A 112498-nucleotide genomic window follows, 5' to 3' on the forward strand; every position below is an offset into this window, starting at 1 on the left:
AGCCCGCGCAGGGGGAAGATGTCCCAATAGCGCCCGCCGGCGAACAGCACGATCAGCAGGATCGCGAACAGAAAGCCCGGGACCGCGTTGCCGAAGATCACCAGGCCCGAGGTCCAGATGTCGAATTTTGATCCGTCGCGCACGGCCTTGGCGACGCCCAGCGGGATCGAGATCAGATAGACCAGCAGCGTCGTCCACAGGCCGAGCGAGATCGACACCGGCATCTTGTCGAGCACCAGTTGCATCACCGACTGGTCGCGGAAATAACTGTCGCCGAAATCGAAGGTCGCATAGCGCTTCATCATCAGCCAGAAGCGTTCATGCGCCGGTTTGTCCAAACCGAACTGGCGTTCCAGGTCCTTGATGAATTCGGGCGGCAGGCCTTGCGCGCCCCGGTATTTGCTGGTCACCGTGCTATCGCCGCCCGATCCCTGGGCCGGGCGCTTGGCGGCCATGACCTCGGACCCGGCGTCGCCGGAGACCCGGGCGGTCGACGACACGTCGTCGCCGGCGATCTGGGCGATCAATTGCTCGACCGGCCCGCCGGGCAGGATCTGCACCACGGCGAAATTGATGATCATGATGCCGAGCAGCGTCGGCGGGATCAGCAGCAGTCGGCGAAGGATATATGCGAACATGGCGGCGATGATACGGCCTGACGGCCTTGGCGGCTACCGTTCCTGTGGGGTCTGATCACAACCCTTTCTTACGGTCGGAAAGGGACTGGGCCTTGGCCGCGTCGATCCACCAGGCGAAAAACTGGTTGCCGCGGGTCGGCGTCACCTTGGGCCGGGCGAACTTGTCCCAATAGGCGATGCGATCATAGGGCGCATGCCAGTTGGGGATCATGTAATGGCCCCATTGCAGCACGCGGTCGAGCGCCCGGGAGGCGATGACCAGATCCTTGCGCGACGGGGCGGCGATCAGCTTTTCCACGATGGCGTCGACGGCCTTGGACTTGATGCCGATGATGTTGCGGGACCCTTCCTGGTCGGCCGCTGACGTGGACCAGAATTCGCGCTGTTCGTTGCCCGGCGACAGGGACTGCCCGAAGCCGCCGACCACCATGTCGAAATCAAAGGTATCTAGCCTGCGCCGGTATTGGGCCGTGTCGATGGTGCGCACGGTCATGGCGATGCCCAGCTTTTCCAGGTTCTTGGCGAAGGGCAGGGCGATGCGCTCGAACAGGGGTGAGACCAGCAGCATTTCAAAGGCGAAGGGCTTGCCCGTCTTGGCATTGATGCGCTTGCCGTCCTTGATCACCCAGCCGGCCTCGGTCAGCAGCTTGGACGCGGTGCGCAGGTTGCCCCGGATGTTACCGCTCTCGTCGCCACGGGGCGGGTTGTATTCCTGGGTGAAGACTTCCGGCGGCAGGTCGGCGCGGAACGGTTCCAGAAGTTTCAGCTCCTCCGGCCCCGGCAGGCCCGTCGCCGCCATTTCCGAGTTTTGGAAATAGCTGCGGGTGCGCTCATACTGGTCGTAGAACAGGGCCTTGTTCGACCATTCGAAGTTGAAGGCATAAGCCAGCGCGTGGCGCACCTGGGGGTCGCTGAACAATTCGCGCCGGGTGTTGAAGGCGAAGCCCTGCATGCCCGCCGGGCGGTCATGGTGGATCTGTTCCTTGACCAGAACGCCCTTCTTCACGGCGGGGGTCTCATAGGCCGTGGCCCAGGCCTTGGACGAATTTTCCGATTTGTAGTCGTAGCGTCCGGCCAGGAAGGCCTCCAGCGCCACGTTGGAATCGCGGTAGTAGTCGAAAATGATCTCGTCGAAATTGTTGTAGCCCTTCATGACCGGGATGTCCTTGCCCCAGTAGTCCTTGACGCGGGACAGCTTGACGAAGCGGCCGGCCTCGAACTCGGTGATCTTATAAGGGCCTGAGCCGAGCGGCGGCTCCAGGGTCGTCTTGTTGAAGTCCTTGTCCTTCCAGTAGTGCTTGGGCAGGACCGTCAGTTGGCCGATGATCAGCGGCAATTCCCGGTTTTCGCCCGGCTTGAAAGTGAATTTCACGGACCGTTCGCCGGTCTGCGTCACCTCGGCCACGTTGCCGTAATAGAAGCGGTAGAAGGGTGCTCCCTCCTTGACCAGGATGTTGAAGGAAAAGATCACGTCGTCGACCGTCACCGGCATGCCATCGTGCCAGCGGGCTTCCTTGCGGAGTTGGAATTCCACCCAACTGCGGTCCTCCGGCATGGTCACGCTTTCCGCCAAGCGGCCGTACTGGCTGAACGGTTCGTCCGCCGCGTCGTCCATCAGGGTGTCGTAGACGAAGCCGGAGGCCCCCGCCGCCGTGCCCTTGATGATGAAGGGGTTGAAGCTGTCGAACGAACCGGTGGCGCCCAGGCGCACGGTACCGCCCTTGGGTGCGTCCGGATTGACGTAGTCGAAATGTTTGAAGTCCGGGCCGTACTTCAGGTCGCCGTGCATGGCCAGCCCGTGCACCGGCTTGGGCGCATCGGCCGCCCCGGCAGGCAGGGACAGGCAGGTGAGGACGAGAAGGGCGCTCAGAAATCGCATCTTTGGTTCCCCCGGTATGCGGTGTTCGCTGCGTCGGAATATGGAGATTAGCCGGTTCCGGTCAAGAAGTGGCCTGCCATTATGGCAAGCCTGTGACGGATATCAGCCGCCGAGCGCGGCCACGGCCCGACCGTGCAATGCGGGATCGCCCGATGCGATCACCGTGCCGTCGCCGCCAAGGCCCAGAGTGCCGCCGGCCCAGTCGGTCATGCGCCCGCCCGCCCCTTCGACGATGGGGACCAGGGCGACATAGTCATAGGGCTGCATGCTGGAATCGCAGACAAGATCGGCGCGGCCGCGGGCCAACGTTCCGTAGCTGTAGCAATCGCCGCCGTAAAGCGCGTGGCGGCAACCGTGGCGCAGGTTTTCGAAATGGCCGAAGTTGAGGCCCTGATGCATCTGCGGCGAAGTGGTGTACAGCCAGGCAGAGGCCAGATCGGGGCAGGGCCGACAGCGTACGGCTTCGCCGTTGCGCGTGGCGCCCAGGCCGGGGGCGCCGGCCCAGATTTCATCCAAGGCCGGATTGTCCATGACGCCGATCCAGGGAGCGCCGTCCTTCAACAGGCCGATCAGGGTGCCGAACAGGGGCTTGCCGGTGACGAAGGCCTTGGTGCCGTCGATGGGGTCAAGCACCCAGACGAATTCCGCGTCCGCGTTTTCGGCGCCGAATTCCTCGCCGAAGATGCCGTGCCCGGGGAAGGCGGCGGCGATCATGTCGCGCATGGCCGCTTCGCATTCCCGGTCGGCGATGGTGACGGGGCTCAGCTCTGCCTTGTCCTCGACATCGGGGGCCGTGCCGTAATGGCCCAGCACGATTTCCCGCGCTCGGGCCGCCATGTCCATGGCCAAGGCCAGGCATTGGGCGGTCAGGGCGTCCGTGGTCGGTTGCGTCACGGCGCCGTCCTCCGGTCGAATGAAAGCCGCGAAAGACTTACTTGAGGGATTCCATGTAGACCAACAAGGCCGCGCGGTCGGCATTCTTGGGAATGCCGCGGAAGGTCATCTTGTTGCCCGGGGCGTATTCCTTCGGATTGTCGAGGAACTTGTTCAATTCCTCGATGCTCCAGGTGCCGCCCAGGCCCGCCAGGGTGCCCGAATAGTTGAAGCCGTCAGCCTTGCCCTGGCCACGCCCGACGATCTCCCACAGATTGGGGCCGATCTTATGCTTGGCGCCGGCTTCCGCCGAATGGCAGGCCGTGCATTTCTTGAACACCTTGGCGCCGGCCTTGGGGTCGGCGGTGGCGATCAGTTCCATCACCGGCTTTTCGGCTTCCTTGGGCGCCGCGTCCTGGGCATCGCCCTGGTCGGCGACGGCGACTTCAAAGCCCATCTTTTCAGGCTCGTTCGCGTGGACCAGCGTATCGCCGATCTTGTTGGTGCCCCACACGACCCAAGCCGTCACAAGAACGCCGAAACCGAGTTTTTCCATCCGGGAGAACTGCATGGTGTTTTCCTTTGCCGATTGTTGCGGGGAATTTAACCGCCCATGCCGCCATGTTCAAGCGGCATAAGCCACCTTCCGTCCCTTGCGGTGAATCTCCGGTCCGGCCCGCGTTGACACCGGCAGCCCTGCCAACGATACTCCCGCAAGTTTCTGAAAACGCCCGGCATCTCCGGGCCTTTCCCCATCCGGACCCCCAAGACCGTTCAGCCATGGCTTCTTCCGCTACCTCCATCGCCCTCCAGGGCATGCCCGGCGCTTATTCTCATCTTGCCTGCCGCGAGGCGCGGGGCGACATGGACCCCTTGCCCTGCCGCACCTTCGAAGACGCCTTTGCCGCTGTGCATGACGGCCGTGCGCGGCTGGCCATGATTCCCATCGAAAATTCCGTCGCCGGGCGGGTCGCCGACATCCACCATCTGCTGCCGGATTCCGACCTGCACATCATCGGCGAGCATTTTCACCGGGTGCATCACCATCTTTTGGCCGTGCCGGGCACAAAAATCGGCGAATTGACCCATGTCCACAGCCATGTCCATGCGCTCAACCAGTGCCGCAACCTGATCCGCGAACTGGGCGTCACGCCGGTGGTTCATGTCGATACGGCGGGGGCGGCCAAGGACATCGCGGCCCAGGGCGAGCAATCCCAGGCCGCCATCGCGTCCAGCCTAGCCGGAGAGATCTACGGCCTTTGTTCGCTTAAACAGAACATTGAAGACGCGGAACACAACACCACGCGCTTTGTGATCTTGTCACTGACGGCGGAATCGCCGACCTATAATGAGTCCGAGACGTACATCACCAGCTTTACATTCCGTGTGCGCAACGTTCCGGCCGCCCTCTACAAGGCCATGGGCGGGTTCGCCACCAACGGGGTCAACATGACCAAACTGGAAAGTTATGTCGGCCCCGATTTCGTGGCGGCCCAGTTCTTCGCCGAGGTCGAGGGCCATATGGATGCGCCCTCGGTCAAGCTGGCCTTCGAGGACCTGTCCCATTATTCCGAATGGATCAAGGTGCTGGGCACCTATCCGGCCCATCCGTTCCGCAAAACCGCCGCCAATCAAGGAGTATGACCCCCGTGACCTTCGAAGACATCCGGCCCCACCTGGGGCTCGCCATCCTGCGCGGTCTCGCGCGTCGTTGTCCCAGCTGCGGTATCGGCCATAGCTTCAAGGGCTATCTGAAGGTCACCGACTGCCCCCATTGCGGCGAGGAGTTGGGTCATATCCGGGCCGATGATTTCCCGCCGTACCTCACCATCGCCATCGTCGGCCATATGGTGGTGCCGATGCTGCTGATGAGCGAACAGTTGATGTCGCCGCCGACCTGGATGCTGCTGGGCGTCGCCGTGCCGGTGACCCTGGGCCTCACGTTGGCGCTGCTGCCGCGGGTGAAGGGCGGCATCCTGGGCCTGATGTGGCACCTGGGCCTGCGCGGCGACGAAACGCAGTAATTTCTGCCCGGGAGGGAGATTCATCCAGCATGACCGATGAGAAGCCGTCTGCCGTCCGGGCGCTGGACGTCGCCCCCCGGGCCAAGCCCTCGACCTATCCGGAACCGTTTTTCAGCCGCATGGCCGGGCGGGAAAAACGCCAATTGGGCGACCTGTTCGGGCTCGGCAATTTCGGCGTCAACCTGACGCGGCTGGCGCCGGGCGGCGAATCGGCGCTGTTGCACCGTCATACCCGGCAGGATGAATTCGTCTACATCCTCGAAGGATCGCCGACGCTGGTCACGGAAGAGGGCGAAACGCTTTTGGCGCCCGGCATGTGCGCGGGTTTTCCCGCCGGCGGTTCGGCTCATCAACTGGTCAACCGGACCGCGGCCGACGTGCTGTACCTAGAAGTCGGCGACCGCACGCCGGGCGACGCGGCCAGCTATCCCCGCGACGACATTCAGGCCGACCTGGGCCCGGACGGCCAGTGGCTGTTCACCCACAAGGACGGCAGCCCTTATTGACCGGGGCGCCTGCCCAGAGTGGACCAATTTGCATATTCATTTATGACCTCAGGCCCGTATCAATACGGCGTGTAATGGTATATTTTTCGATCTGAATACAATGACAATAATGTGGCTTATTCATGAGCCGCGCCAAGCTCTTGTTGGAACGTCAGGTCAACACGAAGATGACCGATATTCTTGCCGAAAGCGTATTTGCCGCAGGCCTTGTTTTTCTGATTTTCTACATTTTCCATGTCGGAAGGGCAAAAGCGCTGAACGAACGTCCGGGTTGGGCGTGGGTTGTGGCCGGGCTTTGCGTTCTGTCGTTTGCATCCACGATGCATTTTTGGCGCCACCTGGACGGTGCCGGTGCCTATCCGATGGTGCAATACGTCGTCGGATTTCTGGGCGGCATGGTTCTGCTGACGGTCGGTCTGTTGCGGGTCATTGCCGATAGTCGGCGGAACGAACAGATGTTGACGGCGGCGGTTGAAGGCATTTCCGAAGGGCTGATCTATTTCGATGCGAATGACCGGCTGGTCCTGGTCAACGGCAAGATCGCCGAGATGTATCCCCTGGCGCGCGACGTTTTCGTGCCCGGCGTGTCCTATGAAACCTGCCTGCGCACGGGCGTCGAAACGGGGCAATGGGGGCCCGAGGACGGAGACGACGTGGAAACCTGGATTCGCCGCCGGCTCGACCATCACTTCAATCCCAAGGGGGCGGTCGAATTCAACATGCCCGACGGCCGGATCATCCGCGTCGAGGAACGGAAAACCCGCGACGGCGGCATCGTGGGGGTTCGCGCCGACATCACCGATCTCCGCCAGGCCCGGCGGGAGATCGAGGCGCAGCGGGACGAACTGGAAAAACTGAACGCTCAGAAGGACCGCTTTTTCGCGATCATCGCCCATGACCTTAAAAGTCCGTTTTCGGGGCTTCTGCAATTCTCGAAAATTCTCGCCACCCGGTCGTCTTCCATGAGCCCGAAGGAAATTTCTGAATACGGAAAGATGCTTCACCGCGCGTCGGAGCAGGCATACAAGTTGTTGGAAGATTTGTTGGACTGGTCGCGCCTGCAACTCGACCGCATGGAGTTCGAGCCCGCCGCCATGGATGCGAAACAGGCAATCGAGACCAGCCTGAACAGATTGGGGCCGCTGGCGTCGGCCAAGCAGATCACGCTCCACAACGACGCGGACCTGAAGCGGCGGGTCCATGCCGATGCCCATATGGTCGACACGATCCTGCGCAACCTGATCGACAACGCCATCAAGTTCACGCCGGACAGGGGGATGATCACGGTGACCTCCGGCGAAGTCGGGGACTTCGGGTTCATCGAGATTTCCGATACCGGGGTCGGCATGGATCCGGGGAAACTGGAAAAGCTGTTCCGCCTCGATCAAAAGCTGTCATCGAAAGGCACCAATGGAGAGACGGGCACCGGCTTCGGCCTGCTTTTGTGCAAGGAACTGGTGGAAAAGCAGGGCGGCCAGATCCTGGTGCAAAGCACCGAGGGCCGAGGGTCGGCGGTCCGCTTTACCCTGCCGTTCCACCCCGACTAAGGGGAGGGCGCGGCTCAATCGCCCTCGTCGATCCAGTCGTTGATCAGCCGGCGGGAAATGCTGTCCGTGCGCGGCAGGCGCGGGCGATTGGGGTCCGTTTCGCCGTAGAATTCCCCGAACTGGGCCAGATCGGTGCGGGAAAACCATTTGGCCTCGCGGATTTCCGTGGGGTCGACGTTGATGTCGTCGTTGAGCCCCCCGGCCCGGAAGCCCAGCATCAGCGAGGCCGGGAACGGCCAGGGCTGCGATCCCCGGTAGGTCACGTCGTCAACGCGGATGCCCGATTCCTCCAGCACCTCGCGGGCGACCGCTTCCTCCAGGCTTTCGCCGGGTTCCACGAAGCCCGCCAGGGTCGAATACATGGGGAAATCCCAGCGCGTCGACCAGCCCAGCAGGCAGCGATCGACGCCGTCGGCCCCCATGTGGGTGACCAGCATGATGACCGCCGGGTCCGTGCGTGGGAAATGGCTGCGTCCGCAATCCGCATTGGTGCAGGCCTGGACATGGCCGCTGTCCCTCGGCTCTGTCGGGCTGCCGCAATCGCTGCAGTATTTCTGCCGCCGGTGCCAATGGGTCATGCCCCGGGCATAGGCCAGGATCGTCGCCTCATCGGCGGCCAGCAGCCGTCCGACCTGGCGCAGATCCTCGAATGTGGCGCCGTTGACCAAGTCCGGCAGGGCGTGTTCTTCGTGATGGGACAGGTCGACGGCGAAATAGGGCGCGTCTTCCCAAAGGCCCAGGAACACCTGCACGCTGGCATGCAGGGTGACGGTGACCGCCGCCTCGCCGGTCAGCCAACCGGCCCGAGGGTTATCCCCCGGTTCCACCAGATTGCGGTCGCGCCACACGGGCGCCACCCGGGCCTTGGGGTGGCTGAGAAGTTCCGCGACGGCAGCGTCACCGCGCCGCCGGTCGCCGGCCCGGTCCAGGGGACCGCCCGTATACATCAATCTTTTTGGCATTCGGGAAAATTGGCACAGGTACCGGCCCTTGGCAACGGCCCTGACAGGGTCCGCGATTTATCCCCAGCAAGGATGTGCGCCGCGCTTGTGGAAACCCCGCCAAGAGTTGCTATATTAGGGGCAGGAGACTGGCCCGGACGGGCTTCCTCGCGAACCCGGTCAGGTCCGGAAGGAAGCAGCCGTAACGAGTTTCGGCCCGGGTCGGTGCCAGTCTCCGCTTAATTTCCCCAGGTGCGCGGCCCCAAGGGGTGCCGCCGCCGCCCAAAGCCGGGCCAACCAGCCCCTCCCGCCACGGACGGCCCATGGACGATATGGACGCAACCCGGGACCACCCCGCACCCGCCGCTTCCGGCGGGGGTGACGCCGCCCCCGACCAGGCGGCCTATCAGGTTCTCGCGCGCAAATACCGGCCGACCGACTTCACCAGCCTGATCGGCCAGGAAGCGATGGTCCGCACCCTGACCAACGCCATCGCCGCGGGCCGCCTCGCCCATGCCTTCGTGCTGACCGGGGTGCGCGGTGTCGGCAAGACGACGACCGCCCGCATCATCGCCCGCGCGCTGAACTGCATCGGCCCCGACGGCACCGGCGGGCCGACGGTGGAACCCTGCGGCGTCTGCGCCAACTGCAAGGCGATCGCCCAGGATCGCCACGTCGACGTCATGGAAATGGATGCCGCGTCCCGCACCGGCGTCGACGACATCCGCGAAATTATCGACGGCGTGCGCTACCGGCCGACCTCGGCCCGGTTCAAGATCTACATCATCGATGAAGTTCACATGCTGTCGAAGAACGCCTTCAACGCCCTGTTGAAGACGCTGGAAGAACCGCCCGAACATGTGAAGTTCATCTTTGCGACCACGGAAATCCGCAAGGTGCCGGTGACGGTGCTGTCGCGCTGCCAGCGGTTTGACTTGCGCCGCATCGAGGTGCAGCGCCTGGCCGATCACTTCAAGGGCATCTGCGAAAAGGAAGGGGCGGAAATTTCCGAAGCCGCCCTGCATCTGATCGCCCGCGCCGCTGACGGTTCCGTGCGTGACGGTCTGTCGATCCTTGATCAGGCCATCGCCATGACCGAAGGGGCGATCGGCGAGGATCTGGTGCGCGACATGCTGGGCCTGGCCGACCGCTCGCAAGGCTTCGACCTTCTGGAAAAGACGCTCCAGGGCGACACGCCGGGTGCCCTCAACCAACTGGCATCCATGTATCAGGACGGCGCCGATCCGGCGGCGGTGTTGAACGACCTTCTGGAAATCGTTCACTTCCTGACCCGCGCCAAGCTGGTGGCGGAAACGCTGTCCGACCCCGCCGTGCCCGAGATCGAGCGCGTGCGCGGCAAGGACCTGTCCGAACGCCTCGGCATGGGCGCCCTGGCCCGCGCCTGGCAGATGCTGTTGAAGGGCGTGGGGGAAGTGCAGCACGCGCCCAACGCCATCCAGGCGACGGAAATGATCATCGTGCGGCTGGCCCATGCGGCCAACATGCCGACCCCCGAGGAAGCGATCCGCCGGCTGACCGACGAGGGTGTCGCCGCCCCGGCGCCCGCCACGTCCGCACCGCAGGCTTCCGCCCCGCAAGCGCCGGCACCGCAGGCCACGGCGCCACAGGGACCGGCGCCGTCACCGGCTTCGGCACCACCTGCCGGCGGCGGCACGGCCCGCGCCCTGGCGCAGCCCGAACCCGATTACGACGACGTCCCCGATTACGACGGGGAACCGGATTACGATCCGGCCCCCACGTCGGAGGCGGACAACGCCCCCCTGCAGGCGCGCATCAACACCTTCACCGATTTGGTGGCGCTCGCCGGGCAACTGAAAGAAGGTATCCTGCAATCTCACATGATGGCCCAGGTGCATCTGGTGACGTTCGAGCCGGGCCGCATGGAATTCCGCCCGGGCCCGGGGGCGCCCGACAACCTGGCGGGCGATCTGGGCCGGTTTCTGAAATCCGTCACCGGCGAGCGTTGGATGGTCACCGTGTCCAACGAAACGGGCCAGCCGACCCTGGCCGAACAGCGGGCCAAGGCCCAGGCGGCGGAAAAGGACGAGGTGTCCCAGCATCCCCTGGTCAAGGCGGTGATGGAGGCTTTCCCGGGGGCGGCGATTTCCGACGTCCGGCATCCGGACGGCGACGACGCCTGAACCTCGGGCCTAATCCATCAGAAACTTATTGCCCGATGCCTCGCCCCAGGCCTCGATGAACTTGCGCAAGTGCGGGCGGGCTTCGCCCTCGGCGTCGACCAATGAGATCACGTCGGCCAAGGCCTTGTTGAGCGCCTCCGTCGACAGCACGCCGCGATGGTGCTGCCAGCGCAGGTAGACCAGATAGGTGTTCAGCACGTCGGTCTCGCAGTAATCGCGGATTTCGGCGACCCGCCCGTCATCGAACATCGGTGCGACCTGCGATCCGTCGACCCCGAACTTGCCGGGCAAGCCCAGGATCGAACAGACCTCGTTCAGCTTGATCCGTGCCGACGCCCCGAAATCCGACAAGGCCTCGATCAGATCGCAGTGCCAGTCGAGGGCGTAGCGCGCCGTGTAGTTTTCCCATTTGTTCGATGTGTCGTGCAGCAGCGGGGCCTGCACGCCATGGGCCATGGCGCGGTATTTAAGGACCGGCAGGTCGAAGCCACGGCCGTTGAAGCTGACCAACCGGGGGCGGATGCGCTCGAAATAGCCGAAGAAGCCTTGCAGCAGTTTCTTTTCGCCGAAGCTCGCCTCGCCGCCGGAACGCAGTTCCTTCAGGTGATAGATCTCGCCGCCGCTCGGCGTGTGTTCGATCTCGGCCTCCAGGAAGCTGATGGCGACCACGCGATGGAACGGCTGGCGGTGGAAATCGTTGCGCCCGTCGGTGATTTCCAGGTGATAGCGCGACAGCTCGTCGCGCCGGGCCTGGATGTCCGGATCATCGAAGCCGGTCAGCGCCGGCACGGCATCCGTGTCGGGGACGGTTTCGATGTCGAAGACGAAGAGGTTTCTATGCTGCATGACGACTGTTATACACTGGCCAACCCATCCCCGGCACCCATTGAGAAGCGGACGCGACCCATGAAGAACCTCGGCAAGATGATGCAGCAGGCCCAGGAAATCCAGGCCAAGATGGCCAATATGCAGGAAGAACTGGCGGCGCTTGAGGTCACGGGCGCATCGGGTGCGGGCATGGTCGAGGTGACCCTGAACGGCAAGGGCGAGGCCCGGGGCGTCAAGATCGACCCGTCCCTGCTGTCCGGTGCCGACACGGATGTCGAGGTTCTGGAAGACCTCATCACCGCCGCCATCAACGACGCCAAGGGCAAGGCGGAGCGCGAAATGCAGGCCCGCATGCAGGACCTGACCGGCGGCCTCGGCCTGCCGCCCGGCTTCAAGCTGCCGTTCTGATCGCCTGACCGTTCGGCATGGTCACCTCCGACATTGATCGCCTGATCACCCTGCTGGCCAAGCTGCCGGGCCTGGGCCCGCGCTCGGCCCGCCGCGCCGTTCTGCACCTGATGAAGCGGCCGGACAGTCTGATGGAGCCCATGGCCCGGGCGCTGGACGCGGCGGCGACCAACATCAAGACCTGTTCGATCTGCGGCAATCTGGACACCCGCGACCCTTGCGAAATCTGCACGGATGACCGCCGCGACGGCGCGCAGATCTGCGTGGTCGAAGACGTGGCCGACCTTTGGGCGCTGGAACGCACGGCCGGGTTCAAGGGCCATTACCATGTGCTGGGCGGCACGCTCTCGGCCCTCGACGGCGTGACGCCCGAGGACCTGCGCATTCCAGGCCTCTGTTCGCGCATTCAGGCGGGCGGGGTGAAAGAGGTCATCCTGGCGACCAACGCCACCGTCGACGGCCAGACCACGGCCCATTACATCGCCGACCGCGTCGCGGGATTGGGCAAGGATGTCGTGGTCTCGGGCCTGGCTCACGGCGTGCCCGTGGGCGGCGAACTGGATTACCTGGACGACGGCACCCTGACCGCCGCCATGAAGGCGCGGCGGCCGCTTTAACCGCAGGTGATCAATCGTCCCGGCCGAGCACGCGCAGGTTGGGCGCGGTTGCCGGCGGCAGGTCTTCGGCCGGGGTTTCATCGGACAATTGCAGGTCCTCGATCTTTTCGCCCCGCTTGGTGATCTTGTCGGTCGAAATGCGGATATCGCGGATGTCCTTGGTCGCCTGATCGAAATGGGTCTGCAGCTTGCCGACCCGGTCGTCGAGGCGGCCGACGTCCTCCATCATCCTCTGGACCTCGGCCTGGATCACATGGGCCTGCTCGCGCATACGGGAATCCTTCAGGATCGCGCGCACGGTGTTGAGGGTCGCCATCAGCGTGGTCGGCGAGACGATCCACACCCGTCGGCGGTAGCTTTCCTCGACCACGTTGACGAAGTTGGCGTGCAGTTCCGCATAGACCGCTTCCGACGGCAGGAACATCAGCGCCGATTCCGCCGTCTCTCCGGGCACGATGTATTTTTCAGAAATCGCCACCACATGGGCCTTCACGTCCTGGGCGAAGCGGCGCCCGGCGGCGGTTCGCGCGGCCTCGTCCGAACCGGCGTCGCGCAGGGCCTGATAGCTTTCCAGCGGGAACTTGGCGTCGATCACGATGGAGCCCGGCGGGTTGGGAAGCTTCAGCAAACAGTCCGCCCGCTTGCCGTTGTTCAGGGTGACCTGGAATTCATAGGCCGAGGGCGGCAGGGTCGCGGTCACCAGGTCGTTCAGCTGGATTTCGCCGAACGCACCGCGTGCCTGCTTGTTGGAGAGAATATCCTGCAGGCCGACCATCTGCTGCGACAGGTCGGTCAGGTTTTTCTGCGCGGTGTCGATGACGGCGAGGCGTTCGTACAGCGTCTTCAGCGACTGGCCCGTGCGCTCCGACTGCTGATGCAGGCTGTCGCCCAGTCGTTTGCCGAGCCCGTCCAGGCGGTCGTTCACGGTCATCTGCGATTGCTGCAGGGCGCCCGACAGTTCGGACTGCTGGCGGGCGAGCGCCTCGGCCATTTCCGTGATGCGGGCCATCTGGTCCAGGTTTTCCCGCCGCGCGCGCTGGGTCACGGCATAAACCACGGCGATCAGCGCCGCCAGCAGGGCAAGCCCGATGCCGAGGACCGCGCCCGTGTTGTCCAAAAAGGTCACATCCATGACGTGTCGCTGCCTTGTTTCCGGCGAAATTAAGGGCCAAGCTTGACGCAATCGGGACGGGAAAACAAATAGGGAACCCGTCCCCCCGCCCGATCCCAAGGAGACCGCCATGTCCCGCCTGTCCCGCCGCCCCCGTATCCTGGCCGCCGCCGCCCTGGCCCTGCCGGTCCTGGTTCTGCCGATTCGCGGCCATGCCCAGGCCCCGGCGCCTGCCCCCGACCGGGTGGTCACCGTGTTCACGGGCGGCTTCGGCCAGGTCTGGGAACGCCGGGCCCTGACGCCGCAGGCCGGGCCGCGCGATATCGTGCTCGACGGCATCAGCCACCGCACCCTGGCGGAAAGCCTGCGCCTGGCCGGTGACGACGGCGACGTTACGGTGCATTCCTTGTCCCTGTCGCGCAATCTGCTGACCCCGCGCGCGCTGCTTGAACGCTTCCTCGGTAAGGAGGTCGGCGTGGTCAAGGTGCATCCGACCACGGGCGAGGAGCGGGTCGAAAAAGCGACGGTGCTGTCCGTTCAGAACGGCGTTGTCCTGCGCATGGGCGGGCGGATCGAGACCGGTATGCCGGGACGGCTGGTGTTCCCCGACGATCTCGGCGGCCTGTCGGCGCGGCCCGTCCTGACGGCCCGCATCAATGCCGGTGCGGCGGCGCGCGGTCTGACCCTGACCTACATCACCGAGGGCCTGTCCTGGTCCACGGATTACACGGCGGTCGTGGCGCCGGACGGCGGGCGGGTCAGTTTGACCGGTTGGGCGTCGGTGCAGAACGATACCGGCGTCGCCATGGACGCGGCCCGCCTGCGCCTGGTCGCGGGCGAGGTCAACCGTGCGATGGGGGGACAACCCATGGCCAAGGCCCCCCGCATGATGATGGCCGAAGCACGTGGGGCGGCCGCCGACGCGGCCCTGCCCGTGCGCGAGGCCCAGGGGGCGGTGCATGTCTATACTCTGGCGGGCGCGCAGACCCTGGCCTCCGGCGAGCGCAAGCAGGTGGCGTTGCTCGGCCCGGTCGAGGTGCCGGTGTCGGAAACGCTCCTGAGCCTGGGCCATCCGCAACTGTTCGGCCCGGCCCCGGGCGACACCACGCCGGACCATCCCCAGGTGCGGCTCAGCTTCGACAACAAATCCCTGGTCGCGGGCGGCCTGCCCCTGCCGGGCGGGGTGGTCCGCGCCTACCGTACGGCTTCCGACGGACAGCCCCTGTTCGCGGGATCGGACCGCATTTCCGACACGCCGGACGGCGGCCGGGTGATCGTCACCCTGGGCCGCGCCTTCGACGTCACGGTGAAGCGCGAACAGACGGCCTTCAAGCGCCTAGACGCCCAGGGCCGCACCGTGGAGGCGGCGTTCAAGATCACGGTCGCCAACGGCCGCGCCAAACCGGCGCGGGTGCGCATCGCCGAGGTCCTGCCCGGCGACTGGACCATCGTTGAAAACTCCCTGGTCCATGAGCGGTCCGGCGACCGGGCGCGCTGGTTGGTCGAAGTGCCGGGCAAGGGAGAGTTGGTTTTGACCTATAAGGTGCGGGTGCTGCGCTAGCCCCTGTGCCTTAGCCTAGAATCCCCGCCATCGCCCCGGTCAGGCAGGTCGATAGCGTGCCCGACACCATGGTCATGGGCGCCAAGCGCACGATCTCGGCCCGCCGTTCCGGGGCCATGGCGACCAGGCCGCCGATCATGATGCCGAGAGACCCGAAATTGGCGAAGCCCGATAGGGCGTAGGCCATGATCATGCGCGTGCGGTCGGACAAGACCTCCGGCCCTATTCTGGCCATTTCCAGATAGGCCAGAAATTCGTTCAACACGGTCTTGATGCCCATCAGGCTGCCGGCCTGGGGGGCTTCGGCCCAGGGCACGCCCATCAGCCAGACCACCGGCGCCATGACCCAGCCGAGCAATCGTTGCAGGGTGAGCGGCGCCGCGCCGACGTCCGGGATCAGGCCGAGCGCCAGGTTGACCAGGCTGACCAGGGCCACCAGCACGATGATCATGGCGGTGATGTTGATCAGCAACTGCACGCCCTCGCCGGTGCCCCGGGTGATCGCCTCCATGGCGCCGTGGTCGGGTGAGGGGTCGAGGGGCGCCGTATCGGCCGCGCCCTCGGGGGCCGGCATCATCAGCCGGGCGATCACCACGGCGGCCGAGGCGTTCATCAGCGATGCCGTCAACAGATGGCCGGCCGGGTCGGGCAGCACGTCCTTCAGAATGGTGGCGTAGAGCACCAGCACCGTGCCCGCGATGGTCGCCATGCCCGCCGTCATGACCAGGAACAAATCGGCTGGGGCCAGCCGCTTGAGATAGGGGCGGATCAGCAGGGGGGCTTCGACCATGCCGACGAACACGTTGGCCGCCGTCGCCACCCCGGCGGCACCGCTCAGCCCCAGGGTACGATTGAGCGCCCAGGCGAAACCACGCACCACGGCGGGCAGAATCCGCCAATAGAACAGCAGGGCCGAGAGCGCGCTGATGACCAGCACAAGAGGCAGGGCCTGGAACGCCAGGATGAAGCTGGCGCCCGGAAAGCTTTCCGTGAACGGCAGGGCGCCGCCACCGACATAGCCGAACACCACCTTGGTTCCGTCAAGGGTCGCGTCATGCAGCGCCAGCACGGCCCGATTGGCGGCCAGAAACAGGGCCTTGGCGGGCGGAAAATTGAGCAGCACCAGGGCGATCGCCGCCTGCAGGGCCAGCCCGCCCAGGACGATGCGCAGCGGAAAGGCCCGTTTGAACCCCCCGTGCCACAATCCCCCGATACCCCAGGCCAAGGCGACGAAGCCGGCCAGACCGATGATGCTCTGCCAAATCATTGCGGGGTTGAGAGTAGCCGCATCGCCGGCCAGGGCAAGCGAGAATGGCGCTAAGCCTTGACCATTGCCGCCCAAGGCCATATCTGGGGGGAATTCCCCGTTCCAGAGGCTTGGGTTAAACTGCCGTCATGTCCGTGCTTGAAATCATCGTTGCCCCCGATCCGCGCCTGAAGCGCCGGGCCGAATCCGTCGACAAGGTCGATGACGAGGTGCGCAAGATCATGGACGACATGCTCGACACCATGTACGCCGCCAACGGCATCGGCCTCGCGGGGCCGCAGGTCGGGGTTCTGAAACGCATCATCGTGGTCGATGTGGCGCGCGACGGCGACGACCGTCAGCCGATGCAGATGGCCAATCCGGAAGTAATCTGGGAAAGCGAGGACGAGCGCAGCTATGAAGAAGGCTGCCTGTCCTTGCCCGAACATTTCGCCGAGGTGGTGCGCCCAGAGGCGGTGAAGGTCCGCTATCTCGACCGCGAGAACGAAATCCGCACCATCGATGCCGATGACATCCTGGCGACCTGTATCCAGCACGAGATCGACCATCTGGACGGGGTGCTGTTCGTCGACCATATCTCGTCCCTGAAGCGCAACATGATCATCAAGAAGCTGCAGAAGTTCAAAAAGCTGCAGGCGGAAGAGGCCACGGCCTGAGCGTTTCCGCCCCGGCGCTTTACCGCGCCCGTGATGCCCTCTAAAACCCTTCCATGACCGCCCTCGATCTCATCTTCATGGGTTCGCCCGATTTTTCGATCCCGGCGCTTCAGGCGCTGCTGGATGCGGGCCATCGTGTGAAATGCGTCTATGCCCAGCCGCCGCGTCCGGCCAACCGGGGCCACAAGGAAACGCCGTGTCCGGTCCATGCCTTCGCGCTGGAAAGGGGCCTTGCCGTGCGCACGCCGAAAAGCCTGAAGGATCCGGCGGAACAGGCGGCCTTCGCGGAGCTGAAGGCCGATGCGGCGGTGGTCGTCGCCTACGGCCTGATCCTGCCCCAGGCAGTGCTTGATGCCCCCCGCCTGGGTTGCCTCAACATTCATGCCTCGCTGCTGCCGCGCTGGCGCGGGGCCGCCCCCATTCAGCGGGCGATCCAGGCGGGCGATGCGGAGACTGGGGTGACCATCATGCAGATGGACGCGGGCCTTGATACCGGGGCCATGCTGCTGACCGGCAAACTGCCGATCACCGATGCGACCACGGCAGGGGTGCTGCACGACGACCTCTCGGTGCTGGGAGCAAAGCTGATCGTGAGGGCGCTAGAGGGATTGCAGGCCGGAACGCTTCAGGCGACGCCGCAGCCCGAAGCGGGCGTGACCTATGCCGCCAAGCTGGACAAGGCGGAAGGACGTTTGGACTGGACCAAACCGGCGGCTGAGTTGGCCCGTACCGTGCGCGCCTTCACCCCCTGGCCGGGCACCTGGTTCGAGGTCGGCAAGGAGCGCATCAAGGTGCTGGCGGCGGAAGCGGTCGATGGCGATGACGCCGCCCAACCCGGCACGGTGCTGGACGACCACGCGACAATTCAATGCGGCGACGGCGCTCTCCGTCCGACGCGCCTGCAGCGCCCTAGCAAGGGCGCGATGGACGCCGGCGACTTCCTGCGCGGCTTCGATCTTTCCAAGGGTACGCAGGTCTAGGCCCGCTTTGTCGCCCCGGCGGCCTGGGCCAATTGCTCCAGGCCCTCGTAGGGCTGGGCGCCGACCAGGCCGTGCAATTGGCCGTCGGGGGCGGCGACGACGAAGGTCGGCACGCCGGTGACGCCGTATTGATGGGACTTGGCCCAATCGGCATCGACGGTGTCCTTGAAGGTCCGCTCCTCGATCACCTTGCGGGCTTCCTCGACATTCAGGCCGGCGGCCTTGACGATATCCAGGATCACCTCGACGTCGCCGATGTTGCGCTGGTCAACGAAATAGGCCTCGAAGAATTTGTCGTGGATGGCCGCGCCGTCGGGCTGGGTTTCGGCCCATTTACCGACTTCCTGCGCCAGGCGTGAATTGTAGGTATGGCTGCGGTCCTTGAAGGGCAGGCCCTCGGCCTGCATCAGGCCCTGCATGCGGGCGTTCTTCTGGGCGATCTCTTCCGGTCCGGTGCCGAACATGTCGGCCAGGGTGCGGCCCTCGGCCGGGGTCTCCGGATGCAGGGGGAAATGCACCAGCTTGATGGTGACGTCGTAATTTTCCTTCAGCTGCTTCACCCGATTGTCGCCCAGGTAGCACCAGGGACAGACGTAATCGGAAAACACTTCCAGGGTGATCGGATCGGCCATCGGGGGTATTCCTTGTCCTGCGGATGTGACCTCAATCTAAGGCCCCCATGCCGGATTTCAAACCATGAACGGTTCACATGGCTGTTATGTCTACGTGCTGTGCAGCAGAGAAGGGGCCAGTGCCCGCACCTATGTCGGTTGGTCGACGGATGTCGGGGCGCGGTTGGCGGCGCATAATTCGGGCAAGGGGGCGAAGTCCACACGGGGCCGTACTTGGCGGATCCTGTATGTGGAACGATACCGCACACGGGGCGAGGCCATGTCGCGGGAATGGCATCTGAAACGCGACCGGAAGTTCCGCCGCGCCTTGCTGGACGGCGCGACCCCCGGTATGACCGGGATCGCGGAGCCGGATTAAACCAGTCGGATGTCGGCGCGGTCGCCGTAGCTGCCTTCGATCAGGGAGGTGGCATGGCGCACCATGTCGGCTCCTTCGCGGCGGCGGATGACGAAGGCGTTGCGGCCCGACATCGAGGCCGGGTCCGGGGCATGGCTGACGAAGTTGTGCAGGCCATAGGTGATGAGAAAGTTTTGTTCGGTGGTCATGAAAATTCCTAGTGGGGGATTGGCCGGGCGCGCTGCGCAGGGCGAAGGCCCCGGCGCGAACCGGCAGTGATTGGTGTTTGTGTGGGGGTGGTCCCGTTGGGCGGCGCCGTGGGGCAGCCGCACCGGGGCGAAGTTATTCGGAAGATGCAGTCCCGAGCGGCGCGGAATCGGCGGCCGGCTGGTCGGCGTCAGTAGACGTGCCTGCCTTTGCGGCTTCTTTCGCGGCGGCGCGTTCGGCCTTCTTGGCGGCCTTCTGGCGTTCACGTTCTTTGCGTTCGAAATCGTAATTTGGCTTGCGGGCCATCTTTACCTCTTCGGATGGGAACGGATCAGAATGCCCTTGCGGGCCGCCGACGAAACCAGGGCCGGGAAAGGGTCGGCCGAAGCGGACCCCTTCCCGTAACCCGGCGTCGTTCTGATTAGTCGGCGATCGACAGATTCTCAGCGGCAGTCTTGCCGTTCTGGCCGGCGGTCAGGTCGTAGGTGACCTTCTGGCCTTCCTTGAGGGTGCTCAGGCCGGCGCGCTCGACGGCGGAAATGTGCACGAAGGCGTCCTTGGAACCGTCTTCCGGTTCGATGAAGCCATAGCCTTTGTCGACGTTGAAAAACTTAACGGTACCTGTGGTCATTTTTAATGTCCTCTAACAGGAGTATGGGTGCCGTACGACGCCTCATGCGCCGAACAGCTTGGATAACGCTCGCATTGTCAGGGGATCACGAAGATGACCGGCGGACCGATCTTTCAAATCACGAAAACAAAATGCAACTCGCTGGGTCGGAACCATAAGGGCATGGGTGCGCGAAGTCAAACAGTTAAAATATTCCACCCGTTTGTTTGGGCAAATTATTCAGGAATTTAAGATGGATGGTTCTGAAATAATAAATAAAGACATGAAAAATAACTGATGTTCGGAAATATAATTCGGACTTTTTCAGTTATTTTTTACCGTGTTCCCCCGCGCCGCCTCGGCCAGCAACTCATAGGAGCGCCGCCGGTCGGCCTGGTGATAGGTCCAGGTCAAGACCACGACCTCGTCGATGCCGTAGGCCTGGGCCCGCCCGGATAATTCGGCCAGGACCTGATCGCCGGTGCCGATGATGGAGCGTTCCCGGTAGTTCGCGAGCCAGGCTTTCTCCGGTTCGGAATAGTCATATCCGGCCAGCGCCTCGGGCGATTCCATGGGGCCGCGCCGGCCGGTTTCGCGCATCAGCCGGGCATGGGCGCGCGACGTGAACAGGCGTTCGGCCTCGGCCTCCGTCTCCGCCGCAAGTGCCCAGATACAGACGCTGGCCTGAGGTTCGGGATGGCGTTCCGACGGCTGATAGCGTTCGCGGTAGATGTCGAACGCGCGTTCGACCCCATGGCCGTCGGTGATGAAATGCGCAAAGCAATAGGGAATGCCGAAATGCGCCGCCACCTGGGCGCCGAAGTCGGAGGTGCCGAGCATCCAGACTTCCGGTGATCCGGGAAACATGGGATGGGCTTCGACGCCGCGGAAGGGATGACCGTCGATCAATTCCTGTCCGGACACCCAGGCCATCAGGTCGCGCACGTTGGCGGGAAAATGTTCAGCGTCCTCGCCCGCGTTGAGGTTGAGCGCCAGTGCCGTCTTGCCGTCTGACCCGGGGGCCCGGCCCAGGCCCAGATCGATGCGCCCGGGGGCGATGGCCTCCAGAACGCGGAATTGCTCGGCGACCTTTAGCGGCGCGTAATGGGGCAGCATGACCCCGGCCGATCCGATGCGGATGCGGTCCGTCGATTGCGCGACGGCGGCCATGATGATTTCCGGCGCCGTGCCGACGATGGACGGATGGTCGTGATGTTCCGACACCCAGAACCGGGCATAGCCCAGGTCTTCGCAATGCTTGGCGAGGGCGATGGTGTCGCGGATCGCCTGATCGGGGGCTTGGCCCTGGGCGGCGGTGGATTGGTCGAGAACGGAAAGCTTGAGCATAAAGAGGCCTTAAGAGGATCGGTGGGCGGGGCAGCCCGTCAGGGCAGCAGAACCAGCTTAATGACGTAGGCGATCATCCCCACGGTTGCAACGCCGGCGAGCCAAAGGGCAGCGAACCACAAAAGACGCCGGACGGTCGGTTTCAGTGATATCCCTCCGACGGGTCGACCTTGCCGCGGAACACCCAATAGGCATAGGCCGTATAGCCCAGGATCACGGGCAGCAGCACAGCCGCCCCCACCAGCAGGAAGCCAAGGCTTTCATCGGGCGCCGCCGCGTCCCAGATGGTGATGCCGGGCGGCACCATGTAGGGATAGAAACTGATGCCGATGCCGATATAACACAGCACGAACAGGCCGAGAGCGGCCAGGAACGGCTGGGCGTCCTTGCCGTCGGAAAGGCCGCGGAAAATCTGCCAGACGCAGACCACGACAAGCGAGGGCACGATCAGGCTGAACGCCGCCGTGGGGCCGGTGAACCAGCGTTCGAGATAGACCGGGTTGAGATAGGGCGTCGCCAGGCTGACGCCGCCGATCAGCAGCAGGGTGACGATGGTGGCCCGTTCGGCGATGTCGCGGGCGTTGGCGCGCAGGTCGCCTTCGGTCTTCATGACCAACCAGGTCGCGCCGAGCAGCATATAGCCCGCCACCAGGGCCAGCCCGGTGACGACGCTGAACGGCGTCAGCCAGTCCCACCAGCCGCCGGCATAGGCGCGGTCGACGACGTGGATGCCCTGGATCAGCGCGCCCAGGGTCACCCCCTGGGCGAAGGTCGCGAGCAGCGAGCCGCCGGTGAAGCCCCAATCCCACAGGAACTTGCCGCGGGTCGTGCGCCATCGGAATTCAAAGGATACGCCGCGGAAAATCAGGCCGATCAGCATGGCGGTCAGGGGCGCATACAGGGCCGGCAGGATCGTCGCATAGGCCAGCGGGAACACGGCGAACAACCCGCCCCCGCCCAGCACCAGCCAGGTTTCGTTGCCGTCCCACACCGGGGCCACCGAATTCATCGCCGTATCACGGTCCTGTTCCGTGCGCAGGAAGGGGAACAGGATGCCGACGCCCAGATCGAAGCCGTCGAGCACGACATAGGCCAGGATCGCGAAGGCGATCAGCCCGGCCCAGATGAAGGCAAGGTCGAGTTCCATGGCCCTAGTCCCCCTGTCCCTGTGTCTTCGCCTTGCGCAGCAGGTCGCGGGCCGCGCGTACGGCGGCGGCGGGCGTGATGCCGGCGGCGCGGGTCGGGCCGATGTCCTCGTCGATGCCGGCGTCGGGCGTCTTCGACATCAGGCGCAGGATGTAGAACACGCCGGCCCCGAACACGGCGAAATAGACGACGATGAAGGCAACCAGCGACGCCCCCACCGCCGCCGCACCGATGGGTGAAACGGATTCTGTCGTGCGCAGCAGGCCGTAGACGGTCCAGGGCTGGCGGCCGACCTCGGTGGTGATCCATCCGGCGACGACGGCAACGAAGCCCGATGGCGCCATGGCCACGGCGCACCATTGCAGCAGACGCGCGCCGTACAACCGGCCGCGCAGGCGCATCAGCCCGCTCCACAACCCGATGGCGGCCATCGCCATGCCGATGGCGACCATGATCCGGAAACTCCAGAAAATGATTGCGGCGGGCGGGCGGTCCTCTTTGGGCCAGTCCTTCAGGCCCTTGATCTCGCCGTCCCAATCGTGGGTCAGGATCAAAGAGCCGAGTTTCGGAATCTCGACCGCGAAGCGCGTTTCCTCGGCATCGTCGTCGGGCAGACCGAACAGGATCAGGGGGGCGCCCCGGCGGGTTTCGTAATGGCCTTCCATGGCGGCGATCTTGGCCGGCTGATGTTCCAGGGTGTTGAGGCCGTGGAAGTCGCCCGCGACGACCTGCAGGGGGGCGACGATCAGGGCCATCCACATGGCCATGGAGAACATGATCCTGGCCCCCCGGTCTTGGGCGTTGCGCAGCAGATGCCAGGCGCCGACGCCGCCGACCACGAAGGCCGTGGTCAGATAGGCGGCCAATACCATGTGGACCAGGCGGTAAGGGAAGGACGGGTTGAACACCACCGCCCACCAGTCGGCGGGAATGAACTGGCCGACGTCGTTGATCGCGTATCCCTGGGGCGTCTGCATCCAGGAGTTCACGGACAGAATCCAGAATGCGGAAAACAGGGTGCCGACGGCGACCATCAGGGTTGCGAAGAAATGCAACCGGCGGCCCACCCGTTCCATGCCGAACAGCATGACGCCGAGGAACCCGGCTTCAAGAAAGAACGCCGACATCACCTCGTAGCCCATCAGGGGGCCCAGAACCGGGCCGGTCTTATCGGAAAATACGCTCCAGTTGGTGCCGAACTGGTAGCTCATGACGATGCCCGACACGACGCCCATGCCGAAGGTTACGGCAAAGATCACCTTCCAGTACTTGAAGACCTTGAGGTAGCTGTCGTCGCGGGTCCACAGCCACAGTCCCTCCAGCACGGCGAGGAAACTGGCCAGCCCGATGGAGAAGGCAGGAAAGACGATATGCGCGGAGACGGTAAAGGCGAACTGAATGCGGGCGAGGATCAGAGGGTCGGTAAGATCTGGCATACCCGCATCCTTTCGTCGTTGCGCTGTCCGCCTTCTATTCCAGCGCCGCCAGCATGGGCGCCGAATCCTCAATCGTTTGGATGCGGTCCATGCCCTGCTTCATTTCCGTCATGATGAAATCGGCGCGTCGGCCGGGGCCGCCGACCTCCATGTTCGGGAACAGGTTGGACCAGGCATCCATCTTTACCGACAACGCGCAAAGCACCCCGCCGATGGTGGTGTGATAGCCGCGGATCACGGCTTCGACCCGGCGGAAGCGCTCGGCCGAAATGTTGTCCCACATGTGCTTGGTGCCGCGGTCGAAGTTTTCGAACCGGCCGGTGATGGCGGCCATCAGTTCGTTGATGGTGGTCGTCATCATGTCCATGGTCTGCATCAGCGACGGGTTGTTCTTCATGGCGAAGTTTTCCCGCAGCAGGTCCATGGTATCGAGGAATTCGGTAAGCGTCGGCTCGATATCGTCCAGAATCTGCTTGTAGTAGCTGAGCGACATGAAGATGTCGGCATAGTCCTCGAGGAATTTGGGCAGGTCTTCGATCTTGATGTTCAGTTTCTGCGCCATCAACCGCAGCTTCTCGAGCGCCTTTTTCTTGTCCGGCGAACGGAACAGCTTGACCACGTCCTGGAAACTTTTCACGTCGAGATCATCCCCGCCGTAGATCTGTGAGATCAGGGGGCCCGTGAATTCACGCATGTATTCATTCAATTCGGCCGTCTTGCTTTCAGACAGCTTGAGGTATTCGACATTGTTGACCTCAATGCCCAGGTCGCGGAGCGAGATGCGCAGTGAATAGACGTCGTAGCTGGGCAGGTCGCCCAACTTCTTCATCAGGATCATGTCCGGATTGCGAAAGCCGTCGGCCCAGCCGAATTCCGCCGGCAGGCCGTCGATATCGACCTGGCCCGAGCCGGTGTCCTTGTCCGAGAAAATTTCCACCATGCTTTCGAAGCGCGCGTTCTTGATCAGCCTGGCGCGGCGCAGGGGGGCCGTCTTGATCGGCATCATGATCAAGGGAAGAGTATGCAGCGAATCCCGGTCTTCGTCGTCGATGTCCTGCTCGAGATTGAGATCACCGAAGGTAAAATTTTTATCCTGGCTCAATGCCTGATCCTCACCAGTCGTCTACTTGGCCCATTCGACGGTTTCGATCTTGGGTGCGTTCGCTTGAATTTCGCGCACCTTCTCGATCCCCTGCTTCATTTCGGACATGATGAATTCGCCGCGTTTGATGGGCCCGCCCACGGCCGGTGACGGGAAGCGCACGGCGAAGGCGTTCATCTTCACCGTCAGCGCACAAAGGCAGCCGCCGATCGTGGTGTGGTATTCCTCGACGAACTTCTTGACCGTCTTGAAGCGGTCGGCGGTCAAATCGTCCCACATGCCGTTGGTATACCGGTCGAACGTTTCGAAACGGCCCGAGATCGCGGCCATCAATTCGTTAATCGCACCTTCGATCTGGTCGCAGGTGTTCATCATGTTGACGTTGGTCTTAAGCTGGAAGTTGTCACGGATTTCGTCCATGGAGTTCATGAACTCGTCGATGATCGGCTCCAGCGCATCCAGGCACTGGCGGAAATAAGACAGCGACAGGAACACGTCGCCGTAGTCCTCCAGAAACTTGGGCACGTCACGTACCTTGATGCGCAGCTTCTGCGCCATCTGGTCCAGCTTCTTGCGCACCATTTCCACGTCCGGGCTTTCGAACAGTTTGACCATGTCGTCGAAGGTCTGAATGTTCAGATCGTCCTTGCCGTAGATTTCCTGGATCAGCGGTCGCGTGAATTGGGTCATGTAGGACGTCAGTTCGGTGACCTTGCTGTCCGACAGCTTCAAATCCTCGATCGCGTTGACTTCGATCCCTTCCTGACGGAAAAGCATGCGCAGCGAATACACGTCGTAGCTGGGCAAGGGGGCGAGCTTGCGCAGCATCACCAGATCCGGGTGGCGCTTGCGGCCCTTGCCGGACCAGCCGTAATCCTTGGCCAGTTCCTCAACATCCATCTGGCCGGAACCGATACCCTGCCCCTGGAACAGTTCGACCACGCTGTTGAGGCGCGCGTTCTTGATCAACCGCGCGCGGTGCAAGGAAGGGGTCTGAAACGGCAGGATGGACAACGGCAGGATGTGTAGCGCGTCACGGTCCTCGTCACGCTGCACCGAGGGAACGCCCGTCGGTTCGGCGGGATCGGGAACGTCTTGATCTTTCGCTGCGTTGGTCATGGATGCCTGCCCAGGTTTGGCCGGTCGGCCTTTGACTTCTATTGTCCGTTAAAATACCTATTTTAAACAACTTTTATAGCATCATTTAATCCGGTGGAGCCAATAGCCCCTTGCCGGTTCGGCAAGGCAGGGTAGAGATCATGGCGCGGTATCGACTAAAACTTGAGTACGATGGGCGCGGTTTCGTCGGCTGGCAACGCCAGGACAACGGCCTGGGCGTGCAGGAAGCCGTGGAGGACGCCGTTCATGCCTTCACCGGCGAACGGGCCCAGGTATTCGCCGCCGGGCGCACGGACGCGGGCGTCCACGCCCTGGGGCAAATCGCCCATGTCGATCTGCAAAAGGACTGGCCCGCCGATACGGTGCGCAACGCGCTGAACTTCCATCTCAAAGCCCATGCGGTCAGCATCCTCACGGCCGAGGCCGTGGATGAGGACTTCCACGCCCGATTTTCCGCCGTTTCCCGAAGCTATCTCTATCGCGTGCTCAATCGCCGCTCGCCACCGGCCCTGGATCAGGGGATGGTGTGGTGGGTGCCGGTGCCGCTGGATGTCGACGCCATGGCGACGGCCGCCCGGGTTCTGATCGGCCACCACGATTTCACCAGCTTTCGCGCCACCCATTGCCAGGCCAATTCACCGGTGAAGACACTGGACGTTCTCGACGTTACCCGGGCGGGCGAGGAAATCCACTTTCGCGCCCATGCCCGCTCGTTCCTGCATCATCAGGTGCGCAACATGGTCGGCAGCCTGAAATGGGTCGGCGAGGGACGGTGGACCGCCCGTGACATCAAGGCCGCCCTGGATGCCCGCGACCGCGCCGCCGGTGGGCCTACGGCCCCGCCGGACGGCCTTTATCTGACCGACGTGGGATACTGACGGCCGGCCGGGAAAATCGCCCCGGCCATGGTGCGGGGCGGCCAATCGGCGTATATTCAAGAAATGGACAAGCAAATTCCCCTGTCCCTGAAGGCGTCTGAAGACGATGCCGAGGGTGCGCAATCCGCCGATCTGGCGACCCAGGACCCTGCGCTGAAGGATCAGCCGGTGATCGGCTATCTCGCGGTGATCTGCGGGGTGTTCGCCATTTTCGCCTGGGGCATCGTATTCGTGCCCATGGGCTTGGCCTTTTCCGTGGCGGCCCTGATCGCCGGGCAGGGGGCCTGGGGCTTCGCCGGGCTGGTGCTGTCGGTGATCGGGCTGATGACCTCGCCGACCCTGCTGGCCCTGTTGGGCATGGGGGCGGTCGCCGCGTTCTTTGGGATCGGCTGACGCCGCCGCCCTATTGGGCGAAATACCGCTTCAGAACCTCTTCATAGATGCGTGCCAGATCGCGGATTTCCGTGACCAGGGCGTTTTCGTTCATCTTATGCGCCGTTTCGTTGGTCAGGCCGAATTCGACGACCGGGCAATGGTCCTTGATGAACCGCGCGTCCGACGTGCCGCCGGTGGTGCTCAGCTCCGGATCCAGACCGGTGCCGGCCTTCACGGCCCCCGCGACCACGTCGCTCAACAATCCCGGCGGGGTCAGGAACGATTCCCCGGACACGGAAATGTCCAGCTCGTAAGACCCTTGCGTTTCGCCCGCCATGACGGCGGCGCAGCGCTCCTCGATCAGCTTGCTCAGGCTGGCACCCGAATGCATGTCGTTGAAGCGGATGTTGATGCGGGCGGTCGCCTCGGCCGGGATCAGGTTGGTCGTCGTGTTGTCCACGTCGACGGTCGTGATCTCCAGATTGGTCGCCGGAAAATGCTCGTTGCCGTGATCCAGGGGATCGTCGTTCAGCGCCGACAGCATCTTCAACAGCTTGGGCACCGGATTGTCGGCGAGATGCGGATAGGCGACATGCCCTTGCGTTCCGGTCACGGTGATCGTGCAGTTGAGCGATCCGCGCCGGCCGATCTTCACCATGTCGCCCAGGGTGGTCACGTTGGTCGGCTCGCCGACCAGGCAGGCGTCGATCTTTTCGCCCTGGTCCGTCAGCCAGCCCAGCATCTTTGGCGTGCCGTTGATCGCGGGGCCTTCCTCGTCGCCGGTAATCAGGAAACTGATGGAGCCTTTCGGGTATCCGTTCGATTTCAGAAACGCGTCCGTGCCCGCGACCATGGCGGCGATCGCGCACTTCATGTCCGCCGCCCCCCGGCCGTACAGCCGCCCGTCGCGGATTTCCGGCTGGAACGGGTCCGACGCCCAGCCCGCCGCATCGCCCGGCGGGACAACGTCCGTATGGCCCGCGAAACAGAAATTGGGGCCATCGGTGCCGAGCCGCGCATACAGATTGTCCACGTCCGGCGTGCCGTCCTGGGTGAAGGGCAGGCGATGGCAGGTGAAGCCCAGGGCTTCCAGCCGCGCCTGCAACAGGTCGAGCGCCCCGCCCTCCGTCGGCGTGACGGAGGGGCAGCGGATCAGGGCTTCGGACAATTCGATAACGTCGGTCATGGCGGGGGTGGTCATGGCGGTCTTAGTCGCGCAGCAGCTCGTTGATGGAGGTCTTGGACCGGGTCTTTTCGTCCACGGTCTTGAGGATCACCGCGCAATACAGCGACGGCTGACCTTCCTTGCCCGGCAGCGAGCCCGGCACCACCACCGAATAGGGCGGCACGCGGCCGTAGTGCACCTTACCCGTTTCCCGTTCGACGATCTTGGTCGACTGGCCGATGAACACGCCCATGGAAATGACTGAGCCCTCGCCGACGACGACGCCCTCGACCACCTCGGAGCGCGCGCCGACGAAGCAATTATCCTCGATGATCACCGGGCCGGCCTGCAGCGGTTCCAGCACGCCGCCGATCCCGGCCCCGCCGGAAATGTGGCAATGCTTGCCGATCTGGGCGCAGGACCCGACCGTGGCCCAGGTATCGACCATGGTGCCTTCGTCCACATAAGCACCCAGGTTCACGAAGCTGGGCATCAGCACCACGCCCGGCGCGATATAGGCCGAGCGCCGCACGATGCAGTTCGGCACGGCGCGGAAGCCGGCGGTTTTGAAATCGTCGGCGGACATGCCCTCGAACTTGGACGGCACCTTGTCCCACCAGGTCGACCCGCCCGGGCCGCCGGAAATCGGCGCCATGTCGTTCAGGCGGAACGACAGCAGCACGGCCTTCTTCAGCCACTGATGCACGACCCAGTCGCCGCCGGTCTTTTCCGCGACGCGGGCTTGCCCCTTGTCCAGCAGGTCCAGCGTCGCCTCGATGGCGTCGCGGGTTTCTCCCGTGGTCGCGGGCGTGATGGCGTCGCGGCCGTCCCAGGCGGCGTCGATGGCGGCTTGCAGGTCTGTGGTCATGGCGAAATCCCGGTTTCTTTGGGTGAATTGGTCAAAAATGGCCCCGGAAGATGAAACAGGGCCCGAAACAAGTCAAGGCGGGCGGGCCGTCTATGCCCCGGCGGCGACGCTTTCCAGCCAGCCGACCAGATCATCCACCACATGATGGATATGGCCGCCGTCGGCGCCGTCGTTGGCCCAGGTCACGCCCGTGGTGCCTTCCGGGCGGACCCAGACGGTGGTCATGCCCAGGGCGAAGGCGGGGGCCAGGTTGCGGGCCATGTCCTCGACCATCACCGCGCGGGTCGGGTCGATGCCGTGGGCTTCCGCCATCTTGACGTAGACATGGGGGGCCGGTTTGGGCTCGTAATCGGAGGCGACGATGTCGAACACGGCCTCGAAATGATGGCGCACGCCCAATTTGTCCATGACCCGCTCCGCATGGGGCACGTCGCCGTTGGTGAAGATGATCTTGCGGCCCGGAAGCTTTTCCAGCGCCGCGTCCAGGCGCGGCGACGGGTCGACCGGATCGAGGTCGATATCGTGCACGGCGTTCATGAAGGCCACGGGATCGACGCCGTGCAGGGTCATCAGGCCCCGCATGGTCGTTCCGTGTTCGCGGAAATAGGTTTTCTGCAGGGCCCGCGCCTGTTCCAGCGGCAGATCGAACAGCCCGGCCACATAGCGCGTGATGTTCCAGTCGACCTGATCGAACAGGCGGCAGGACGCGGGATAGAGCGTGTTGTCCAGGTCGAACACCCAGCAGTCGGCGGTGGCCATGCTGTCGAGGGGCGGTTTTGACGCCGCCGGCGGGACGGTCGGGGTTTGGTCTTCGGTCATGGCCCTTTATAGGATATCGGCGGCCCCGTCGCGCAATGGTCTTTTCACGGACGGGGTGTGACGCAGGCCGCTTGGCTATCCGCGCCGGTCGGGTAATATTCCCCCGGCCGCGCGAAGCGGGCCCGAGGAGGAGACAGCCTAAGTGACCACCCAATACGGCAAGGAAGCGGACCTGGCCAAGAACGGCAAGCTGGAAGAGCGCCGGCGCCTGGCCGCCTCCATGACCACCAAGCCGGAAATTCTCTATTACATGGCAAAGGACGGCGACCCGGACGTGCGCAAGGCGCTGGCCGCCAATAGGGCCACGCCCATGCAGGCCGACAGCCTGCTGGCCAAGGACGAGGACGTCGAAGTCCGTGCCACCCTGGGTCAAAAAATTTCCCAGATGATGCCGGAGCTGACGGACAAGCAGAAGACCAAGGTCCGGCGTTGGGCGACGGATACGCTGGAGGATATGTCGCGCGACCAGGCGCTCCGCGTGCGCCACCTGCTGGCCGACACGCTGAAGGAAATGACCTCGGCCCCGCCGGCGGTGATCCGCCAGCTGGCCCGCGACACCGACGCCATGGTCGCCAACCCGGTGATCGAATTCTCGCCCGTGCTGACCGACAAGGATCTGGCGACCATCATCGCCGAGGGCGCCAACACGGCGCGGCTTAAGGCCGTGGCCCGTCGCCGGGAGGTCTCCGAGGCCGTGTCCGACGCCATTGTCGAGACCGGTGACGTGGAGGCGACGGCGGAACTGCTGAAAAACCCGGGCGCGCATATTTCCGAAGGTACGATGGGCAAGATCGCCGACCGCGCGGAAGACCATCCTGAACTGCATGAACCCCTGGTCGCCCGGCCGGGCCTGTCCGACAAGGCGGCCAAGCGCTTGGCCGAATATGTCGCCGACAGCCTGTTGGATACCCTGCTGGCGCGCAAGGACATCTCGCCGGAACTGGCCGAACAGGTGCGCGCCGTGGTCATGGCGCGGCTGGCCGCCGGGGACGGGCCGCCGCCGGGCGCGGCGGGAGAGGACGGCGGTGCCGGGGGCGGCGCAAACGGCAACGGCGCGCTGGAGCCGGAACCCGACCGCCTGACCCGTGACGAGGCCCTGGAGCTGGCCCGCGACATGAACAAGAAGGGCCAGCTGACCGAAGGCGTGATCTACGACGCCATCGGGCGCAAGGACCGCAACATGGCCATGGCGGCGCTGGCCGTGCTGTCCGACACCAAAATGGCGGCGGTGGTCAAGGCCTTCGCCACCAATTCGGCCAAGGGCATCGTGTCTTTGGTGTGGGAGGCCGGCTGTTCGCCCAAGCTGGCGGTCGATCTGCAACAGGGGCTCGGCAACGTCGCCCCGGTCGAGATCATCCGCCCGTCGTCAAAGGCCGCCTACGGCCTCAGTGAAGCGGAAATGTCCTGGCAGCTGGAATTCCTGCGCGACATGGCGTGACGCAACAAAAGATTTTTCAGGGGGGCCTGGACAATCACAACAACGATCGGGAGGACCCCATGGACGGACATCTGAAAACCCCCTACGACCCGCGCACCTTTCGCGCCTTGACGTGGCACGACCACACAAAGGCCTTCGCCGACGGATCGGACAGCCCCCGGGCTTATCTGGAACGCTGCCTGGAAACCGTCGATGCGCGGGAGCCCGTGGTGAAGGCTTTTCCCGCCATCAACAAGGACGGTGCCCGTGCCGCGGCCGATGCCGCCACGGCGCGCTGGCAGGCGGGGGCGCCTCTGTCGCCCATCGACGGCCTTCCCATCGCCATCAAGGACCTTCTGGAAACCAAGGACATGCCGACGCAGATGGGGTCGGCGGCGTTCACGGGCGCCTTTCCCAAACGCGACAACGCGGCCGTCTGGGCCCTGCGCAAGGCCGGTGCCGTGGTTTTTGCCAAGACGGTGACGGCGGAACTGGGCGGCACCCATCCGGGGCCGACGACCAATCCTTTCGATCCGGCGCGCACGCCGGGGGGCTCGTCCTCGGGCTCGGCGGCGGCAGTCGCGGCCCGCATGGTGCCGGCGGCCATCGGCACGCAGGTCGGCGGTTCGATCATCCGTCCGGCGGCCTTTTGCGGCAACGTGGCCCTGAAGCCCAGCCAGGGAGCCCTCAACCGGGGTGAGCGCATGTCGACCAGCATGTCGACCCATGGCCCCCATGCCGGCTGTCTCGAGGACATGTGGCAGGTCGCCATCGAAATCGCCAAACGGGCGGGCGGCGACCGCGATTACCGGGCGTTGAAGGGGCCGGATACACCCCCCGCAGCAGCCAAGCCGACGCGCCTGATGGTGCTGGAAACCGCCGGTTGGGCGCGGGTCGATGCGGCCACGAAGGCGGCTTTCGCGGAAATTCTCGGCCGGCTCAAGGCGTCGGGTGTCGAATTGGTCGACCGGCGCGGCGATGCCGGCGTCGAGGCCTTTGAAAAGGTCATTCTGGATGCCGAGGAAATCGCCACAAACATGACTTTGTGGGAAAACCGCTGGGGCTGGCGCAACATGGTGGACGAACACGGCGACAAGATCAGCCATCGCCTGCGCAAGGGGTTGGAAAAGGCCGAGGCCATGGCGCCGTCGGATTACGAGGCCCTGCTTGACCGCCGGGCGGCGGCCCAGGCGGCGCATCAACATGCGACGTCGCTGGCCGATTGCGCGATCACGCTGTCCTGTCCGGGGCCGGCGCCGCTGTGGGATGCATCCGCGGCCGATGCGGATGACGTCCGCCGCCCCACGGGGGATGCGATCTTCAATTACCCGTCGTCCATGCTGTTCGCCCCCGTCGTGACCATCCCGATGATGGCTGTCGGCGGCATGCCTGTCGGGATGCAGCTGATGGGCCGGCCCGGTGACGACGCCAAGGTCACCGGTTTGGCGCGGTGGATTCAGGAGAATGTGGAACCGGCGGTCAGCGAGTAGAACGTTGGAGGGCCCTAGTCCGGCAGGATGATCGTGCCGGCGCCGTGTTCCGTGAACAGTTCGACCAGGACCGCGTGTGCCACCCGGCCGTCGGAGATGACGGCGCCGCCGACTCCGGCCAGGACCGCGTCGATGCAGGTTTCGACCTTGGGGATCATGCCGCCGGAAATGGTCCCGTCGGCAATCGCCTTGCGCGCATCGGACACCTTCAGTTCGGGAATCAGAGTGCCGTTGCCGTCGAGCACGCCGGACACGTCGGTCAGCATGATCAGGCGCTTGGCATGGGTGGCGCCCGCGATGGCGCCCGCCGCCGTGTCGGCGTTGATGTTCAGGGTCTCGCCCTTGGGGCCGACGCCGATCGGGGCGATGACCGGGGTGATGTCCGATTCCTCGAAGGCTTCCAGCACGTGAGGATTGATTTCCCGGGGCTCGCCGACCAGGCCGAGGTCCAAGATTCGCTCTATATTCGATTCCGGGTCTTTCTTCGTGCGCCGCAGCTTGTCGGCCATGATCAGGTTGCCGTCCTTGCCGCACAGGCCCACGGCCATGCCGCCGGCGGCGTTGATGCGGGTGACGATTTCCTTGTTGATGGACCCGGCCAGGACCATTTCGACGACCTTCACCGTGTCCTCGTCGGTCACGCGCAGACCGTCCACGAACTTGCTTTCGATGGCGAGGCGCTCCAGCATGGCGCCGATCTGCGGCCCGCCGCCGTGGACGACGACCGGGTTGCTGCCGCATTGGCGCAGCAGGACCACGTCGCGGGCGAACACGTTGGCCATTTCCTCGTCGCCCATGGCATGGCCGCCGTACTTGATGACCACGGTCTGGCCTGAATATCGGCGCATGTAGGGCAGTGCTTCGGACAGCACGTTGGCCTGGTTCAGCCATTTATCGGCGATGGAGCGTTTCTTGTCGTCAGTCATGGGGCGCGAACCTAATGCATTATCCGGAGTATTTGAAGCGTCCGTAACGGTTTAGACCGCATCGGCGGGCAATGCCAGCGCCGCCAGTTCGGCGCGCAGTTCTTCGATGCCGCGGCTTTTGAAAGAGCTTGTCCGCATGATCACCGGATGGGCGGCCGTATGCTTGGCCAATTCCTTTTCCGTCTGCGCGACCAGCTTGTCCAGGTCGTCGGTCTTCACCTTGTCGCACTTGGTCAGGATGATCTGATAGACCTGGGCGGCGGCATCGAGCATGGCCATGACGTCGCGGTCGGTCGCCTTCAGCCCGTGGCGCGCGTCGATCAGCACGCAGGTCCGGCGCAGTTCCTGGCGGCCCTTGAGATATGAATTGACCAGCTTGGTCCAGTTCTTGACCTCGCCCTTGGGCGCCTTGGCATAGCCGTAGCCCGGCAGGTCGGCCAGCATCAGGCGCTTGCCGAGATCGAAGAAGTTGATCTGCTGCGTGCGGCCCGGCGTGTTTGATGTGCGCGCCAAATCCTTGCGTCCGGTCAGGGCGTTGATCAGCGACGACTTGCCGACGTTGGATCGCCCGGCGAAGGCGATTTCCGGCAACGGGCTGTCCGGCACCTGGGCCAGGCTGGCCGCGCCCAGAAGAAACGTCGCTTCCTTGGCGAACAGAAGCCGCCCGTTTTCCAACAGGATCGCGTCGGCCTCGGCCCCGGAATCCACGCCGGGCGTAATGTCTCCCGGCTCTGTCATGGATCGGTGCTCCTTAACGTGCGGGGATCAGGCCTTGACGCCCATCTTGCGCATGATGACCCATTGCTGGGCGATGGACAGCAGGTTGTTCCAGGTCCAGTAGATCACCAGGCCGGCCGGGAAACTGGCCAGCAGGAAGGTGAACACCACGGGCAGGAACATCATGATCTTGGCCTGGGTCGGGTCCGTCGGCTGCGGGTTCAGCTTCTGCTGCAGGTACATGGAAATGCCCATCAGCAGCGGCCACACGCCAAGGTGCAGAATGTCGGGCGGGTTCCAGGCGATGGCGCCGAACAGGGTGAAGAGGTTCGTGGGATCGGGCGCCGACAGATCCTGAATCCAGCCGTAGAACGGGGCGTGGCGCATTTCGATGGTCACGAACAGCACCTTGTAGAGCGCGAAGAACACGGGAATCTGCAACAAGATCGGCAGGCAGCCAGACGCGGGGTTGGTGCCCTCGCGCTTGTACAGCGCCATCATTTCCTCGTTCAGCTTCATCTTGTCGTCGCCGTAACGCTCGCGCAGCTTGACCATCTCCGGCTGCAACTCCTTCATCTTGCTCATGCTCTCGTAGGACTTGTTGGCAAGGGGGAAGAAGGCGAGCTTGATGCCCACGGTCAGCAGCAGAATGGCGAGGCCCAGGTTGCCGACGTGCACTTCCAGCCACAGCAGGCCGTAGAAGATCGGCCGCGTCAGGAAGTAGAACCAGCCCCAGTCGATGGCCAGGTCGAAACGCTCGATGCCGAGGCTTTCCTCGTAACCGTCGAGAATTCTGACCTGCTTGGCGCCAGCGAACAGCCGGTTTTCCGCGCTATTGGTGGCGCCGGGCGCGATCGTCACGCCGGCTCCGAGGAAGTCGACCTGATAGGTATCGACCACGCCGGCCTTGCGGTAGATGTAGCGCTTGGTGACCGCGGCGTCCTTGTTGGGGAGCAGGGCCGTCAGCCAGTATTTGTCGGTGATGCCGATCCAGCCGCCCGTGCCGGTGCTGCTTTCCAGTCCCTTTTCCTGAAGGTCGTCGTAATCGACTTCCGTCAGTTCACCGTTGTTCACGCCCAGCAAACCTTCGTGCAGGATGTAGAAGCCCGAGGTTTCCGGCGTGCCCTGGCGCGACACCAGGCCATAGGGAAACAGTTCGACCGCCACCGTGCCGTTGTTGGCCACGGCCTGGGTGATCTTGAACATGAAATTCCGGTCGATCTCGTAGGTGCGCGAGAACACCAGGCCTTGGCCGTTATCCCAGGTCAGGGTGACCGGGGTATCCGGGGTCAGGGTGCGGGAGGATGCCGTCCATACCGTATCCGCATCGGGCACCTTGGCGGTCTTTCCGCCGTTCTTGGTGGCGGCCGCGGTCCAACCGAACTCCGCGAAGTAGGCGTTGTTGACGCCGCGCGGATTCAACAGGGTGATCGGCTTGCTGTTCTTGTCCAGGGTTTCGAAAAAGTCGGCCAGGATCAGGTCGTCGATGCGCCCGCCCTTGAGCGTGATCGAGCCCTTCAGGCGCGGGGTCTCGATGGCGACGCGGGGCGTGGCGGCCAGAACCTGAGCGCGGCTCGCCTGGGGCGACATCTCGGGCGCCTTCCCGACGCCCGGGGCCTGCGGCGGGACGGCCAAGCCGTCGCCCGGGACGGCGGGGGCTTGGCCCGCGGCCGGCGCGGGGGCTTGGCCCGGCTGCGCGGTCGCGGCGGTCTCGGCGACCTGCGGCGGCGGGGTGGTGTTCTTGAAATACAGTTCGAAGCCCAACAGAACGGCCACCGAAAGGACCACGGCCAGGATCAGGTTTTTGTTTTCGATCATTCGTTTTAGGACCCGTGCGGTTGGGGAAGAGAATTGGGGTGATCGGCGTGGGCATGATGCCCATCGCCGTGGCCTGGACAGCCAGCGGACGGCACCGGATCGACGCCGCCCCGGTTCCAGGGATTACAACGCAAGACGCGCCGAACGGAAAGGCCCAACCCGCGAACGAAACCGTGGGCCGCGAAGGCGTCCCGCGCGTATTCGGAACAAGTCGGGTAAAAGCGGCAGGATGCCGGTGCCAGAGGCGACAGGAAAAGCTGATAGCCCCGGATCAGGGCGCGGGCGAGGCGGGCCGGAAGGGCGGCAATCGTCGGCGCCGTCATCTCAAATCTCCGCTTTCCCCCGGCGATCCCGGCCGTTGCGGCCGTTTCCGCCTCCGTTCTTGCGCGTGCCGACCCGTTCCAGGGCCGTGCGCAGGTCGCCGATCAGCGCCGGAAAGGCCCGGTCCAGGGTGCCCTGACGCCCGATCAGGACATAGTCATGCCCCGCTTTGGCGCAATCGGGCAAGACCTGTTCGGCGGCGGCCTTCAGACGCCGGCGCGCGCGATTGCGCACGACGGCATTACCGACCTTGCGGGTCACGGTGAACCCGGCCCGGAAATCCGGTCCGGCGGTGTCCGTGTCTCCGTTGCCGAATGCGGTGCGGTCGAAGGCCTGCAGCACCAATCCGGGTGCTGCCCACTTATGTCCTTTCCGCGCCACCTTGAGAAAGTCGGCACGGCGTTTCAGCCTCGGCACCGTGGGTGACATGGCGGCTCGCCTCCGACCGGCTTGCGGGAACAGGCGCTGTTAAGCGGACAGGCGCTTGCGGCCTTTGGCACGCCGCGCCGCCAGCACACGCCGGCCGCCCGGGGTCGCCATACGGCTACGGAAACCGTGGCGGCGCTTGCGAATAAGCCTGCTCGGCTGATAGGTGCGTTTCACGCGACGTCTCCTTAGAAAAATGAGTGCGCTTTTTAAGGCCTTGGTTCCATGAAGTCAACGGGCCTGGGTGGTTTGTCCGTAATCGCGCAAAAAGCCCGGATTTCCGGGGGGCTCACTTGGCGTTCACGGTCAATTGACCCTGGCGTGAGGCGCATTCGCTTGTGCCTTTTGGTACCCGGAGGATAGAAACCGAGATGCCGTCGGCGTTCGCGGCCCCCATTCATGAACAAGGTTACAGACATGCGCAAGGCGCTCGATCACGACGGACAGACCGCCGCCGACACGGCCGACAGCCCTAAATCCGGGCGGTTTTCCGTGAAACGGTTGATTCCCATCCTGGTCCTGGTCCTTGCAACGGTGCTGTTCTTCGTCTTCGACCTGCACACCTATGTGTCGCTTGACGCCCTCAAGACCCACCGCACGGCGGTGCTCGACTATTACGCCGCCCATCAGGCGCTGACGGCGCTGTTGTTCGGTGCTGCCTATACGGTGGTGGTCGCGCTGTCGATCCCGGGCGCCATCTGGATGACCCTGCTGGCCGGTTTCGTGTTCGGCACGGCGGCCGGGGCGGCGATCGTCGTGGTCGCGGCGACCTTGGGCTCGTTGATCGTATTCTTGGCCGCGCGCTATGCCATCGGCGACCTATTATACAAGAAGGCCGGCCCCTTCGTGCGGCGCATGGAGGAAGGCTTCCGCAAGAATGCCTTTTCCTACCTGATGTTCCTGCGTCTGGTGCCGGTGTTTCCGTTCTGGCTGGTCAATCTGGTGCCGGCCTTCCTCAATGTCGGGGCCGTGGCCTTTGTGGTCGCGACGATCCTCGGCATCGCGCCGGCGACCTTCGTGTTCGCAAGCGTCGGCAGCGGCCTCGGCGCCGTGCTTGACCAGGGCGGTACGCCGGATCTGACCATCGTGTTCGAACCGCACATCATGGGCCCGCTGCTGGGCCTGGCCGTGCTGGCCCTGATCCCGGTATTCCTGCGCCGGATCAAGGAACGCCGCGGAGGTGCGTCGTGAACAACCCGCAGCCAACCCGCATCGACACGGACATCTGCATCATCGGCGCCGGGTCGGGCGGCCTGTCCGTCGCCGCCGGGGCGTCACAGATGGGGGCCCGCGTCGTGCTGATCGAGAAGGGCGAAATGGGCGGTGACTGCCTGAATTACGGCTGCGTGCCGTCCAAAGCCCTGTTGGCCGCCGGCCATGCGGCCGAGAACGTCCGTCAGGCGGGGCGGTTCGGTGTCAAGGCGACCCTGGACGGGGTCGACGGCAAGGCCGTCTACGGCCATGTCGAGGGCGTGATCGACGCGATCCGGCCGATGGATTCCCAGGAACGCTTCGAAGGCCTGGGCGTGACCGTGATCCGCGAACACGGACGCTTCACCGGCCCGGACCGGGTGCAGGCGGGGGCCACGGAAATCCGCGCCAAACGCTTCGTCGTCGCCACGGGCTCGTCGGCTGCCGTACCCCCCATTCCGGGCCTGGACGGGGTCGACTTCCTGACCAACGAAAGCGTGTTCGACCGCGACAACCTGCCCGACCACCTGATCGTTATCGGCGGCGGGCCGATCGGCGTCGAAATGGCCCAGGCCCATGCCCAGTTGGGCTGCAAGGTCACGCTGCTGGAAATGTTTTCCATCATGGCCAACGACGATTCCGAACTGGTCGACGTTGTGCGCCGCGGCCTGGTCGCCGGCGGCATCGACATCCGCGAAGGGATCAAGATCGCGGGCGTTGAAAAGACGGATAGGGGCGTCGCCGTGACCATCGAAGACGGCGGCGAAACCCGGCGCATCGAAGGCAGCCACCTGCTGGTCGCCGCCGGGCGGCGGGCCAGTGTCGCGGGCCTGGATCTGGAAAAGGCCGGGATCGACCACACGCCCAAGGGCATCAAGGTCGATGCCCGCCTGCGCAGCACCAACAAGAAGGTCTTCGCCATCGGCGATGTCGCGGGCGGACTGCAGTTCACCCATGTCGCCGGCTATCACGCCGGCGTGGTCATCAAGAACGCCCTGTTCCGCATTCCGGCCAAGGCCGATCATTCGACCGTGCCTTGGGTGACTTATACCTCGCCGGAACTGGCCCAGGTCGGATTGACGGAAAAGAAGGCGCGCGACGCGGGCATCGAATTCAACGTCCTGCGCTGGCCCTTTCACGAGAACGACCGCGCCCAGGCGGAACGCGAGACCGAGGGGCTGATCAAGGTCATCATCACGCCCAAGGGAAAAATTCTCGGCTGCGGCATCGCCGGACACCAAGCGGGGGAACACATTCAGCTTTGGGTGCTGGCCCTGGCCAAGGGCATGAAGGTGGGCGACCTGGCGACCATCATCCTGCCTTATCCGACCCTGGGCGAGGTCTCGAAACGCGCCGCTGGCAGCTATTTCACGCCCAAACTATTTACGGACCGCACCCGGGCCATTGTCCGCTTCCTCTTGAAGCTTTGGTGACTGGCCGCTTAACCTCACATATGTCCGATCTCAACCCGCTCCTGCCCAAGGCCCACCAAAGCCTGTCCGCGCGTCTTCTCGTGCTGACGGTGGTGTTCGTCATGCTGGCCGAGTTGTTCATCTACACGCCGTCGGTCGCGCGCTTCCGCAAGAATTATCTTGAGGAACGCATCGTGCGCGCGCACCTGGCGACGCTCGCCATCGAGAACATGCCCGAGCAGGCCGCCGACGATGATTTGGGCCGCACGCTTTTGAAGACCACGGACACCTATGCCATCGCACTGCGCCAGCACGACCAGCGCATCCTGATCGCCGGCGGCGAGATGCCGCCCCGTGTCGATGCGGTCTACGACCTGCGGATGAGCGGATTTCCCGGTTGGATCGAAGACGCCTTCGTGACCTTGGCGCAGACGGAAAACCGCATCCTCCGCATCATCGGCGAAACGCCCAAGCGGCCCGGCGTGCAGGTTGAAATCTATATCGATGAAGCCCCCATGCGGGACGAGATGCTGGCCTTCTCACATCGCATTTTCCAATTGTCGCTGGCGATCTCCCTGTTCACGGCTGGGCTGCTCTACATCAGTCTGATGCTGATGTTCGTGCGCCCCATGCGCCGCATCACGGCGGGCATGGAAAGGTTTCGCCGGGCCCCCGAGGACGAAACCCGCATCTTCAAACCGTCCGACCGGCCCGACGAAATCGGCATCGCTCAGCGCGAACTGGCGGTCATGCAGCACGAATTGCGCCTGGCCCTGCGGCAAAAGGATCGTCTGGCCATGCTGGGCGCGGCGGTGACCAAGGTGAACCATGACCTGCGCAATTCACTGGCCACGGCGATGCTGATCGGCGACCGCTTGGCGGCCAGTGACGATCCGGATGTGCAGCGCCTGGTGCCGCGCATGTTCCGCGCCATGGACCGGGCCGTGAACCTGTGCGGCCAGACTTTGGATTACGCGTCGGCGACCATGCCGACCCTGAATGCAAAGCGGAACCGTCTGGCCGAAATCGTGCACATGGCGGGTGAGACCCTGACCCAGGAACATCCGGACGGCGGTGGGCAGCCGTTCCAGTGGCGCAACGAGGTGCCGGATAACCTCTGCCTGATGGCCGACGCGGCGCAGATGCTGCGAGTGTTCGAGAACCTGGGACGCAACGCCCGTGAGGCCGGGGCGTCGAGCGTACGCATCACCGCTGCCGAGGACGCGGACTCCCTGATCGTCGAGATCACCGACGACGGCCCCGGCATGCCCGCGCAGGCGACCGAACATCTGTTCCAGCCCTTCGCCGGCTCGGCGCGGGAAGGCGGCACGGGCCTGGGCCTGGTCATCGCGCGGGAAGTCATTCATGCCCATGGTGGCGAGATCGCTCTGGCTGCCACGGGGGCCGAGGGCACGACATTCCGTCTGCGCCTGAAACCGGCGTGATCGCCGTTGCGCCGGGCGCGGCGCCTGTCTAAAGTCCCGACCGGGGCTGGCATCGCAATCTGGTTATTCGTTTAAAGGATTTGCCGACATGTCCGCGCCCAACAAGCAGCCCACCTGGAATCCCGGTCAGTACCTGAAATTCGCGGGCCACCGCATGCGCCCGGCCCTCGACCTCATCAACCGCATCGCCCTTGATGATCCCTCGGTGGTCTATGACCTGGGCTGCGGGCCCGGCAATGTGACGCCGTTTCTCAAAGGCCGCTGGCCGAACGCGCGCCATGTCGGCGTCGATTCATCGCAAGAAATGCTGGCCAAGGCGCGGGCCGAACATCCGGACGGCGACTGGCTGCACGCCGATGCTGCGACCTGGGCGCCGGACGCCCCGGCGGACCTGATCTATTCCAACGCCGCCCTGCAATGGATCGACAACCACGCGGCCCTGTTCCCGCGCCTGATGAATCAACTGTCGCCGGGCGGGGTGCTGGCCGTGCAAATGCCCCATAACCATGCGGCACCCTCGCACATGGGCATGCGCCAGGTTGTCGAGGATGGCCCCTGGCGGGCCAAGCTGGAGCCGGTGCTGCGCGAATTTCCGGTCCACGACCCGGATGCCTATTACGATTACATCGCGCCCCATGCGGGCAGCCTGGACATCTGGGAAACGGTTTATACCCAGGTCATGGAAGGCGACAATCCCGTCGCCGAATGGACCAAGGGCTCGGCCCTCAAGCCGCTGTTGGACGCGCTGACCGACCCGGATGAAAACGCCGAATTCTTCGCGACCTATTCGAAAGCGATGCAGGCGGCCTATCCCAAGCGCGCCGACGGCAAGACCCTGTTCCATTTCCGCCGGCTGTTCATCATCGCGGTGAAATAACGCTCAGGGCTGGGTCTTACGGCATGTCCGGGGCGATACACCGGGTGCGGTCACGCGCACCTCGCCTTGGTGTTCCCAGGCTTCGGCCCCACCGTCCGAATACCGCGCCCCCGATCCCGATATTACGCGAGCCAGGATGCGGGCCGGTTGATCCGTCTCCGTGATCTTCACGAAGTCACCGGCCCAGGCCAGGGCCAGTCGTGACCCGTCGGTGCAGGCATAAGCCTGCGGTGCCGGGAAGGACACTCGGCTCTCGTCCCCCGCGTCGCCCAGAACGATGCCCTCGCGCCGCCGGTCGGCGCCGCCGGTCAGGCCGCCCTGTGTGCGCAAAATCCCCTGCAGGCCGCTGATCATGCGCCCGACCTCGACTTGATGGCCCATGCCCTTCAATTCGGCGATGGCCGGGATCAGTTCCTCCTCGACCTCCGTGGCCCCCCCCCGGTTCATGACATGGGGCAGGTCCACCGCCGCCTGCATGTCCAGGTTCCAGGCCAGCACGCCCAACACGGCGCGTGCCGTATAGCCGATGATGCGCGACCCGCCGGGCGAGCCCACGGCCATTTTGAACCGGCCGTCCCTGTCCAGCACGATGGTCGGCGACATGCTGGAGCGTGGCCGTTTGCCGGGGGCGACCCGGTTGGGTGCCGGTTTGCCCCGCCATTCGGGACGAAAGGAAAAATCCGTCAGCTGGTTGTTGAGAAGAAACCCCCGGACCATCAGGCGCGACCCGAAGGCGCTTTCCACGGTGGTGGTGAAGGAAATCGCATTTCCGAACCGGTCGACGATGCTCATATGCGCCGTCGACAGGCCCTTGAGCGGATCGCCCGGCCCGCGGTAAGCCGCCTCGGCCCCCGGCGGATGGCCCGGGTCGATCAGACCGTCCATGGCCTTATGGGGATCGATCAGCGTCGCCCGCTCGGCGAGATAACCCGGATCGACCATGCCCTTGATCGGCACCGGCACGGCATCGCTGTCGCCGACATAGCCGGCGCGGTCGGCGAAGGCCAGGCGTTCGGCCTCGGCGATCAGATGCAACGCCCGGGGACTGTTGGGACCTGTTCCGGCGAGGGAAAAATGATCGAGCATGCCCAAGGTCTGCGCCACGGCGAGCCCGCCTGACGACGGCGGCCCCATGCCGCAGACGTTGTAACCGCGATAGGGGGCGCAGACGGCGGGGCGTTTCTTGGCTTGGTAGGACGATATGTCGGCCAGGGTCATCACGGCGGGATGAATGGGCGCGTTGGTCACGGCGTCGGCGATGGCGCGGGCGAGATCCCCGGAATAGAAGGCATCGGCCCCCTTTTCCGCGATCCGTTCCAGGGTATCGGCCAGGTCCGGATTCTTCAGGATCGTGCCGGCGGGCTTGGGCGCGTCGCCGTCAAAGAAATAGGCCTTGGTTGCGGGAACCTTGCGCAGGTGCCGATCGCCCGTGATCTGTCGCGCCAGCCGGTCGGAAATCGGGAAGCCTTCCCGCGCCAAGCGGATCGCCGGCTGGAACAGCCGCGCCCAGGGCAGGCGGCCATGATCCCGGTGCGCCATTTCCAGCATGCGGATGGCGCCCGGCACGCCCACGGCGCGGCCGCCCAGGATGGCGTCACGGTAGGGAATGGGGCCGCCCCGGGCGTCGAGGAACATGTCTTCCCGGGCGGACGCCGGGGCGGTTTCCCGCCCATCGTAGGTTTCTATGGCATTCGTCTTGCCGTCGAAGCGGACCAGAAAACCGCCGCCGCCGATGCCCGACGACTGCGGTTCGACCAGGGTCATCACCATTTGCGCCGCGATGGCCGCGTCCACGGCGCCGCCGCCTTCGTTGAGCATGTCGAGCGCCGCGCGGGCGGCCAGCGGATGGCTGACCGAAACGGCATGACTGCGGTAGGTCTGGCCGATCCAAGGCCGGGTGGGGTCGGGGGCCGTCGGCGGTGGAGCGGCGGCGCAGCCGGCCAGCAAGAAAATCAGGGAAAATGCGGAAAAGCGGGAAAATTGGTGCATGACGTTCTACATGTAACCCACGGGCGCCGGGCGGTCCATCGCCGCTATTTGACCGGCTGCGCCGGTCTGTTAAAGTCCCGCGCTCCTTCCCAAACAACCTTGCCGAGGCAGGCATGGCACGCATCACCGTCGAAGATATCAAGTCCCGTAAAGTGGCCAAAGGCGCGGCGCCCATCGTGTCGCTGACGGCCTATACCCAACCCATGGCCAAGTTCCTGGATCCGCATTGCGATTTCCTGCTGGTCGGGGATTCCCTCGCCATGGTCGTCTACGGCCTGGAAACCACGCGCGGGGTAACCATCGAGATCATGTGCGCCCACGGCCGCGCCGTGACACGGGGGGCGAAACAGGCCCTGGTCGTGGTCGATCTGCCCCAGGGCACGTATGAGGATTCCACGGCCCAGGCCGTCGCTTCGGCCAAGCGCGTGATCGACGAGACCGAAGCCCAGGCGGTAAAGCTGGAAGGCGGCGTCGAAATGGCCGACACGGTGGCCGCCATCGTCGCGTCGGGCGTGCCGGTGCTGGGCCATGTCGGTCTGTTGCCGCAAAAGGCGGAACATCGGGGCGCCTTCAAAATTCAGGGCCGCGACGACGAGGGGGCCAAGAAGGTCATCGCCGATGCCATGGCGATCGACGCCGCCGGTGCTTTCGCCATGGTCGTTGAGGGCACGGTCGAGCCCGTGGCGCGGGAACTGACGGAAAAAGTGTCGATCCCGACCATCGGCATCGGTGCTTCGCCCGCCTGTGACGGGCAGATCCTGGTGACGGAGGATATGTTGGGCCTGTTCGCCGATTTCACGCCGAAGTTCGTGCGCAAATACGCCAAACTGGGCGACGCCATCGAACTGGCGGTCAAGGAATACGCAAAGGACGTGCGCACGGGCGCCTTCCCGGGGCTGGAACATTGCTTCGGGGTTGAAAAGAAGTAGGGCCATGGGCGCGGCATTCCCGCTCGACACCGTTCGCACCATATCCTCCCTGCGTGCCCGGGTTCAGGACTGGCGGGGGGCGGGACAGCGCATCGGCCTGGTGCCCACCATGGGCGCGCTGCACGCGGGCCATGTGTCGCTGGTCAAGAATTCGGTCGCCCGCTGCGACAAGACCGTGGTCACCCTGTTCGTCAATCCGACCCAGTTCGGGCCCAAGGAAGATTTCTCCGTTTATCCCCGCGATGAAGCCCGCGACGCGGCCCTGGTTGCCGCCGAGGGGGCGGATCTTCTGTTCGCCCCCGGCGTGGACGAAGTCTATCCCGGCGGCCATTCGACCAAGGTTCATGTTGGCGGGCTGGGTGATGTGCTGGAGGGCGAACATCGCCCCGGCTTCTTCACCGGGGTCGCCACGGTGGTCACCAAGCTTTTGCTGCAAGCCCTGCCCGACGAGGCGTTCTTTGGGGAAAAGGATTACCAGCAGCTTCAGGTCATCAAGAAGCTGATCCGCGATCTGGATATTCCGGTCACCGCGACGGGGGTTCAGACCGTGCGCGAGGCCGACGGTCTGGCTCTGTCGTCGCGCAACGCCTACCTGACCCCGACCGAACGCGCCATCGCACCGGTGCTGCACGGCACCCTGGCCCAGGTCGCCGAACAGGTCGGCCGTGGTGAGAATCCGCGGGCTCAGGAAGAATGGGCCCGGGGGCAACTGGAACGGGCCGGTTTCTGGCAGGTCGATTACGTCACCGTGCGCGATGCCGTGACCCTGGACGAAGTGCCGGACGCATCGCGACCCGCCCGGGTCCTGGCCGCCGCCTGGTTGGGCAAGGCGCGGTTGATCGATAACGTGGCGGTCTAGGCCTCATCCACCTCGGCGACAAAGCCGAACTGATAGCCGGAGATGATCTGCCGCACGCCGCCCCCTTCGCCCCACAGGGGCAGGTGGACGACTTCGTAGGGGACATGCTCCTGGCCCGGGATGGTGGCGATATAACCGCGGACCATTTCCGGTTCGCCCGTTCGGGTGACGCGGACGTAACGCTGATGGACGGCGTCACGCATGCTCGCGGGCTCGTAGCTGCTGACCCGCTTGTTGGTCCCCTCGAAACCAAGAGCGTCAGTCAGGCCGGTGCCCCAGAACCGGTTGCGGAAATCCGTGCCGCCATCAATCACGTCCTTGACGGCCAGGAAGGTGGCGATCTTGTAAAGGTCCATCAGGCGGACCTGGGCCCACTCGGGGTGTCCGTTGTTACGCGCCGCCAGACCCTGCCAGTAGTGGATCAGGCGCAGGCATACGGGCGATCGGCACTGCGCGATATCGCCTTCCTGTCGGGCGCCGGGCAACCCGGCCTTCCCTGAAAGCTGATCCGTGGAACTCTCTATCATTCAATAACTATAGTGTTTTCCCTATCCAGCCGATAGATGGACCAATGGACAGGTTGTCCCAGGCTGCCTAGCCGGGTGTGCAGGCGTAGGGCCAGGTAATGCGGGCCCCGGCCGTCGCCGTCGGCGTCCATGTCGCCCATGACCTTGGCGGCCTTGTCCTGCGCCGTGGCGGTGTGCGCCAGTAACGACAGCATTCCCGCGATCAGGGCGGTCCCCATAAACAACGTCGCATGGCGGGCCTTCCTTGAAATTCGGGACGGCGTTACTGCCCGTACCGGGCGACGGTCAGGCCGTCCATGGAAATTTCCGGCGGCCGGTTCAGCACCAGATCGGCGGCCAAACGTCCCGACCCGCAGGACATGGTCCAGCCCAGGGTGCCATGGCCCGAATTGATGAACAGGTTGTCATAGACCGTCGGCCCGATGATTGGCGTGCCATCCGGCGTCATGGGGCGCAGACCTGTCCAGCCCTCGGCCTTTGAGACATTGCCGCCCCGGGGGAACAGGTCCGTGACGACGTGGCGCACGGTATCCGTGGCGTGTGACCCCAGGTCTTTGTTGTAGCCGATGATCTCTGCCTGGCCAGCGACCCGGATGCGGTCGCCCAGGCGGGTGATCGCGACCTTATGGGTTTCGTCCATGATGGTCGATCGGGGGGCGGCGTCCGCATCGGTGACGGGCAGGGTGATGGAATAACCCTTGATCGGATAGATCGGCACCTTGATGCCGACGGATTTCAGGACAATCGGCGCGTAGGGGCCGAGGGCGCAGACGTAGCGGTCGGCGACCTCGCGACCAGTCGTGGTGTCGACGCCGGCGATCCGCATGCGGTCCGGGGCAAGGCCTTCGATGGTTACCCCATAGCGGAAGGTCACGCCCAGTTTTTCGGCTTCTTTCGCAAGCGCCAGGGTGAACATGCGGCAATCACCGGTGCGGTCGGCGGTCATGCGCAGGCCGCCGACGAACTTGTCCGCGACATGGGCCAGGCCCGGTTCGGCGGCGATACAGCCGTCGCGATCAAGAATTTCGAAGGGCGAGCCGAATTCAGCCAGAACCTCCTGATCGGCGGCGGAGGCCTTGACCTGCTTGTCCGTGCGGAACAGCTGCAGGGTGCCCATCTCGCGTTGATCGAATTGCAGGTCCGGCAGGTCGGCCATCAGATCGGTCAGCGCGTCGCGGCTATAGTTGGAGACGCGAACCATGCGGCTTTTGTTGATCCGGTAGTCGCTTGCGTTGCAGTTTTGCAGCAGACGCAGGCACCAGGTCCACATGGTCGGACTGATCAGCGGATGCAGGATCAGGGGCCGGTATTTCATCAGGATCCACTTGATGGCCTTCAGCGGTACCCCCGGCGCCGCCCAGGGCGAGGTCATGCCGTAGGACAGTTCGCCCGCATTGGCGAAACTGGTTTCCATCCCGGGGCCGGGCTGGCGGTCGAGCACCAAAACCTCCGCCCCCTGCTTGGCCAGATAGTAGGCTGTGGTGACGCCGATGACACCGGCACCTAGGACGATGACCTTCATGGTGATGACCCCTGCCTCTACCGTTCAAACACGATGATTAGCCGCCGCCGTTCGGACATCATACGGCCAACGCTATTGTTTTTCCGGCACCAGGTCCACCGGCGAGTCAGGGGATCAGGTGTAATGGGCGGCGATGGCGCGGCGCATGACCAGGCACAAGGGCAGCGGCAGCAGGATGGTCGCGGCCATGGCCAGCATGGCCGTGGTCAGGCCGTAGGTATCGCCGACGACGCCGAAGGCCATGGGGCCCAGGATCATCGAGGCCGTGGCGATGGAATAGATCACCGCGAACCCGCGCGCCTGGCGTTGCGGTTCGATCAGGTCGCCGACGGCGCCGTAGGTGACGGACGAACTGCCCTGCAGCACCATGCCCAATACCGGCAACAGGAAATAGGCCGGCAGCGTCGGCAGCAGTAGAACGGCGACGATGCCCAGGGCGGTGAAGATCTCGACCAGCACCAGGGAGCGGACGGCGCCCAGTTTTTCCGCCAGGAAGCCGCAGCCGAACTTGCCGAAGGCACCGCCGGCAAGGGTCAGCACCACGGCGAAGGCGCCGAGTGCTGTCGGCAACTCCTTTTCGATCATCAGGAAGGCGACGAAGGTCAGGAACCCGCCCTGCACCACCGTATCCAGCAGCACGATGGCGCAAAGTGCGGCGAAAGCCCCCCTGTCGCGGATGCCCCAGCCGCCCAGCAGACCCGGGCTGTCGGTCCCTTCGGCGGGTTTCGGGGCCATGCCCGCGTCGGCGCGGCCAAGCACGGCGAAGACGATCAGCCCCGCCGCCATGGTGGCGGCGCCGAAGGCCAGTGTCATGTTCTGCCAGGTGATGCCCGCGCCGATCGACAGGGTAAACAGACCGGCGAAGGTCAGTTTGCCCACGTCGCCGAAGGAATTGTAGGTGCCCAGCGCCGCGCGCCGGCCCTGGTTGCCGAACACGGTGCTGACCAGGGTGGAGCATAACGTGTGCTGGAACCCGCCGCCGATCCCGGCGAACAGAAGGACGACGACCACAGCCGTGAAACCGTCGGCCCAGGCCAGGGCGATATAGCCCGCCCCCGCGGCCAGCAGGCCGAAAGCGATGGGAATGCGTTCGCCGATGCGTTCCGACAGCATACCCGACGGCAGCTCGAAGGCCGTCATGGCGGCGCGGTTGGCGGCGCGGATGATGCCGACCTGGGCATAAGTCAGGCCGAACGACTGCGCCAGCACGGGCAGCAGGACATAGAGCAGGTCGGTCAGGCCGTCCTGCAGGCTGTGCGCCGCGCAGCAGGAGGCCAGGGTCGCGCGGCGGCGGGTCTTTTCCTTAATTTCCATGGGGGGGAAGGTCCACACGCGCGACGATGTCCTTGAGGTCGTCCGACGGCGCCGGATAGCGGTCCATGACGCGGGGGTCGTGGCCGGGGATCACATGCTCCGGGCTGTCTGCCAAACGCGCGACCTTTCGGTGGCCTTCCAGCATGTCGCCGATATGCACCACCGTGGGATAGGGGTTGCGGTCCAGCCAATTGGCGTAGAGATGCATGGCGTCCGATGCCAGCACGACCCAGCCGCGTTGCGTCCAGGCGCGCACGAACATCATGCCCTGGGTATGGCCGCCGACGTGATGCAGGGTCAGGCCGGGAAACAGGTCCGTATCGCCGTCGTGGAATTCGACCCGGTCCTTGTACAACTCGCGCACGATGCCGCAGACGTCTTCGATATCGTAGCTGTGGCGCAGCACGGGATAGCGCATATAGCGTCCCGTCATATGCGCCATTTCCTGGTCCTGAATATGGAAGGTCGCCTTGGGAAAGCGGTCCAGATTGCCGCCGTGGTCGTAATGCATATGGGTGATGACCACATCCGTGACCTCGGCCGCATCAATGCCGACCAGGTTCAGACTGTCCACCGGGCAGCGGTGCCAGCCGCGGCCACGGCTTTCGGCGGCTTCCTTGGTGAAGCCCGTGTCGACGACGACCGTGTGGTTCTGCGACACGCAGGCCCAGACGTAATAGTCGATGGGATAGGGGGCGTCATGGGGGTCGGGCGGCTGCATGAAGTTGCGCGCGGCCGTGCGCGCATGTGTTCCGTACTTGATGGCGTACAGCTTGTAGGCTTCGGTCATGATCGGTCCGATCACGCCGGTATCGGCTTCGACGGGGCGACGTCGACCCGCACGACGATGCCGGCCAGATCGTCACTGGGGGCCGGATACATTTCCATCACCAGGGGGTCGTGGCCCGGTACCACGTGGTCCGGGCTGTCGGCCAGGCGGGCGACCTTTCGGTGGCCTTCCAGCATGTCGCCGATATGCAGGACCGTGGGGAACGGATTCTTGTGCCGCCAGTTGGCGAACAGATGCATGGCGTCCGACGCCAACACGACCCAGCCGCGTTCGGTCCAGGCGCGCACGAACTGCATGCCCTGGGTATGGCCGCCGACATGGAGCAGGGTCAGGCCGGGGAACAATTCCTCGTCGCCGTCGTGGAATTCGACCCGGTCCTTGTACAACTCGCGCAGCAGCAGGCAGACATCATCCACGTCGAAGGAATTGCGCAGCACCGGATAGCGCATGTAGCGCCCGGTGATATAGGACATTTCCCGGTCCTGGATGTGAAAGGTCGCCTTGGGGAACTTGTCGAAATTGCCGCCGTGGTCATAGTGCATATGGGTGATGACCACGTCCGTGACTTCGGCCGGGTCGACGCCGATCAGCTTCAGGCTTTCCACCGGACAGCGGAACATGGTGCGCCCGCGCCCGCAGCCCGATTTTTCGTTGAAGCCGGTGTCGATGATCACGGTGCGGTTTTCCGACACGCAGGCCCAGACGAAATAGTCGATGGGATAGGGTGCATCATGGGGGTCGGGCGGCTGCATGAAGTTCTGGGACTGGGGCCGCGGGTCGTGAGTGCCGTACTTGATGGCGTACAGCTTGTAAGTCTCGCTGGGGTTGGTCATTTTTTGATGTCTCCTCTTGGCGAGAAGCCTAAGCCGGGTCCCTGGCCCCCGCAAGTCCGCCGAACACGGCGCATTTGACCCAGGTCAATAGGCGGCAGGCGGCAGGGGTGTTAGACTGTGGTCATGGAAAGCCAAGAACTTATCGCCGCCATCAACATGGCGCTCACGGAAATGGAAGAACAGCCGGAGGACCTGCACGAGGTTCACCTGCGGCTTCTGGAGCTTCTCAATCAGTTGCGGGCCACGGGGGCGAACCTGCCGTCGGATCTGGTCGAGCTGGAAAAGCAATTGGCGGAGCACGTCGAGGGCGTCAAGCCCAAGGCCTAAGGCCGCCTTATGGCGTTTCCCGGCCGGCCAGCGGCGGGGCATAGGCAAGTGTCCCGTCCCGATCTTCCGTATCCCAGGGAAAATGCACCCAGGTGTCCTGCGCCACCTCGTGAATGAAGATATCCGGCAGGTCGCGGGCGGCGGGCTTGGCGTACAGCGTGACGAACAGGGCGTCCGGCAACAGGTCCCGCGCCGCCCGCGCCGTTGCCCCCGTATCCACCAGATCGTCGACCAGCAGCCAGCCCGCCCCTTTATCAGTGGTGGCGGCGTCCGGCGTCTTGAGCAGCCGCACCCGGCCCTGGGATTTCACGTCATAGCTGGCGATGGCCAAGGTATCGATCAGGCGGATGCCCATTTCGCGGGCCAGGACGGCGGCCGGCACCATGCCGCCCCGAGTGATCGCGACGATGCCCTTCCAGGGGGCGGCCCAGCGGCCGGGGGGCGGTGTGCTCAGCAGGCGGCCGGCAAGGGCACGCGAGTCCGAATGAACTTCGGCCCAGGTGACGATGCGTTCCGGCGGCGAGGGGATTGTCATGCCGGAATATTAACGGGGCTGCCCGTATTTCCCAAGGGCGGAGGTTCCGGATAACAGGGTCACAGAAACGGAAAAACCGGCGCCCACGCTGACGCCGGTTATCCGGATTTGCAGTGAATGTCGTGCTTTAACGAACGTACAAGTGAACTTCGTTTGTCTTGGCGGCGGCCAGGGTTTTGGCGGACACGGCCACCCGCGTCGGCGGCAGGCCCATTTCCACCAGCGACCGCTTGACGTCTTCGGCGTGGCGCTTGGCCTTGTTCGTGTTGATCGCGACGCGCGCGGCCCCACCGGCCGAAGGCGCCACCGCAACCAGGTCGAACACCGCGGCCGGATGGGTTTCAAGGGCGCGGCTGACGGCCGTGTACAGAGCTTGTTGATAGGGCACGTTCGGCCGGTCGAAGCGGATCACGACCAGGGGGCGACGGCCCGACGTGTCGGCGGGGGCGGCAACCTGATTGGCGCTTGGGCCGCGGCCGGTGACGGCGGCGTCAAGCAGCGACGAGCCGAGCGATTCGCCCTGGCGGATGCCGGCCGAAATCTGCACCAGATTGCGCTGTTCGGCACCGATCCAGGTCGACTGGCGGCGCACGTCCTCGGTCACTTCGCGATGCAGGCGGTCGATCAGGACGACGGTCTGGTCGACCTCGTCCTCGAGAATGGCAAGCTGGCGGTGGTCCTCGTCGACGGCGCCGGACACCTTGAAGGCGGCGCGCACGCTTTCCGTCAGGAACGATGCCAGGGTGGAATCCGAGGCCACGCCGGTGGACAGCTTGTTCATCTCGCCGATGTCCTGGCTGAGCCGGTTCAGGTCCTGCTGCGCGGTGTTGAACTGCTGCACGAGAACCGGGTTGCCGCGGGTCGTGCCGACCTGCAGGCGCGATTTAACGGCGGCGATGGTGCCGTGGTACTGCTGCGAGCTTTCGACGATGCGCGAGCGCACGGACTGAAGCTGTTCGTTGTGCTGCAGGATCGAGCTTTGCAGCTTCTGCAACTCATCGCGCAGTTCCTGGACCTTCTTGCCGACGAAGGTTCCGGTCACGTCGCCCGGCGTGACGCCGGTCGGCACGAACTTGGTCGAACCCAGGGCAGGCTGATTGGCCGCCAAAACGGCCGTTTGCTGCGATGCGGCGTCTTGCGCGCTCGCCGTTTGCGGCGAAGCCGCTTCCGGTTGCGCGGTTTCTGTCGTTGTTTTGGCAGAAGGCTCGGATGCGCTCAACGAGGGCCAAAGGTCCTCGTCGAATGAACATGCCCCCGTGAAAATCACGGCCCCCGCCAAAAGAACTCTCAGTTTCGGAAAACCCATCTCGTCCGCGAGCCCTTGGTTCTTCTCCGATAATAAACCGGAGTTGTTTTTAAATCCCCAGCGGGTATGTGCATAAACATACCCCACCCCTCAGTTTCCGGGCGAGTGTACTCAATGGCCCGGAGCACCACAAGTTCCTATTTTAATACGAAGATTCGGCGTTTGACGACCTTTAATCCAGGACGCCTCCTAGCGCTTGCAAACGGAGAAGTGCTGGAGTAGTGTCCGGCTCCTTCCTGACGGGGGCCCTTTGGGGGGTCAGTCACAAGGGCCCGTAGCTCAACTGGATAGAGCGTCTGACTACGGATCAGGAGGTTGGGAGTTCGAATCTTCCCGGGCGCGCCATTTCCCCTTTTTTCCGAAAATAACCGACAAGTTCTTGGAGAAAGGTCCGCTCCCGGCGGGCCCCAGCGATGCTTGTTGGGTTTTCGGTTATTGGACGGGCACGTTCAGGAAGGTCAGCAATACGAAACGGTGGCCCTGGGTCACGGGCAGGACCTCGTGCAGCAGAGAGCATGAGAACACCACCGCGGCGCCTTTTTCCGGGCGGTACAGTTCCGGGCCGTATTCGGGAAAACGTAAATCACCACCTTCGTATTCATCCGTGTTCAGGTTAAGCGTCACCGCGAACTTGCGGTGTTTGGTCGCCGGGCTGGTGTCGTCGCGATGGACGGTGAAAAACCCGGCCTTCTCGGCCTTGTAGCAGCCGATCTTGAAGGTCTCGACCGTATAGCCTTCGAAATGGAAGGCTTTCGACACCTCGGGCACCAGACGCGGCATCAGCCGATCCAGCAGCTTCTGCTCCAGGGCCTTGTCGCGCATGTAATAGTCTTCGCGCCGCTTGGTCGTCGGCACCACCTGCACGCCGCCGCCGGCCGACGATCCCACGGCGACCGTGCCGTCGTCGCGCGGGCCGTTGTGCCACAGGCCGATCAACCAGGCGCAGTCCTCAGGCTCCAACGCACGGGGAACAAGCAGTGCCGGCGCCGCCCGTTGAACCACGGCCTGGTCGCGGCCGTGCCGGGCCTGGGTCAGCATTTCGGCCAGCCAACCGTCCAAGCCCGCGGCCCCGCCGCCGAGCCCGCGCACGCCGATCAGGCGCTGATTGGGGTCAAGCACATAGATCGCCGGCGCCGCGACGCCGGACAGCCCCGCGAACCCGTTGGTGATCTCGGACCCGGGGTCGGCCATCACCCGGTGCGGCCAGCCGGCGGCCTCCTTCTGGGCCGCTGCCACGGTGGTGTCGCCCGGTACCAGGGTCGCGACCTGTGCGCCGCTGGCGCCGAGCACCGCCGGGTCGAGTCCGCCCGAGATCATTTCCGCAAGGTTTTGGCCACCGGTGAACAACAGGACCGTCGGCGCGCCGGTGACGGCGGAATAGAACTCGAAGGTCCGGCCATCGGAATCGCGGCAGGCGAACAGGGGGGTGTGATCCCCCGGGGCATATTGCGGGCGGGCAGGGGGCTCGAACAGGGTGGGTGCTGCTTTGATGTGGAGATCCTCCCTTGTGCGACGTGCGGCGGCAATGATAGCGAAGAAACGGTGTTCGACAACATTCGCATGCGTGCCGACCGGTTGCATCGTTCTTGCCGGGTGAATACAAGTCGCGCGGGCCGGATCGGCCGTCCCGGACAGGCCCAGATAATCAAGGTGATCGACGTGCAAACCGTTTCGGCATATGCCCGCTTGTTGCACCAGGACCGCGCCCAGGCGGTTCTTGCATGCGCCGTTTGCCTGATCGTCGCCCTGTTTCAGGCGCTGGTCCCGCCCTATACCCGCCCGGTCGCCGACGCCATGCAGTACGCCGGTATGGCCGCGTCGCTGGCGGATGCCATGGTGTCGGATTGGGGGCGGGCGAATGAAATTCTGGGGACGTTTTTCGGGCCGGTCTATCCAATGTTTGTCGGTGTGCTGGCCATTTTCGACGGGGACCTCGCGCAGGCCTTGAAATGTGTTTCCCAGGACGGTGCCGTCTGCGACCTCAACGGGTTAACGACGTTGTTCGTTGCTCAAGCTGTCCTCACGGCGTTCACGGCGTTTTTCACCTTCCTGGCCGCGCATCGGCTTACCGGGGATGCGCGGATCGCCTGGCTGACGCTGGTGATCGTGTTGGCGACCAAGTGTTTCACCCATTACGCCGGGCTGATCCTGACGGAAACCCCGACCTTCTTCTTTGTTGGACTGTTTAGCTGGATGCTGGCCCGCATCCTGTCCGACCCGACCCCCGCGCGGCGTGACGCCATGTTGGCCGGCGCGGCGCTTGCCGGCGCAGCGCTCACGCGGGCATCCTATGTATACCTTCTTTACTTCATGGTGCCGGTGATCATTGTGTGGTGGCGCGTTGGGCGCGGTCGGATGTGGACTGACGCCGCCGCCGCTGCCGCGTGCTTCGCCGCCGGCGCGGCCGCAATCCTGGCGCCCTGGTGGATCAGGAACTATGTCGGCTTCGATCTTGCCGGAATCAGCGGTGGTTATGGCCCAAAGGTCCTGATTGAACGCCTGCCCTATAACCTCATGACCTGGCGGGAATGGGGAATCAGCTTGATCTACTGGCTGCCTGATTTCGGGGACGGCTTGGCGACGGTGCTGTTTTCCGAAGAACAGGTCCGGCGCCTCTCCTGGTACCATCCAGACTCCTTCTACATGATGGGGCGCGGCCAGTTCTTTCTTGATGTGCGGGCCGCTTCCGGGGCACAGGACAATCCGCTCGGCTATCTGCTCAGGGAATATGTATGGCATGATCTCGGCAAGCATTTGGCGGTCACGCTGTCGCTCGCTCTGCGCGGTCAATGGGTCGGCAATTACGCCAGCCTGATCGGGTTCATCCTTTTACCGGCCTGTATCTGGATTCTTGCCCGCCACGGCCGTGCGGGTCCGTTCTTGGTGTTCTGTCTGCCGCCTTATTTCATGTTGGGGCTCTACGCGTTTGTGTCCGTCAACGTGGTTCGCTACAACGAGCCCCTAATCGCCGTGTTCGCGCTCAGCGGCGCCACAGTCATCGTCCATCTAGTCGCGCACGGCGTGGATCGTCTGCGCCGAATAAGGAAACAATGATAATGGCCTATCTCAAGCTCGCCGGTTTCCTGCTGATGATTGTCGCCGGGCAGATCTGCTTCAAGAAGGCCGCCCTGTCAGGCGCCGGCCTGGACAGCATTTTTCAGTCATTCACGAACAAGTGGCTGCTCGGCGCGTTTGCCATCTATGGCGTTGCGACATTCATTTGGGTAACGCTGTTGCGCACAATGCCCTTGTCCACGGCCTATCCGTTCATTGCGCTGGGCTTCATCCTGGTGCCGCTTGCCGGTGTGTTCTTGTTCGGTGAACACCTTTCCGTGACGCAATGGGTCGGCACCGGGATGATCGTTCTGGGCATCATATTGGCCGGCGGTGTCGGCAGCCCTTTCAACGGCTGACCACCGCCCTGGAAGACCGTAATGCGGATGCCGCCGGACTAGGGGGCGTGGGCCGCTTAGGGTATAAGGAAATGGAAGAAACGACATGGTCGCTATTCTGATCCCCGTCTCCGCCCTGTTCCTTAGTTTCGGCATCTTGTTGGCTGGCAACGGGCTTCAGGGCACCCTGCTGCCCGTGCGCGCCGGGATCGAGGACTTCTCCCCCTTCGCCATCGGCGTCATGGGGGCGGCCTTCTATATGGGCTACATCCTGGCATGTTTCTGGGCGCCCCGCGTCGTTGCGCGGGTCGGTCATATCCGCTCGTTCACCGTGTTCGGCACGATCGCGTCGGCGGCGCAGTTGCTGCACGTGGTCTGGGTTGATCCGGTTTCCTGGTGGGGGCTGCGCTTCGTTACCGGCGCCTGCCTGTGCGGGCTCTACATGGTCATGGAAAGTTGGATCAACGAGCGTGCCGGCAAGGAACACCGCGGGCGTATCCTGTCATTCTATCAGATCGTCAACCTGGGGGCTGTGACCGTCGGCCAGGTTCTGCTGAACCTTTACGATCCCGCTGGGTTCGAGCTGTTTGTGGTCGCCTCCGTGCTGGTCTCCATCGCCCTGGTGCCGGTGGCGTTGACGCGCACCACGGCGCCGCAGCCGTTGCAGCAGGTGCGCATCCGCATCCCTCGCGTCTATGCCATTTCCCCCGTCGGCGTGATCGCCTGCCTGACCGTCGGGCTGGTCAACGGCGCGGTATGGACCATCGTACCCCTGTTCGCGCAAAGCGCCCTGACGTCGGTCGCGGAACTGTCTCTGTTCATGAGTCTGCTGATCATCGGCGGCGCGGTCTTCCAATGGCCGCTCGGGCGGTGGTCGGATCTGATCGATCGGCGCTGGGTGATCATCGTGATCTGCGTCGGCGGCGGGTTCAGCGCCCTGGCCCTGATGGCGTTCGGCGATCTTGCGCGTGCCGTGATGTATGCACTCGCCTTCGTCTACGGCGGTTTTACCTTCGCGCTCTACGCCATCGCTATCGCCCATGCCAACGATCAGGCCGAGCCCGAGGACTTCGTCGAAATCGCCTCGACCCTGATCCTGGTGTTCGCCATTGGCGCCGTCGCCGGGCCGATGCTGGCGTCCGTGGTGGTTGAATTGGCGGACCCCAATGCCTTCTTCGCTTATTCGGCGGCCATCCATTTCCTGACCGCAACCTTCGCCTTCTACCGCATGCAACGCCGCGCGGCGCCCCTCCCCGAGGACAAGGAGGATTTCGTTCATGTGCCCCGCGCCTCGCCCGAGGTTATCACCATCGATCCCCGCGGACTGGACGAGGATGAGGAGAGCGATGGTGGGGAAGGCTCCTATAAGGGCGGCTGATGCGATGATGGGGGTGCGCGACGATTGACCTGAGCCCTGGAAATTCCGATAACGGCATATCTGAATTGTATACAAGGCCCGGGCGCCAAAGAACCGGGCCACGCCGCCTTCGGAGAGGAAACACATGGTACATACCGCCGCGTCGACCGCGCTCGACCACATCAAGGTCTTGGATTTGACCCGTGTCCGTTCGGGGGCCACCTGCGTCCGCCAATTGGCGGATTGGGGCGCCGACGTGATCAAGGTCGAGTTGCCCGAAAGCATCGAGCCCGACGGCACCCTGGGCGCCAAGCGTCACACGGCCGATTTTCAGAACCTGCAGCGCAACAAGCGTTCTCTGACCCTGAACCTGAAGGAAGAGGAAGGCCGCAAGCTGTTCCTGCGACTGGTCGAAGGGGCGGACGTGGTGATCGAGAACTTCCGCCCTGACGTGAAGGAGAAACTCGGCATCGGCTACGAAGCCCTCAAGGCCGTCAACCCGCGCATCATCCTGGGCTCCATTTCCGGCTTTGGCCAGGATGGGCCCTACGCCAAGCGCCCCGGTTTTGATCAAATCGCCCAGGGCATGGGCGGGCTGATGTCGATCACCGGCGAGCCGGGCCGCGGCCCCATGCGCGTCGGCATTCCCATCGCCGACCTGACCGGCGGGCTGTTCTGTGCCATGGGCGTGTTCATCGCCCTGATCGAGCGTGAGAAATCCGGCCAGGGCCAATGGGTCACCTCGTCCCTGCTGCAGGCCATGGCCTTCATGCTCGATTTCCAGGGGGCGCGCTATTTGATGGAGGACGAGGTGCCGGGCCAGGCCGGCAACGATCACCCGACCTCTATTCCCACGGGCGTGTTCCCGACCAAGGACGGGCATATCAACATTGCCGCCGCGGGCGAGCGCATCTGGGCGCGCCTTTGCGACGTGCTGGGCACACCGGAGTGGACCGAGGACGACCGCTTCAACGGCCCGGAAAAACGCTCCAAAAACCGCCATGACTTGAACGCCTTGATCGCCGAGAAGACCAAGGACCGGACCAGCGCCGATTGGGTTGAGGCGTTCAACAAGGCGGGCGTGCCATCGGGTCCGATCTATGACATGGCCGGCATGTTTGCCGACGAACAGGTCAAGCACCTGGGCATCGCCGAGGACTGCGAGACCACCTGCTTCGGCAAGACCAAGATGATGTCGCAGCCGATCCGCATGAGCCGCACCGAATCCAAGCTGGTCGTCCACCCGCCGGAAAAGGGCGAACATACGGATGCGATCCTGGGTGACTTGGGGCTCAGTGCCGACGAGGTCGCGGATCTCAAGGCGCGTCAGATCGTCTGACGCCGCATCTGCCTTCAAGTAAAAGGAGAGCCGCCGCCGATGAGTTTCGGCGGCGGCTTTTCGTATTCGTTGTCGTGACGGCGGTCTATTCAGCCGCTTCGGCGGGGCGTACCGGCGTGCGCATGGTCACCCATTCCTCGGCCGCTGTTGGGTGGATGCCGATGGTGGCATCGAAATGCGCCTTGGTCGCCCCGGCTTTGAGCGCGATGCCCAGGGCCTGGGTCATTTCGGCGGCGTCCAGGCCGACCATGTGACAGCCAAGCACGCGGTCTGTCTTTTTATCCACGATCATCTTCATCATGGTGCGCTCGTCGCGGCCCGACAGCGTGTATTTCATGGGTCGGAAGTGGGACTGGAAGATAACCACGTCGTGGCTCTTGCGGGCCTCGTCCTCGGTCAGGCCAACGGTACCCACGGGCGGGGTCGAGAACACGGCCGTCGGGATATTGGCGTAATCGACCGTGGTCGGCTTGCTGCCGAACAGGGTATGGGCCACGGCCATGCCTTCGGCCAGGGCCACGGGCGTCAGCTGTACCCGGTCGATGACGTCGCCCAGCGCATAGATGCTGTCGACGCTGGTCTTGAAATGGTCGTCGACCTTGATCGCGCCCTTGGTGGTCAGAGCGACGCCGGCTTCGGCCAGCCCCAGGCCCTTGGTGTTGGGCGCGCGCCCGGTGGCGTACATGACGGAGTCGACTTCCAGGATGTCATTGTCATTGAGGCGCAGGGAATAGCCAGATGCTGTCTTTTCGATGGATTGGACGGTGGTTTCCTGGTGAATGGCGACGCCTTTCTTGGCCATTTCTTCGTGCAGGGTGTCGCGCACCGCCGGATCGAACCCGCGCAGGATGTTCTCCGCCCGGATAATCACATGGGTTTCGGCGCCCAGGCCGTTGAAGATTCCGGCGAATTCGACGGCGATATAGCCGCCGCCGACGATCGCGATCCGCTTGGGTAGGGCGTCCAGGTCGAGCGCCTCGTTCGAGGTGATGGCGTGCTCGATCCCGGGAATGTCTGGCAGGGACGGCCAGCCGCCGGTGGCGATCAGGATGTATTTCGCGGTGCAGGTCCGGGTCCCGTCCGGACCAGCGATCTCGACCGTATGGGCGTCGATGACGCGGCCTGTGCCGGTCAACTCGTCCACCCCGGCGTCGCGCAGCAGGCGATGATAGACGCCTTCCAGGCGGTCCAGCTCTTTATTCTTGTTGGCAATCAGCCGCGGCCAATCGAACGCAGGCGCCCCAACGTCCCAGCCGTAACCGGTTGCGTCCTCGAAATCCTCGACGAAATGACCGGCGTAGACGAGAAGCTTCTTGGGCACACAGCCGCGCATGACGCAGGTGCCGCCGATACGCAGATTTTCGACCACGGCGGTTTTCACGCCGTAGGTCGAAGCGGCGAACCGCGACGCGCGGACTCCGCCGGAGCCCCCGCCGATGGTGATCATGTCATAGTCATATTGCGGCATTAGGGGCAGTCCTTCGCTTTTGCAGGCGGATGCGGGAACGGGTATCGGTTCGATATCCCCCATCTAACCATGTTCGCCGCCGTGTTCAACCGTACTGCGGGTGCCCAGACGCTATGCGCGGCGGCCTCAAGGCGCGATTCGGGGGACTCGCGACACGTCCGTGACATTTGCGCAATTGAGGCTATCTGACGCGGGCTGAATAGCAGGAAGCCTCCACCCAAGCCCCTGATTTTCATCAAACCTCAGCAAAGTGTGGCATTCACGCAACACTGTTCCAAAAAATCTACACCCAAGGCGGATTTTGCTTTTGAAACAGAGGCGAGCCGCTAAACTGCCCTCGTCCGGAACAGGATTGCCAACGCGTCGTCCTACAGTGTTTCAGGGCAAAGTGGATTTGTAAGAGTGAATCTCATCTTAGGAGCAAACGAATGAACCTCAAAAAGACCCTTATGGTTGGTGCCGCCGGCGCTGCGCTTTTCGCGTTCGCCGCCCCGGTTGCCACCACCGCCGAAGCCGGTTCGATCAAGAACGGCAATGCGACCGACCTGAAAGTTTACGGTCAGGTCAACCGCAACATGATGTTCTACAACGACGGTGAAGAATCCGGTTACCGCCATCAGGACGGTGATAACGGCTCCACCCGCTTCGGCCTCGCCGCGACCGGCAAAGTCAACGAATCCGTCTCCGTTGGCGCCAAGATCGAAGTCGAAATGCAGTCCAACGATCCGGGCTCCATCAGCCAGTCGTCTGAAGATGGCGGCGGCGGCAACTTCTCCGAGCGTCATGCTAACCTCTACTTCAGCCACAAGCAGTTTGGTAAGCTGACTCTGGGTCAGCAGTCGGAAATCTCCGACGGCATGTCCGACGGCCTGGACCTCGGCTATGCTGCTGGCGCCTTCGCCGGTATGGATTCCTCGCTGCTGGTTGCCGGTATGCTATTCCGTAACGACAACACGGCTGCGGCTCTGTCCACCACGTCCATTCGCACCGTCTTTAAGACCCTTGATGGCGGTCGGAATGACTCCATTCAGTACGAAACTCCGTCCATGAACGGTTTCCGCGCCCAACTGGGCCTGGAATCTCAGGGCACCTGGGGTATCGGCGGTCTGTATGACGGCAAGATGGGTGGCTTGCAGGTTCGTGTCCGTGGTTTCTATGAAAACACTTCTGGTGCTGGCACGACGGCTGATCAGTGGCAGCTCGGCGCTTCCGTCAAGCATGACAGTGGCATCTCCCTGACTGGTCTGTACGGCTCGTCCGATCAGGACTCCGGTAAGGACCACAAGGTCTATGGCGCCACTGTCGGTTACACGGCGAATATGAACTCGCTGGGTGCCACCGGTGTCGGTGTGACCTTCCAGGGTACTTCTGACCTCGCCGGTGACGGCATCGACGGTCAGGCCTTCGGCTTCGGCGTCAACCAGCAGATCAAAGCCGCGGGTACGAACATCTACGGCAACGTGATGTTCTGGGACGTCGATGGTACGACGACTGCCCTCGACAGCCTGATGACCTTCCTGGTCGGTGCTCAGGTTAAGTTCTAATCGGGCTTAAGGCAGCGCTTCGGCGCTCTGCCGCTCGGTTGAGCTTTCAGTAAGGAAACGGCCGTCCTTCGGGGCGGCCGTTTTTCTTTGAGAGGATATGATTTCCTGGCGGAGATCGGATAGCGGCGGTTGCGCTATTCCACGGTCACGCTTTTCGCCAGATTGCGGGGCTGGTCCACATCCGTGCCTTTGATGACGGCGACGTGATAGGCCAACAGCTGCACCGGGATCGCATAAAGGATGGGGGCGACGAAGGGGTCGACGGTGCGCAGGGCGACCGTGGCTTCGGCTCCGTCCGACAAGGCCGCCGCTCCCACCTCGTCGGAAATGACGATCACCCGCCCGCCCCGGGCCATGACTTCGTGCACGTTCGAGGCCGTCTTCTCGAACAACGCGTCCGTGGGGGCGATGACGATGACCGGCACCTGATCGTCGATCAGGGCGATGGGGCCGTGCTTCATCTCGCCGGCGGCATAGCCCTCGGCGTGGATGTAGGAAATTTCCTTCAGCTTTAATGCGCCTTCAAGGGCGATGGGATAACTGGTGCCACGGCCCAGATAAAGCACATCCCGCGCCTCAGCCATGCCCTGGGCGATTTCCTTGAGCCGTTCATCGTGATTGAGGATTTCCGCCGCCCGGCCGGGCACTTCGGTCAGCGCCGTGGTTAGGCGCCCTTCGGTTTCGGCATCGATGGCGCCGCGCCCGCGGGCGATGGCAATGGCCAGGCAGGCCAGAACGGTCAGCTGCGTGGTGAATGCCTTGGTCGAGGCGACGCCGATTTCGGGCCCCGCGTTGGTGTGCAGGACCATGTCCGATTCCCGGGCGATGGCGCTTTCCGGTTGATTGACGATCGACAGGATCGCCTGACCTTCCGCGCGCGCGTAACGCAACGCGGCCAGGGTATCGACCGTTTCGCCGGACTGGGAAATGAAAATCGCAGCGCCGTTATCCGCCATGGGCGGCTCGCGGTAACGGAATTCGGAGGCGATATCGACCTCGACCGGGATGCGGGCCAACTGCTCGAACCAGTACTTGGCCGTGAGGCAAGCGTAATAAGACGTGCCACAGGCGACCAGGGTCAGGCGCTCAAGCGTCGCCGGATCGAATGGCAGGCCGGGCATTGTCATCGTGCGTGACGCCGGATTGATGAAGCTTTGCAGGGTGTCGCCGATGACCTGGGGCTGCTCGTAGATTTCCTTGAGCATGAAATGCCGGTAACCGCCCTTGCCGATGGCCGCCCCCGACAGTTCGGTCAGGCGCACGGGCCGCTCCACCGGGGCATCGCCACTATCGAACACCTGGGCACCGGACGGGTTGAGTACAACCCAGTCGCCGTCTTCAAGATACATGATGCGGTCGGTGAGCGGTGCCAAGGCCAGAGCGTCGGAGCCTAAGAACATCTCGCCCTGGCCGAAGCCGACGGCGAGCGGGCTACCGCGACGCGCTCCGATCATCAAGTCGTGGTGACCGGAAAAGATGATGGCCAACGCGAAGGCGCCATCGAGCCGACGCAGGACAGCAGCAGTCGCGTCCGTCGGTGATTTTCCGTCCACGATTTCTTGAGTGATCAGATGGACGATCACTTCCGTATCCGTGTCGGATGCAAGGTCGCATCCCTTGGCGATCAGTTCGGCCCTGAGGTCCTTGTAATTTTCGATGATCCCGTTATGGACGATGGCGACCCGGTCGGTCGCGTGTGGGTGGGCGTTGACCTCGTTCGGCACGCCGTGGGTTGCCCAGCGGGTATGGCCGATGCCGACCGTGCCGGGGATGGGCTGTTCATCCAGGCGGGCAGCCAGGTTGGCAAGCTTGCCTTCGGCCCGGCGGCGTTCGATGGCGCCGTTGACCAGGGTCGCGATCCCGGCCGAATCATAGCCCCGGTATTCCAGCCGCTTAAGCCCTTCCAGCAGGATGGGCGCGGCCTCGCCTCGTCCGAGAATTCCGATGATGCCGCACATTGCCCGCTAACCCTCTTTCTTTTGGTTTTGCTTTTCCTTGCGCCGCTTGGCGTTGAAGCGGTCGGCCCAGCCCTTCACTTCCTTTTGGTCGGCGCGGGTCACGGCGAGCGCCCCCGCCGAGACATTCTTGGAAATCGCGCTGCCCGCGCCGACGATGGCCCCGGCGCCCACGGTCACGGGAGCAACCAGCGCCGTGTTGGAGCCGATGAAGGCTCCGTCACCGATCACTGTCTGGGATTTCACGTGACCGTCGTAGTTGCAGGTGATGGTGCCGGCGCCGATGTTTACACCCGCGCCGACAATGCTGTCGCCGACGTAGGACAGATGATTGGCCTTGCTGCCGGCACCCAGGGACGCGGCCTTGATCTCAACGAAGTTGCCGATATGCACCCCTTCGGCGAGGTCCGCGCCGGGACGCAGACGGGCAAACGGCCCGATTACAGTATCTGTTCCGACCGTGGCCCCCTCGATATGGCAGAACGCCCGGATTTCCACGTTGTCGGCGATGCGCACATCCGGCCCGAAGACCACGTTGGGCCCGACCACCACGTCGCGGCCAAGCTGTGTGTCCCATGACAGATAGACCGTATCCGGGTCAATCAGGGTGGCGCCGCCTTCCATGGCGCGGGCGCGCAGTCGTCGCTGCGCGACGGCCTCGGCCTCGGACAGGTCGGCGCGGGAATTGACGCCCAGAACCTCGTCCGCGTCACCGATGACAACGGCCGCTTTGGCTCCGTCGGTGCGGGCGATGGCGACGATGTCCGTCAGGTAATATTCGCCCTTGGCATTGGCATTGCCGATACGCTTGAGCCAATCAAGGGCGCGGGCCCCGTCGATGACCATGACACCGGAATTGCAGAGCGTCACGGCAAGCTGTTCCGGTGTTGCGTCCTTGGCTTCGACGATGGATGCAAGGGCACCGTCGTCGTCAAGGATCAGGCGGCCGTAGGGGGCGGGATCGGCTGGCTCGAAGCCCAGCACGACCACGCCAGGCCGGGCCGCGGTGCGCCGTGCCGCGAGCATGGCGCCAAGCGTTTCCGGAGTGATCAGCGGCGTGTCGCCGAACACGACCAAGAGGTCATCGGCCGGGTGGGCCTGAATGAAATCGCGCGCCGCCAGAACCGCGTGGGCCGTGCCCAGGCGTTCCGTCTGCATCGCCGTCGGCAGGGGGTGCACGGCGGCGGCAAGGCCGTCCATGTTCTCGCCGAGAACGACAACCGTTTGGTCGACAGTGGCCGTGTTCAGGGCCGCCAGGACATGGCCGATCATCGGCCGCCCCGCGACCTTGTGCAGCACCTTCGGCCGGTTCGATTTCATGCGCGTGCCCAATCCGGCAGCCAGGACCACGGCGGTTGTCGTAAATTTTCCGTTTGCTTGCATGAAAACGCGGAGGCCTTTAAACGGTTCGGGCGGCGGCCTTGGGGCCTAGTGAATGTGTCCGGTGAAACATCTGGAGGGTCGGGCCGCAAGGTGCCACAGTATCTTGTGTCATCCAAGTCACAGTTTGTTACGGAATCTTGCAATGGAATTATGCAATGCCGGCGGTTAAGGAGCACTTACCCGCCCGCCCCCTGCCCAAGGCTGTGGTGTTCGACCTCGACGGCACCCTGGTCGATAGTGTGCCCGACATCCAGGCGGCCTTGAATTGGCTGCTCGCCCGCCTGGGCCGCCGTCAGGTATCCCGGGACGAGGTCGCGGGCATGGTCGGCGACGGCGTGCCCAAGCTGGTCGAACGCGGACTGCTGGCCACGGGCGGCCTGCCGGCGGGTGGGCTCGACGGCCCGACGGCCGAGTTCACGGTTCACTACGAAGCCAACGCGGCGGCTCTGACGCAGCCCTTTCCGGGCGCCGTCGCGGCGCTGGAGGCCTTGCGCGATGCGGGCTGCACACTGGCCGTCTGCACCAACAAACCGGCGGGCGCGACGGCGGAAATTCTGGACGCCCTCGACCTTGCCAAGTTCTTCGCGGCGGTCGCCGGCGGCGACACGGTGCCCGGCGTGCGCAAGCCCGACCCTCGGCATCTGATGCACGTACTGGATCAATTGGGTGCGGCGCCCGGCGATGCGGTCATGGTCGGCGACAGCCACAACGACGTGAACGTGGCCAAGGCGGCCGGTGTGGCCACGGTGGCGGTCACCTTCGGCTATGCTCACGGGCCGGTCGAGGAATTGGGTGCGGATCTGCTGATCGACCATTTCGACGATCTGGTGGCGGCGCTGCGGCGTTTGCCCAGCTAGTCTGCCGGTCAACCGGCGGTGGGGCAGAGGTCGAAGGCGATTGAAATGCGTTTTTCGTCGCTGGAGGTGACCGGGATGGTCTGATGCCCGAAGTAGGAGGGGAACATCACCATCATCCCTTCCTCTGGCCGTACCAGATGCACCGCCGGCTCGCGCCGGTCGCCGATCAGGTGAAAGGCCCGACCGAATTCGATCCAGCCCTCGATGTTGTTGGTGCGCCCCTTGGCTGCGTCCTTCATGGAGGCTGGCAGGGCCGGATAATACACCCCCGATAGCCAGGCCGGCGGGTGGAAATGCACCAGCTGGCGGCCTTCCCGATCATACACCGTGCCCCAGCAGTTGACGTCGAAGGCCCGGGGCGGGTCGGCCAGGAAAGGATGCTCCGGGTCCTTCGGATGGGCCGCCATGAAATCTCCGGCCATGGCCATAATCATCTTTTTCAATTCCAGGGCCGGGCCGTGTTCCGTGCCGTCGAACAGTTCCAGCGTGCCGCGGCCGTGCTCGACGGAGCGATTGACCTTGGAATAGGTCAGGCTGGGATGGTTCAACAGATAATCCACCAGGTCCTTGTTGAAGGACGCCATGGAATGGTATCCCGCCGGCGCCGTATGGACCCGGGTCATGATCAGGTCGAAGTCGAGTATCCTGGCGGCGTCTTCCGTGCGGCCCAGCTCGTTCAGCGCCGCTGATTTCATGGCCAGGGACGGCGTGGGGAACGAGCCCGCGGCCAGCGCCCGGTCGGCGGCGGCCAGGGCGCGGTCCGGCTCACCCGCGCGCATCCAGACGAAGGCCATCTGGCCGTGCAGGTCGATTGCCTCGGGATGGACCTTGAGAAACTTTTCCGTGAGGGCTGCCGCCTCTGCCGCCCGCCCTTCAGCGCCGTAGGCATAGATCAATTCGTTTACCGACTGGCCGTCATCCGGGTTTCGCGCCACCGCGCGTTCCGGGGGGGCGATGGCCTTGGCGTAATCCGTCGACCGCCCGTGCAGCAGGCCGATGTTGGCGAAGGCGCGCTGGTGGTTCGGGTTCATCTCGGCCGCCCGGGTGAACAGGGCGATGGCGTCGTCGAACTTGCGGGCGTTCATATGGACGGTGCCCAGGTTGAAATAATCCTCCGGGTCCTGACTGCCCAGCTCGATCGCCGTCTCGTAGGCCGCCCGGGCACTCTCACCGTCGCCCAGCAGCTGATAAGCAATTCCCAGACTGCCGTAGACCGGCGGCGCCTCGGGCGCCAGTTCGGCGGCGCGGCCCAGGTCCTCCGCCCCGCCGGCGGGGTCGCCCAGCAGAATCCGCGTACGGCCCAATTCAAAGGCCAGGTTGGCATCGTCGGGGTTTTGGGCCAGCGCGTCGCGCAGCGCCCGCAGCGCGCCGTCCTTGTCACCGGTTTCCAGCAGCATCTTGGACAGTGTCACGGCGCAGGGGGCGAATCCCGGATGGGCGGCCAGGGCCCGGCGCAGCAGGGTAATGGCCTGCACCGCCTTGCCCTGGTTGTGGCGCACCAACCCCAGGCAATAGAGGGCTTCCCCATGGTCGGGCACGGCCTTCAGCACGTCTTCCGCATCCTTGCCGGCGCGCGTCAGGTTGCCGGCGCGGAACGCCTGGCCGGCCCGTGCCATCAGGCGGGCAATGTCGTCTGCGGTCTTCGGTTTCAAGCGGGCTCTCCTGGGTCGGCAGGCGGAAATCGGGGTGCCGGCGGGCGGGCAAAGACTGCCACAGCCGCCCATCCGCGTCCATGTTGGCCGGCCCTGGCGGGCAGAACCTTGATCCAGCGCAATCCGCATCCCGGCAGGCCCAGCTTGACAGCCTTGGGGGGCGCCCCTTATATGATCGCGCCTTGCCGCCGGGGAACGACCCGGCGATGCAGCAAGGGCGCGTAGCTCAGCGGGAGAGCACTGCCTTCACACGGCAGGGGTCGCTGGTTCAATCCCAGCCGCGCCCACCATTCATTTCTGCTTGGTGATCGAAAATGCCGACTGGACTTGGTGTTAGGGCCAGCTTCTATCGCGCGAAAAATAGGAATATATTGACAATTAATATCGTGATGGGTAATGTTCATTATTGAAGGTTCTAGATGACCAATTCCTTCCTGGTGCTCCAAAGCATCCTCTCAAAATAAATTTCCACCGCGCCCGATAGGCGCTTTCGCCAAGCCCGGGATTACCTCCGGAGAACTCGGCCCGAAGCGCTACGACATCGGATAACGCCTCTGATCCCCCGTAATGAACCCGGTTGCCGGCGCGAGATTCCGTCGCCTGCAATCCGCTTCCCCTGTGTGTTCCGAGGAGCGCTTGCGCGTCTATGTCGTCTCCCCGGAGCACGCGGGCCTATTCGCAAGGAGACGGAACGTGAAGCCCCCCTTCAAACTGAACGCGACCTTGGGTCGCACCTACAATGCCGATCTGAATGATGTCCTGCGAACGAAGCAGGCATTAAGCAAACTCGGTCATTTCGAAGCGCCTACCTACGGCATGACGGAGTATCCCGACGAACCCCTGTTCCAAGGGATCGAGACATTTCAAATAAGGCATGGTCTGCGCCGGGATGGCGTGATGAAGCCGGACGGAGAAACCGTCGCGAAGTTGGGCCAAGTCTTGGCTGAACAGCGCCTAGATGAAACCAGGGCCGGCCCCAATGTTCTCGGGCTTTCGGGAGAGATCGGCCTGGGCCGTGCCAACAAGCCCCATGATGTATTTGCCCTATCGCAGGCGCTTACTTGGGCCGGGTTCCCGACACAACCGACCCGCGCCTCCGAGGCCGATCAAACGGAGGCGGATTTACCCGATGCGATCAAAGGATTTCAGAAGTCCGCCGGCCTGAAAGTCGATGGCTGGCTACGGCCATACGGAGAAACGGAGGAAGCCCTTAACAGCACCCTCGCGCCAAAAGCCCAGGTGTTTCTATCCTCTCATGAAGGGGCTGACGCGCCACCTGGAAAGGCTGGCTTCATGCCGGATGGTGGGGAACAGCAGGCAATGGCGTTTGGTCTTATTCCCCCAATCGCTTATGCGGTCGCCGAGTTCTTCGGCATCTCTCTCCTGGCGGCCTGGGCGTGGTGGCAGTCCATGGACAGTGCCCAGCAAGAGAAAGTTCGGAAACAAATTGCTACCCGGCACTCAAATGATGAGGACGATGATCTGGAGGCTAGGTGCGAGTACCTATACGAAGTGGACACAGATACTTGTAACGGAATAACAAGAAATCGTGGCAAGGTGGCTGGTGCTAGGTGTCATGAAACTGCTGCGAGTAGATATGAAGCCTGCCGTAGAGGCATTCCAATTGATCGATTGCCCCCGCTGAATACATGGATGAACTGAACAAAATAATCTTCAAGTTCGAAGCCTTTGCAAAAAGGGATGATGGCAGCGTCGTCCCTTTTTCCCTCGACGTTTGGTCTCCGGTTGCCAGGACGCAAGGCGACAGCAGTTGCCGGGTTGATTGCACGTTCTTGCGGGAGAAACCATTTCAGATATTTGGGGTTGATGGTGAACAGGCCTGTGAACTCGCTATAGATTTCATTCGTCTCTCGCTCATAGACAGAGCCGAGCTAATTGATGCGAACGGTAATCCGATATCATTGCCCGTGATTGAATGGCCGCCGTCGGATTAATTGTCAGGCTTTTGCACCCAAACGCTACCGTCCTCGATCTCCCCGCCCGAAAAAAGCGCCCCTCGTGAGGGGCGCTTTTCGATTCTGGCGGGCTTGAAGCGGGGGCGGTTTACCGCCCGTAGAACGTCTTCACCGTGTCTTGGGCGACCTGTTGCAGGAACTGGGCGGTGTCCTTGGGGACCTTGCCGAAGTAGTCGTAGCTGTTGCCCACGGGCGACTGGCCGTAGAGGCTGGCGAACACCACGCAGGCGGCGAGGTAGGTGCCTTCCAGGCTGGGGTGGGAGCTGTCGTAGCTTTGGTGCAGCTTCATGTCCGGGCGCTGCCTATAGGCTTCCTCGAAGGCAAGGCCGACGGGGATGACCAGCGCGCCGACCGTGTTGCCCGTCTCCACATAGAGCTTCTCGATCGCCCGGATCATCTCGGGGTCGTACTTCTTGTGCGGCTTCACGTAGGCATGGGTCATGTAGAGCGCCGTTTCGCCGCCGGCGGCCTGAATTTTTTTGGCGAAATCGGCGACGGTGGCGGCGAACTTGGGCGGGTGATCCTTTTTCGTCGCGGCGGCGCTGAAGCCCTGCAGGACGACGACCTGGAACGGGTTCTTCACCCGCAGCTTGCCGGGCTCCAGGTAGCTGTCGATGTTGTGGTCGAACAGCATGGCGCCGCTGATGGTGGCGGATTTGTACTTCAGGGTCTTCATATCCGACAGGCCCGAAGCCGCGACCATGCGCCGCACGTGGTTGTGCAGGCTGTCGTTGTAATAAAGGTAGCTGTTGCCGACGAACAGAACCCGTTCGGGCTTTGCGGTCTTGACGGCCTTGACGGCCGGTTGCGGGGCCTCGGCCCGGGCGGTGCTGTTCAGGGCCGGCAGGGCCAGGGCCAGAACGACAGCGGCGAGCAGGGGGAAGCGCAGGGTGCGGGGGCAGGAAAGCATCGTTGTCTCCTCGGTCTTGGATGTGTGTTTCCATGGGCCTTGGGCCCTTATGCCGCCACTCTGAGCCCCTGAATCGATAAAGAAAAATCGAAACTAAACAATAATTCATCAGGTATTTGCATGAGTCAGCCGGGCGGCCCATAGTTCCGGGCGTTTGCACGACGTCAACGGATCGGACGCCCGGCCATGAACTTCAAATCCCTCCGCGCCTTTCGCCTGGTGGTGTCCCAGGGCTCCCTGGCCGCCGCCGCCGAGGTCATGAACCTGAGCCAGCCGGCTGTCAGCCGCCTGATCGCCCTGTTGGAGGACGAGACCAAGCTGATCCTGTTCGACCGGTCGCGGCGGCGCCTGGCTTTGTCGGAGGCGGGCGAGGCCTTCCACCGGGAAACCCGGCACATCCTGGACGGTATCGACGAACTGCCGCATATCGCCGCCAACGTGCGCGCCGGAACCAACCGGCCGTTCCGCCTGGTCACCGGGCCGCGGGTCGGCACGGCCCTGGTCGCGCCGGCCCTGGCCATGATGCGGCGCGAGATGCGGAACCTGAAATGCGTGGTCGACGTGCTGTCGCGGTTCGAGCTGGAAAACCGCTCCGGCATCGCGCGCTACGATCTGGGCATCGCGTCGCTGCCGGTCACCCATGCCCTGCTGCCCATCGAGAACAGGCCGATCTGCCGGGCCCGTATGGAGGCCGTGATGGCGGACAGCCATCCGCTTGCCGGCAAACCGGCGCTGACCGCGGGTGACCTGGCGGGCCAGCCGATCATCGGCATGTTGCCGGGCCTGTTCGGCCGCCAGCAGGCGGACGAGTTCTTTCGCGCCGACGGCGCCGTGCCGTCCTATGCGGTGGAAACCACGTCGTCGCTGATGGCCTGTCAGATGGCGCGGGACGGGGCGGGCATCGCGCTTCTCGACCGGCTCTCGGTGAGGGCGATCGACCCGGCCGGCATGGCGGTGCGGCCGCTGGATCCGCCCCATTGGCTGTCCTATGGCTATATCCACCACAAAGGCCAGGTGTTGAGCGCCGAGGCGCGGACGTTCCTGGACTGCATGGCCCGTTATATCGACGGGTTCCGGGCCACGGACAGCGCCGCCGCCGAGGCGGTCATCCCGCAATGGGACGGCAGCCTGGAACCCTAGTCGGAAGACCGCGCCCAGGCCGGAAAGATGCCCAGCAGGTCGGCGACGGAACGTTCGCGGCCGGTGTCGATCTTGGCCGTGGCGGTCATCCCGGCGCGCAGCGGCGGGGCGTCTGAATGGGGGATCAGGCGTAGCCGCACCGGCAGGCGGTGCACCACCTTGACCCAGTTGCCCGATGCGTTCTGGGGCGGCAGGATCGCGAATTCCGCCCCGGTGGCCGGCGAGATGCTTTCGACCTCGGCCTGCCAGGTCACGTCGGGATAGATATCCAGCACCACCGTCGCCTTCTGTCCCGGGCGGACATGGGTCAGTTCCGTTTCCTTGAAGTTGGCGTCGACCCAGGGCGGGGTGTCGGTGACGATGGCGAACAGGGGTTCGGACGCGGTGATTTGCTCACCCGCGACCAACGGCACGGTGACGACGACGCCGCTGGCCGGGGCCGTGACGGTCGTGCGCGCGAGGTCGAGGTTGGCTTGGTCGAGGGCCGCCTGCTTGGTCCGCACCAGGGGGTGGCCGTCGACGGGCTGGTCCGGGTCGCTGCCGAGCGACGCCTGAATGCGCTGAATCTTCTGACGCGCCAGGACGACGCGGTCATCGGCGGCATTGGCGTCGTTTTCCATTTCGTCGAACCGCGCGTGCGACGTGACGCCGCGCTTCACCAGTTGCCGTTCGCGCTCCAGCCGCTTGCGGAAATAGAGCGCGCGGTCGATGGCGTCGCGCAGCTCGACCCGGGCTTCCTTCAGGGTCGCGGCCAGGGTCTCGACCTCGCGGCGCGCGGCGTCCAGTTCGGCCTGGGCGCGGGCGGCGGCCAGCTTGAAGGGTTCGGGATCGATGCGCACCAGCACGTCGCCTTGCGTGACCTTCATATGGGCCTTGGCGCGGACCTCGATGACGCGGCCGGAAATCTCGGCCGCCAGCTTGGCGATGTCGGTCTTCACATAGGCGTTTTCGGTCGCGACATAGCGTGCACCGTGCAGCCAGTAACCGACGGCAACGATGACGGCGAGCATCGGCACCACGCCCAGCAGCAGCAGGCGCTTGCGCTTCGCCTGCGCCGCCTGTTTCAGGTCTTCATGCCCGTTCAGGGTGATGGGGGTCTGCTCATTCGGCATTTATTTTCTCAAGTTCCGTCGATTGGATGGTGTCGTTGTCGCTGGCCATTTCCTGCAGCCGTTGCTTCACGTTCAGCAAAAGGTCGGTCAGGGTCTCGCGTTCCTTGCGGCTCAGGCCCGATAATTCCTCTTCGACCATGGCCTCGGCAATTGGGCTGACCTCGCGGTGGATGCGGCGGCCGAGATCGGTCATGTAGATGCGTTTGATGCGTCGGTCGGTGTCGTCGGGGCGGCGTTCCAGCCAGCCGAATTCTTCCAGTTTGTCGATCAGGCGCCCGGCCGAGGCCTTTTCGACCTCCAACAGTTCGGCCAATTCAGACTGGCTGACCCCCGGCTGATCGCCGACCCGGCGCAGCGCCAGCCATTGCGTGCGGGTAAACCCCATCTTGCGGACCCGGCGGTCGAACACCGTGCGCTGCAGGCGCGCGGCCTCCACGATCAGGAAGGCAAGGTAACGGCCTTCGGACAGGGCGCCCTGCGTATCGATCTTGGTCATTGAAGGAATTTCCCTTGCGAAATTAGTAAGTATTCTTACTATTGCAGTCCTTACTGTCAACAGGATTACCAATTCCGTGCCCATCGACAACGCGGTCGGCGCTCAGCAGTCCCGGCCGGAACTCACTCCGGCGCGGCGCTGGGTTATTCTCGGGGTGATTGTTTTAAGCGTCACCCTCTACTCGACCTCGATCCTCATCGTGGCGGCGGTTCTGCCGCAGCTTCAGGGCACCATGTCGGCGACGCCCGATGAAATCTCCTGGGCCATGACCTTCAACATCCTGGCCACGGCGGTGGCGACGCCGCTGACGGGCTGGCTGGCCGGTCGCTTCGGGCGGCGCAACCTGCTGGTCGTGAGCCTCGCCGTGTTCGGCATTGCCACCTATTTCTGCGGCGCGGCTAATTCCCTCGAGGCGCTGATTTTCTGGCGCATCGTCCAGGGGGCCGGTGGGGCCCCCCTGTCGCCCATGGGCCAGACGGTGGTCCTCGACATCTTTCCCAAACACCAGCACGGTATGGTCATCGGCCTGTACGGCGTCGGTGTCGTCATGGGGGCCTTCGTGGGCCCGATGATCGGCGGTGTGATGGCGGAAACCTATACCTGGCGTTATGCGTTCTACATCCTGGTGCCGGTGGCGATCGGTGCCGCGATCGCGGTGTTCTTCGCCCTGCCGCGGATGCGTCGGCAGGTCCAGATCAAGCTGGAATGGACCGGCTTCATCCTGATCTCCCTCGCCATCGCCTGCCTTCAACTGGCGCTGTCCCGCGGCCAGCGGCTCGATTGGTTTCAGTCGCCGGAAATCGTTATCGAGATCTTCGTCGCCGTCGTCGCCTTCTACATGTTCGTCGCCCACAGCCTGACCCATAACAAGCCGTTCCTCGACCTGCGCCTGTTGCTCAATCGAAATTACGCCATCGGTCTCGTGCTCGTGACGATCTATGGCATGCTGAACTTCACGCCCATGGTCGTTCTGCCCGGATTGATGCGCCAACACATGGACTTGCCGGACTCGCTGATCGGCTACGTCGTCGGTTCACGCGGAATTGGCGCCATGGCGGGATTTTTCGTGGCCGGCATCGTCGGTCAGCGGTTCCCCAGACGCACCATCATCGCGGGCTTCTTCGCCCAGGTCGCCGTCGGGCTGTGGTTGATGACCGCGAACCTGAATACCACGCCCTTCGAATTCGCGCTCAACGGTGTCCTGCAGGGGTTCGCCGGCGGCGTCATCTGGGTGCCGTTGACGGTGCTGACCTTTTCGACCGTGGACCCGAAGGACCTGGATGAAACAACCTCGGTCTATCACCTACTGCGTAACATCGGCTCCAGCTTCTTCATCTCCATGACCGTGACCGAGATCGTGCGTTCGAGCCAACGCAATTACGAGTACCTGACCGAACACATCACGGAATTCAATCCGGTGCTCAAGCTTCCTTGGGTGATGGGCGGCTGGGAGATGGAGACGGTCGAAGGCTTGGCGCGCCTGTCCCGCGAAATGGGACATCAGGCGGCCCTGATCAGTTACCTCAACGGCTTCGGCATGTTCGCCGTCGCCTCGGCCGCGGCGATCCCGCTGATCCTGTTCGTCAGCCGGGCACCCAAGAAGCCCGCCTAACAGACCCGGTGGGCCAGACGGACGACAGGCTGTCGCCCTTAATCATCCGCCACATCTGGCCCTTCCGCCGTCCAGATAAAGCGTTTTGACAGGCCGACACGACGCACAGGGCCGCCCCGGCGGCGACAAAGGCCGCATGCCGGGTTTTCACTCCCGTGGCTGGCGCGGTCGCAGCCCTAGCGGCCCCGCGGTGTGTCCAGGTTCACGGTCACGTTCTTGCGCTGGGTGAAACTTTCCAACATGCCTTCCAGGGAAAACTCCCGGCCCAGGCCGCTTTGCTTGTAGCCGCCGTAGGAATGGCCCGGCACTTGGCCGCCGCCCTGGTTGACCTGGACCCAGCCGCTTTCGATGGCGTGCGCCGTGCGCAGACCTTCGCCGATATCGTGGGTCCAGACATAGGCCGCGAGGCCGTAATGGCTGTCGTTGGCCATGCGGATGGCTTCCTCCGTATCGGTCCAGCGGATCGCCACCAGCACAGGGCCGAAGATTTCTTCGCGCGCCAGGCGCCAGTCGTTGGAGGCGTCGGCGAACAGGGTCGGGACGGCGAAATAGCCTTCGCTGAGCGGCCCCGTTTCCGGCGGCAGGCCGCCCATGACCAGGCGCGCATCGTCACGCTTCAGGCCTTCCTCGACATAGCCGCAGACCCGGCGGAACTGTTTTTCGTTGATGATCGTGCCGACGTCGGTGGCTTCGTCCAGCGGGTCGCCCAGTTTCAGGGTCGACGCCTTGGCCGCCAGCTTGTCGAGGAACGAATCAAAGATGTCCGCATGCAGGAACAGGCGCGAACCCGCCGTGCAGGACTGGCTTTGACGGGTGAAGCGCATGGCGGCGATGATGCCGTCGACGACCCAGTCCTCGTCCGCGTCGGGGAACACGATGGACGGGCTCTTGCCGCCCAGTTCCAGGGAGACGGGTACGATCCGCTCCGCCGCCGCGCGCATCATGATCTTGCCGACCTCGGTCGACCCCGTGAATGACAGCTTGGCGATGGCCGGATGATTGGCGAGCGGCCCGCCGCATTCGGCGCCGTAACCGGTCAGCACGTTGAGCACGCCTTCGGGCAGGAATTCCTGGCAGATGTCGGCCATCATCAGCACGCCGAGCGGTGCATCCTCGGCCGCCTTCAGGACCACCGTGTTGCCGGACACCAGCCCGGCCGCGATCTTCAGCGCACCCAGCAGGACCGGCGCGTTCCACGGAATGACCGCGCCGACCACGCCCAGGGGCTCGCGCCGGGTATAGCTCAGGACGTTCTCGCCAAGCGGGATGGTCTCGCCTTTCAGCTCGCTACCCAGGCCACCGTAATAACGGAAGATGTCGGCCGATACCTTGGCCTCGGGCCGGGCCTGGGTGCGCAGGGCGTTGCCCGTTTCCAGGGCGATGGTGCGGGCCATTTCCTCGGCCCGGGCGTCCATGGCGTCGGCGATGCGCAGCAACGCCCGGCCGCGTTCGCGCGGATTGGTGCGGGCCCAATCGGGGAATGCCTTGGCGGCGGCGGTGACGGCCTTGTCCACATCTTCGGCGCCCCCGCGCGGGACCTCGGCGACCGTGGTGCGGTTGGCCGGGTTTTCGACCGTAATGGCGGCACCCGAGACGGCCTGGACCCAACGGCCCCCGATCAGCATGCCTTTCGGCGCGTAGAAGTCCTGGGGGTTGGCAATGTTCTTCAAGGCGGTCGTCATGGTTGTCTCCTGTATGTGCGATGCGGCCGCGCAAGGCGGCCCGAGTTTTGCGAACGGTATACCATAGGGGCGGGCCGCCGCCACCCGCTTGGGGTATAGTGCGCATCCTGACCCGCATCCGGAGCCTGCCCGCCATGTCCCTGCCCCCGCCCGTCATCGTCTGGTTTCGCCGCGACTTGCGGCTGGCCGACAATCCGGCCCTGGCCCGGGCGGCGGCGATCGGGCGGCCGGTTGTGCCGGTCTTCATCCTGGACGAGGACACGCCCGGCCTGCGCCCGCCGGGCGGGGCGTCACGCTGGTGGCTGCACCATTCCCTGGCGGGTCTGGCCGATGATCTGGCGGCCTTGGGATCACGTCTGATCCTGCGCCGGGGGGCGGCGGGGGCGGTGCTCGACGCCCTGATTGCGGAGACGGGGGCCGATACGGTGCTGTGGAACCGCTGTTACGACAAGGGGTCCGTCGCCCGCGACACGGATATCAAGGCGGGCTTGTTGGGGCGAGGCCTCCAGGCGGAAAGCTTCAATGGCTCCCTGCTGACTGAGCCCTGGGAAATCACCACCAAGGCCGGCGGCGGCTATAAGGTCTACACCCGTTTCTGGCAGGCCTGCCGCGCCGCCGGCGATCCGCCACCGCCGGTGGCGGCGCCGGGCTCATTGCCGGCACCGCAGGCCTGGCCGGCAAGCGACGATCTGGCCGCTTGGGGACTGCTGCCCAATGCACCCGATTGGGCGGCGGGGTTTTCCGATCACTGGATGCCGGGGGGGCAAGGGGCCCGGGACCGCCTGGAAATGTTTCTCGACGGCGCGGTCACGGGTTATGCGGCGAAGCGCGATTTTCCGGGCGTGGCGGCGACCTCGGGTCTGTCCGCGCATCTGGCCTGGGGCGACATCGGCCCGCGCCAGGTCTGGGCCGCCGCCGTTAAGACGGCCCCGGCCGGTGAGGGGCGGGAGACGTTCCTGAAGGAGCTGATATGGCGGGAATTCACCCATCATGTCCTGCATCATTTCCCGGACCTGGCCGAGCGACCCATGGACGCTAAGTTCGATGCCTTTCCCTGGATGCCCGACGACGGCCTGCTTGCTGCCTGGCAGCAGGGGCGGACCGGCTATCCCCTTGTCGACGCGGGCATGCGCGAGCTTTGGGCCACGGGCACCATGCACAACCGGGTGCGCATGGTCGCGGCCTCGTTCCTGGTCAAGCATCTGCTGCAGCCCTGGCAGGCGGGCGAAGCCTGGTTCTGGGACACCCTGGTCGATGCCGATCCCGCGTCCAACCCGTTCAACTGGCAATGGGTCGCGGGCTGCGGCGCCGATGCCGCGCCCTATTTCCGCATCTTCAATCCGATCCTGCAGGGACAGAAATTCGATGACGACGGCGATTACGTGCGCCGCTGGGTGCCGGAGATCGCGGCCTTGCCCAAGAAATACCTGCACGCACCCTGGACCGCGCCGATGGATGTCCTGGCCGATGCGGGCGTGGCGCTGGGCCGCGACTATCCTGAACCGGCCGTCGACCACAAAAAAGCGCGCGACCGGGCGCTGGCGGTGTTCAAGTCGTTAAAGAGGGATAACTGAAGGGCGCGCGGCATGCCCTACGTCTTAATGTCCCAGCCGGCTCGTGATTAAAATGCTGTAGGCGATTCCGATGGCGTAGGCCAACAGGCACCCTGCCAACACCGCCGCCGTGAAAGTATTTGCCCACCGGCGCGCGATGACAGATTCGGGTTTGAGCCAATCGACAGCTGAACTTACGGAGATAGCCAGGAACAATGCGATGATACCCGTCCCCGAAATTGTGGCGACGAGCTGAGCTAGATCTGTAAGCGTCAGGATGCGCGCCATTGCATCGGGATTTGAGCCGGCATCCGTAACCAAATGCTGGGAGAGGTAATCCCAGGATTTGAACCACCCCGCGCCATATCCGACCAGCATGGCAAGCGTGCCATTGCGCAGCTTGTCGTGAAGTTCTCCGGTTTTGATTAGCCCTTTGGACATCGGAGGCTTGCTCCTTCTGCGGTGACCGATGATCGGTCGCGTTCCGATTTAACTCTGACGACTCTACGGTTTTCTGAACACCAGGGTCCGCCAGCCGTTGATGGTCATGTGACGGACGAGACGCAGGCCCTGGCGGCGGTGGGCGGTAATGACGAATTGGGCGTCGCGCACCACCAGACCCGACAGCACACAGACCCCGCCGGGGGCAAGGTGTTGCGCCAGATCCTTGGACAAGCGGCGGATCGGCCGGGCCAGGATGTTTTCCACAATCAAATCATAGGGGGCCGCCTGGCGCACGATGGGGGCGTTGTAGCCGGGGGCAGCGACGGCGGTAACCAGATGGCCAACGCCGTTGCGGTCTGCGTTCAGGGCGGTGACCCGCGCGGCCTCGGCGTCGATGTCCGTGGCGACCACGGGCACGTTCCACAGCTTGGCCGCGGCGATGCCCAGGATGCCGGACCCGCAGCCCATGTCGAGCACGCGGCCCGGGCGGTGCTTGCGTGCCAGATCACCGATGCAGTTGAGGCAGCCGGCGGTCGACCCATGTTCGCCCGAGCCGAAGGCGGTGCCGGCATCCAGCAGCAGGGGAATCTTCCCGCCCGGCACTGGTCCATCGTAATGGGAGCCGTGAATGAAGAAGCGGCCGACGGGCAGCGGCGGGAATTCGAAGATGTTTTCCGTAAGCCAGTCCCGGGGCGGGATCAGGTCGATGACCGGCACGGGTGCGTCACCCCCGGGAAAGGCGGCGTTCAAGGCCGCCTTGAGGCGGGCGCGGTCCGGTTCGTCCACGGCGATGCCCTCGACCCGCCAGGGGCCGCCGTCCTCGTCCCCGAAGGAGGAAACGCTTTCGCACAAGGGCTCCAGACAGGCCTCAAGAAACGGAACCTCGGCGGCCGTCGTGCGGAACGCAATGGACCACAGGAAGCGTTGGGCGGACATGGTCACGACACACTTTCCACGAAACTGCCCATGACCTTCTTGCGGCCGGCCTTCTCGAACTCGATTTCCAATTTGTCGCCGTCCTTGGCCTTGATGCGGCCGTAGCCGAATTTCTGATGAAACACGCGGGTGCCCACGGTCAGGCTGTCGTCGGCGCCGCCACGGTCGGCCGCGCGCCAGTCGCCATTGCCGCCCGCGTTGCCGCCGCCGGCAAAGCGCGACGCCCGGGGGCCGCTGCGCCGCACGGCACCCGGAAAGGACGTGCCGCCGTCATACCCGCCATTGCCCAGGCCACCGTAGCCGGTCCCGGAATACAGCCCTTGTTCCTGCTGGCGGCTGATGTTGTCGTTCGGTAGTTCGTCGACGAAGCGCGACGGCAGGGCCGTCTGCCACTGGCCATAGACGCGCCGGTTGGCGGCGAAGGAAATGGCGGCGCGCTTGCGTGCCCGGGTCAGCCCGACATAGGCCAGCCGGCGTTCTTCCTCCAGCGCCGCCAGGCCGCCCTCGTCCAGGGCCCGCTGATGGGGGAACAGGCCTTCCTCCCAACCGGGCAGGAACACGGTCTCGAACTCCAGGCCCTTGGCGCCGTGCAGGGTCATCAGGGAAACCTTGTCGTCCGTCGCGTTTTCCTCGTTTTCCATGACCAGGCTGACGTGTTCCAGGAAGCCGGCGAGGTTGTCGAAGTCTTCCAGGGCGACAACCAGTTCCTTCAAGTTTTCGCGCCGCCCGGAGGCTTCCGGTGCCTTCGATTCCTGCCACATCTGCATATAGCCGCTTTCGTCGAGCACCGTTTTCACCACGTCGACATGGTCGGTCACGGAGACCAGCGCCCGCCAGCGGTCGAAATCGTCGATCAACTGGGTCAGGGTCTGGCGCGCCTTGGGCTTCAATTCGTCCGTGCTGCAAATCTCCCGCGCCGCCGCGACCAGGGGCAGGCCGCGCGCCCGGGCATGCAAGTGTACGGCCTGCAGGGTGGCGTCGCCCAGGCCGCGCTTGGGCAGATTGACGATGCGCTCGAACGCAAGGTCATCGGCGGGCTGTGCGATCACGCGCAGGTAGGCGATGGCGTCGCGGATTTCCTGACGTTCGTAGAACCGTTGCCCGCCGACCACGCGGTAGGGCACGCCGAGGGTGATCAGGCGTTCTTCGAACTCGCGGGTCTGAAACCCGGCACGCACCAGCACGGCGATCTCGTTCAGCATGTGGCCACTGCCGTGCAGACTTTCGATTTCGTCGCCGATCACCCGGGCTTCCTCGTCGCCGTCCCAGACGCCGCGCACCACGACCGGGTCGCCGTCGTTCTGCTCCGTCCACAGCGTCTTGCCGAGCCTGCCGTCGTTGTGCGCGATCAGGCCCGAGGCGGCGGCCAGGATGTGCGAGGTCGAACGGTAATTGCGCTCCAGCCGGACCACCGTGGCGCCGGGAAAATCCTTTTCGAACCGCAGGATGTTGCCGACCTCGGCCCCGCGCCAGGAATAGATGGATTGGTCATCGTCGCCGACGCAGCAGATGTTCTTGTGCGCCTGGGCCAAAAGGCGCAGCCACAGGTATTGCGCCACGTTGGTGTCTTGGTATTCGTCGACCATGATGTAGCGGAACTGGCGTTGGTACTTGGCGAGAACCTCTGGTGCCGTCTGGAACAGTTCGACGCAGAGCAGCAGCAGATCGCCGAAGTCGCAGGCGTTCAGGGCTTCGAGCCGGTTCTGATAGGCCTTGTATATTTCCAGCCCCCGGCCATCGCACAGGCTTTGGGCCTCTTCCTCGGGCAGTTTTTCCGGCGTCAGGGCGCGGTCCTTGAAGCGCTGGATCGCGCCCGAGACAACGCGGGGCGGCCAGCGTTTCTGGTCGATTTCCAGGGCGTCCAGGTGCTGCTTGACCAGACGCACCTGATCGTCGGCGTCCAGGATGGTGAAATTGGGCTGACGACCCACCAACTCGGCATTGGCGCGCAGGATGCGCGCACCGATGGCATGAAAGGTGCCGACCCACCAGCCCTCGACCGGGGCGCCGACCAGCTTGCCGACCCGCTCCTTCATCTCGCGCGCGGCCTTGTTGGTGAAGGTCACGGCCAGAACCTCCCAGGGCCGCGCCTTGCGCTGCATCAGGATATGGGCCAGGCGCGTGGTAAGCACGCGGGTCTTGCCCGTGCCGGCCCCGGCCAGGACCAGCACCGGGCCGTCCACGGCCGCCACGGCCTGGGCCTGGGTTTCGTTCAGGCCGGCAAGATAGGGTGCGGGGGCGGCGGGTGGCGGGGAAGGTTGAGAGGGATCAGACATCCCGTCTTATAGCCCGGCGACGCCGGGCATGCTATTGCTTGGAGCGCTTAAATAAGCTTGAAACGATTACTATCCGCTCACTTCGCGAAATATCAGAAGTGGAGTGATCCCATATGAATTTGGGGGGCGACCCAAGAGCAATCGTGCTACAGGCGCAATCACTGTTAACAATGCTCCGAGAACACCTCCTTCGGTTAATTCAAAACTGGGATTGAGGTCGGTTTCTATTGATCCAGGAAATGCATCTAATATCCCCAATACGTGCCAAGTTCCCGAAACTCGAATGCCGTGCTTTAGGAGTAGCTCATCGGCAGAAACAACTAACCCATCTTCAAGAAGGTTACACCAAGCGGACAAAGTATCCCCTTGGATGTGGGCTTGGACTGCGTGGGGTAAGATTTTCATAAAAGCAAGTGCGACATCATTGTCGGTAGGAACGACTGATGATTTCGCACCTTTTCGTTCAACAGCCCTCCGTTGTTGCCGGGACAAACTACTTATGTCTTCGTGTTGTCCTTGATCTAGTAATTTTTTGATTGTTTCATCTTGCCATGCAGCCCTCAGCATAGAGAGATTTTTAACTTCTAGCTCACCGGTGGCCAGGACGAATTGTCCGATTCTCGCCTCCTCAATATTTCTTTTAATTAAATTATACTCAGCAAGGTAATCGAGAAGAGTTCGAGCATTTGTCCAGAGTGGATCATACACTCGTTCGCTAGATTCAGAACCGCTTGCGGAAGGGCCACGCTCAATGTCGAGGCCCGCATTTCCACCAGTGCCAGCTATTGTAGCTCCACCACTGAGTCCAACTTTAAAGCCGCGAGATGTGCTCTTAGCGACACTTTCGCGCTCAATAATTTGTTTGAGAAATCCCGCGTCATCGAACTGAGCAAGAAAAGAACCGATACGAGGTGTGTCGCAGTAAAGAAAGTCATAGACGGAATTTTTTTGGTGCCCTTCGTGCGCCTCTTCGGATGCTCTTTTCTCGTTCATCGACATATTTTTCAGCCTTTGAATGAATTTTTTCAGGAGAACTCGCCCCAATGTCGGGCTGAAGGCTTTCTAATCTATTAGAGTCAATGATGTTGGCGCTTGGTCCTGCGCTTGCATCTTTTGATTTAGGAGATTTTTTTTTGTGAGCCAATGCATCAACTCTTTAGTTGTGCGATCTTACAAAATTAATTCATAAAGTGCACTGTGTTGTTGTCTACTTTATCACAGGCATTGCTGGACGTTGGTTGGGAAAGTTGCGCGAGCAATTAAAATCAATACCACACTAAATTCTCTTTATTCGTGCCCCAGTTCCTCGCGGCGGCGCTCCATCAGCACGCGATTGAATTCGGTCATCACGTCGTCATGTGTGACGGCACCGATCAGGGTCCGGTCGCGCTCGTTTTCCGTGACAGGAATCACGGTTTCACCAGATGTATCCATGAGATTGACCGCCGTTTCGATGTCGTCGTGTCGGGTCAGCATGGGAGGATGGGTGCGGGCCACGTCGCCGGCGTTGACCAGACCGTCCAGGTCGTGGTCGAAGGCGAATTCGCTGAGATCGGGCAGCGTAATGGTGCCATGCAGTACGCCGTCGTTGTCCACCACGAAAACTTCACCCACGGTCGAATCCTGCAGCAGGTGGCGCAGGGTTTCCAGGTCCGTGCTCATGGAAACAGTGCTGAGGTTTCGGCGCATCACCGCGTTGACGGTGATGGTCTGCATGACCTCGGCCTCGATGCCTTCTTTCAGGTCGATGCCGCGCTCGCGCAATTGGCGCACGAAGTAGGAGCGGTCATAGAAATGATGCGAGATTTCCGAGGAGACGACGACGGCGATCATGACGGCCAGGGTCAGGGTGTAATCGGACGTCATCTCGAAGATGATCAGGGTGGTCGAGATGGGGGGGCCCAGGACGGAGGCCGCGACGGCCCCCATGCCGACCACGGTATAGGCGGGCACGCCCGACGACAGTTCGGGGAAGATGCTGGTGGCGACAATGCCGTAAGCACCGCCGGCGACGGCGCCGATAACCAGGGCCGGGGAAAATACGCCGCCGGAGAACCCGTATCCGTGGCTGATCGCCGTGGCGATGATCTTGGCGACCAGGATGATCAGCAGCGTGCCGAAACCATAGACGTGCAGCATGGCGTCCTCGGTCACGCCGTAACCGACGCCCAGAACCTGCGGTACCATCAACGCCATGGCGCCGACCGCCAGGCCCGCCACCGCGGGCTTCAGCCAGGACGGCAGGGGCGTGCGTTTGGCCAGGTCGGAGGCGACGACGATGGAATGCATCATCAGAATGGCGCAGGCGGCGCTGGCGATGCCCAGGCCGACGAAGGCGGGAAATTCCCAGAATGACGCCAGGGGATTGTCGACCAGGGCGAAGGCTGGGAAATTGCCGAACCAGTGCCGCGATATGGCCGTGCCCGCGACCGAGGCGACGACGACCGGCGCGAAGGCCTTCAGGGCGTAATGGCCGATTACCACCTCGTTGGCGAACAGCGCCCCCGCCAAGGGCGCGTTGAACGACGCGGCGACGGCGGCGGCGACGCCGCAGCCCAGCAGCGTGCGGTTGAGCGACCGGGTCAATCGCAGACGCCGCGCCACCCAGGCACCGAGTGATGCCCCCAGATGCACGGCCGGGCCTTCGCGCCCGACCGACGCTCCGGCGCCGATCGACAGGGCGCTGGCGATGGCGGAGTACAGGCCGACCCGGGACGACATCCAGCCGCCGTGCAGTTGTTCCGCCTCGATCACGTCGGCGACCCCCCGGGGCTTCCGGTTGGGCAGAAAAAAGTAGATGAACAGACCGACGATCAGGCCGCCGACCGCGGGCGCCAGCAGCACGTGCCACCAGTCCAGCCCGGTGACGTGCTGTGACAGGCGTTCATGGCCACTGCCGTAGAACAGAAATTGAAAAATTTCGATGGTTTCACGGAACGCGACGACCGCCGCCCCCGACGCGCAGCCGACGACAAGCGCCAAGACCATCAAAACCAGATGGTCGTTGCGGATGATCCGTCGAGCCGCCAGCAGCAGCCGGGCATATTTGAAGCGTGAAATAACCATTAACCTTCCCGCCGTCATGTTAGGGCGAGAAGGTTAAGCAGGTCTCTACAACAATACGTTACGCGCGGCGCTTAAGAGCCTCAATCCGGCGATGAATCAAGTGCATAGCCGGCCGAACGCACCGTGCGGATAAGGTCTGGGCGGCCCTCGGAATTCAGCGCCTTGCGCAGGCGGCGGATATGGACGTCGACGGTCCTGGATTCGACATAGATGTCGCGGCCCCAGACCCGATCGAGAAGCTGTTCCCGGGAATAGACGCGGCCCGGCTTTTCCAGGAACACGCGGAGCAAACGGAATTCCGTCGGCCCCAGGCGCACGAGTTCCTCGCCCCGGTAGACCCGGTGCTCTTCCAGATCCATGCTCAGGTCGGCGTAGGTCAGTACCTCGCTCGCCCGTTCCGGGTTGGCGCGGCGCAGGACCGCCCGCACACGGGCGATCAGCTCGCTCGGCGAAAACGGCTTCACCACGTAATCGTCGGCTCCGGAATCGAGGCCGCGGATGCGGTCCGCTTCTTCGCCGCGGGCGGTCAGCATGATGATCGGCAGGTTCTTGTTCTCAGGCTTGCGGCGCAACTGGCGGCAGACCTCGATGCCCGACAGGTTGGGCAGCATCCAGTCAAGGATGACCAGGGATGGGTCTTCTTCCTCGACCGCGACGACGGCGGTTTCCCCGTCACCGACGACGACCGCGTTGAACCCCTCCTTGGTGAGGTTGTAGCGGACCAATTCGGCCAACGAGGGATCGTCCTCGACGATGAGAATGCTTTTGCTCATGAAGCCCGTGTCCTTAGGCTTAGTCGCGGTCGGGATCGACGACAGTGAAGCTTGATGCATCGCTTTTTTCGCGCTCGTCCGTAGGCGGCACGCCTTTCACAAGATAGTACACCAGTTCGGCGATGTTGGTTGCGTGGTCGCCGATCCGTTCCAGGTTTTTGGAGACGAACAGAAGATGCGTGCAGGACGTGATCGTGCGCGGATCTTCCATCATGTAGGTCAGAATTTCGCGGAACAGGCTGGTGTGCAGCAGGTCGGCATCGGCGTCGCGTGCGCGTACGGCCTCCGCCTTGTCCACGTCTCGCGCCACGTAGGCGTCCAGCACGTCCTTGGTCATGCCCTGAACCAGAGTCGCCATGCGGGCAATGCTTTTGGTCGGGCCGGGGGGCGGCGACTGGGCCAGCACCACCGACCGCTTGGCGATGTTCTTGGCGTAATCGCCGATGCGCTCGATCAGGCTTGCCGTGCGCAGCGCCGTGATGGTGGTGCGCAGGTCATCGGCCATGGGCTGACGCAGGGCCAAGGTCATGGTTGCCTGGTTATCCAGTTCGGCTTCCAGGGCGTCGATCTTCTTGTCGCCGGCGATCACCCGGTCGGCCAGGTCCGTGTCGCGTTTGATCAGCGCCTCCACGGCGTCGGCCAACTGAACCTCGGCCAGGCCGCCCATTTCGGCGATGATGTTGTCCAGTTTTTTCAGGTCCTCGTCGAAGGACTTGACGATGTGATCTGTGGTCATGTCTCGTGGTCTCCCGGTGTGTCGCCCCAATGCCTCAGCCGAAGCGACCGGTGATGTAACCTTGGGTGCGCTCGTCCGTTGGATTGGTGAACATCTTTTCCGTATCGTCCTCTTCGACCAGATAGCCCAGGTGGAAGAAGGCGGTGCGCTGCGACACGCGGGCCGCCTGCTGCATGGAATGGGTGACGATGACGATCGTGAAATTTTCCCGCAGTTCGTCGATCAATTCCTCGATCTTGGCCGTGGCGATGGGGTCGAGCGCCGAGCAGGGTTCGTCCATCAGGATCACTTCGGGCGAAACCGCGACGGCGCGGGCGATGCACAGGCGTTGCTGCTGGCCGCCGGACAGGCCGGTGCCGGGCTGGTCGAGGCGGTCCTTGACCTCGTTCCACAGGCCGGCCTTTTCCAATGCCGTCTGGACGATGCCCTCCAACTCGGAATTGGAATTGGTCAGGCCGTGAATGCGTGGGCCGTAGGCGACGTTGTCGAAGATCGACTTGGGAAAGGGATTGGGCTTCTGGAACACCATGCCGACCCGGGCGCGCAGATGCACGACGTCGATGTTCTTGTCGTAGATGTCCTGCCCGTCGAGGGAAATCTCGCCCTCGACCCGGCAGATGTCGATGGTGTCGTTCATGCGGTTCAAGGAACGCAGGAAGGTGGATTTTCCGCAGCCCGACGGGCCGATCAGCGATGTCACCTCGTTCGCCTTGATGTCCAGATTGACATCGAACAGAGCCTGTTTCTCGCCATAGAACACCTTGACGTTGCGGGCCTTGAGCTTGACCGCGTCGGGTTGTGATTGCGCCACGGGGCTATCTCCGGCCGTGTCCTGGGGAATGCTCTGATTCATGTCGGGGGTCATCCTTACCATTTCCTCTCGAAACGCTTGCGCAGGAAAACCGCGCCCACGTTCATGATTACCAAGAAGCCCAGCAGCACGCAGATCGCGGCCGAGGTGCGTTCCACGAAGGCGCGTTCCGGCGAATCCGCCCACAGATAGATCTGCACCGGCAGCACGGTCGCCGGGTCGAGCGCGCCGTGCGGCACGTCGACGATGAAGGCGACCATGCCGATCATCAGAAGCGGCGCCGTCTCGCCCAGGGCCTGGGCCATGCCGATGATGGTGCCGGTCAGGATGCCCGGCATGGCCAGCGGCAGCACATGATGGGTGATGACCTGCAGCGGCGAGGCGCCCAGGCCGTAGGCGGCCTCGCGGATCGACGGCGGCACAGACTTCAGGGCCGATCGGGCGGCGATGATGATGGTCGGCAGGGTCATCAGGGCCAACACCAGGCCGCCGACCACGGGGGCCGAACGCGGCATGCCGAAGAAGTTGATGAACACGGCCAGCCCCAGCAACCCGAACACGATGGACGGCACCGCGGCCAGGTTGTTGATGTTGACCTCGATGGTCTGGGTCCATTTGTTGACCGGGGCGAATTCCTCCAGATAGATGGCGGAGGCCACGGCCAGCGGGAACGACACCAACAGCGTCACCAACATGGTGAACAGCGAGCCCATGGCGGCGCCGAAGATGCCGGCCAGTTCCGGTTCGCGGCTGTCGCCGGCGGTGAAGAAGGTGGTGTTGAACACGGTCTCGACCAGGCCGCGGTTTTCCAGGCGCTCGAACCAGGCGATCTGCTTGTCCTTGACCCGGCGTTCGGTCTCGGGGCTGTCCTTGCGGATCTGGCCCTTGTTCAACTGGTCGATGTCGTCGGACATGGGCATCTGTACGGTTACCCGTTCGCCGATCAGGTTCGGGTTGGCCATCACCATGTCGCGGATTTCATACACCGCGCCGGGGCTGATCATGTCGAACAGTTCGCGGCGGTCACGACGGCTGGTGACGTCGGGGAACAGGTCATAGTAGGCCTGGCGGATGACCTTCCGGTAATTGGCCGATGATAGGGTCTGGCGTTCCCGCGTGCCCGCAGGATCGATGTCCTGGGGATAGAGCGTTATTTCCAGGTTGATCATGGTTTGCGTGAAGGCGGGGATCGCCTTGGACACGATGGTCGTGAACAAAAGGCCCAGCATGCCCATGGCGAAGGCGATCGCGAGGATGCCGTAGGCCTTGAACCGCCGCTCCGCCGCATACCGGCGTTTCAGGCCTTTGCTGACGGCGTCGTTGGAGTTGCGGGTCGCAAGACTCCCGTTCGCCGGGCCGTTCATGATGGGGGCCGCGTCAGTCATATTGCTCTCGATATTTGTTGACGATGGTGAGGGCGATGATGTTCAGCACCAAAGTGACGCAGAACAGGATCAAGCCGAGGGCGAAGGCGGCGAGGGTCTTGGCGCTGTCGAACTCCTGGTCGCCGACCAGCAGGGTGACGATCTGCACCGTGACCGTGGTCACCGCTTCGAAGGGATTGGCTGTCAGGTTGGCGGCCAGGCCGGCGGCCATGACGACGATCATGGTTTCACCGATGGCGCGCGAGACGCCGAGCAGAATCGAGCCGACGATGCCCGGCAATGCTGCCGGCAGGATTACCTGCTTGATGGTTTCCGATTTGGTGGCGCCCAGGCCGTAGGAGCCTTCGCGCAGCGACTGCGGCACCGCCGACATCACGTCGTCGGACAGGGACGAGACGAAGGGGATGATCATGATCCCCATCACGATGCCGGCCGCCAAGGCACTTTCTGACGAAATGGTCAGGCCAAAATCGAGCCCCCATTCGCGGAAGAACGGGGCCACCGTCAGGGCGGCGAAGAAGCCGTAGACCACGGTCGGGATGCCGGCCAGGATTTCCAGCAGCGGCTTGACCGTGCCGCGCACCTTGGGGGGGGCGTATTCGGACATGTAGATCGCCGCCATCAGGCCGACCGGGGCGGCCACGCACATGGCGATCAGGGAAATCAGCATCGTGCCGGCCAGCAGCGGCACCGCGCCGAACAGGCCGGTCGCCCCCACCTGGTCCTTGCGCAGCGCCGTCTGCGGGCTCCATTCCAGGCCGAACACGAAGTCCAAGGGATGAACCTTTTGGAAGAAGCGCAGGGATTCGAACAGTAGCGACAGGATGATGCCCAGCGTGGTCAGTACGGCGATGGTCGAGCAGATGATCATGATCGCCATGGCCGCCTTCTCGACGCTGTTGCGGGCGCGCAGGTCGGGCGCGATACGGCCGCGGGCCACCAAGATCCCGCCGCAGGTCACGGCGACGAGGATCGCCGTCAGGAGCATTTTCGACGTGGTCAGAAGCTGGCCGTAGAAGGCGGCGGCGTTCTTCAGGTCAAGGTCGATGATCTCGCGGCTGACGATGTCGCCGTTGGCCAGGTTCTTGACGTCGTTCAGCAGCAGGGACAGTTCGGCCGCGGGCAGGGATTTCATGCTGTCCGGCAGATTGGCGATCAGCATGCTGTCCATGATGGTGTTTTCAAGCGCCATCCAGCCGACCAGCAGCAGGAACCCGGGCGCCGCGCACCACAGGCCGATGTAATAGCCGTAGTAATTGGGCAGCGAATGCAGGTTGCGGACCTGACCACCGGCGGTCTTCAGGGCGCGGGACCGGCCCAGGTAGTATCCGAAGATGGTCAGAAGGGCGAGGACGCCAAACAAAACGGGGAAGCTCATGACGCTTCTGGTCCTTGGTTGCGGCACCCGAAATACGGGCTGGAGAATATTATATAAAAACGAATATCAGGTCGGTGGGGGTGCCCGGGGCCGGGCGATCCCCGGAAGGCCGAAACCTTCCGGGGACGTTTAGGCCAGGAAACTTAGAGGTCGATGTTGTTGCGCAGGGCAGCGCCGTCTTCACGGAACTTCTTGCGCTCCGCGTCGCCCATCGGGATCAGACCCTTGTCGGTCAGATAGCCGTCGGGGCCGAAAGCTTTGTCGGCGGTGAATTCGGCGACATATTCCTTCATGCCGGGGATCGAGCCGACGTGCGCCTTCTTGACGTAGAAGTACAGCGGGCGCGACACCGGATAGGAGCCGTCGGAGATGGCTTCGAAGGTCGGTGCCTGGCCGTCAACCAGGGAGCCCTGGATCTTGTCGGCGTTCTGGTCGAGGAAGCTGTAGCCGAACACGCCGAAGGCGTTCGGGTTGGCTTCGAGCTTGCGGACGATCAGCACGTCGTTCTCGCCGGCTTCCACATAGGCGCCGTCTTCGCGGACCGAATGGCAGACCGCTTTGTACTTCTTCTTGTCGGACTTCTTCAGGGCGGCGATTTCCTTGAACTTCTTGCAACCGCCTTCCAGGCCCAGCTCGGCGAAGGCATCGCGGGTGCCCGACGTCGGGGGCGGGCCCAGAACTTCGATCTTGATGTCCGGCAGGGACGCATCAACGTCTTTCCAGGTCTTGTGCGGGTTCGGGATCAGCTTGCCGCCTTCGGCCGGGATGTCCTTGGCCAGGGCCAGGAACAGCTGCTGACGGGTGATCGACATCTGCTTGGAAGCCTTGGAATTGGCGAGGACGATGCCGTCATAGCCGACCTTCACTTCGACGACGTCGGTGACGCCGTTTTTGGCGCAACGCTCGACTTCGGATTTCTTGATCCGGCGCGACGCGTTGGTCATGTCCGGGTGCTGGGCGCCGATGCCGGCGCAGAACAGTTTCAGGCCGCCGCCGGAACCGGTGCTTTCGACGACCGGGGTTTTGAATTTGGTGGTTTTGCCGAACTGTTCGGCGACGGCGGTCGAGAACGGGAACACCGTCGACGAGCCGACGATCCGGATCTGATCGCGCGCTTCGGCGGCGTTGGCCATCGCAACGGCCATGCCGGCAACGGCGACGACTGCAAGTGACTTGCGAAACATGGGTAGCTCCTACGTGTCTTGAAGGGATACTGGGTTATTCGTTCTTTCGGAAAGCGCTCGCCCCCGAATTTCATCGCCGCCCAAACTAAGACCGCCACACGTCGTATTTATGACATGGATGTTGCAGTTTTATGACAACCACCAATAAAAAACGGCGGAAATTCAACGATTTTCACGTTTCCGAAACATGACAACCGTGCGGATGTCACATCAGATACGTCTATGGGAAGGGTGTATTGGGGGGCGGCGTGTTAGCCCAGGGCGATCAGGAAAAGGCCCAGGCGAACATCTGGAATAGGGCCGCCCCTATCAGCGCCGCCGACGGCACCGTGATGATCCAGGCTGCCACGATGGTCATGAAATGCTGGCGCCGCACCAGCTTGCGCCGGCGGGTCCGCTCCGGGTCGCTGCTGCCGGCGGTCTCCGGCTCCGGCTCCGGCTCCGGGTCCTTGTCGACACGTCCGTGATTGATATGGCTTTTGCGGCCGGTTACCCATTCGCGGAAGAAGCCGACGCCGAACACGGCGCCGACGGCGATATGGGTCGACGACACGGGCAGGCCCAGCGCCGAGGCGATGATCACCGTGATCGCGGCGGCCAGCGCCACGCAATAGGCGCGCATGGGGTTCATCTTGGTGATCTCGGCGCCCACGGTGCGGATCAACTTGGGCCCGAACAGCAGCAATCCCATGGTGATGCCGGCCGCGCCCACGAACAGCACCCAGGTTGGGATGCCGACCTTGCCGTGGGTGCTGCCTGTGGTTGCCGTGTCGACGACGGCGGCAAGCGGCCCGACCGCATTGGCCACATCGTTGGCGCCATGGGCGAAAGACAATAAGGCGGCTGCGAAAATCAGCGGCAGGGTGAACAAGGTACGCACGGACTTGTTGCGGTTTTCCATGCCCGCCGCCTTGCGGTGGATCAGGGGGCGGACCACGGCGTAGGTCAGGACACCGATGGCCAGCCCGACGAGGGCCACGATTTCGGGCCCCGGACGCCACAGGTTCTTCAGGCCCTTCATCAACAGATAGGCGGAGAACACGCCGGCCATGAGGGCGACCAGCACCGGCACCCAGCGCTTGGCGCCGGCAATCTTGTCCTTGCGATAGATCACGTTGAACTTGATGAAGGCCAGGAACGCGGCGGCGATGACCCCGCCCATCAGCGGCGAGATCACCCAACTTGCGGCGATCGCGCCCATCACGCCCCAGTCGACGACCCCGAACGCGGCGGCGGAAATGCCCGCCCCCATGGCGCCGCCGACGACGGCATGGGTGGTCGACACGGGCGCGCTCAGCCAGGTTGCCAGGTTGACCCAAAGTGCGGCGGCAAGCAGTGCCGACATCATGGCCCAGATGAAGATGTCGGGATCGCTGATCTGGTTGGGGTCGACGATGCCCTTGGAAATGGTTTTGACTACGTCGCCCCCGGCCAGGATGGCGCCGAGCGATTCGAACACTGCCGCGATGATCAGCGCCCCGAACATGGGCAGGGCGCGGGAGCCGACGGCTGGGCCGACGTTGTTGGCAACGTCGTTGGCGCCGATGTTCAGCGCCATGTAGCCGCCGATTACCCCGGCGGCGACGATGAACAGTTGGTGGTCCATGCCGACCGTGGCGATCATGGCGACGTTCGAGGTGATCGCGAGGAACAGCAGCGCCCAGCCGATGCGCGAAAACCGGCGCGACAGCGCCTGGGTCGCGTATTCGACGGCGGCCAGCTTGCTCAGGTCTTTGCTTAGGGTTTCTTTATACATGGCGGGGGACCGTCACCTTTGGCAATTGGGCCGGGCGGCGAATAAACCGGCCGGTGGGATGGGGCGGGCGTGGGAACGCAATGGTCATGCGCCAGGGCCGCCAGGGACATAGGCCGGAACCGCAGGCGGGGGCAATCAGAATGTTACGGATTTATGACACATCTGAGGACGGTATGGCTACCGCCCCGCTGCCCGGCAGCAGTCCCTGGCGGGGCGGTTCCGCCGGCAGATAGACCGTGAAGGTCGATCCTTTGCCCAGGGTGCTTTCGACCGCGAGATGGCCGCGGTGGCGGTTGACGATGTGCTTGACGATGGCAAGGCCAAGGCCGGTGCCGCCGACGCTTTTGGAACGCGCCTTGTCGACTCGATAGAAACGTTCCGTCAGGCGCGGAATTGCCTCTTCGGGGATGCCTTCGCCGTGGTCCGTGACCTTGATGGCGACGCCCGAACGGCCGGACCCGGGAATCCGCTGGGCCGCTTCGACCCGGACATCGATGGCCTCGCCCTTGGCGCCATAGCGGATGGCGTTCTCGATCAAATTGCGGAACACCTGGAACAACTGGTCGGCTTCACCATGGACCGTCGGCAGGTTGCTGCCGTAATTGACGCGGATCGGCACGTTGGCGACCTTGGCCTGGACGCTCAGCGCCTCGGTCACGTTCAACAGCACGCCCGCGATGTCGACGGGGGCGGTGGGCCGGACATGCTCGTTGATCTCGACCCTGGACAGGGACAGCAAATCGTCGATCAGCAGCGCCATGCGCTTGGCTTCGCGCAGCATGATGCCGAGGAACCGCGTGCGGGTGTCCTCGTCGCTGCCGGCGGGGCCTTCCAGAGTTTCGATGAAGCCGAGCAGGGCCGCCAGCGGCGAGCGCAATTCGTGCGACGCATTGGCGACGAAATCGGCGCGCATCTGTTCGGCGCGCCGCGCGGTCGTCATGTCGCGCAGAACCAATACCGCACCGACCCCTTTCGTGTCCGGGGCCGGCGGCACGCCGGAGACGAACATCTCGAAATTGCGGGTGGTATTGCCCGGCAGGATCACTTCGACCGTGCGGGTCTCGTCCCGGCCAAGCACCTGATCGACGGCGTCCAGCACCCGGGGGTGGCGCAGCGACATCGCCAGATCGTGGCCGACGCGGGTGATGTCCAACAGTTCGCGCGCGGCGCCGTTGGCGTAGATGACCGACCGTCGGCTGTCCAGCAGGACTGTCGGGTCGGGAAAATGGTCAAGAATGCGGTCGGTCAAAGGGACCATTTGCCTGGTGCCCCGCCTGGTTGCGCGTTCCCGCATCTGTGGCCCGTGCGGAGGCTGTCCACATCGGGGCCGCGGGCTCTACATGGCCTGATGGCCTTCCTCCGGGGGGTTTGTCAAGAAACGGTTTTACGACAGCCGCCGGCATACCTCGGCCCCGGGCCCGGTCTTGGGGCCGGGACATCGGACCATTCTGCGGGGGATCAGGGGTGGGCTTGGCGCGTGCCGCGCCCGCCCGGGGATGTCGTGAGGCCCATTTCAACCCGGTTGCGGCCGTTATGCTTGGCCAGATACAAGGCTTCGTCGGCGCGTTCGATCAGGCTTTCCACGCTTTCGCCCGGCTGAAATTCCGCCGCCCCCACGGACACCGTGATGGTGCCCAGGCTCTTGCCGGTGGCGCGGTTGATGACGGCTTTCTTCGAGACCTGGGTGCAGACGTGCTCGCCAACCTTGGCGCCGTTCTTCAGCGTCGTATTGGGCAGCACGATGGAAAATTCCTCGCCGCCGTAGCGCGCAGTCAGGTCTTCGCCGCGCACGCAGCTTTTCAATATGCGCGCGACGAACCGCAGCACCTGATCGCCGACCTGGTGGCCATGGGTGTCGTTGAAATTCTTGAAGTGATCGATGTCGATCATCAGCAAGGTCAGGGGCTGCCCCCGGTCCATGGCCTCGGCGGCGCCGATGCGGATTTCCTCGTCGAACAACTTGCGGTTGGCGACGCCGGTCAACGCATCGGTCATGGCTTCGTGGCGCAGGGATTCGACATCTTCCTTGAGGCTGCGGATTTCGCCCGCGGATTCCTTCAGCCGCGTTTCGAGGACCTGGTTGCGTTCCTCCATGGTGCGCGTCGCCGCGACCACCTGTTCCAGGATGGCCCGGATGTCCTTGCGGCCATCGTCCCGCGCCAACTCGCCAGACACCACGGACAGGGTGTCGCCATAGGCCTGGGCATCAGTGCCGGCCTCTTCCAGGTAGGTCATCAGTTTCTTGAGTTCGGTTTCGACGCGCAGCGTGGCGTCGTTCAGGAAATCCTCGTCCAGGGTCACGCCCAGGAAGCGGTCGTAGATTTCCGCATTGCGTTCTTCGGTGAACGGCAGACCGGCTTCCAGGATCACATCCAGGGTGCGCGCCAGTTCCGGATATGCACCCGAGAAATACCGATACCAAACAGCAAAGTTGTTTGGTTTCGGCGGAATCCCCTTTTTCTCCATCATCTGGAGCGCCGATTTGGCGTAGGCGCTGGGGGTGCTCCGAGGTTTAGTTTCGTCGGACAACGGGCCTGCCTTCCTTTTTAAGGTGTTGGGGTCGCCGTTCTCACCTTCCAAGAACCATTTATGTGCCGGTCATTCGGCGCCGACAAATTATAAGGCTATTTTCTAACATAACCCGTGCGCTGGATTCATACCTTTTTCTTTATAATGATACGGCGCCCCACCTGCGGGGGTTGCGGCAGGGCGGCATGCGCCGCCTTCAGGCGCTCCAGATGCGCCAGAACGGGGGCCGGAAACGGCGCCGCGCGGCGGCTATTCAGGTCGACATGCAGGATCATCAGCTCGTTCGTCGCGGCCAACCGGTCGTCGTCTCCGGCGAACATTTCGTGGAACAGATGCAGGCGTTTACCGTCGACGTCCAGCACGCGCGGGCGCACCCGCATTTCCTCGCCCAGTTTGACCTCGCTGTCGTAGGTCAAATGGGCCTCGACCACAAAGACGGATCCCCCGGTGGCCGCGCGGTAGGCGGCATCCAGCCCGACCACGTCCTGTAGGGCGTCGGTCGCATGGTCGAACACCAGCACGTAGTAGGCCAGGTTCATATGGCCGTTGTAGTCGATCCAATCGGGCAGGACCGTTTCGCGGTGCAGGATGGGGAGGGCTTCCGGCGGCTCGCCGGTCGGGCCATGGGGCATCGGGGCCTCCTCGGGGTGAAGTTGTCGCAACGGGTGCCGTCAGGCCCCACCCATCAGCCATGGAGGGAGTGGCCGCAGAATGCAAGATATTTGACCTTTGACGGCACGGGTGCAATAAGCGGTCGCGCGTGCCGTGCCGCACTTTGGGCGGGCGGTGCCGCGACGATGGAAAAGCGCGAAGTTCCCTCATGACCGGCATTTCTTCAGACACTGCTGCACCGGCCCTGGCCGTGGTTGTGCCCGTACACAACGAGACCGAGAACCTAGCCCCGCTGATCGACGAGATCCGGGCGGCACTGGGGGGCGGTCCGGCGTACGAAATCATCTATGTGGACGACGGCAGCACCGACGCGACCCTGGGTATGCTCAAGGATCTCGCGGATAAGATTCCGGAACTGCGCGTGCTCCGCCATATCGCCTGCTGTGGCCAGAGTGCCGCCATCTGGACCGGCGTTCGGGCGGCCCGTGCCCCTGTGATCGCGACCCTGGACGGCGACGGCCAGAACGATCCCGCTGATATCCCGGCCCTGGTCACCAAGTACAATGAAGAAGGCGGCGGCGAGAGATTGATGATCGCCGGTCTGCGCGCCAAACGGCGCGACACCTACATCCGTCGTCTGTCGTCGCGGGTCGCCAACGGTATCCGTTCCGGCTTGTTGCAGGATGACACGCCTGATACGGGCTGCGGTCTCAAGGTCTTCCCTCGCCAGGCGTTCCTCGATTTTCCCCGGTTCGATCATATGCACCGCTTCATGCCGGCGCTGATGCTCCGCCTGGGCGGGCGCGTCCTGTCCGTGCCGGTCAATCACCGCCCGCGCGAACGGGGGACCTCCAAATACGGGGTGTGGAACCGGCTGTGGGTCGGCATCGTCGACCTGTTCGGCGTGATGTGGCTGCAGCGCCGGGGCTCCAAACCCCAGGTCGTCGAGGAAACCCCTGGTCAGGGCGGAGCGGGCGGCCCGGCGCGATGAGCATGAAGCTCGCCCTGCGCGGCGGCACCCTGCTGTTGTCGCTGATCGCGGTCGTGATTTTGATTCGGCTGACCGGCCTGGACGCCCATCTTGATGAAACCTGGATCGACACCTACGTGCGCGGCAAGGGCATGGCCGGCATTCTGGTGTTCGTCGCCGCCGGCGGTCTGTGCACGGCGATTGGTCTTCCGCGCCAACTGATCGCCTTTCTGGGCGGCTACGCCTTCGGCATCGCCGAAGGCACGGCGTTGGCGGTACTGGCGACCCTGGCCGGCTGCATCATCAGTTTCTATTACGCGCGGTTCCTGGGCCGCGACCTGGTCGCAGGCCGCTTCCCGGGCAAGGTGAAGCGTATCGACGGCTTCCTTGCGGAAAATCCGTTTTCGATGACGCTCCTGATCCGCTTTCTGCCGATCGGCTCGAACCTTTTGACCAATCTGGCGGCGGGCGTGACCAGTGTGCCCGGCCTGCCCTATTTCGCCGGATCCGCCATCGGCTACGTACCGCAGACGTTGATCTTCGCGCTCATCGGTACGGGCATCAAGGTCGACCCGGCGGCCAATATCGCGCTTGCTGCCGGTCTGTTTGCGCTGTCGGGCATTCTTGGCGTGTATCTGTATCGCCGCAATCGTCACGGCAAGGTCCTGGATGAGGACCTGGAAGAGGACCTGGGCGGCGCCGGGTCTTCGACGGCGGAATGAGGCGCGGGTTGCGGCCCCTGACGATGGCCGGGAAACCGTCATGCATGTCCTTCTGATCCCCTCCTGGTATTCTCACCTGCGGTCTGCGGGCGGTGGGTCGTTCTTTCGCGATCAGGCCCAGGCATTGGCCGCCGCCGGGCATAAGGTGGGGCTGATCTATCCCAAGTTATGGGGGTTGCGCGACTATCGCGCCGGGCCATTGCCGGCGATCAACCGCATTCGCGCCGAAGATGACGGTCAACTGCGGGTGTGGCGCATGGATACCCTGCATCGCCTGCCGCGGGTGCCGTTTCGCGATGCCTGCAAGTTCGCCGCCGCCGGGACGAAGCTGTTCGACGCTTATGTGGCGGCGGAAGGACGGCCCGATATTCTGCACGCCCATGCCGCCCTCTATGCCGGGGTCTTGGCCAAGCGCCTGGCCGCGCGCCGGGGCGTTCCCTTTGTGCTGACGGAACATTCGACGGATTTCGCCCAGGGCAAGCACCGTTGGTGGCAGAAGCGCCTGGTTTCCGGCGTGCTCACCGCCGCCGCCGCGCGCCTGGCCGTCAGCCCGCAGCTCCGCGATATTCTGCTCGACCAGTATGCGGCCCAGGCCGACCCGACCACGGTCGTGCCCAATATCCTGACACCGGCTTTCGAGGAAGCGGTGCCCGAGGATAAGGCCCCGGGCGGACCTTTCGTATTTTTGTGTGCCGCGCGCATTTCCGCGGAAAAAAACCAGGAAGGCCTGATCCGGGCCTTCGCCCAGGCCTTTCCGGCGGGCGGGGCGGGGCCGGATGTGGAACTCCATTTCGTCGGCTCGGGCGACGGCGGGCCGCTTCTGCGTCTGGCTGGAGACCTGGGCATCCTCGACCGGGTCAAGGTTATCGGTCTGCTTCCGGCCGCGGACGTGCGCCGCGCCATGGCCGCGGCCGACGCGGTCGTGCTGCCCAGTTTCGTGGAAACCTTCGGCGTCGTGGTGATTGAGGCCCTGTCCCAAGGGGCGCCCGTGGTCGCCACCATTTGCGGCGGACCGGAAGGCATCCTGACCCCGGACAGCGGCATTCTGGTGCCGCCCGGCGACGACCCGGCGATGGCTCAGGCACTTCGCGACATGCACGGGCGGGCGGCGTCCTTCGACCGCGCCAAACTGCGCCGTGACTGCCTGGAGACCTATGGCCATAAAGCCGTGGTCCGGCAGTTGGAAAGCATTTACGCTCGCGTGCTCGGCAATGACGGCGCAGGCGACGGCACGGCATGAGCAAAACCTATTCCGCATTTCTGGCCGGCCTGGTCGGGGGGCTGACAGCCCCGATGTCGCGTTGGCCGCGTTACGCGACGCAGGCACGGCTGGCCGATGCCGTGACGCCACGGGTCCCCGTCGACACACCGCTGGGTCCCATCACTCTTTATACGCCCGGCAAGGATGCGCTTTATTTCGCCCGCCACGCTTTCTTGCGCGAACCGGAAACGGTCGAATGGATCGATGGCTTTCAGGCCGGTGAGGTGTTCTGGGATATCGGCGCCAGCGTCGGGCCCTATGCGGTCTATGCGGGCAAGCGGGGCATTTCGACCGTGGCGTTCGAACCCAATCCGTTCTCCTTTCACTGCCTCGCCCGCAACGTGGTTGAAAACGGCGTAGGTGAGGCGGTCCAAGCCCATTGCCTGGGCCTCAGTGACCGGGACGGGCGCGGGCGTTTCTACATGCCGTCGTTCGAGGCCGGCACTTCGGGTTCGTCGCTTTATGATAGCGGCTTGTCGCGCCTGGGTTTCGCCAAGGCCGAGATCGCCGTGGATGCTTTCGCGCTCGCCGCCGACAGCTTGATCGAGCGCTACGGCTTCACGCCGCCGCAGCACATCAAAATCGACGTCGATAGCATCGAACCGCAGATCCTCAAGGGCGCCATGGGGTTGCTGAAAAGCGGTCAGGTGAAATCGCTGCTTATTGAAATCGCCCCCGACGATGCGGAAATCCCCGCCCTTCTGACCGAAGCCGGCTTTGCCGAGGCGCGGCGCGGCATTCAGCGGGCGGATACGGATGTGAATGTGATCTTCACCCGCGCTTCCTGACCCTTTCAAACCCCGATCAGTGTTCGTTAATTGCGCAGTTTCCCTGGGATTCGGGCCCAATGCCCTTGACAGGGAGACGCCAGCGGACTACATCGCTGGCACTCACTTGGGTTGAGTGCTAACAAACACAAAAAAACCCTTATGTTTCCAATATTTGACGGAGAGCGACTATGAAGTTCAGGCCTCTGCATGACCGTGTGCTGGTCAAGCGCATCGAGCAGGACGCGAAGACCAAGGGCGGGATCATCATCCCCGACACCGCCAAGGAAAAGCCCATGGAAGGCAAGATTATTGCCGTCGGTTCCGGCGCCCGCAACGAAGACGGCTCGGTTACGCCGCTCGACGTGAAAAAGGGCGACAAGGTCCTGTTCGGCAAATGGTCGGGCACCGAAGTGACGATCGACGGCGACGAGCTGATCATCATGAAGGAATCAGACCTGCTGGGCATCATCGGCTAAGGCCGATCGACCGCCCGCAAGGCACCCGAAAAAGATCGAACCAAGAGGATAAATTAAGATGGCTGCTAAGGAAGTTAAGTTTTCATCCGACGCCCGTGACCGCATGCTGAAGGGTGTCGACACCCTCGCCAACGCGGTTAAGGTGACCCTCGGCCCCAAGGGCCGTAACGTCGTTATCGACAAGGCATTCGGCGCCCCGCGCATCACCAAGGACGGCGTCACCGTCGCCAAGGAAATCGAACTGACCGACAAGTTCGAAAACATGGGTGCGCAGATGGTCAAGGAAGTCGCTTCCCGGACCAACGACGAAGCCGGCGACGGCACCACCACCGCCACCGTTCTGGCCCAGGCCATCGTCCGCGAAGGCGTCAAGGCCGTGGCCGCGGGCATGAACCCGATGGACCTGAAGCGCGGCGTCGACATGGCTGTCGAAGCCGTCGTGGCCGACGTGAAGTCCGTCTCCAAGAAGGTCAAGACCTCCGACGAAATCGCCCAGGTCGGCACCATTTCCGCCAACGGCGACGAAGCGATCGGCAAGATGATCGCCGAAGCCATGCAGAAGGTCGGCAATGAAGGCGTCATCGAAGTCGAAGAAGCCAAGGGCCTGGACACGGACGTCACCGTCGTCGAAGGCATGCAGTTCGACCGGGGTTATACCTCGCCGTACTTCATCACCAACGCCGACAAGATGACCTGCGACATGGACAACCCCTACATTCTCATCCACGAGAAGAAGCTGTCCTCGCTGCAGCCGCTGCTGCCGGTTCTGGAAGCCGTCGTTCAGGCTTCCCGCCCGCTGATCATCATCGCCGAAGACATCGAAGGCGAAGCGCTGGCGACCCTGGTCGTCAACAAGCTGCGTGGTGGCCTGAAGGTCGCCGCCGTCAAGGCGCCGGGCTTCGGTGACCGTCGCAAGGCCATGCTGGAAGACATCGCCATCCTGACCAACGGCCAGGTGATTTCCGAAGACATCGGCATCAAGCTTGAAAACGTCGGCCTGGAAATGCTGGGCACGGCCAAGCGCGTCATCATCACCAAGGACGACACCACCGTCGTCGATGGTGCCGGCAAGAAGAAAGACATCGAAGCGCGCTGCAACCAGATCCGGGCGCAGATCGAGGAAACCTCCTCGGACTACGACCGCGAGAAGCTGCAGGAACGTCTGGCCAAGCTGGCCGGCGGCGTGGCCGTCATCAACGTGGGCGGCGCCACCGAGGTCGAGGTTAAGGAAAAGCGTGACCGCGTCGACGACGCCCTGCACGCCACCCGCGCCGCGGTCGAGGAAGGCGTGGTCCCGGGCGGCGGTTCTGCCCTGCTTTATGCCACCAACGCCCTGAAGAAGCTGACCCCGGAAAACAACGACCAGCAGGTCGGCATCAACATCGTGTTGCGCGCCCTGCAGGCCCCGATCCGTCAGATCGCGGAAAACGCCGGCTTCGACGGCGCCGTGGTCGCGGGCAAGCTGCTTGAAGGCAAGGTCAAGACCCAGGGCTTCAACGCCCAGTCCGGCAAGTACGTCGATATGCTGAAAGCCGGCATCATCGATCCGACCAAGGTCGTCCGTACGGCTCTGCAGGATGCGGCGTCCATCGCCGGTCTGCTGATCACCACGGAAGCCATGGTCGCCGAAAAGCCGGAGAAGAAAGAAGCCGGCGGCATGCCCCCGGGTGGCGGCATGCCCGACATGGGCGGCATGGGCTTCTAATCCCGCTGCCGACCGTTTGTTTCGGAAAGGGCCGCACCTTCGGGTGCGGCCCTTTTCTTTTGCGTGACCTGGATCAAGGGCGGGCCGGTGCACCTCGGCTATAGGGCCGGATGCGAAAGTTTGCTACCGTCCGCGGGTCTCGCGGTAACGGCCGGGAGACGAGGAAATCATGCAGGTCGGATATCAGCGAATGACCATCAGTGCCGTCACGTGCGACATCAAGAAACTCATCAAGGCCGGGCGCCTAGCTGACGCGGGGCAGGCGGCCTATCAGGCCGCCGTGACCGGCCGCGCCGATGAGGAAACGTTGGAACTGGGCGCGGGCGCAGCCTATCAGGCGGGCGCCGACGATCTGGCGCTTGAGCTGTTTTCCCGCCTGGACGCGCGCCGCGCGCTGGATGCCGGACAATGGGCGATGATGGGCCATGCGGCGGAACGCCTTGGCGTCAGCCGGATCGCCTTGCCCGCCTATCACCGGTCGCTCGACCTGAAGCCCGGCGACGCGGCCGTGCATTACAACTTGGGTTCCCTCCAATTGCGCCGCCATCAATGGACCGAGGCGATCACGCATCTGCGGGCCGCCTGCGACGCCCGGCCCGATTGGCAGCCGGCCTGGGAGAATTTGGCCCAGGCCCTGGTCGGCACCGAACATTACGAGACGGTCGTGCCGTTTCTGGCCGACTGCATGGCGCGCTTTCCGGACAACCCCGTGTTCGCGTTTCAGCACGCGGCGGCCCTCCTGCATATGGGCGATCGGCCAGGGGCCGAAGCAGCCTACCGCGATCTGACCGCCCGCCTGCCGGACAATGCGGCCGCCTGGGCCGGGTTGGCGGCGGCGGTCATCCAGGGCGGGCGCAAGGACGAAGCGGCCCGCCTGATTGCGGATGCCGCGGCCAAGGGTGCGCGGTCTCACGATCTCGACGAAATGGCGGCGACCCTGAAGTTGGACGCGGGTGATGTCGATGCAGCTATTTCCGGCTATGAAGCCGTCTTGGCGGCCAAGCCCGATCATCGCCTGGCCCGGGTCAATCTGGTCGATGCGCTGGTGCAGGCGGGTGATCACAAACGCGCGCTCAAGGTCTGCGACGACCGCCTGGCGGCCGTGCCGGGGGATCCGGAAATGCTCGCCTACCGGGCCATCGTGATGACCGACATGGGGCAGGCGGCGGAGGCCGAGACCTTCCTGCCGCCCAACCTGATCATGGGCCACCGGCCCCTGGCGCCGAACGGCTTCGCCTCATTGGCCGACTTCAACAAGGCGATGGTCCGCCACATCCTGGACCACCCGTCCCTGGTCCCGTCGCCGCCCAGCCACGCCACCGTCGCGGGCCGCCACACGGGCAGCCTGGTCTGCGACCCCTGGGGCCCGATGACCCAGTTCAAGGAGATGATCGCCGAGGCCGCGCGCGCCTATCGCCGCCGCCATCGGCGCAGTTCCCATCCCCTGTTCACCCGCTGGTCCGATGAATACTCGCTGACCCTTTGGGCGGTGGAGATGAATGCCGGCGGCCATCAGATGCCGCATATCCATCCGTCGGGTTTCTTGTCCGGCGTTTACTATCCGCAGTTGCCGGCCCAGGTCACGGACCCGGGCGACACCAACGGCTTCATCGAATTTTTCCAGGCGCCCGAGCAATTCAAGCTGCGCCATCAACCGCGCCTGCAGTTGTTCCCGCCCGAGGAAGGGGTGATGTATCTGTTCCCCTCAGCCTATTTCCACCGCACCATTCCGTTCACCGGCGACGGCACGCGCATCAGCGTTGCCTTCGATCTGGTCGCCCTTTAGGCGCTGTGCCGTCGTGACCGCCCGTTTCCATCCTGGTCCATGGCGCCTATCACGGCGGCTGGTGTTGGGACCGCTTGGCGCCGGTCCTGCGGGCGCGGGGGGCGGCGGTCACGGCCCCCGACCTGCCGGGCCATGGCGCGGACAGGACGCCGTCGGGGGACCTCACGCTGACGCTCTATGCCGACCATATCGCCGAAGCCGTCCGGCAACAGGGCGGCCCCGTCACCCTGGTCGGCCATTCCATGGCCGGGGCGGTGATCGCAGAAGTTGCCGAGCGGGTGCCGGACCTGCTTACCCGCCTGGTCTACCTCACGGCCTACATGCCGGGGCCAGGCGAAAGCATCATCGACTGGGCGCGCCGCGACGGGGATACGCGGGCGCGGGCGGACAAGGTCGTGTTCGACGGCGTGCCCTGCCTTGCCGTCGACCGTCAGACGACCTGGGACGCCTTCTATCAGGACGCGCCCGAGGAAGACCTGGACTGGGTGTTTCCCCAACTCCGGCCCGAGCCCGTGGCGATCTTTCGTCAAGCCCTTGCCCTGACCCCGGAAAAATTCGGCCGGGTGCCGCGCGATTACATTTCCTGCCGTCAGGACTTCGCCATTACCGCCGATCTGCAGGATTCCATGCTCGATGCCCTGCCGGCGCGGCGGACCTGGGATCTGGACTGCGGTCATTCGCCCTTCGTGGTCTGCCCGGATGCCCTGGCCGACATTCTTCTGGACGGGGAAAGCTAGGCTTCTTTGTTCGCCGCAAAGCGACCGTCGCGGCCATGCCGCGCGGGTTTTGCTAGAGCCCCAGTTCCGTCAGTCCGGGAAAATCGTCGGGCCGGGGGCCGAGGGGCCAGGTGAACTTGCGCTCATTTTCCGTGATGATGACGTCGTTGATCGAGGCCTCGCGGCGGCGCATCAGGCCTTCCGGTGAAAACTCCCACTGTTCGTTGCCATGGGCCCGGTACCATTGGCCGTTGTCGTCGTGATATTCGTACTGAAAGCGCACGGCGATCCGGTTGTCGTGAAAGGCCCATAGTTCCTTGATCAGACGGTAATCAAGCTCGCGCGCCCATTTGCGTTCCAGGAATTCGACGATCTTGTCGCGGCCGGTGAAAAATTCAGCCCGGTTGCGCCAAGTCGAGTCAGGGGTATAGGCCAGCGACACCTTGACCGGGTCGCGGTGGTTCCAGGCATCCTCGGCCAGGCGGGCTTTCTGGGTTGCGGTCTCGAACGTGAAGGGGGGCAGGGGCGGGCGTGTTTCCATGGTCAGGACTCCTCATCCATCAATGCAGGATCGAATTGGGGAGGGCGTCTCGGCCCGGGGCCGCGTTCGTTCGCGGGCTGGCGGCGTCCGTTCGCCGCATGGCCAAGAATATACACAGGGGGGGTGCGAATGCATCTTGAAAGGTCGGCGAACAAATTCTACCGTCATGGTCAATGACGGACGGAAATAAGATTGTCCGCATCTGGGGGCGCATCCGAGAAACGAAGCCGCAGCCAACACGTCACGTGGTTGGAGATGAGAGATGTCGGGCGCCGTCCTGAAGATCCTGGTCATTGATGAGAGTGCGGAACGCGCCGAGGTCCTGTTGGCGGGGCTTCAGGACGCGGGCTATCATCAGGTTCATCATCTGCGCGAGATGACGGATTTGGTGCCCCGCATCGCCGCCATCGACCCGGACGTGATCCTGATCGACCTGGAAAACCCCAACCGCGACACGGTCGAACAGATGTTCCGCGTGTCGCGTGAGGTCAAGCGCCCGATCGCCATGTTCGTCGACGAAAGCGACCCGGAAATGACCAAGCAGGCGATCCGGGCCGGGGTCAGCGCCTATATCATCGACGGCCTGCGCCGTGACCGCATCCAGCCCGTGGTCGATGTCGCGATCTCGCGGTTCGAGGCCTACCGCGAACTGGAACAGCGGGTGACCGACGCCGAATTGCAATTGGCCGAACGCAAGGTCATTGACCGGGCCAAGGCCGTGCTCATGGAAAAACGCGCCATGACCGAACCCGCCGCCTATGACGCCATCCGCGCGATGGCCCGTGCCAAAGGCAAGCGCATGGTCGAGGTTGCGGAAAGCCTGCTGACGGCACGAGAACTGGGCATCTAGTCCGGGTCACGGCGTTCCGTCTTGCCCGGCGACGCTTAATTTTCATCGCGCTTTTTTGACGGACCCGGCGTCGTTAACAGGGCCGCCGACTGCTTGTGTTCGGATATGTCCCCATCGCGTCCGGGCAATTGACTCGGTGGGGGAATCGGCATACTTCATGAATATAGTAAGTTAACTAACTAGGTTTGTTATTGATGCAACGTGCCGCCGCGCAAGCGAAACAGCATGACCTCGTGACTGCCGCCGCGGGCCTTTTTCATGAGCAAGGGGTGGCGAAGACGACCCTGACCGACGTGGCGCGCGCCGCCAACATCCCACTCGGGAGTGTCTTCTATTATTTCAAGACCAAGGATGATCTCGTTTCCTCGGTGATCGACCGGAGGGAAGACGGGATCGCGCGGCTGATCTCGCGTCATCAGGCTCTTTCAGATCCGCGGGCCCGCCTGCTGGCGCTCGTGCAGATATGGGTCGAGGACCGTGAGGTCGATGCCCTCTTCGGGTGCCCGATCGGCAGTCTCTGCTTCGAGTTGGCGCGGACACGAGGGCCGCTGAGCGACCATGCGGCGCAGCCGTTCAGATTGCTGCTCGATTGGTGCGAGGAACAATTTCGCCTGCTTGGCGCCGAGGATGCGTCTGGCCGATCCGCCCTGCATCTCGTCTCGGCCCTTCAGGGGATCAGTCTGATCGCGGCGGTTTTCGCCGATCCGGAGATGATCGTCACGGAGGCGGCGCATCTGCGGGAATGGCTGCAGACAGTTTAGCGGCCAGAACATTCATGCGGGCAACCGCGCATGCGCTGTCGTGCGGCTGCTTCGATGACAACATAAAGACAGCGCCACAACAGGAAGGATTACGATGAAACGGACATTTCTAATCGCGGCCGCGAGTGCGGTTGCAATCTCGATGAGCACGGCCGGGTTTGCCAATGACGAGTTGTCACCCTACGGCACGTCGAAGACCGACTTGCACGAATATCCGACGATCGATGCCGTGTTCGACGCGAACTATACGCAGCCCAAGGATCTCAACATGCTTTACGCGTTCGTGAAGAACACGATGAAGCCGCTGAAAGGCAAGATGGTGGTCGTGAGCCATGGCCCGGAACTGCGCGTATTCGCGAAGGAGAACTACATCAAGTACCAGGGCATCGTCGACAAGATGAAGGAACTGGCCGACAATGGCGTGGAATTCCGCATGTGCCACAATGCCTTGCGGGCGGCCGGCTACAAGGCCGACGATTTCCACGGTTTTGTCACGGTGGTCCCGGCGGGATTTCCCGAAATCGCCTATCTGCAGTCCCAGGGCTTCCGCTATATCAACCCGCTTCCCTATTCACCCAGGGATGTCCGCTACCTGGACCAACCGCAATTGAAGAAGAACTAGGGCGTCTACCCCTCCGCCACGCCCGCCCCGGCTGCCGGTCGGTCAGATGTGACCGGTCGCCGGGGTCGGAAGGCAAGGGGCCCCGGCTTATTTAAGTTCGGCCAAGACCGCTTCGATGGCGCGCATCATGGCGTCGCATTTCCGGGCGTCTTGGGCGTCGGAATGGGGCGGGGCGAATTGGCCGGAATCGTTATCGAAATACTGTCCGGCGGCATCGGCGAAGGTGTCATCAAGGGCGGCGCGGCGCAGGATATCCGCGCCGATGCCGATGTCCTTACCGTCCATGCCGAAGGCTTCCTTCACCATCTTGCTGCCGAGCAGAGAGCCCGGGTTGACTGCGATGACGGCCGGGCCGTCCGGCCCCAGGGCATCGGCCATTGCGCGCGTCCACATGGTGATCGCCAACTTGCTTTGCGCGTAGGCGGCGCCGTCGGTCAGCCGGGTCCGGCCAGCCAGGGCGTCTGCATCGACGGGGGCCTGGGCGGCGGAGGACAGGTTGATCACCCGCCCGCCCGCGCCGAGCAGCGGCAGAAGGCGCCGTGTCAGCAGATAGGGGGCGATCGTATTGACGGCGAACCGCACGTCGAGCCCGTCCGCCGTGACGGCATCGGGCGCGTTGTAGACGCCCGCGTTGTTGATCAGCACGTCCAGACGGTCGTGCCGGCTGGCCACGGCCTTCGCCAAGGCCTCGACCTCGGCCATGTTGGACAGATCCGCCAGATAGGTCTCCACCCCGCCCCGGCCGGCAAGGCCGGCGATCATGGCTTCCGCGTCGGCCAGTTTCGCCGGGCTGCGGCCATGGAGCAGAACGGTATGGCCCCGCGCCGCCAATTCCTTGGCCGTCGCCAGGCCGATCCCGTCTGTCGCCCCGGTGATGAGAATGGTCTTTGTCATGGCGCCTACTCGAACCCGGCCAGAACGGTCTTGCCGATCGCCCGGCCGCTTTCCTGCTGTGCATGGGCGGCGCGCAGGTTGGCGGCGTTGATCGTGCCGCCGTGGCTGTTGGCGGTGGTGACGATGCGGCCCAGGTCGACAAGCTCCGACACCCGGTCGAGCAGATCATGCTGTGCGGTGATGTCCGGCGCGTCGTGCATGGCGCGGGCGAACATGAATTCGAAATGCAGGGTCAGCGCCTTTGATTTGAGCTTCAGGGCGTCGAGCGTCACGGGATCGTCGATCAGGGCGATGGTGCCGCGCGGCTGGATCAGGTCGATGATCGCGTCATAGTGCTGTTCCGTCGCGGTCAGGCCGGCCACGTAGCGGGGCCGAAGGCCCAGGGCATCAAGCTGCGGCTTGAGGGGCTGGCGGTGGTCGATGGTATGGTCCGCGCCCATCCGCAGGCACCAGTCGCGGGTTTCGTCGCGCGACGCGGTGGCGACCACGGTCAGGCTGGTCAGCGCCTTGGCGATCTGGATCAGGATCGATCCGACCCCGCCGGCGGCGCCGATGATCAGCAGGCTCTCGCCGGCGCCTTCACCCTCGCGCAGACCCATGCCCTCGAACAGCAGTTCCCAGGCCGTGATCGACGTCAGCGGCAGGGCCGCCGCCTGGGCATGGTCGAGGGCCTTGGGCTTGCGGCCGACGATGCGCTGATCGACGATGTGCAGCTCGCTGTTGGTGCCGGGACGGCCAATGGCGCCGGCGTAGAATACGTCGTCGCCGGGCTGAAACAGGGTGACGCCGCTGCCCACCGCCTTGACCGTGCCGGAGGCATCCCAGCCGAGAACCTTGTGCCCCGTTTCCGGCTCGGCCCGCATGCGGACCTTGGTGTCGACCGGGTTGACGGAGACGGCGGCCACTTCGACCAATAGGTCGTCGGCGCCGAGGTTAGATGCCGTCGGGTCCGGCAGTTCGATGTCTTCAAGCGATTTCGGATCGTCAATGGGTAGGCTCTTGGCGTAGCCGATGGCACGCATGTCGGTTCTCCTAGTATAGGGCGCTGTTGGGAGATATATTGCTTGTATAGTGAATGAAGACAAGTACGCACATTAAATGCGTATAGATACATTTTGGATACTATAAGGAAATCCCCGATGTTATGGAGCCCCAGATGACCCTCGCCAAGCCGGTGCCTGCCGCCGAAACGCCCGAACCGGGCCGCGTGCCGCGGTTTTCGAAGTACGATTGTTCGCCCGGCTGCCCTGTCGAGGCGGCGCTGGAACAGATCGGCGGAAAGTGGAAAGGGGTGGTGCTGTACCATCTGGCCGACGGCACCAAGCGCTTCAACGAACTTAATCGACTGGCCGGGTCGGTCACGCAGCGCACCCTGACCAAGCAGCTGCGCGAGCTTGAGGGGGATGGAATCATCAGCCGGACGGTCTATCCCGTGGTCCCGCCGAAGGTCGAATATGCGCTGACGCCGAAGGGGCAGTCGCTGATCCCGGTGATCATGGCGTTGCGGGATTGGGGCATGGCCCATGCCATGCCGACGGCAACGGCCTCGGGCCAGCCTGTTTAGCGCGTCGCATTCTTGCGGCGCCGGGGACATCATCGAGCTTGCGCGCATTTTTTGCCTAAATTTTATGCCCTATCTTTATTCGTGATTGTTTTTTGTGCGATTACGTGACCCATCGTTGCCGCGGCCGATTAAAATATTCAGCAATATCAATAACCTGAACGCCATCACCGAGTTGGCACGGCCCTTGTAATAGGAACTGTGCCGGTCGGTATGCCGCCTGGCGACCTCTGCGCCCAAAGACGGGCGAGCTTACGGAGGCCATTTGCCCCATGACGGGCTGGAATTCCGGCATGCGCCGGGATTTGTAGCTTTCGCCGCCGGACCCTTCGGCGGCTTGGATTGGAACACGGGGCGACCACGGTCATGCAAATTCGTCTGATGACGCCAGTTGGCACCAGCGTTCTCGTGGTCGAGCGGGACCGCCCGCGCGCCGAGGCGACCAAGCGCCTGCTGGTCGAGCAGGGCTACAGCGTCACAGGCGTGCTGACCGACATCAGCCGCTTCGCCGAGACCGTCGCCCAAACCACCGCCGATGCCGTCATGATCTATGCGACCGAGCCCGATAAGGGCTTGCTCGACGCGCTGCGCGCCCTGCCGACGGAGCAGCGCCGCCCGACCATCCTGATCACCGAGGACGGGTCCACCGACGCCATCCACCAGGCCGTTGCCGCCGGGGTCAACGCCTGCGTCGTGGTCGGCGTCAACGGCAACCGCATCCGCTCCGCCATTGATCTGGCCAAGGCCAATTTTTCCAACACCCTCGGGCTGCGCGAGGAATTGGACGAGGCGCGCAACGCGCTGCGCGACCGCAAGGTGATCGAACGCGCCAAGGGCATCATCATGCGCGAACGCAGCCTGGACGAGGACGCGGCCTATACCCTGCTGCGCACCCGCGCCATGCAGCGCGGCGTACGCCTGGTGGCGGTTGCGGAAATGGTCGTTGAGGCTGCGGAGGTCATGCAGTTGTAGGAATTCGCCGCCCGGCGCGATCCAGGCGCGACGGCGGCACACCAGTTTGGCGGTTGGACGATGACGCCCGACCGCTGGAGAACCGAACCGGGCGACGATGAGGTTGTCGGGCTCATACAGGGGGACGATGACGGCCCCCGACAGGACCAGGACGTCCATCGACGGGACCGCGGAAGCGGCCGCCGCGTTGGGCGTTTTTTTAATGGAGTAAATCAATGGGCGCTTTTGCAAACCCGTTTGATCCCGACAAGCTCTTGTGGAACGGCTGTCCCTGCGGTCAGCACCGATCCATCATCGAGCACAACATGGCCATGGCCGCGGCGCAGGGTAAGGACGCGTCGCGGTTCCAATGTTCGGAAGACGTGGACCGCGCGGAGGCCACATCGGCTTCTGGGGCCGCCAGCTCCGGCCACAGCGCGGCCAACTGCTTCGATCCGTCCTGCCAGGAAGCTGCCTGCGTTTCCATGCGTCAGGCCGCCGAAGCCAACGGCCAGGGCGACATGATGCGGGCCGTTCAGAACCATCAGCAGGAAATGGCCGACCTGGAGGCCGAACCGGAAGCCTCGGACCTGGAATCCTCCATGTCCCGGGCTGTCGAGTCGGCCGTCATGCAGGGACTGTTCGGCGGCGACATGCATCGCCGTGCGTTCCTCAAGGCGGTGGGTGCGGGGACGGCTTATGCCGCCATCGCCTCCATGTTCCCGTTGGAAGAAGCCAAGGCCATGGCGGTCGAAATGGCTCAGGCCGGCGGAAAGCTTGAAAAGACCAAGCTGAACGTCGGCTTCGTGCCGATCACCTGCGCCACGCCGATCATCATGGCGCATCCGATGGGCTTCTATAAGAAGTACGGGCTCGACGTTTCCGTGATCAAGACGGCCGGCTGGGCCGTGTCCCGCGACAAATCGCTTTCCGGCGAATACGACGCGGCGCACATGCTCACGCCCATGCCGCTCGCGATCAACATGGGGGCGGGCTCGACCAAGGTGCCTTGGACCATGCCGGCGGTGGAAAACATCAACGGCCAGGCCATCGTGCTGTCGACCAAGCACAAGGACAAGAACGACCCGAAGATGTGGAAGGGCTTCAAGTTCGCCGTGCCGTTCGAGTATTCCATGCACAACTTCCTGCTGCGCTACTACGTGGCGGAACATGGGCTGGATCCCGACAAGGACATCCAGATCCGCGTCCTGCCGCCGCCGGAAATGGTCGCCAACCTGCGGGCGGAAAACGTCGACGGCTACCTCTCGCCGGATCCGTTCAACCAGCGGGCGGTCTATGACGGCGTCGGCTTCATCCACAAGCTGACGAAGGACATTTGGGACAAGCATCCCTGCTGCGCCTTCGCCGCGTCCAAGTCCTTCATCGACGAAAACCCCAACACCTTCCTGGCGTTGTGGAAGTCGATCATGGAGGCCACCGACTTCGCGTCGGTCAAGGCCAACCGCAAGGAAATCTCCAAGGCGATTTCGCCGAAGAACTACCTGAACCAGCCGGTCACGGTTCTGGAACAGGTGCTCGTGGGGACGTATGCGGACGGCCTCGGCAACGTGAAGAAGGTCCCGGACCG

Annotated in this window: 107 protein-coding genes, 2 tRNA genes, 1 other RNA gene and 2 pseudogenes (2 of these 112 cut by a window edge); 50 read left to right on the forward strand and 62 right to left on the reverse strand. The window is 63.8% G+C overall.

Features of this window, described 5'->3' with window-relative positions:
• The 4 genes from KFF05_00825 to KFF05_00840 form a co-directional block, all read right to left on the reverse strand.
• Positions 1 to 638, reverse strand: the 5' portion of a protein-coding gene (locus KFF05_00825; protein ID UTW51978.1) for a microcin C ABC transporter permease YejB. It extends 481 nt beyond the left edge of the window; only the first 638 of its 1119 coding nucleotides appear in the window; it begins with the start codon at positions 636 to 638; its stop codon lies off the left edge, out of view.
• Positions 639 to 693: 55 nt separating this feature from the next.
• Positions 694 to 2517 (reverse strand): ABC transporter substrate-binding protein, encoded by a 1824-nt coding sequence (locus KFF05_00830; GenBank protein UTW51979.1) that lies wholly within the window; start codon positions 2515 to 2517, stop codon positions 694 to 696.
• A 102-nt stretch (positions 2518 to 2619) separates the two neighbouring features.
• Entirely contained in the window at positions 2620 to 3360 is a 741-nt protein-coding gene (gene hisN / locus KFF05_00835) for a histidinol-phosphatase (protein UTW53518.1), read from the reverse strand.
• Positions 3361 to 3448: 88 nt separating this feature from the next.
• Positions 3449 to 3961, reverse strand: a complete 513-nt coding sequence (locus KFF05_00840; GenBank protein UTW51980.1) for a cytochrome c family protein — start codon at positions 3959 to 3961, stop codon at positions 3449 to 3451.
• Positions 3962 to 4170: 209 nt separating this feature from the next.
• On the opposite strand from KFF05_00840, the gene KFF05_00845 reads away from it, so the two are divergent.
• The 4 genes from KFF05_00845 to KFF05_00860 all read left to right on the forward strand — a co-directional run bounded on the left by KFF05_00845 (position 4171) and on the right by KFF05_00860 (position 7467).
• Entirely contained in the window at positions 4171 to 5034 is an 864-nt protein-coding gene (locus tag KFF05_00845) for a prephenate dehydratase (GenBank protein ID UTW51981.1), read from the forward strand.
• 5 nt (positions 5035 to 5039) lie between these two features.
• A complete protein-coding gene (locus KFF05_00850) occupies positions 5040 to 5414 on the forward strand; it encodes a DUF983 domain-containing protein (GenBank protein UTW51982.1) in 375 nt (124 codons plus the stop codon).
• Between the two features lie 29 nt (positions 5415 to 5443).
• The gene (locus tag KFF05_00855) at positions 5444 to 5920 is read left to right on the forward strand and encodes a cupin domain-containing protein (GenBank protein ID UTW51983.1); all 477 of its coding nucleotides are present in this window, start codon (positions 5444 to 5446) and stop codon (positions 5918 to 5920) included.
• A gap of 320 nt (positions 5921 to 6240) precedes the next feature.
• Complete coding sequence (locus KFF05_00860) at positions 6241 to 7467, forward strand: PAS-domain containing protein (GenBank protein UTW51984.1); 1227 nt, start codon at positions 6241 to 6243, stop codon at positions 7465 to 7467.
• Between the two features lie 14 nt (positions 7468 to 7481).
• On the opposite strand, the gene nudC is transcribed toward KFF05_00860, so the two are convergent.
• On the reverse strand, positions 7482 to 8429 hold the full coding sequence (nudC, locus tag KFF05_00865; GenBank protein ID UTW51985.1) for an NAD(+) diphosphatase: 948 nt from the start codon (positions 8427 to 8429) through the stop codon (positions 7482 to 7484).
• A 125-nt stretch (positions 8430 to 8554) separates the two neighbouring features.
• Between nudC and ffs the strand changes: the two genes are divergently transcribed.
• Positions 8555 to 8646: signal recognition particle sRNA small type (gene ffs, locus KFF05_00870), an RNA gene on the forward strand.
• A 94-nt stretch (positions 8647 to 8740) separates the two neighbouring features.
• The gene (locus tag KFF05_00875; GenBank protein ID UTW53519.1) at positions 8741 to 10570 is read left to right on the forward strand and encodes a DNA polymerase III subunit gamma/tau; all 1830 of its coding nucleotides are present in this window, start codon (positions 8741 to 8743) and stop codon (positions 10568 to 10570) included.
• A gap of 9 nt (positions 10571 to 10579) precedes the next feature.
• Here KFF05_00875 and KFF05_00880 read toward each other — a convergent pair whose 3' ends face one another.
• On the reverse strand, positions 10580 to 11416 hold the full coding sequence (locus KFF05_00880) for a 3'-5' exonuclease (protein UTW51986.1): 837 nt from the start codon (positions 11414 to 11416) through the stop codon (positions 10580 to 10582).
• A gap of 60 nt (positions 11417 to 11476) precedes the next feature.
• On the opposite strand from KFF05_00880, the gene KFF05_00885 reads away from it, so the two are divergent.
• On the forward strand, positions 11477 to 11806 hold the full coding sequence (locus tag KFF05_00885; GenBank protein ID UTW51987.1) for a YbaB/EbfC family nucleoid-associated protein: 330 nt from the start codon (positions 11477 to 11479) through the stop codon (positions 11804 to 11806).
• 17 nt (positions 11807 to 11823) lie between these two features.
• The gene (gene recR / locus KFF05_00890; protein UTW51988.1) at positions 11824 to 12423 is read left to right on the forward strand and encodes a recombination mediator RecR; all 600 of its coding nucleotides are present in this window, start codon (positions 11824 to 11826) and stop codon (positions 12421 to 12423) included.
• 10 nt (positions 12424 to 12433) lie between these two features.
• Here the strand turns inward: recR and rmuC are convergent, their stop codons facing one another.
• The gene (gene rmuC / locus KFF05_00895; protein UTW51989.1) at positions 12434 to 13555 is read right to left on the reverse strand and encodes a DNA recombination protein RmuC; all 1122 of its coding nucleotides are present in this window, start codon (positions 13553 to 13555) and stop codon (positions 12434 to 12436) included.
• Between the two features lie 109 nt (positions 13556 to 13664).
• Between rmuC and KFF05_00900 the strand changes: the two genes are divergently transcribed.
• Positions 13665 to 15095, forward strand: a complete 1431-nt coding sequence (locus KFF05_00900; protein ID UTW51990.1) for a DUF4139 domain-containing protein — start codon at positions 13665 to 13667, stop codon at positions 15093 to 15095.
• Between the two features lie 10 nt (positions 15096 to 15105).
• Here KFF05_00900 and KFF05_00905 read toward each other — a convergent pair whose 3' ends face one another.
• Positions 15106 to 16362: a nucleoside:proton symporter gene (locus tag KFF05_00905; protein ID UTW51991.1), complete on the reverse strand. Its 1257-nt coding sequence runs from the start codon at positions 16360 to 16362 to the stop codon at positions 15106 to 15108.
• 128 nt (positions 16363 to 16490) lie between these two features.
• Here KFF05_00905 and KFF05_00910 point away from each other — a divergent pair, with 128 nt between their 5' ends.
• A complete protein-coding gene (locus tag KFF05_00910; protein UTW51992.1) occupies positions 16491 to 17018 on the forward strand; it encodes a peptide deformylase in 528 nt (175 codons plus the stop codon).
• 53 nt (positions 17019 to 17071) lie between these two features.
• Entirely contained in the window at positions 17072 to 17998 is a 927-nt protein-coding gene (fmt, locus tag KFF05_00915; GenBank protein UTW51993.1) for a methionyl-tRNA formyltransferase, read from the forward strand.
• Here the strand turns inward: fmt and KFF05_00920 are convergent.
• Positions 17995 to 18630 carry a DsbA family oxidoreductase gene (locus tag KFF05_00920; protein ID UTW51994.1) on the reverse strand — a complete coding sequence of 212 codons (636 nt, stop codon included), beginning with the start codon at positions 18628 to 18630 and terminating at the stop codon, positions 17995 to 17997. The two genes, fmt and KFF05_00920, sit on opposite strands and share 4 nt — an antisense overlap.
• A gap of 64 nt (positions 18631 to 18694) precedes the next feature.
• Here KFF05_00920 and KFF05_00925 point away from each other — a divergent pair, with 64 nt between their 5' ends.
• Positions 18695 to 18988 (forward strand): GIY-YIG nuclease family protein, encoded by a 294-nt coding sequence (locus tag KFF05_00925; GenBank protein UTW51995.1) that lies wholly within the window; start codon positions 18695 to 18697, stop codon positions 18986 to 18988.
• Here the strand turns inward: KFF05_00925 and KFF05_00930 are convergent.
• The 8 genes from KFF05_00930 to KFF05_00965 all read right to left on the reverse strand — a co-directional run bounded on the left by KFF05_00930 (position 18985) and on the right by KFF05_00965 (position 25871).
• Positions 18985 to 19176 carry a hypothetical protein gene (locus KFF05_00930; GenBank protein UTW51996.1) on the reverse strand — a complete coding sequence of 64 codons (192 nt, stop codon included), beginning with the start codon at positions 19174 to 19176 and terminating at the stop codon, positions 18985 to 18987. The genes KFF05_00925 and KFF05_00930 overlap by 4 nt on opposite strands.
• A 133-nt stretch (positions 19177 to 19309) precedes the next feature.
• Positions 19310 to 19480: a hypothetical protein gene (locus tag KFF05_00935; GenBank protein UTW51997.1), complete on the reverse strand. Its 171-nt coding sequence runs from the start codon at positions 19478 to 19480 to the stop codon at positions 19310 to 19312.
• Positions 19481 to 19595: 115 nt separating this feature from the next.
• Entirely contained in the window at positions 19596 to 19805 is a 210-nt protein-coding gene (locus tag KFF05_00940) for a cold-shock protein (GenBank protein ID UTW51998.1), read from the reverse strand.
• A gap of 303 nt (positions 19806 to 20108) precedes the next feature.
• On the reverse strand, positions 20109 to 21131 hold the full coding sequence (locus KFF05_00945; GenBank protein ID UTW51999.1) for an LLM class flavin-dependent oxidoreductase: 1023 nt from the start codon (positions 21129 to 21131) through the stop codon (positions 20109 to 20111).
• Between the two features lie 142 nt (positions 21132 to 21273).
• Positions 21274 to 22278, reverse strand: coding sequence for a cytochrome d ubiquinol oxidase subunit II (gene cydB, locus KFF05_00950; protein UTW52000.1), 1005 nt, complete (start codon positions 22276 to 22278; stop codon positions 21274 to 21276).
• Between the two features lie 4 nt (positions 22279 to 22282).
• Positions 22283 to 23713 (reverse strand): cytochrome ubiquinol oxidase subunit I, encoded by a 1431-nt coding sequence (locus tag KFF05_00955; protein ID UTW52001.1) that lies wholly within the window; start codon positions 23711 to 23713, stop codon positions 22283 to 22285.
• Positions 23714 to 23747: 34 nt separating this feature from the next.
• Positions 23748 to 24764, reverse strand: a complete 1017-nt coding sequence (locus tag KFF05_00960) for a hypothetical protein (GenBank protein ID UTW53520.1) — start codon at positions 24762 to 24764, stop codon at positions 23748 to 23750.
• 72 nt (positions 24765 to 24836) lie between these two features.
• On the reverse strand, positions 24837 to 25871 hold the full coding sequence (locus tag KFF05_00965; GenBank protein UTW53521.1) for a hypothetical protein: 1035 nt from the start codon (positions 25869 to 25871) through the stop codon (positions 24837 to 24839).
• A 203-nt stretch (positions 25872 to 26074) separates the two neighbouring features.
• Between KFF05_00965 and truA the strand changes: the two genes are divergently transcribed.
• A complete protein-coding gene (gene truA / locus KFF05_00970) occupies positions 26075 to 26812 on the forward strand; it encodes a tRNA pseudouridine(38-40) synthase TruA (GenBank protein UTW52002.1) in 738 nt (245 codons plus the stop codon).
• 63 nt (positions 26813 to 26875) lie between these two features.
• Complete coding sequence (locus KFF05_00975) at positions 26876 to 27205, forward strand: hypothetical protein (protein ID UTW52003.1); 330 nt, start codon at positions 26876 to 26878, stop codon at positions 27203 to 27205.
• Positions 27206 to 27215: 10 nt separating this feature from the next.
• Here KFF05_00975 and dapE read toward each other — a convergent pair whose 3' ends face one another.
• From dapE to KFF05_00990, 3 genes are all read right to left on the reverse strand, one after another.
• The gene (dapE, locus tag KFF05_00980) at positions 27216 to 28373 is read right to left on the reverse strand and encodes a succinyl-diaminopimelate desuccinylase (GenBank protein UTW53522.1); all 1158 of its coding nucleotides are present in this window, start codon (positions 28371 to 28373) and stop codon (positions 27216 to 27218) included.
• Positions 28374 to 28395: 22 nt separating this feature from the next.
• The gene (gene dapD, locus KFF05_00985) at positions 28396 to 29220 is read right to left on the reverse strand and encodes a 2,3,4,5-tetrahydropyridine-2,6-dicarboxylate N-succinyltransferase (GenBank protein UTW52004.1); all 825 of its coding nucleotides are present in this window, start codon (positions 29218 to 29220) and stop codon (positions 28396 to 28398) included.
• A 90-nt stretch (positions 29221 to 29310) separates the two neighbouring features.
• A complete protein-coding gene (locus KFF05_00990; GenBank protein UTW52005.1) occupies positions 29311 to 30039 on the reverse strand; it encodes a pyrimidine 5'-nucleotidase in 729 nt (242 codons plus the stop codon).
• A gap of 142 nt (positions 30040 to 30181) precedes the next feature.
• Here KFF05_00990 and KFF05_00995 point away from each other — a divergent pair, with 142 nt between their 5' ends.
• Positions 30182 to 31477, forward strand: coding sequence for a DUF2336 domain-containing protein (locus KFF05_00995; protein UTW52006.1), 1296 nt, complete (start codon positions 30182 to 30184; stop codon positions 31475 to 31477).
• Positions 31478 to 31536: 59 nt separating this feature from the next.
• Positions 31537 to 32946: an amidase gene (locus KFF05_01000; protein ID UTW52007.1), complete on the forward strand. Its 1410-nt coding sequence runs from the start codon at positions 31537 to 31539 to the stop codon at positions 32944 to 32946.
• 14 nt (positions 32947 to 32960) lie between these two features.
• Here the strand turns inward: KFF05_01000 and argB are convergent, their stop codons facing one another.
• The 6 genes from argB to rpmH are packed head-to-tail and all read right to left on the reverse strand — an operon-like array spanning position 32961 to position 37331.
• Positions 32961 to 33872 (reverse strand): acetylglutamate kinase, encoded by a 912-nt coding sequence (gene argB, locus KFF05_01005; GenBank protein UTW52008.1) that lies wholly within the window; start codon positions 33870 to 33872, stop codon positions 32961 to 32963.
• Between the two features lie 51 nt (positions 33873 to 33923).
• Positions 33924 to 34610 carry a YihA family ribosome biogenesis GTP-binding protein gene (locus tag KFF05_01010; GenBank protein UTW52009.1) on the reverse strand — a complete coding sequence of 229 codons (687 nt, stop codon included), beginning with the start codon at positions 34608 to 34610 and terminating at the stop codon, positions 33924 to 33926.
• A gap of 27 nt (positions 34611 to 34637) precedes the next feature.
• Positions 34638 to 36407: a membrane protein insertase YidC gene (gene yidC, locus KFF05_01015; protein ID UTW52010.1), complete on the reverse strand. Its 1770-nt coding sequence runs from the start codon at positions 36405 to 36407 to the stop codon at positions 34638 to 34640.
• 5 nt (positions 36408 to 36412) lie between these two features.
• On the reverse strand, positions 36413 to 36730 hold the full coding sequence (gene yidD, locus KFF05_01020; protein UTW52011.1) for a membrane protein insertion efficiency factor YidD: 318 nt from the start codon (positions 36728 to 36730) through the stop codon (positions 36413 to 36415).
• A 1-nt stretch (position 36731) separates the two neighbouring features.
• Positions 36732 to 37157 carry a ribonuclease P protein component gene (gene rnpA, locus KFF05_01025; GenBank protein ID UTW52012.1) on the reverse strand — a complete coding sequence of 142 codons (426 nt, stop codon included), beginning with the start codon at positions 37155 to 37157 and terminating at the stop codon, positions 36732 to 36734.
• A 39-nt stretch (positions 37158 to 37196) separates the two neighbouring features.
• A complete protein-coding gene (gene rpmH, locus KFF05_01030; protein UTW52013.1) occupies positions 37197 to 37331 on the reverse strand; it encodes a 50S ribosomal protein L34 in 135 nt (44 codons plus the stop codon).
• A 240-nt stretch (positions 37332 to 37571) separates the two neighbouring features.
• Here rpmH and KFF05_01035 point away from each other — a divergent pair, with 240 nt between their 5' ends.
• The 4 genes and pseudogenes from KFF05_01035 to KFF05_01050 all read left to right on the forward strand — a co-directional run bounded on the left by KFF05_01035 (position 37572) and on the right by KFF05_01050 (position 42079).
• Positions 37572 to 38345: a TVP38/TMEM64 family protein gene (locus KFF05_01035; GenBank protein ID UTW53523.1), complete on the forward strand. Its 774-nt coding sequence runs from the start codon at positions 37572 to 37574 to the stop codon at positions 38343 to 38345.
• Positions 38346 to 38371: 26 nt separating this feature from the next.
• Positions 38372 to 39778 (forward strand): annotated as a pseudogene (locus KFF05_01040) (FAD-dependent oxidoreductase).
• Positions 39779 to 39798: 20 nt separating this feature from the next.
• On the forward strand, positions 39799 to 41202 hold the full coding sequence (locus KFF05_01045; GenBank protein ID UTW52014.1) for a HAMP domain-containing histidine kinase: 1404 nt from the start codon (positions 39799 to 39801) through the stop codon (positions 41200 to 41202).
• 88 nt (positions 41203 to 41290) lie between these two features.
• Complete coding sequence (locus KFF05_01050; protein UTW52015.1) at positions 41291 to 42079, forward strand: methyltransferase domain-containing protein; 789 nt, start codon at positions 41291 to 41293, stop codon at positions 42077 to 42079.
• A gap of 264 nt (positions 42080 to 42343) precedes the next feature.
• Here the strand turns inward: KFF05_01050 and ggt are convergent.
• Positions 42344 to 44080 (reverse strand): annotated as a pseudogene (ggt, locus tag KFF05_01055) (gamma-glutamyltransferase).
• Positions 44081 to 44181: 101 nt separating this feature from the next.
• Here ggt and panB point away from each other — a divergent pair.
• Both panB and panC read left to right on the forward strand, forming a co-directional pair.
• Positions 44182 to 44997 (forward strand): 3-methyl-2-oxobutanoate hydroxymethyltransferase, encoded by an 816-nt coding sequence (gene panB, locus KFF05_01060; GenBank protein UTW52016.1) that lies wholly within the window; start codon positions 44182 to 44184, stop codon positions 44995 to 44997.
• A gap of 4 nt (positions 44998 to 45001) precedes the next feature.
• The gene (gene panC, locus KFF05_01065; GenBank protein UTW52017.1) at positions 45002 to 45856 is read left to right on the forward strand and encodes a pantoate--beta-alanine ligase; all 855 of its coding nucleotides are present in this window, start codon (positions 45002 to 45004) and stop codon (positions 45854 to 45856) included.
• Here panC and KFF05_01070 read toward each other — a convergent pair.
• The 6 genes from KFF05_01070 to KFF05_01095 all read right to left on the reverse strand — a co-directional run bounded on the left by KFF05_01070 (position 45853) and on the right by KFF05_01095 (position 50842).
• The gene (locus KFF05_01070; protein UTW52018.1) at positions 45853 to 46341 is read right to left on the reverse strand and encodes a hypothetical protein; all 489 of its coding nucleotides are present in this window, start codon (positions 46339 to 46341) and stop codon (positions 45853 to 45855) included. The genes panC and KFF05_01070 overlap by 4 nt on opposite strands.
• 38 nt (positions 46342 to 46379) lie before the next feature.
• Positions 46380 to 46601, reverse strand: a complete 222-nt coding sequence (locus tag KFF05_01075; protein ID UTW52019.1) for a hypothetical protein — start codon at positions 46599 to 46601, stop codon at positions 46380 to 46382.
• Positions 46602 to 46645: 44 nt separating this feature from the next.
• Positions 46646 to 47905: a D-amino acid dehydrogenase gene (locus KFF05_01080; protein ID UTW52020.1), complete on the reverse strand. Its 1260-nt coding sequence runs from the start codon at positions 47903 to 47905 to the stop codon at positions 46646 to 46648.
• Between the two features lie 114 nt (positions 47906 to 48019).
• On the reverse strand, positions 48020 to 49219 hold the full coding sequence (locus tag KFF05_01085) for an MFS transporter (GenBank protein ID UTW52021.1): 1200 nt from the start codon (positions 49217 to 49219) through the stop codon (positions 48020 to 48022).
• Positions 49209 to 50009, reverse strand: a complete 801-nt coding sequence (locus KFF05_01090) for an N-acyl homoserine lactonase family protein (protein ID UTW52022.1) — start codon at positions 50007 to 50009, stop codon at positions 49209 to 49211. Before KFF05_01090 ends, KFF05_01085 begins: the two co-directional genes overlap by 11 nt.
• An 11-nt stretch (positions 50010 to 50020) precedes the next feature.
• Positions 50021 to 50842, reverse strand: a complete 822-nt coding sequence (locus tag KFF05_01095) for an N-acyl homoserine lactonase family protein (protein ID UTW52023.1) — start codon at positions 50840 to 50842, stop codon at positions 50021 to 50023.
• 123 nt (positions 50843 to 50965) lie between these two features.
• On the opposite strand from KFF05_01095, the gene KFF05_01100 reads away from it, so the two are divergent.
• Positions 50966 to 51169, forward strand: a complete 204-nt coding sequence (locus tag KFF05_01100) for a hypothetical protein (protein ID UTW52024.1) — start codon at positions 50966 to 50968, stop codon at positions 51167 to 51169.
• Positions 51170 to 51176: 7 nt separating this feature from the next.
• Here KFF05_01100 and gpt read toward each other — a convergent pair whose 3' ends face one another.
• Entirely contained in the window at positions 51177 to 51704 is a 528-nt protein-coding gene (gene gpt, locus KFF05_01105) for a xanthine phosphoribosyltransferase (protein ID UTW52025.1), read from the reverse strand.
• A 127-nt stretch (positions 51705 to 51831) separates the two neighbouring features.
• A complete protein-coding gene (locus KFF05_01110) occupies positions 51832 to 52971 on the reverse strand; it encodes a hypothetical protein (protein UTW53524.1) in 1140 nt (379 codons plus the stop codon).
• 307 nt (positions 52972 to 53278) lie between these two features.
• On the opposite strand from KFF05_01110, the gene KFF05_01115 reads away from it, so the two are divergent.
• Positions 53279 to 53355, forward strand: a tRNA-Arg gene (locus KFF05_01115).
• An 87-nt stretch (positions 53356 to 53442) separates the two neighbouring features.
• On the opposite strand, the gene KFF05_01120 is transcribed toward KFF05_01115, so the two are convergent.
• Positions 53443 to 54591, reverse strand: a complete 1149-nt coding sequence (locus KFF05_01120) for a 2OG-Fe(II) oxygenase (GenBank protein ID UTW52026.1) — start codon at positions 54589 to 54591, stop codon at positions 53443 to 53445.
• Between KFF05_01120 and KFF05_01125 the strand changes: the two genes are divergently transcribed.
• The 4 genes from KFF05_01125 to KFF05_01140 all read left to right on the forward strand — a co-directional run bounded on the left by KFF05_01125 (position 54571) and on the right by KFF05_01140 (position 59098).
• On the forward strand, positions 54571 to 56064 hold the full coding sequence (locus KFF05_01125; GenBank protein ID UTW52027.1) for a hypothetical protein: 1494 nt from the start codon (positions 54571 to 54573) through the stop codon (positions 56062 to 56064). The genes KFF05_01120 and KFF05_01125 overlap by 21 nt on opposite strands.
• A gap of 2 nt (positions 56065 to 56066) precedes the next feature.
• A complete protein-coding gene (locus tag KFF05_01130) occupies positions 56067 to 56423 on the forward strand; it encodes an EamA family transporter (protein UTW52028.1) in 357 nt (118 codons plus the stop codon).
• Between the two features lie 85 nt (positions 56424 to 56508).
• Positions 56509 to 57780: an MFS transporter gene (locus tag KFF05_01135; protein UTW52029.1), complete on the forward strand. Its 1272-nt coding sequence runs from the start codon at positions 56509 to 56511 to the stop codon at positions 57778 to 57780.
• 124 nt (positions 57781 to 57904) lie between these two features.
• Complete coding sequence (locus KFF05_01140) at positions 57905 to 59098, forward strand: CoA transferase (GenBank protein ID UTW52030.1); 1194 nt, start codon at positions 57905 to 57907, stop codon at positions 59096 to 59098.
• Positions 59099 to 59183: 85 nt separating this feature from the next.
• On the opposite strand, the gene gor is transcribed toward KFF05_01140, so the two are convergent.
• A complete protein-coding gene (gene gor, locus KFF05_01145) occupies positions 59184 to 60566 on the reverse strand; it encodes a glutathione-disulfide reductase (GenBank protein ID UTW52031.1) in 1383 nt (460 codons plus the stop codon).
• Positions 60567 to 60994: 428 nt separating this feature from the next.
• Here gor and KFF05_01150 point away from each other — a divergent pair, with 428 nt between their 5' ends.
• Positions 60995 to 62110 (forward strand): porin, encoded by a 1116-nt coding sequence (locus KFF05_01150; protein UTW52032.1) that lies wholly within the window; start codon positions 60995 to 60997, stop codon positions 62108 to 62110.
• Between the two features lie 134 nt (positions 62111 to 62244).
• Here KFF05_01150 and glmS read toward each other — a convergent pair whose 3' ends face one another.
• Complete coding sequence (glmS, locus tag KFF05_01155; protein UTW52033.1) at positions 62245 to 64068, reverse strand: glutamine--fructose-6-phosphate transaminase (isomerizing); 1824 nt, start codon at positions 64066 to 64068, stop codon at positions 62245 to 62247.
• A 6-nt stretch (positions 64069 to 64074) separates the two neighbouring features.
• Positions 64075 to 65448, reverse strand: a complete 1374-nt coding sequence (gene glmU / locus KFF05_01160) for a bifunctional UDP-N-acetylglucosamine diphosphorylase/glucosamine-1-phosphate N-acetyltransferase GlmU (protein ID UTW52034.1) — start codon at positions 65446 to 65448, stop codon at positions 64075 to 64077.
• A 155-nt stretch (positions 65449 to 65603) separates the two neighbouring features.
• Between glmU and gph the strand changes: the two genes are divergently transcribed.
• Positions 65604 to 66305 (forward strand): phosphoglycolate phosphatase, encoded by a 702-nt coding sequence (gph, locus tag KFF05_01165; protein UTW52035.1) that lies wholly within the window; start codon positions 65604 to 65606, stop codon positions 66303 to 66305.
• An 8-nt stretch (positions 66306 to 66313) separates the two neighbouring features.
• Here gph and KFF05_01170 read toward each other — a convergent pair whose 3' ends face one another.
• Positions 66314 to 67957, reverse strand: coding sequence for a tetratricopeptide repeat protein (locus KFF05_01170; protein UTW52036.1), 1644 nt, complete (start codon positions 67955 to 67957; stop codon positions 66314 to 66316).
• Between the two features lie 215 nt (positions 67958 to 68172).
• Between KFF05_01170 and KFF05_01175 the strand changes: the two genes are divergently transcribed.
• The 3 genes from KFF05_01175 to KFF05_01185 all read left to right on the forward strand — a co-directional run bounded on the left by KFF05_01175 (position 68173) and on the right by KFF05_01185 (position 69912).
• Positions 68173 to 68247, forward strand: a tRNA-Val gene (locus tag KFF05_01175).
• 403 nt (positions 68248 to 68650) lie between these two features.
• Positions 68651 to 69619 (forward strand): hypothetical protein, encoded by a 969-nt coding sequence (locus KFF05_01180; GenBank protein UTW52037.1) that lies wholly within the window; start codon positions 68651 to 68653, stop codon positions 69617 to 69619.
• Positions 69607 to 69912 (forward strand): hypothetical protein, encoded by a 306-nt coding sequence (locus KFF05_01185; protein ID UTW52038.1) that lies wholly within the window; start codon positions 69607 to 69609, stop codon positions 69910 to 69912. The genes KFF05_01180 and KFF05_01185 overlap by 13 nt, the downstream gene beginning before the upstream one ends.
• 109 nt (positions 69913 to 70021) lie before the next feature.
• Here KFF05_01185 and KFF05_01190 read toward each other — a convergent pair whose 3' ends face one another.
• On the reverse strand, positions 70022 to 70843 hold the full coding sequence (locus tag KFF05_01190) for a hypothetical protein (GenBank protein ID UTW52039.1): 822 nt from the start codon (positions 70841 to 70843) through the stop codon (positions 70022 to 70024).
• 186 nt (positions 70844 to 71029) lie between these two features.
• On the opposite strand from KFF05_01190, the gene KFF05_01195 reads away from it, so the two are divergent.
• On the forward strand, positions 71030 to 71983 hold the full coding sequence (locus KFF05_01195) for a LysR family transcriptional regulator (GenBank protein UTW52040.1): 954 nt from the start codon (positions 71030 to 71032) through the stop codon (positions 71981 to 71983).
• Here KFF05_01195 and KFF05_01200 read toward each other — a convergent pair.
• Positions 71980 to 73095 carry an HlyD family secretion protein gene (locus tag KFF05_01200; protein ID UTW52041.1) on the reverse strand — a complete coding sequence of 372 codons (1116 nt, stop codon included), beginning with the start codon at positions 73093 to 73095 and terminating at the stop codon, positions 71980 to 71982. The two genes, KFF05_01195 and KFF05_01200, sit on opposite strands and share 4 nt — an antisense overlap.
• Positions 73085 to 73591 (reverse strand): MarR family transcriptional regulator, encoded by a 507-nt coding sequence (locus tag KFF05_01205; protein ID UTW52042.1) that lies wholly within the window; start codon positions 73589 to 73591, stop codon positions 73085 to 73087. The genes KFF05_01200 and KFF05_01205 overlap by 11 nt, the downstream gene beginning before the upstream one ends.
• 76 nt (positions 73592 to 73667) lie before the next feature.
• On the opposite strand from KFF05_01205, the gene KFF05_01210 reads away from it, so the two are divergent.
• Positions 73668 to 75203, forward strand: coding sequence for a DHA2 family efflux MFS transporter permease subunit (locus tag KFF05_01210; protein UTW52043.1), 1536 nt, complete (start codon positions 73668 to 73670; stop codon positions 75201 to 75203).
• A 176-nt stretch (positions 75204 to 75379) separates the two neighbouring features.
• On the opposite strand, the gene KFF05_01215 is transcribed toward KFF05_01210, so the two are convergent.
• Positions 75380 to 76828 (reverse strand): aldehyde dehydrogenase family protein, encoded by a 1449-nt coding sequence (locus KFF05_01215; protein UTW53525.1) that lies wholly within the window; start codon positions 76826 to 76828, stop codon positions 75380 to 75382.
• A 191-nt stretch (positions 76829 to 77019) separates the two neighbouring features.
• On the opposite strand from KFF05_01215, the gene KFF05_01220 reads away from it, so the two are divergent.
• Entirely contained in the window at positions 77020 to 78459 is a 1440-nt protein-coding gene (locus tag KFF05_01220; protein UTW52044.1) for a deoxyribodipyrimidine photo-lyase, read from the forward strand.
• Positions 78460 to 78483: 24 nt separating this feature from the next.
• On the opposite strand, the gene KFF05_01225 is transcribed toward KFF05_01220, so the two are convergent.
• The 15 genes from KFF05_01225 to KFF05_01295 form a co-directional block, all read right to left on the reverse strand.
• Positions 78484 to 78879 (reverse strand): hypothetical protein, encoded by a 396-nt coding sequence (locus KFF05_01225; protein ID UTW52045.1) that lies wholly within the window; start codon positions 78877 to 78879, stop codon positions 78484 to 78486.
• A 63-nt stretch (positions 78880 to 78942) separates the two neighbouring features.
• On the reverse strand, positions 78943 to 79824 hold the full coding sequence (locus tag KFF05_01230; protein UTW52046.1) for a 50S ribosomal protein L11 methyltransferase: 882 nt from the start codon (positions 79822 to 79824) through the stop codon (positions 78943 to 78945).
• Positions 79821 to 82094 carry a UvrD-helicase domain-containing protein gene (locus KFF05_01235; protein UTW52047.1) on the reverse strand — a complete coding sequence of 758 codons (2274 nt, stop codon included), beginning with the start codon at positions 82092 to 82094 and terminating at the stop codon, positions 79821 to 79823. The genes KFF05_01230 and KFF05_01235 overlap by 4 nt, the downstream gene beginning before the upstream one ends.
• A gap of 69 nt (positions 82095 to 82163) precedes the next feature.
• Entirely contained in the window at positions 82164 to 83087 is a 924-nt protein-coding gene (locus KFF05_01240; GenBank protein ID UTW52048.1) for a hypothetical protein, read from the reverse strand.
• Positions 83088 to 83381: 294 nt separating this feature from the next.
• Entirely contained in the window at positions 83382 to 85160 is a 1779-nt protein-coding gene (locus KFF05_01245) for a chloride channel protein (protein UTW52049.1), read from the reverse strand.
• Between the two features lie 80 nt (positions 85161 to 85240).
• Positions 85241 to 85933 carry a phosphate regulon transcriptional regulator PhoB gene (gene phoB / locus KFF05_01250; protein ID UTW52050.1) on the reverse strand — a complete coding sequence of 231 codons (693 nt, stop codon included), beginning with the start codon at positions 85931 to 85933 and terminating at the stop codon, positions 85241 to 85243.
• A 19-nt stretch (positions 85934 to 85952) separates the two neighbouring features.
• A complete protein-coding gene (gene phoU, locus KFF05_01255; GenBank protein UTW52051.1) occupies positions 85953 to 86669 on the reverse strand; it encodes a phosphate signaling complex protein PhoU in 717 nt (238 codons plus the stop codon).
• A gap of 34 nt (positions 86670 to 86703) precedes the next feature.
• A complete protein-coding gene (locus KFF05_01260) occupies positions 86704 to 87522 on the reverse strand; it encodes a phosphate ABC transporter ATP-binding protein (GenBank protein UTW53526.1) in 819 nt (272 codons plus the stop codon).
• A gap of 14 nt (positions 87523 to 87536) precedes the next feature.
• Entirely contained in the window at positions 87537 to 88865 is a 1329-nt protein-coding gene (pstA, locus tag KFF05_01265) for a phosphate ABC transporter permease PstA (GenBank protein UTW52052.1), read from the reverse strand.
• Positions 88858 to 90243, reverse strand: coding sequence for a phosphate ABC transporter permease subunit PstC (pstC, locus tag KFF05_01270; protein ID UTW52053.1), 1386 nt, complete (start codon positions 90241 to 90243; stop codon positions 88858 to 88860). The genes pstA and pstC overlap by 8 nt, the downstream gene beginning before the upstream one ends.
• A 143-nt stretch (positions 90244 to 90386) precedes the next feature.
• Complete coding sequence (locus KFF05_01275; protein UTW52054.1) at positions 90387 to 91427, reverse strand: PstS family phosphate ABC transporter substrate-binding protein; 1041 nt, start codon at positions 91425 to 91427, stop codon at positions 90387 to 90389.
• Positions 91428 to 91692: 265 nt separating this feature from the next.
• A complete protein-coding gene (locus tag KFF05_01280) occupies positions 91693 to 93183 on the reverse strand; it encodes an inorganic phosphate transporter (protein UTW52055.1) in 1491 nt (496 codons plus the stop codon).
• A 151-nt stretch (positions 93184 to 93334) separates the two neighbouring features.
• Positions 93335 to 94441 carry a PAS domain-containing protein gene (locus KFF05_01285; protein UTW52056.1) on the reverse strand — a complete coding sequence of 369 codons (1107 nt, stop codon included), beginning with the start codon at positions 94439 to 94441 and terminating at the stop codon, positions 93335 to 93337.
• Between the two features lie 200 nt (positions 94442 to 94641).
• Positions 94642 to 95712 (reverse strand): GGDEF domain-containing protein, encoded by a 1071-nt coding sequence (locus KFF05_01290; GenBank protein ID UTW52057.1) that lies wholly within the window; start codon positions 95710 to 95712, stop codon positions 94642 to 94644.
• A 125-nt stretch (positions 95713 to 95837) separates the two neighbouring features.
• Positions 95838 to 96344, reverse strand: coding sequence for a thioesterase family protein (locus tag KFF05_01295; protein ID UTW52058.1), 507 nt, complete (start codon positions 96342 to 96344; stop codon positions 95838 to 95840).
• A gap of 188 nt (positions 96345 to 96532) precedes the next feature.
• Here KFF05_01295 and KFF05_01300 point away from each other — a divergent pair, with 188 nt between their 5' ends.
• The 8 genes from KFF05_01300 to KFF05_01335 all read left to right on the forward strand — a co-directional run bounded on the left by KFF05_01300 (position 96533) and on the right by KFF05_01335 (position 104751).
• Positions 96533 to 97315, forward strand: coding sequence for a glycosyltransferase family 2 protein (locus KFF05_01300; GenBank protein UTW52059.1), 783 nt, complete (start codon positions 96533 to 96535; stop codon positions 97313 to 97315).
• Entirely contained in the window at positions 97312 to 98016 is a 705-nt protein-coding gene (locus KFF05_01305) for a TVP38/TMEM64 family protein (protein UTW52060.1), read from the forward strand. Before KFF05_01300 ends, KFF05_01305 begins: the two co-directional genes overlap by 4 nt.
• A gap of 40 nt (positions 98017 to 98056) precedes the next feature.
• A complete protein-coding gene (locus KFF05_01310) occupies positions 98057 to 99256 on the forward strand; it encodes a glycosyltransferase (GenBank protein UTW52061.1) in 1200 nt (399 codons plus the stop codon).
• Positions 99253 to 100065 carry an FkbM family methyltransferase gene (locus KFF05_01315; GenBank protein ID UTW52062.1) on the forward strand — a complete coding sequence of 271 codons (813 nt, stop codon included), beginning with the start codon at positions 99253 to 99255 and terminating at the stop codon, positions 100063 to 100065. Before KFF05_01310 ends, KFF05_01315 begins: the two co-directional genes overlap by 4 nt.
• A gap of 170 nt (positions 100066 to 100235) precedes the next feature.
• Positions 100236 to 100523, forward strand: a complete 288-nt coding sequence (gene groES, locus KFF05_01320) for a co-chaperone GroES (protein ID UTW52063.1) — start codon at positions 100236 to 100238, stop codon at positions 100521 to 100523.
• 58 nt (positions 100524 to 100581) lie between these two features.
• Complete coding sequence (groL, locus tag KFF05_01325) at positions 100582 to 102228, forward strand: chaperonin GroEL (GenBank protein ID UTW52064.1); 1647 nt, start codon at positions 100582 to 100584, stop codon at positions 102226 to 102228.
• 190 nt (positions 102229 to 102418) lie between these two features.
• Positions 102419 to 104014, forward strand: coding sequence for a tetratricopeptide repeat protein (locus KFF05_01330; GenBank protein ID UTW52065.1), 1596 nt, complete (start codon positions 102419 to 102421; stop codon positions 104012 to 104014).
• 29 nt (positions 104015 to 104043) lie between these two features.
• A complete protein-coding gene (locus KFF05_01335; protein UTW53527.1) occupies positions 104044 to 104751 on the forward strand; it encodes an alpha/beta fold hydrolase in 708 nt (235 codons plus the stop codon).
• A 52-nt stretch (positions 104752 to 104803) separates the two neighbouring features.
• Here KFF05_01335 and KFF05_01340 read toward each other — a convergent pair whose 3' ends face one another.
• A complete protein-coding gene (locus KFF05_01340) occupies positions 104804 to 105271 on the reverse strand; it encodes a nuclear transport factor 2 family protein (GenBank protein UTW52066.1) in 468 nt (155 codons plus the stop codon).
• 262 nt (positions 105272 to 105533) lie between these two features.
• Between KFF05_01340 and KFF05_01345 the strand changes: the two genes are divergently transcribed.
• The 3 genes from KFF05_01345 (at position 105534) to KFF05_01355 (ending at position 107504) form a co-directional block, all read left to right on the forward strand.
• Positions 105534 to 106121, forward strand: a complete 588-nt coding sequence (locus KFF05_01345) for an ANTAR domain-containing protein (protein ID UTW52067.1) — start codon at positions 105534 to 105536, stop codon at positions 106119 to 106121.
• A 194-nt stretch (positions 106122 to 106315) separates the two neighbouring features.
• On the forward strand, positions 106316 to 106882 hold the full coding sequence (locus KFF05_01350) for a TetR family transcriptional regulator (GenBank protein ID UTW52068.1): 567 nt from the start codon (positions 106316 to 106318) through the stop codon (positions 106880 to 106882).
• Positions 106883 to 106976: 94 nt separating this feature from the next.
• A complete protein-coding gene (locus KFF05_01355; GenBank protein ID UTW52069.1) occupies positions 106977 to 107504 on the forward strand; it encodes a DsrE family protein in 528 nt (175 codons plus the stop codon).
• An 87-nt stretch (positions 107505 to 107591) separates the two neighbouring features.
• Here KFF05_01355 and KFF05_01360 read toward each other — a convergent pair whose 3' ends face one another.
• Positions 107592 to 108398, reverse strand: coding sequence for an SDR family NAD(P)-dependent oxidoreductase (locus tag KFF05_01360; protein ID UTW52070.1), 807 nt, complete (start codon positions 108396 to 108398; stop codon positions 107592 to 107594).
• A 5-nt stretch (positions 108399 to 108403) separates the two neighbouring features.
• Entirely contained in the window at positions 108404 to 109420 is a 1017-nt protein-coding gene (locus KFF05_01365; GenBank protein ID UTW52071.1) for a zinc-binding alcohol dehydrogenase family protein, read from the reverse strand.
• 134 nt (positions 109421 to 109554) lie between these two features.
• Between KFF05_01365 and KFF05_01370 the strand changes: the two genes are divergently transcribed.
• The 3 genes from KFF05_01370 to KFF05_01380 form a co-directional block, all read left to right on the forward strand.
• The gene (locus KFF05_01370) at positions 109555 to 109962 is read left to right on the forward strand and encodes a helix-turn-helix transcriptional regulator (protein UTW52072.1); all 408 of its coding nucleotides are present in this window, start codon (positions 109555 to 109557) and stop codon (positions 109960 to 109962) included.
• Between the two features lie 363 nt (positions 109963 to 110325).
• Positions 110326 to 110931, forward strand: a complete 606-nt coding sequence (locus KFF05_01375; protein UTW52073.1) for an ANTAR domain-containing protein — start codon at positions 110326 to 110328, stop codon at positions 110929 to 110931.
• A gap of 464 nt (positions 110932 to 111395) precedes the next feature.
• A protein-coding gene (locus KFF05_01380; protein ID UTW53528.1) for an ABC transporter substrate-binding protein crosses the window boundary here: on the forward strand, positions 111396 to 112498 show its 5' portion. 280 nt of this gene lie beyond the right edge of the window; the window shows 1103 of its 1383 coding nt (coding positions 1-1103); the start codon lies at positions 111396 to 111398; the stop codon falls past the right edge of the window.

The organism is bacterium SCSIO 12827, from assembly GCA_024397995.1.
GTDB lineage: Bacteria > Pseudomonadota > Alphaproteobacteria > Rhodospirillales > Casp-alpha2 > UBA1479.

What these genes read in the sequence shown, in the direction of transcription:
- KFF05_00830 (UTW51979.1), bottom strand. Translation starts at nt 2,517, where the DNA reads ATGCGATTTCTGAGCGCCCTTCTCGTCCTCACCTGCCTGTCCCTGCCT.
- hisN (UTW53518.1), bottom strand. Translation starts at nt 3,360, where the DNA reads ATGGACATGGCGGCCCGAGCGCGGGAAATCGTGCTGGGCCATTACGGC.
- KFF05_00840 (UTW51980.1), bottom strand. Translation starts at nt 3,961, where the DNA reads ATGCAGTTCTCCCGGATGGAAAAACTCGGTTTCGGCGTTCTTGTGACG.
- KFF05_00845 (UTW51981.1), top strand. Translation starts at nt 4,171, where the DNA reads ATGGCTTCTTCCGCTACCTCCATCGCCCTCCAGGGCATGCCCGGCGCT.
- KFF05_00855 (UTW51983.1), top strand. Translation starts at nt 5,444, where the DNA reads ATGACCGATGAGAAGCCGTCTGCCGTCCGGGCGCTGGACGTCGCCCCC.
- KFF05_00860 (UTW51984.1), top strand. Translation starts at nt 6,241, where the DNA reads ATGCATTTTTGGCGCCACCTGGACGGTGCCGGTGCCTATCCGATGGTG.
- nudC (UTW51985.1), bottom strand. Translation starts at nt 8,429, where the DNA reads ATGCCAAAAAGATTGATGTATACGGGCGGTCCCCTGGACCGGGCCGGC.
- KFF05_00875 (UTW53519.1), top strand. Translation starts at nt 8,741, where the DNA reads ATGGACGCAACCCGGGACCACCCCGCACCCGCCGCTTCCGGCGGGGGT.
- KFF05_00880 (UTW51986.1), bottom strand. Translation starts at nt 11,416, where the DNA reads ATGCAGCATAGAAACCTCTTCGTCTTCGACATCGAAACCGTCCCCGAC.
- KFF05_00885 (UTW51987.1), top strand. Translation starts at nt 11,477, where the DNA reads ATGAAGAACCTCGGCAAGATGATGCAGCAGGCCCAGGAAATCCAGGCC.
- recR (UTW51988.1), top strand. Translation starts at nt 11,824, where the DNA reads ATGGTCACCTCCGACATTGATCGCCTGATCACCCTGCTGGCCAAGCTG.
- rmuC (UTW51989.1), bottom strand. Translation starts at nt 13,555, where the DNA reads ATGGATGTGACCTTTTTGGACAACACGGGCGCGGTCCTCGGCATCGGG.
- KFF05_00900 (UTW51990.1), top strand. Translation starts at nt 13,665, where the DNA reads ATGTCCCGCCTGTCCCGCCGCCCCCGTATCCTGGCCGCCGCCGCCCTG.
- KFF05_00905 (UTW51991.1), bottom strand. Translation starts at nt 16,362, where the DNA reads ATGATTTGGCAGAGCATCATCGGTCTGGCCGGCTTCGTCGCCTTGGCC.
- KFF05_00910 (UTW51992.1), top strand. Translation starts at nt 16,491, where the DNA reads ATGTCCGTGCTTGAAATCATCGTTGCCCCCGATCCGCGCCTGAAGCGC.
- fmt (UTW51993.1), top strand. Translation starts at nt 17,072, where the DNA reads ATGACCGCCCTCGATCTCATCTTCATGGGTTCGCCCGATTTTTCGATC.
- KFF05_00920 (UTW51994.1), bottom strand. Translation starts at nt 18,630, where the DNA reads ATGGCCGATCCGATCACCCTGGAAGTGTTTTCCGATTACGTCTGTCCC.
- KFF05_00925 (UTW51995.1), top strand. Translation starts at nt 18,695, where the DNA reads ATGAACGGTTCACATGGCTGTTATGTCTACGTGCTGTGCAGCAGAGAA.
- KFF05_00930 (UTW51996.1), bottom strand. Translation starts at nt 19,176, where the DNA reads ATGACCACCGAACAAAACTTTCTCATCACCTATGGCCTGCACAACTTC.
- KFF05_00935 (UTW51997.1), bottom strand. Translation starts at nt 19,480, where the DNA reads ATGGCCCGCAAGCCAAATTACGATTTCGAACGCAAAGAACGTGAACGC.
- KFF05_00940 (UTW51998.1), bottom strand. Translation starts at nt 19,805, where the DNA reads ATGACCACAGGTACCGTTAAGTTTTTCAACGTCGACAAAGGCTATGGC.
- KFF05_00945 (UTW51999.1), bottom strand. Translation starts at nt 21,131, where the DNA reads ATGCTCAAGCTTTCCGTTCTCGACCAATCCACCGCCGCCCAGGGCCAA.
- cydB (UTW52000.1), bottom strand. Translation starts at nt 22,278, where the DNA reads ATGGAACTCGACCTTGCCTTCATCTGGGCCGGGCTGATCGCCTTCGCG.
- KFF05_00955 (UTW52001.1), bottom strand. Translation starts at nt 23,713, where the DNA reads ATGCCAGATCTTACCGACCCTCTGATCCTCGCCCGCATTCAGTTCGCC.
- truA (UTW52002.1), top strand. Translation starts at nt 26,075, where the DNA reads ATGGCGCGGTATCGACTAAAACTTGAGTACGATGGGCGCGGTTTCGTC.
- KFF05_00975 (UTW52003.1), top strand. Translation starts at nt 26,876, where the DNA reads ATGGACAAGCAAATTCCCCTGTCCCTGAAGGCGTCTGAAGACGATGCC.
- dapE (UTW53522.1), bottom strand. Translation starts at nt 28,373, where the DNA reads ATGACCGACGTTATCGAATTGTCCGAAGCCCTGATCCGCTGCCCCTCC.
- dapD (UTW52004.1), bottom strand. Translation starts at nt 29,220, where the DNA reads ATGACCACAGACCTGCAAGCCGCCATCGACGCCGCCTGGGACGGCCGC.
- KFF05_00990 (UTW52005.1), bottom strand. Translation starts at nt 30,039, where the DNA reads ATGACCGAAGACCAAACCCCGACCGTCCCGCCGGCGGCGTCAAAACCG.
- KFF05_01000 (UTW52007.1), top strand. Translation starts at nt 31,537, where the DNA reads ATGGACGGACATCTGAAAACCCCCTACGACCCGCGCACCTTTCGCGCC.
- argB (UTW52008.1), bottom strand. Translation starts at nt 33,872, where the DNA reads ATGACTGACGACAAGAAACGCTCCATCGCCGATAAATGGCTGAACCAG.
- KFF05_01010 (UTW52009.1), bottom strand. Translation starts at nt 34,610, where the DNA reads ATGACAGAGCCGGGAGACATTACGCCCGGCGTGGATTCCGGGGCCGAG.
- yidC (UTW52010.1), bottom strand. Translation starts at nt 36,407, where the DNA reads ATGATCGAAAACAAAAACCTGATCCTGGCCGTGGTCCTTTCGGTGGCC.
- yidD (UTW52011.1), bottom strand. Translation starts at nt 36,730, where the DNA reads ATGACGGCGCCGACGATTGCCGCCCTTCCGGCCCGCCTCGCCCGCGCC.
- rnpA (UTW52012.1), bottom strand. Translation starts at nt 37,157, where the DNA reads ATGTCACCCACGGTGCCGAGGCTGAAACGCCGTGCCGACTTTCTCAAG.
- KFF05_01035 (UTW53523.1), top strand. Translation starts at nt 37,572, where the DNA reads ATGCGCAAGGCGCTCGATCACGACGGACAGACCGCCGCCGACACGGCC.
- KFF05_01045 (UTW52014.1), top strand. Translation starts at nt 39,799, where the DNA reads ATGTCCGATCTCAACCCGCTCCTGCCCAAGGCCCACCAAAGCCTGTCC.
- KFF05_01050 (UTW52015.1), top strand. Translation starts at nt 41,291, where the DNA reads ATGTCCGCGCCCAACAAGCAGCCCACCTGGAATCCCGGTCAGTACCTG.
- panB (UTW52016.1), top strand. Translation starts at nt 44,182, where the DNA reads ATGGCACGCATCACCGTCGAAGATATCAAGTCCCGTAAAGTGGCCAAA.
- panC (UTW52017.1), top strand. Translation starts at nt 45,002, where the DNA reads ATGGGCGCGGCATTCCCGCTCGACACCGTTCGCACCATATCCTCCCTG.
- KFF05_01075 (UTW52019.1), bottom strand. Translation starts at nt 46,601, where the DNA reads ATGGGGACCGCCCTGATCGCGGGAATGCTGTCGTTACTGGCGCACACC.
- KFF05_01080 (UTW52020.1), bottom strand. Translation starts at nt 47,905, where the DNA reads ATGAAGGTCATCGTCCTAGGTGCCGGTGTCATCGGCGTCACCACAGCC.
- KFF05_01085 (UTW52021.1), bottom strand. Translation starts at nt 49,219, where the DNA reads ATGGAAATTAAGGAAAAGACCCGCCGCCGCGCGACCCTGGCCTCCTGC.
- KFF05_01090 (UTW52022.1), bottom strand. Translation starts at nt 50,009, where the DNA reads ATGACCGAAGCCTACAAGCTGTACGCCATCAAGTACGGAACACATGCG.
- KFF05_01095 (UTW52023.1), bottom strand. Translation starts at nt 50,842, where the DNA reads ATGACCAACCCCAGCGAGACTTACAAGCTGTACGCCATCAAGTACGGC.
- KFF05_01100 (UTW52024.1), top strand. Translation starts at nt 50,966, where the DNA reads ATGGAAAGCCAAGAACTTATCGCCGCCATCAACATGGCGCTCACGGAA.
- gpt (UTW52025.1), bottom strand. Translation starts at nt 51,704, where the DNA reads ATGACAATCCCCTCGCCGCCGGAACGCATCGTCACCTGGGCCGAAGTT.
- KFF05_01125 (UTW52027.1), top strand. Translation starts at nt 54,571, where the DNA reads ATGCGTGCCGACCGGTTGCATCGTTCTTGCCGGGTGAATACAAGTCGC.
- KFF05_01120 (UTW52026.1), bottom strand. Translation starts at nt 54,591, where the DNA reads ATGCAACCGGTCGGCACGCATGCGAATGTTGTCGAACACCGTTTCTTC.
- KFF05_01130 (UTW52028.1), top strand. Translation starts at nt 56,067, where the DNA reads ATGGCCTATCTCAAGCTCGCCGGTTTCCTGCTGATGATTGTCGCCGGG.
- KFF05_01135 (UTW52029.1), top strand. Translation starts at nt 56,509, where the DNA reads ATGGTCGCTATTCTGATCCCCGTCTCCGCCCTGTTCCTTAGTTTCGGC.
- KFF05_01140 (UTW52030.1), top strand. Translation starts at nt 57,905, where the DNA reads ATGGTACATACCGCCGCGTCGACCGCGCTCGACCACATCAAGGTCTTG.
- gor (UTW52031.1), bottom strand. Translation starts at nt 60,566, where the DNA reads ATGCCGCAATATGACTATGACATGATCACCATCGGCGGGGGCTCCGGC.
- KFF05_01150 (UTW52032.1), top strand. Translation starts at nt 60,995, where the DNA reads ATGAACCTCAAAAAGACCCTTATGGTTGGTGCCGCCGGCGCTGCGCTT.
- glmS (UTW52033.1), bottom strand. Translation starts at nt 64,068, where the DNA reads ATGTGCGGCATCATCGGAATTCTCGGACGAGGCGAGGCCGCGCCCATC.
- glmU (UTW52034.1), bottom strand. Translation starts at nt 65,448, where the DNA reads ATGCAAGCAAACGGAAAATTTACGACAACCGCCGTGGTCCTGGCTGCC.
- gph (UTW52035.1), top strand. Translation starts at nt 65,604, where the DNA reads ATGCCGGCGGTTAAGGAGCACTTACCCGCCCGCCCCCTGCCCAAGGCT.
- KFF05_01185 (UTW52038.1), top strand. Translation starts at nt 69,607, where the DNA reads ATGGATGAACTGAACAAAATAATCTTCAAGTTCGAAGCCTTTGCAAAA.
- KFF05_01190 (UTW52039.1), bottom strand. Translation starts at nt 70,843, where the DNA reads ATGCTTTCCTGCCCCCGCACCCTGCGCTTCCCCCTGCTCGCCGCTGTC.
- KFF05_01195 (UTW52040.1), top strand. Translation starts at nt 71,030, where the DNA reads ATGAACTTCAAATCCCTCCGCGCCTTTCGCCTGGTGGTGTCCCAGGGC.
- KFF05_01200 (UTW52041.1), bottom strand. Translation starts at nt 73,095, where the DNA reads ATGCCGAATGAGCAGACCCCCATCACCCTGAACGGGCATGAAGACCTG.
- KFF05_01205 (UTW52042.1), bottom strand. Translation starts at nt 73,591, where the DNA reads ATGACCAAGATCGATACGCAGGGCGCCCTGTCCGAAGGCCGTTACCTT.
- KFF05_01215 (UTW53525.1), bottom strand. Translation starts at nt 76,828, where the DNA reads ATGCTGATCGGGGGCCGTTGGGTCCAGGCCGTCTCGGGTGCCGCCATT.
- KFF05_01220 (UTW52044.1), top strand. Translation starts at nt 77,020, where the DNA reads ATGTCCCTGCCCCCGCCCGTCATCGTCTGGTTTCGCCGCGACTTGCGG.
- KFF05_01225 (UTW52045.1), bottom strand. Translation starts at nt 78,879, where the DNA reads ATGTCCAAAGGGCTAATCAAAACCGGAGAACTTCACGACAAGCTGCGC.
- KFF05_01235 (UTW52047.1), bottom strand. Translation starts at nt 82,094, where the DNA reads ATGTCTGATCCCTCTCAACCTTCCCCGCCACCCGCCGCCCCCGCACCC.
- KFF05_01240 (UTW52048.1), bottom strand. Translation starts at nt 83,087, where the DNA reads ATGAACGAGAAAAGAGCATCCGAAGAGGCGCACGAAGGGCACCAAAAA.
- KFF05_01245 (UTW52049.1), bottom strand. Translation starts at nt 85,160, where the DNA reads ATGGTTATTTCACGCTTCAAATATGCCCGGCTGCTGCTGGCGGCTCGA.
- phoB (UTW52050.1), bottom strand. Translation starts at nt 85,933, where the DNA reads ATGAGCAAAAGCATTCTCATCGTCGAGGACGATCCCTCGTTGGCCGAA.
- phoU (UTW52051.1), bottom strand. Translation starts at nt 86,669, where the DNA reads ATGACCACAGATCACATCGTCAAGTCCTTCGACGAGGACCTGAAAAAA.
- KFF05_01260 (UTW53526.1), bottom strand. Translation starts at nt 87,522, where the DNA reads ATGAATCAGAGCATTCCCCAGGACACGGCCGGAGATAGCCCCGTGGCG.
- pstA (UTW52052.1), bottom strand. Translation starts at nt 88,865, where the DNA reads ATGACTGACGCGGCCCCCATCATGAACGGCCCGGCGAACGGGAGTCTT.
- pstC (UTW52053.1), bottom strand. Translation starts at nt 90,243, where the DNA reads ATGAGCTTCCCCGTTTTGTTTGGCGTCCTCGCCCTTCTGACCATCTTC.
- KFF05_01275 (UTW52054.1), bottom strand. Translation starts at nt 91,427, where the DNA reads ATGTTTCGCAAGTCACTTGCAGTCGTCGCCGTTGCCGGCATGGCCGTT.
- KFF05_01280 (UTW52055.1), bottom strand. Translation starts at nt 93,183, where the DNA reads ATGTATAAAGAAACCCTAAGCAAAGACCTGAGCAAGCTGGCCGCCGTC.
- KFF05_01285 (UTW52056.1), bottom strand. Translation starts at nt 94,441, where the DNA reads ATGGTCCCTTTGACCGACCGCATTCTTGACCATTTTCCCGACCCGACA.
- KFF05_01295 (UTW52058.1), bottom strand. Translation starts at nt 96,344, where the DNA reads ATGCCCCATGGCCCGACCGGCGAGCCGCCGGAAGCCCTCCCCATCCTG.
- KFF05_01300 (UTW52059.1), top strand. Translation starts at nt 96,533, where the DNA reads ATGACCGGCATTTCTTCAGACACTGCTGCACCGGCCCTGGCCGTGGTT.
- KFF05_01305 (UTW52060.1), top strand. Translation starts at nt 97,312, where the DNA reads ATGAGCATGAAGCTCGCCCTGCGCGGCGGCACCCTGCTGTTGTCGCTG.
- KFF05_01310 (UTW52061.1), top strand. Translation starts at nt 98,057, where the DNA reads ATGCATGTCCTTCTGATCCCCTCCTGGTATTCTCACCTGCGGTCTGCG.
- KFF05_01315 (UTW52062.1), top strand. Translation starts at nt 99,253, where the DNA reads ATGAGCAAAACCTATTCCGCATTTCTGGCCGGCCTGGTCGGGGGGCTG.
- groES (UTW52063.1), top strand. Translation starts at nt 100,236, where the DNA reads ATGAAGTTCAGGCCTCTGCATGACCGTGTGCTGGTCAAGCGCATCGAG.
- groL (UTW52064.1), top strand. Translation starts at nt 100,582, where the DNA reads ATGGCTGCTAAGGAAGTTAAGTTTTCATCCGACGCCCGTGACCGCATG.
- KFF05_01330 (UTW52065.1), top strand. Translation starts at nt 102,419, where the DNA reads ATGACCATCAGTGCCGTCACGTGCGACATCAAGAAACTCATCAAGGCC.
- KFF05_01340 (UTW52066.1), bottom strand. Translation starts at nt 105,271, where the DNA reads ATGGAAACACGCCCGCCCCTGCCCCCCTTCACGTTCGAGACCGCAACC.
- KFF05_01345 (UTW52067.1), top strand. Translation starts at nt 105,534, where the DNA reads ATGTCGGGCGCCGTCCTGAAGATCCTGGTCATTGATGAGAGTGCGGAA.
- KFF05_01350 (UTW52068.1), top strand. Translation starts at nt 106,316, where the DNA reads ATGCAACGTGCCGCCGCGCAAGCGAAACAGCATGACCTCGTGACTGCC.
- KFF05_01355 (UTW52069.1), top strand. Translation starts at nt 106,977, where the DNA reads ATGAAACGGACATTTCTAATCGCGGCCGCGAGTGCGGTTGCAATCTCG.
- KFF05_01360 (UTW52070.1), bottom strand. Translation starts at nt 108,398, where the DNA reads ATGACAAAGACCATTCTCATCACCGGGGCGACAGACGGGATCGGCCTG.
- KFF05_01365 (UTW52071.1), bottom strand. Translation starts at nt 109,420, where the DNA reads ATGCGTGCCATCGGCTACGCCAAGAGCCTACCCATTGACGATCCGAAA.
- KFF05_01370 (UTW52072.1), top strand. Translation starts at nt 109,555, where the DNA reads ATGACCCTCGCCAAGCCGGTGCCTGCCGCCGAAACGCCCGAACCGGGC.
- KFF05_01375 (UTW52073.1), top strand. Translation starts at nt 110,326, where the DNA reads ATGCAAATTCGTCTGATGACGCCAGTTGGCACCAGCGTTCTCGTGGTC.